This is a genomic window from Aeromonas sp. ANP5 (assembly GCF_963870295.1).
In the GTDB taxonomy this organism is placed as follows: domain Bacteria; phylum Pseudomonadota; class Gammaproteobacteria; order Enterobacterales; family Aeromonadaceae; genus Aeromonas; species Aeromonas veronii.
In genome coordinates this window covers 57,672-150,378 of sequence record NZ_CAWMRY010000004.1, presented here as the reverse complement: position 1 = coordinate 150,378, position 92,707 = coordinate 57,672, and the positions used below count along the sequence as shown (strand labels likewise).

Here is a 92,707-nt window from a genome sequence, read left to right as displayed (position 1 = left end):
ACAATACGACTCGCTCCGTTTCGGCAAAGCCGAGTTGTTGGTGCATCTGCTGCGAGTCAAGATTGTCGATGGCGGCATCGGAGGCCAGTTCCCGGCAACCCAGCGCGCGGCCCCACTGCGCTACCTGAGCGATCAAGGCTTGGGCCACCCCACGCTGGCGCGAGGCCGGTTGCACATAGACCCCTTCCAGATAGATCACAGGGCTGCTGTTGCAGCCATTCACGTAATCGTGGCGCAGGGCTGCATCGGCAAAGCCTACCGCCTGACTCTGCTCATCCAGCGCCAGAAAGGCGTTGAGATGTGCATTGGCCAACATCTCAACCCCTTCCTGCAGGTGGGCCGAAAGTGCGTGGTGCGGCCACAGCTGCTGGCGCAGGGTTGCCCACTGCGCCAGCAGCGTCTCATCGAGGGGGACTATCTGCCAGCCGATATTCGTCATCGGGGCTCAGGCTTGCCGCTTGGCAAGGCGTACCAGTGCAGCCTCTGCCAGCATCGCCAGCAGGGTTTCGGTGTCGCTCCATGACAGGCAGGCATCGGTGATGCTCTGGCCAAAGGTGGCGGCGCAGCCGTTCTCCACATCCTGACGCCCTTCCACCAGGAAGCTTTCTGCCATGATGCCGGCGATGCCGGTACGGCCGCGGCGCAGCTGATCGCAGATATCTTGCGCCACCAGCAGCTGACGGCGGTGATCCTTCATGCTGTTGCCGTGGCTGAAATCGACCACCAGACGCTCCGGCAGGCCCACATCGGCCAGCGCTTCACAGGCTTCATCGACACTGGCGGTGTCGTAGTTGGGGCGGTGGCCGCCACGCAGGATCACATGACCAAAGGGGTTACCGGCGGTGCGGTAGATGGTCATCTTGCCGTCCTTGTCCGGCGAATAGAAGATGTGGCTGTGACGGGCGGCGCGCACCGCATCGATGGCGATGCGGGTATTGCCGTCGGTGCCGTTCTTGAAGCCAACCGGGCAGGAGAGGGCCGAAGCCATCTCGCGGTGTACCTGGGATTCGGTGGTGCGAGCGCCGATGGCGCCCCAGGTGATGAGGTCGGCAATATACTGGCCGGTCACCATATCGAGGAATTCGGTGGCGGTGGGCATGCCGATCTCGTTGATGTCGACCAGCAGTTTGCGCGCCAGTTTCAGCCCTTCGTTGACGTCGAAGCTGCCATCGAGGCGCGGATCGTTGATGAGCCCTTTCCAGCCGACGATGGTGCGCGGCTTCTCGAAGTAGGTGCGCATCACGATGCAGAGGCTCTCTTTATACTGCTCGCGCAGGGCGTTGAGGCGCTGGGCATACTCGCGAGCAGCAGCGGGATCATGGATAGAGCAGGGGCCGACAATGACCAGCAGGCGCTGATCGTCTCCGGCCAGAATGGCTTCCACTTCGCGACGGGCATCCAGCAGATTCTGGGCAATGGTATCGGTGATCGGAAACGCGTGGGCAAGCTCGCTCGGAGTGATCAGTGACTCCAGGCGACGGGTGCGCAATTCATCTGTGTGAATGGACATACAACTCAAGTCTCGAGTGGGTGGTGTCAGCCGCAAGGGGCGAAAAAGCAAAGAGATAAAATAAAGCAAAAGTCCCCTGATTGAAACCTTGGGGGGCTCTGATAGGATGTGAGGCCAAAATCGATTCCAAATGAGGTAGATAGCGTGGCAAAGCCAGGGGCAACCGGGGTCACCCGCATCATCAACGCAACCGGTTACAGCATGAAGGGGCTCAAGTCAGCCTGGATTAACGAGGCGGCTTTTCGGCAGGAGCTGATGCTGATCCTGTTGCTGATGCCACTTGCCTTCTGGCTGGGGGATTCTCTCAACCAGATCCTGCTGCTTATCGTCATCAGCTGGCTGGTGGTGATCGTCGAGATCCTCAACTCCGCCATTGAAGCTGTGGTAGACAGGGTTGGCTCCGAGCATCATGAGCTCTCCGGTCGTGCCAAGGATCTGGGCTCTGCCGCCGTCTTTATCGCGCTGGCCCTGAACGCCCTGGTATGGGGGGCGCTGGTGGGCCGCAACCTGTTGGGGTGGTGGTAAGCCACTACGCTGCCTTTAGGTTCTGCTTCATACAAAAGCCCGTCATCACGACGGGCTTTTTGCTGCTTGGATACACGGGTCTATCAGTGGAGGATGCGGGCTCGGATGGTGCCGTTGATCTCCTTGAGCTTGGCGAGCGCCTTCTCGCTGTGCTCGGTCTCCACGTCGATCACCACGTAACCGATATGGCTGCTGGTCTGCAGGTATTGACCGGCGATGTTGATCCCCTCTTCGGCGAAGATCTGGTTGATCTGGTTCATCACGCCCGGCTGGTTGCGGTGAATGTGCAGCAGGCGGCTGGAGCCCTTGTGGCCCGGCAGCGACACTTCCGGGAAATTGACGGCGGAAAGGGTAGAGCCGTTGTCGGAGTATTTGACCAGCTTGTTGGCTACTTCCAGCCCGATGTTCTCCTGCGCCTCATGGGTGGTGCCACCAATGTGCGGGGTCAGGATGACGTTCTCCAGCCCACGCAGCGGGCTTTGGAACTCCTCGTCATTGGACTTGGGCTCGACCGGGAAGACGTCGATGGCGGCGCCGGCAATATGGCCGCTCTTGATGACGTCAGCCAGCGCATCGATATCCACCACGGTACCGCGGGCGGCGTTGATGAAGATGGCGCCCGGTTTCATCATCCGCAGCTGCTCGGCACCGATCATGTTCTTGGTGGAGGCGGTCTCCGGCACGTGCAGGCTGATGACGTCAGACATATTCAGCAGCTCGACCATGCTTGGCACTTGGATGGCGTTGCCCAGCGAGAGCTTGTTCTCGATATCGTAGTAATAAACCTTCATGCCGATGCTTTCGGCGATGATGCCAAGCTGGGTACCGATGTGGCCGTAGCCGATGATGCCGAGCTTCTTGCCGCGCGCTTCCACCGAGCGGTTGGCCAGCTTTTCCCACACCCCGCGATGGCACTTGGCGTTCTTCTCGGGAATGCCGCGCAGCAGCAGCAGGATCTCGCCCAGCACCAGTTCGGCAACCGAGCGGGTGTTGGAGAAGGGGGCGTTGAAGACCGGAATACCGCGGATCTGGGCCGCTTCCAGCTCGACCTGGTTGGTACCGATGCAGAAGCAGCCGATGGCGACCAGCTTGTTGGCGGCGTCGAGGACTTTCTCGGTGATCTGGGTGCGGGAGCGCAGCCCGATGAAATGGACGTCGCGGATCTGCTCGATCAGTTCCTCTTCGGAGAGCGAGGTCTTGAGATACTCCACACTGGTGTAACCTGCGGCACGAAAGGTCTCTACGGTGTTGGGGTGAACCCCCTCCAGCAGCAGAACCTTGATTTTATCCTTGTCCAACGAAAACTTGGCAGTCATGACGATCCCTCTGTATGTGCAAACGTAAGTGCAGATTTGGTGTGCGAAGAAAACCGTAAAGTAGCAAAAACGTTTGGGAGAGGGAATATTTGTGACGAAAGTCAAATTCTTTGAAGTTATCAACGAATGTTGTAAACATCCGTATGCAACTTGTTGAGGGATAAATAAAAACGGCGCCATCAGGCGCCGTCATTTATTCACAGTGCAATGTTTAGGTCATATCCCATCCCGGGGCTCAATCAACGCCGCTGCTGCGTCAGGGCTGGCAGAGTGGCGCTAGCGTGCGAGGGAGGATGCCGCTGCACTGTGCTGCCGGTGTCGGGATTACTGGGTAATCACGCCGTCCGGCGTACCGATCAGGACAACATCGGCGCCGCGGGCGGCGAACAGGCCGTTGGTGACCACACCAACAATGGCGTTCAGTCGTACTTCCAACGCCTTGGCGTCGGTAATGGCCATGCCTTTCACATCCAGAATGTGGTTGCCGTTGTCGGTGACCACCCCTTCACGCCACACCGGGTTGCCACCCAGTTTGCGAATTTCGCGGGCTACGTATTCGCGGGCCATCGGGATCACTTCCACCGGCAGCGGGAACTGGCCCAGCACGTCGACGGTTTTGGTGTTGTCGATGATGCAGATGAACTTGTCAGCGACGGCGGCAACGATCTTCTCGCGGGTCAGGGCTGCGCCACCGCCCTTGATCATGTCGCGGGTTGCGTTGATCTCGTCGGCGCCATCCACATAGACGGAGAGGGCGTCGATCTCGTTGAGATCATATACGGTGATGCCGAAGCCCTTGAGGCGCTCGGTAGAGGCCACGGAGCTGGATACCGCCCCCTTGATCTCGTCCTTCATGGTCGCCAGCGCGTCGATAAAGTGGTTGACGGTAGAGCCGGTGCCCACCCCGACGATGGTGCCGGGAACCACATACTTGAGCGCAGCCCAACCGGCCGCCTTCTTCATTTCATCTTGAGTCATGATCGTTCCTTAAGAAAAAAGCGGGCGCATTATATCCAACCCGGTACCCCGTCGCGACCTTGTTGCTCACGTTCCGGGGCAAAAAGAGGGACTTTGTAAATCGTTTGCATGTTTATTCTGCGTTTGCGCGCACAAAGCTGGGGCTGCCGGCCAAAAACAGCCTATTCAAAGCGCCAGCAGTGGCTCGGGGTGATGATCTGGGGCAGCGGCACATCCCACTCCTCTTGCGGGACGGAATCTACCTGCTGGCAGTCGTGGGCAATGCCGAGTGGCTTGGGGCCCAGCTTGTGCTCATGCCAGATGGCGAGGGTGCGATCGTAGTAGCCGCCCCCCATGCCAAGGCGATTACCCTGGGCATCAAAGGCGACCAGTGGGGTGCAGATAAGATCGAGCGTGCTGTGGGGCACCACCTGCAGGATATCCAGCTCCGGCTCTTCGATGCCGTAGCGGTTGCGCACCATGGGACTGGTAGCGGTATAGCGCAAAAAGAGCAGGTGACCCGGAGTAAAGGGGTGGAGCACCGGCAGGTAGACCTCTTTGTGCTGGGCCCACAGCCAATGGATGGTGGGCAAGGGGTTGATCTCCCCGTCATTGGCCAGATAGAGGGCAATGCGTTTGGCGGCGAGGATCTCGGGGTGTTGCTTGAACTGGGCCAGCAGCTGTTGGGCCGCCGCCTGCTGCTCGGCCGGACTCAGATTTTTGCGGCGTTGACGAACCAGTTGGCGCAGGGATTGACGTTCGGGTTGGGACTCATGCATGGGGAACCTCTGGTATAGCTGCGCATCGATGGCTTGAACGCGCTCTACCTTAGCACATTCACTCTTGACGTTAAGGGGGGCAGGGAAACCCCGTCCCGGACGGCTGATGCCCGGAACGGTGGGATAAATGCTGGCGGATCCGTTAGTGAGTCAACAAGGGCCAGGGTGTGGCCCCTGTTGATGGCATGTCGGCGCGCCAGCGTCTGGTCAGTTACTTGTCAGCTTTGCCGCGCATTTGGTGCTTCACGAACACGGCAATCAGTGCCGCTACCGCGAGCGTTAATCCTGTGTAGAAACGCATGGACGTTATCCTGTTACTTGTCAGCCTTGCCGCGCATCTGGTGCTTAACAAACACTGCAATGAGTGCCGCCACCGCGAGTGCCATCGGGTAGAAACTCATGCTTACTACCGCCAACGGCGATAGGGTGAAGATGGATCCCAGCAGCAGCGCCTGTGCGCCCCAGGGGATCAGACCCTGTACCACGCAGGAGAAAATATCGAGCATGGAGGCGGCGCGGCGCGGGGTGACACCGTGGTGTTCGGCCAGATCCCGAGCTACCTTGCTGGCGACGATAATGGCCACCGTGTTGTTGGCGGTGCACAGGTTGGTGAGGCTCACCACCCCGGCGATGCCGAGCTCGGCCGCTTTCTCGTTCTGTTCACCATTGTGCTCGCGAGTGAAACGGGCAATCAGGGCGCTGATGCGCTCGCTGATCCAGGCCAGACCCCCCTGACGCTCCATCAGGGCGCCGAGACCGCCTATCAGCATGGAGAGCAGGAAGATCTCCTGCATGCCGGTAAAGCCCTGATAGATATCCTTGCTGAACTGACCGATGGCGTAGCCGTTGATCATGCCCACCACTCCGGCGGCCAGAATACCGATCCCCAGCACCACAAACACATTCACTCCGGCGAGCGCCAGCCCCAGGATCATCAGATAAGGCATCACCTTGAACAGCTCGATGGCGCTGCCGCTGGCAGGGGATTCACCCACTGAGCCCAGGGTCAGATAGAGCAGGATCACCGCGATGGCTGCTGGGGCCGCAATCTTGAAGTTTTCGCGGAACTTGTCCTTCATCTCGCACCCCTGACTGCGGGTGGCCGCTATGGTGGTGTCGGAGATGATGGAGAGGTTATCGCCAAACATGGCGCCGGAGAGAATGGTTCCCGCCATCAGCACCGGATCGATACCGGCCGCCTGCGCCACGCCCAGCGCGACCGGCGCCACGGCACCTATGGTGCCCATGGAGGTGCCCATGGCGGTAGCAATAAAGGCAGAGATCAGGAACAGTCCGGGCAACAGCGCCCAGCCGGGAATGAGGGAGAGACCCAGCGCCACGGTGGCATCAACGCCGCCAGTGGCCTTGGCCACGCTGGCAAAGGCGCCCGCCAGCAGATAGATAAGGCACATCGCCATGATATTGCTGTGGCCGACCCCCTTGAAGAAGGTCTCCAGATTGCTGTTGAAGCTCTCTTTGCCAAGCAGCAGGGCGAGCATCACCGCAGGCAGGGCAGCAACCGGAGCGGGCAGCTGATAGAAGGCGAATTCGACCCCCTGCAGGGTCAGCCAGGTACCGGTACCGATAAAGAGTGCGAGAAAAACCAGAAGTGGCAGCAAGGCCCTGGCACTGGGTTGAGTCTGGATCATGTGTTCCTCTGAAATTGAACAATGACCTCCTGTCATGAACTGCTTTGTACCTGTATCGGATAGGGATAGGGGGAAAACAGGGCGGGCATCCTGCCGCATTGGGGTGCCCACAGTAGTGAGTCAACCTCGCTTGGTCAAGATAGACGTCCAGATGGATAGGTGTTTTTGTTTGATGATTCTGGTGTTATTGAGATATCCAAAGAATATTCGGAAAAATAAGTTGGCGTTGTTTATTGTTCATTGCTGTTCTGGCTCAGTCAGCGGGTATCTGGGGGTATCGCGTGCCTTTAATAAGGAAAGAGGTAGACGATAAGATCTCTGCATGCCATCTTGGGGATTTCTCCCGCAGCCAAACGTCAGCCGCACCTCTCTCTATCTCTAGTGAGCATGGTGCGGATATTTCCAGAACGCGTGGACACAAGACCTGGGCTGTGTGGTTACTGTGTCAGTTTCTCCACCGCCTGAACGGCTGTCGCGAGAGCATCCTGTTCCAGCGTCAGCGGAATGTGGCCAATACCGGGCAGCAGGGTGACAGGCCAGGAGATGCCGAGACGTCTTAACTCAGGTTCAAGTTGATCTGTTTGGAAGGCTTCGTCATTTGCACCCGCGATCACGGCACAGGGGCGTTGCACATTGCGCAAATTCTGCTGATAGTCGCGCTCTGGCTGAAAGTTCGAGGCAAGGTTGAAGGAGTAGGAGGGGGTCAGCAGGGATTTCGCCTCATCATTAAGGGCAAAGTTCAGCACTGTCAGATGGTTGAGTGCGGAAATATGGAAACCGTTGAGGATGCTCAGGGCGATGAGGCGAGGCAAGCCGATACGCACCCAGCCACCGCTGTTGGGCCGGTAGTTGGCGGCGGTGGGGCCGAGATAGGGGGAGAGCAGCAGATAGCTCTCGAACAGGGTTTGTCGCGCACTACCAGCAACACGCAGGACAAAGCCACCCCCTGACGAGAAGCCGACGAGTGTTGCAGGCTTGCCGGGGGCCACCGACTTGATGAAATCTTCCAGATCGTCTTCAAGCTGGCCGATGTAGGCAATGGTGCCTTTGTCGCCCGATGCGCCATGGCCGCGAATATCGAGGGCGTAGGCGTCGTATCCCGCTTGCGAAAAGGCGTTCGCCATTTTATGCATGCTTTGACTGCTGGCAGAAGAGCCGTGAACCAGTACCACGCTGCCCTTGACCTTGTTGTTCTTCGTATTGCCCTCTGCGCCATAGTGCCGATAGGCCAGCTGCGTGCCGTCACGCGCCGGGTATCTTGAGAGAGGTGGCATGTTGCTCCAGTCACTCCCCTTGAAAGGGTCGTTGATGCTGGACATCGCCGGTGCCGGACTCGGCCCGCCAAACAGCAGAGCCGCGGCCAGCATGACCAGGGTCAGTGATATCAACCCCACAGCAAACAGCAATCCTGCGCTCATCCTTGCACCTCGTTTGATATCGACACGGGCGTTGCCCAGATTTTGCTTATGCTGGCATTTCACTCGTTCGAACCTATCAGATGGCACCCGGTCTGCCAAATGATGGAGTGAGACGATGAAAAACGGCCTGTGACCAAAAGGAAGTTCTTGGCCAGCCAGTGTGCGCTGCCGTTGGTGAGCGCAGCAAGGAGTGGTGGCATCATGGCTTTTCAAACCCGGCGCGGGCTGGTAAAACGGTCTCTTTCCATAATTAAAAGAGATGAGAGGGTGGAGATGGACAATCCGATCCGTGTGGCCGTGATGGGCTGTAATGGTCGTATGGGCAAGGTGCTGCTGGAGGCCATCACCAACACCGATGGCGTAGTGGTCGGTGCCGCGCTGGAGCGGCCGGGTTCGGCGGTGATCGGCCTTGATGCCGGTGAGCTCAATGGGCTGGGCCATCTGGGCGTGGCCATCAGCGATAGTCTGGACAAGGTGCGCGATGAGTTTGATCTCATCATCGACTTCACCCGCCCCGAGGTGACCCTTGCCAATCTGGCCTTTGCACTGGCCCACCACAAGCAGATGGTGATCGGCACCACCGGTTTTGACGATGCAGGCAAGGCTGCTCTGAAAGAGGCGGGCAAGCAGATCGGTATCGTGTTCGCCTCCAACTACTCGGTCGGGGTCAACCTGGTGTTCAAGTTGCTGGAGCAGGCCGCCAAGGTGATGGGGGATTACACCGACATCGAGATCATCGAGGGCCACCATCGCCACAAGGTGGATGCGCCATCCGGTACTGCGCTCTCCATGGGTGAAGTGGTCGCCAAAACGCTGGGCCGGGATCTCAAGGAGTGCGCCGTCTATGGTCGCGAGGGGATCACTGGCGAGCGGGATCGCAACACTATCGGCTTTGCCACCATTCGCGCCGGCGATCTGGTGGGGGAGCATACCGTCATGTTTGCCGATATCGGCGAGCGGGTGGAGATCAGCCACAAGGCCTCCAGCCGCCTGACCTTCGCCAACGGTGCTGTGCGGGCGGGCAAGTGGCTTGGTCAGCAGGGGGCCGGTCTTTATGACATGCAGGATGTGCTCAATCTCAAGTAATGCCTCTGAGCGGCACTTTCGTACTACTGCTACCCCAGTGAAAAACCCCGGCTTGCCGGGGTTTTTGCTGTCAGTCAGCCAGATTTTGTGTAAAAAGACACGCTGCCTGCAATTTTTAACTGAACTCCTTATAAATCACACTATTGCGTTATCCGCCAGATTTTCCCTTCCTGAATGTCATCACCAGGTAACAGATTTGAGCATCTTTATGGCGGATAAAGCCATTTTTTTACACGGACTGGAAAAGACTAAAAATTCAAACGCAGAAAAACGTTTTCCATTTTTCATGTTCAATCTTGTCATCGTAAAAGCGTTAAATTTGTCATTAATGTTTTTTGTGTAAAAATAAATGCCATTGTTTTAATTGGTTTTTTTGTTTGTTTTTGTCGTTATCGCTGGCTTGGTGGCATCTTTTAATGGTGGTTTTTCCTTTTCTTTCGCGGGAGGGGGTTGCAAAGCGATTAAGTGCATAGATAATGGGTAATGTTGCTTTTTTATTGAATTTAGATGCATTTCATCTGAGAAAAGACGTTGAAATGCCACTTTTTTTAAGTAGAATGCGCCCAATTTGCCAGAAATCTGCCGGGTTCGAGTCCTGTCCAAGACCGGAACCGAGCCCGCAACACCCAGGTAAATTGCTGAATTTAAAGCTAAATAACTGGAGGTTGTCTTGAATCACACTGCATTGCTAGTGCTGGAAGATGGAACTGTGTTCAAAGGCGTGTCGATAGGCGCCGAGGGATGTTCCGTTGGTGAAGTGGTTTTCAATACGTCGATGACGGGCTATCAGGAAATCCTCACCGATCCCTCTTATTCCCGTCAGATAGTCACCCTCACTTACCCCCATATAGGCAACACCGGCACCAACAGCGAAGATGAAGAGTCCAGTCAGATCCATGCTCAGGGATTGATCATCCGGGACCTTCCGATACTTGCCTCCAATTTCCGCAATCAGCAATCCCTCTCCGAATACCTCAAGTCTCACAACATAGTTGGCATCGCCGACATCGACACCCGTAAACTGACCCGCATCCTGCGCGAGAAAGGTGCTCAGGCTGGCTGCATTCTGGCCGGGAAACAGGTCGATGAAGCCTATGCTCTCGAACAGGCCCGCGCCTTCCCGGGTTTGAAGGGAATGGATCTGGCCAAAGAGGTGACGGTTGGTGAGGCGTACAACTGGACCGAAGGGAGCTGGCAGCTTGGCAAGGGGCACGTCACCCCGGATGCCGACCAGCTGAAATACCACGTGGTAGCCTATGACTTTGGCGTCAAGCGCAACATCCTGCGGATGCTGGTTGACCGTGGCTGCCGCCTGACCGTGGTGCCTGCCAAGACCCCGGCCGCCGAGGTACTGGCGATGAACCCGGATGGCATCTTCCTCTCCAACGGCCCCGGCGACCCCGAGCCGTGCGACTACGCCATCGAGGCCATCAAGGCTTTCCTTAATACCAACACGCCGGTGTTCGGCATCTGTCTGGGTCACCAGCTGCTGGGTCTGGCCTCCGGTGCCAAGACCGTCAAGATGAAGTTTGGCCACCACGGCGCCAACCATCCGGTGAAGAGCCTCGATGACAACACCGTCATGATCACCGCTCAGAACCACGGCTTTGCGGTAGACGAGAACAGCCTGCCGGATTGCCTGCGCGCCACCCACGTCTCCCTGTTCGATGGTTCCCTGCAAGGCATCCATCGCACCGACCGTCCGGCCTTCAGCTTCCAGGGACACCCTGAAGCGAGCCCGGGCCCGCACGATTGTGCCGGTCTCTTTGACCACTTTATTGAATTGATTAAGCAGTATCGCGCCTAAGAAATAGAGGAAAGAGTTTCATGCCAAAACGTAATGACCTTCAGAGCATCCTGATCCTCGGCGCCGGCCCCATCGTCATCGGCCAGGCCTGCGAATTTGACTACTCTGGCGCCCAGGCGTGCAAAGCCCTGCGCGAGGAGGGCTACCGCGTCATTCTGGTCAACTCCAATCCGGCCACCATCATGACCGACCCGGAGATGGCAGACGCCACCTACATCGAGCCCATCACCTGGGAAGTGGTGCGCGAAATCATCAAGAAAGAGCGCCCGGACGCCATCCTGCCCACCATGGGTGGCCAGACTGCGCTCAACTGCGCACTGGCACTGGAGAAGCATGGCGTGCTGGCCGAGTTCGGTGTCGAGATGATCGGTGCCACTGCCGACGCCATCGACAAGGCCGAAGACCGCTCCCGTTTTGACAAGGCGATGCGCAGCATTGGCCTGGAGTGCCCGCGTGCCGGCATCGCCCACAACATGGAAGAGGCGTGGGGCGTGCAGCAGATGGTTGGCTTCCCCTGCATCATCCGTCCCTCCTTTACCATGGGCGGCTCCGGTGGCGGCATCGCCTACAACACCGAAGAGTTCGTCGAGATCTGCGAGCGCGGTCTGGACTTGTCGCCGACCAAAGAGCTGCTCATCGATGAGTCGCTGATCGGCTGGAAAGAGTACGAGATGGAGGTGGTGCGGGATCGCAACGACAACTGCATCATCGTCTGCGCCATCGAAAACTTCGACCCCATGGGTATCCACACCGGTGACTCCATCACGGTCGCGCCAGCCCAGACGCTGACCGACAAGGAGTACCAGCTGATGCGCAACGCCTCCATGGCGGTGCTGCGCGAGATCGGCGTCGAGACCGGCGGCTCCAACGTCCAGTTCGGTATCAACCCGAAAGATGGCCGCATGGTCATCATCGAGATGAACCCGCGGGTGTCACGCTCCTCCGCGCTGGCCTCCAAGGCAACGGGTTTCCCCATCGCCAAGATCGCCGCCAAGCTCGCCATCGGTTACACCCTCGACGAGCTGATGAACGACATCACAGGCGGTCGCACTCCGGCCTCCTTCGAGCCGGCCATCGACTACGTGGTCACCAAGGTGCCGCGCTTCAACTTTGAAAAATTCGCCGGTGCCAACGATCGTCTGACGACCCAGATGAAGTCGGTCGGTGAAGTGATGGCCATCGGCCGCAACTTCCAGGAGTCTCTGCACAAGGCGCTGCGCAGCCTCGAAACTGGCAAAACTGGCTTCGACCCCATGGTTGACCTCAATGCCCCGGACTCCCTGACCCGCATCCGTCACGAGCTGCAGGACGCTGGTAGTGACCGTATCTTCTACATCGCCGATGCGTTCCGCGCAGGTCTCTCCATGGATGGCATCTTCAAGCTGACCAAGATTGACCCCTGGTTCCTGGTACAGATTGAAGACCTGGTGAAACTGGAAGAAGAGGTGAAAGAGCGCGGCATGGCCGGTCTCGATGCCGACTTCCTGCGTGCCCTCAAGCGCAAAGGCTTTGCCGATGCCCGTCTGGCCAAGATCCTCGGTGTGGCCGAAGGGGAAGTGCGCAAACTGCGCGCCCGCTACAACATCTTCCCGGTCTACAAGCGGGTCGATACCTGCGCCGCCGAGTTCGCTACCAACACCGCCTACATGTACTCCAGCTATGACGAGGAGTGCGAAGCGGCCCCGAGCAACCGCGACAAGATCATGATCATCGGCGGTGGCCCGAACCGTATCGGTCAGGGTATCGAGTTCGACTACTGCTGCGTGCACGCGGCGCTGGCCCTGCGCGAAGACGGTTACGAGACCATCATGGTCAACTGCAACCCGGAGACCGTCTCTACCGATTACGATACCTCGGATCGTCTCTACTTCGAGCCGGTGACCCTGGAAGATGTGCTGGAAATCGTACGCATCGAAAAACCCAAGGGCGTCATCGTTCAGTACGGTGGCCAGACCCCGCTGAAACTGGCCCGTGCACTGGAAGCCAACGGCGTGCCGATCATCGGTACCAGCCCGGATGCCATCGACCGCGCCGAAGACCGCGAGCGCTTCCAGTCTGCTGTCGAGCGCCTCGGCCTCAAGCAGCCGGAAAACGGCACCGTCACCGCGCTGGAGCAGGCCGTGCTGCTGGCCGAGCGTATCACCTACCCGCTGGTGGTTCGCCCCTCCTACGTGCTGGGTGGCCGCGCCATGGAAATCGTCTATGACGAGCAGGATCTGCGTCGTTACTTCGCCGAGGCAGTGAGTGTCTCCAACGAATCGCCGGTGCTGCTGGACCGCTTCCTGGACGATGCGACCGAGCTGGACGTGGATGCCATCTGCGATGGCACCGATGTAGTCATCGGCGGCATCATGGAGCACATCGAGCAGGCCGGTATCCACTCCGGTGATTCCGGTTGCTCCCTGCCTCCTTACACCCTGTCCAAGAAGATTCAGGACGAGATCCGCGAGCAGGTGCGCAAGCTGGCGCTGGAGCTCGGCGTTATCGGCCTGATGAACGTGCAGTTCGCGGTCAAGGGCGATGACATCTACCTCATCGAGGTGAACCCGCGTGCCGCCCGTACCGTGCCGTTTGTCTCCAAGGCGACCGGTGCTCCGCTGGCCAAGATTGCCGCCCGGGTGATGGCCGGTCAGTCGCTGCAAGAACAGGGCTTTACCAAAGAGATCATCCCGCCCTACTACTCGGTGAAAGAGGTGGTACTGCCGTTCGCCAAGTTCCCGGGGGTTGACCCGCTGCTGGGGCCAGAGATGCGCTCCACCGGTGAGGTAATGGGTGTGGGCAGCAGCTTTGCCGAGGCCTATGCCAAGGCGCAGCTGGGTGCCAACCACGCCGTACCGAAAGAGGGTCGAGCCCTCTTGTCAGTGCGTCACAGCGACAAGGCGCAGGTGGTCGACTTGGCTGCCAAGCTGCTGGAGCTGGGCTACGAGCTGGATGCAACTCACGGCACCGCAGTCGCACTGGGTGAAGCGAGCATCAACCCGCGCCTGGTCAACAAGGTGCATGAAGGTCGCCCGCACATTCTCGACCGCATCAAGAATGGCGAGTACACCTACATCGTCAACACCGCCGAAGGGCGGGTAGCGATCCAGGACTCCAAGCAGCTGCGTCGCGCCGCCTTGCAGAACAAGGTGGCGTATACCACCACCATGAACGAGGCATTTGCCACCTGCATGGCCATCAGCGTGGATGCCACCGCCAACGTCAACTCGGTGCAGGAGCTGCACCAGAAGGTGAAAAACCGCTAAGAGTTTGCAGCGGGCATCAGCCCGACTTGCCAGACGACCAACCCCCGCCAGCGATGGCGGGGGTTTCTTTTTATCAGGCGCTCACCGTTCGGTTCGGGCCGGGTGAATCCTTGAAGAAGGTCATGTCTTCCTCATCGCAGACAACGGATGGCGCGTGGGGTGGCAAAAGCTGGCAAGGGGAGGGGATGCTGCGAGCGCGGGTTTCAACTGCAGCAGGCAATCCTCTACAATGGCCCCACTTTGCTTGTCAGTGCAGTGCCAGCGGTGCTGCCTGTAGGGCCTACAAAAAATGGACATGCTTATGACCGCTTTGCCTTCCTGTCGTCTTGTTGCCTTCTGCTCTGCCTTGTTGCTGGCCGGTTGTGCCAGTGATCCCGCCTCCGCGCCTGCCAAAGAGGCGAGCGTGAGCAACCCCAAAACGCCGCCTGCCATGCAGCCGCGCAAACCGGCGGATATGAAGAGCCGCATCGTGCGCTTCTTGCCCCGTCAGGTGCCGGACAAACAGGGGTGGGCCAACGACGTGGTGACGGCGCTCACCACCCAGGGGGTGACGGTCAATGATCACAATGTCTGTAGCGTGCTGGCGGTGGCGGAGCAGGAAGCCACTTATCAGGCCGACCCCGTGGTGCCGGGCCTTGGCAAGATCGCCTGGAAAGAGATCAACTCACGGGCAGCCAAGCTGCTGATCCCCGAATTTATGGTGCGGGCCGCGCTCTCCATCAACTCGCCCACCGGCAAGAGCTACGCCGAGCGGATCGACAAGTTGCGTACCGAGCGGGAGATGAGTGAAATCTTCGAAGACATGATCAGCATGCTGCCGATGGGCAAGACGCTGTTTGGCAACCTCAACCCGGTGCATACCGGCGGCCCGATGCAGGTGAGCATCGCCTTTGCAGAGGCCAACGCCCGTGGCTACCCCTATCCAATCAAGGACTCCATTCGCCACGAAGTCTTTACCCGTCGCGGCGGCATCTGGTTTGGCACCAAACATATCTTCGGTTATCCCGCCGACTACCCGGATACCCTCTACCGTTTTGCCGACTTCAACGCCGGCTGGTACGCCAGTCGCAATGCTGCTTTTCAGGCCGCCGTCAGCCGCCTAAGTGGCAAAACTCTGGCGCTGGACGGGGATCTGATCCGCTATGACTCGGATCTGCCGGGCAACACCGAGCTTGCCGTCTACACCCTCGCCAACCGGGTCAATATGAGCAAGCAGGCGATCCACCAGAGCCTTCGCAAAGGGGATACCGCCGAATTTGCCGAGACCGATCTCTACCATCGCATCTTTACCCTGGCCGACAAGCAAGCGGGCAAGCGATTGCCCCGCGCCATCCTGCCCGGCATTCAGCTAAAGAGCCCGAAAATCACCCGCAACCTCACCACCGCCTGGTTTGCCAAGCGGGTGGATGACAGGGAGCAGCGATGCGTGCGGCAGATGGCGACGATTAGGTAGGACTGGGTTTGCTTCGAGACTAGTTGCAAAGCGGGTTGCCATTGTTAATGGCAACCCGCACGCATGCTTAATAGACTCTCCAACGGAAGCCTTTCGCTTGCATGCAATCCGTGATTACTTCGTTTTTTTCTTCGGCAGAAATATCGTTAAGACGTATCTCATATCTGCATTGAGATAATGCAGTGAGGGTATCGTCATCTGTAACGCCTTCTTTTTTCCATGTCGGTTGTGGTGGTGATGCACAAGCTGTCATTAGCATGCTGATGCTGGCCACTACTGCTAATACCGACATTTTCTTGATGTTCATTAATCAACTCCCTTTGAATAGATGTGTTTTGGTTTGTGAATATGGGTGAACCTTTTATGGTTTGGGCCGTACTTTAGGTCGGCATGTTCATTGGTGTGGTGTAATCCCCCGACATGTTGGATAGCTAGTGCATCCCCAAAACCGATTGCCTCGGTTATCCCCCCGTTTGGCGGTACGCAATACCATCGGGTTACCGCATCTGGGACATAGTGGATTTGCTTGGGTGAGCGATTCGGTGATGGTTGGCGCGGCGTTCACCACCTGATTGACCACAGGCATTGCAGCTACGGATAAAGGCGGGCGGGGAACCTCGCTGTGACGTGCTTTCAACTGCGCCACATGCTGTTTATGGGTCTGCCAATTGGCGGCCAGTCGTCCCCGCTGGATGGTGTCGATCACTCTGGTGACTTCGGCAGGGGTCAACACCTGCGTGGTTTTACTCTTGATATAGCGAATAAGCCCACGGTTCATCACGTTATCCGGCATGGGGTTTTTAAAGGTGCAGTCGCCAATAAAGTAGATAATCGAATGGAGCTGATGATCAGCAAGACCCAGCAAGGATTTGAGCGTCATCAGGTGCAGATAGTTTTGGCGCAGGGGATTTTGAAAGGTATGTTTGCGGCGATAGAGCTGCTGGGTCCAGCTCTTGTGGGCTGGATTGCCAAATATCCACCCCTTGATGTTCTTGGTTTCGATGACAAACAGCCCGAAGCGCGAGACGATCACATGATCGATCTGGGTAGTGCCCTGCGGGGTCGGTAGGGTCACGTTCTTGAGCAGGTGGTACTCCCGCTTGTCGAGAAAAAGCCGGATGCCCAAGTTGATAAATGCCTCCCCAACCATCCCCTTGAACCTGGGCGTTTTGATCAGGGTGGCAATCAACAACAGGGGCAGCAGATACCAGAACTGGCCCAGCAGAACCGCAATAACGGGTGTGAAGTCCATTTCAACTCGCTTTGGAATTGGGCGATGAGGTGCCGAATTGAGCCATCGTAACAATTCCATCAAAAGGAATATGTGACAGATTGCACTAACTCTGTGGCAAGGCTGGATTTTTCGGGGCGGGCTGTGGTTGATGGTAAATCGCAGGTGCAAAAAAGCCCCTTGGCGGGGCTTGGTGTCTGGCAAGGCCGGTGTCGGGATTATCAATCGAACAGGATGCGGCCGCTGGTGCCGGCATCGCTGTCTTTCCAGCTGGCGCCGCTTTTGCGCAGGGTGTAAGTGATGGTCTCCTGCTTGAATTTCAGGTAGTCGCTGCCGCTGTGGCTTGGTTTTACCTGATTGCCATCGATATAGGTCTCCCCTGTGGTATCGACGTGAATTTCGGCCACGGTGCGGCCATCGTCAGTGACTGCTTTATAGTTGCCAGCCCACGGGCTCTCGTCGCCATACTGCACAGCCCCTTCCTGAGCGTGCGCTTGGGCATGGGTCTTGTGGCCGTGATGGGTTTTGGCCACGGCGCAGCCGGAGATACCGACCGCCAGCAGGCAACCGAGGGCGACATTGAGCAGAGTCTGTTTGGATTTCATCTTCATTTACCTGTATCAAATAATTGCAATGGATAAGGGGTGGAGCCCCCACGGTCGGTGTGCGCCCCGCTGAGCCGTGGCTCGAAATCAGTCCTGATTGATGCCAGAAATATGGCCGCGGGCGTCGGTGAGGCAGTGCCAGAGCCGGTCATGGGGCCCTTTGATATCAATCATCATCCCCGCCTGGGAGTCGGCCACATAGTCGAGGGTCAGTTTGCTGCGGCTGACGCCTGCTTTTCTGGCGACGGCGTTCATGCAGGCGTTCTCGGCAACCTTGGTTTGCGCAGTGCTACCGTTGTAGGCACTGCTGCTGGCGCTCTCATCATCGCCGTCGTCATCGTTCTCATCGTCATTGAGCTGGCAGGCGCCGCTGTCGCCATTTTTGACAAAATAGGTGATGCCCCAGTCGCCATTTTTCACCATGGAGAGGGTGGTGCGCCCCTTGCTCGTCTCGTAGAAATTTGAATTCACTTTTTTAAGTGGAACTTGCTGGTTATTGATATAAGCGGTGCCATCTTCGACGCGAAGATTAATATGTCCAGGACAGCTGGCGGATAAATCAGGCACCCCTGCATATGCGGTTCCGGTTATGACCAATACAGAGAGAGCAAGCAGCGTTTTTTTCATCAGATAACCTCAAATCAACAAGGATCAGCAAGTGTGATGTCGTCAAAATAACGGTTGCTATGCCTGAACGTTATTTCTGTGCTCATTGCACACCTGTTATCGGTAGCCCGCAGTCAGTCGTTTCAGTGCGCCTCGTCCTGCCGGGATGACGCCAAATTTAGCAGTCGGGTGATGTAAGTAAAATAAAACAGGATTAATTGGGTTCATAAAATATGAAAAAATATAAACCATTTAAAACAATGGTTTACGCGTTGTTTGAGTCACTTTGAAAAAGATGGGGGACCATCCGGGATGGTTCCTTATGGGTGTCGATAAAGTTGGCCATAGGGCTGCAATGCCGGGAGTAGAGTATTTCCTATGTTGCATGATGGCACTGGCTGGCGATATCAAGGGCCAATCAGCCATTGCGCGCCGTAAATACACAGACAAAAAACTCCAATATTTGGTGTGCGAGGGGGAAAACTAGCCTACCAGCAGGCAGATATTTTTACCTGATATGACTGGGTGGTGAGGCATATGAAAAGGACAGAATAAATAAACCCTCCATCAATAGAGACATGATTATCTGGAGTGTTAATGTACTTTTCCTGAGGATTGCCCACTCTTGGCAGGCAAAACTAACGACTCAGAAACTCATAGCCAACCCGATGGAATAACCGCTGGTGTTGTGGCTGAACATATAGCGGGCAACCAGCCGGGTACGGGTGACTATGATGTCGTATTTGCTGCTGTCCAGCTCCAGACCGGCGCCGATAGAGTTGAGGGAGTCAAAGCCAAGCAACCCCCGCTGTTCCCCCAGATATGCGGTATGGGCCCCTTCCAGTACACAGCGCATCGGTCTGTCGAGCAGTGTCCAGTCAAACAGCGGGGCCCGGCGGCGCAGATAGAGACCGAGGTTCTCCGCCTCGGCGTGACCACGGACGCTGGTTGAGGTACCGCCAAAGCTCTGCAGGTGCTGGTAGGAGTAGCGCACTTCGACATCGATATCCTGCGTCTTTGAAAAGAGCTCGTAGTCGAGCATCAGCGAGCCCCCCAGTCCGTACATATTAAGCTGCCCACCATCGAGAAAATCCAGCGAGTAGCCCTTGGTGCGCTCCAGCAGCCAGTTGCCGATCCGCAGATCGCTGGCCATGGTACCGAGCGAGACGTTGGCGATGGGGCGCAGCACCCAGTGGCCACCGCGCGGGTCTTCATGGAGGGCGATATCCCAGCCGATCCCGCCAGAGGCGGTCAGGCTATTCCATTTGGTCGGGAGGGTGCGGCTCTCGGTGCCGTTGCTCACCACAAACTGGGGATCGTAGCGGCTAAAGCCGATCGCCCCTTCCAGATAGATGGGCACGGCTTCGCTCATGGTGGCGCCGCCACCGATCTGGGTCATGTTGAGGGCGGCAGATTGATTGGTGCCGCTGCCGATATCGAGGTTGCTGGCGGTGATGTCGGGCACCACGGTGAAGGTCATCAGCGAGAGCACCGCATTGGCGCGCTCTTGTGCCCACTCCTGATCCTGTGTTGCAGCTTTGACGGTGCTGCCGGATAGCGCCAGCAGCATTGGCAACAACATCTGCAATAAAGAGAAGCAAGAGCGGTGCATGAGTGTGGTTCCCGATAAGCGGCGTCTGATTGCCCTGGTTTTACTGTAGCGAGCTTCCCTCCGGTTGGCACGGAGCTAAGAGGGGGGAATAAGCGCCGCTTGCGGTCGTTTGCCGCTTGGGGGCAAGCCTTTGCCACACCAACGGCACACCTTTGCAGTTTGTCGCTAAAGCTTGGCCTCTTGCCGCCGATATCTCTTGTGAGATCGTGTGGAGGGCAAGCAATTGAACGCTTGGGTGTTGGGGTTGGTCAGCATATCCGTGAGTATGCAGTTACAGGCTGGGGTTACCGAATTTGGTGCCGGTCTGGATCAATCCGTCTGGCGTTTGACCTCCGATACCCAGATTGAGTGTCGCCTCGAGCATCCTATTCCCAACTGGGGAACGGGGGCTTTTGTCAGTCGTGCCGGTCGCAAGATCAACCTCGACTTCGAGCTCAAGGGCAAGCGGCCACAGGCCCAGACCCAGACGGTGAGCCTTGGCATCATGCCGCCGGTATGGCGCCCGGGCATCGCCGGGCGAGAAGTGAGTCAACTGCGCTTCTATCAGCAGTTCGATGGGCTGGTGGAGGGGCAAACTGCCTGGACCATGCTCGACGAGCTGGAGGGGGGGCGAATGCCCACTTTCCAGTATCGGGACTGGTATCGCCAGAACCGCGCGGTGCGGGTGTCGCTGTCGTCTGTCAACTTTCGGGTCAAATATCAGGCATTTATCGACTGTCTGAGCGGGCTGTTGCCCTACAGCTTCAACGATATCGCCTTTAGCGTGCTCACCTACGACAAGAACAGCGATCAGCTCTCCATCCCCTCCAAGCGGCGGCTGGCGATGATCAGCGAGTTTATCAAGGCGGACAAGAGTATCGACGTGGTGGTGATCGATGCTTACAGCGACAGCTACGGCGGCCGCTGGCCGAACCTGAAACTCTCCGAGAAGCGGGCCGATGCCATCAAGAAGGTGTTTGTCGATCTGGGGATCGATCCCGGCAAGATCTCGGTGGAGGGGCATGGCGAGAAGCAGCACGTCGCCTCCAACGAAACGGAGCAGGGTCGTGCCAAGAACCGGCGGGTGGTGATCAGCATGGGGCGCAATGGCGAGATCTAGCGCTGTCCCCGGTCAGAGAAGCATAAAAAAGAGCGCATCTGCGCTCTTTTTTGATCCTGCCATTAGGCAGTGGGATTAGGGCAGCTTAGAAGCTGTCACCCAGGCCAGTACCGGCATCTTTCTTGGCGATCAGTTCAATCTTGTAACCGTCCGGATCTTCGACGAAGGCGATCACGGTGGTGCCGCCTTTAACCGGGCCCGGCTCGCGGGTGATCTTGGCACCGGCGGCACGCAGGGCGTCGCAGGTGGCATAGATGTCGTCCGCTTCCAGCGCGATGTGGCCGTAGGCTGAGCCCAGTTCGTACTCGCTCACCCCCCAGTTGTAGGTCAGCTCGATCACCGCTTCATCCTTCTCGTCACCGTAGCCAACGAAGGCCAGGGTGTACTTGTACTCGCTGTTCTCGCTCTTGCGCAGCAGCTTCATGCCAAGGACACGGGTGTAGAAGTCGATGGAGCGTTGCAGATCGCCGACACGCAGCATGGTATGCAGAATTCTCATTGCTCAGTTCTCCGGGTTGGTGATGTGTACTGCTTTCAATCTCGGTTGAGAGGCTATCAGCTGTCGGGATAGACCTTCTCTTTGTACTCGCAGAGGTCCTCGATGATACAGGAACCACTGCAGCGGATGTTTGCGAGCGAGACAGGTAGGACGGTTGTGGCGCCCAGTCATTCAGCTCTCTGGATAGACCTTCTCTTTGTATTCGCACAAGTCCTCGATGGTACAAGAACCACAACGGGGCTTGCGAGCCAGACAGGTGTAACGCCCGTGCAGGATCAGCCAGTGGTGAACATCCAGCTTGAACTCGGCGGGCACTACCTTGAGCAGCTTCTCCTCCACCTGATCCACGTTCTTGCCTACCGCAAAGCCGGTGCGGTTCGATACTCGGAATATATGGGTATCGACGGCGATGGTGGGCCAGCCAAAGGCGGTGTTGAGCACCACGTTGGCGGTCTTGCGGCCGACGCCGGGCAGGGCTTCCAGCGCTTCGCGGTTCTCCGGCACCTCGCCACCGTGGCGCTCCAGCAAGATGGCGCAGGTCTTGATGACGTTCTCGGCCTTGGTGTTGAAGAGGCCAATGGTCTTGATGTACTCCTTGAGCCCGTCCACCCCGAGATCCAGCATCGCTTGCGGGGTGTTGGCCACCGGATAGAGCTTGTCGGTCGCCTTGTTGACGCTGACATCGGTCGCCTGCGCCGAGAGCAGCACGGCGATCAGGAGCTCGAACGGCGAGTTGAAGTTGAGCTCTGTGGTGGGGTGGGGGTTGTTTTCCCGCAGCCGCTCCAGGATCTCTCTGCGTTTCTGGTTGTTCATGCCTTGCATCCGATCATAGTTCGGTCGCCCTGACGCGAGCCGGGGCAACGTTGCAGTGGGCCACGGTGGTTGCCTGTTTGCGATCCCGCCAGTCATTGATGGCGTTCTTGGCGGCGATCAGCAGCCCGAGCCCGATAAAGCCGCCCGGCGGCAAAATCGCCAGCAGCAGGCTGGCATCGGCGTGGAACAACTCGATACGCAGGGATTTGGCCCACTCGCCCAGCAGCAGCTCGGCACCATCAAACAGGGTGCCCATGCCGATGATCTCGCGCATGCCGCCCAGTACCAGCAGCACCAGGGTAAAACCAAGGCCCATCATCAGGCCGTCGAGGGCCGCCAGCAGCGGCGGGTTCTTGGAGGCATAAGCCTCGGCGCGGCCGATGATGACGCAGTTGGTGACGATGAGGGCGATAAAGATGCCGAGCGCCTGATAGAGGCCATAGGTGTAGGCGTTCATCAGCAGCTGCACGCTGGTCACCAGCGAGGCGATGATCATCACATAGACCGGGATGCGAATATCCTTCGGCACCCAGTTGCGCACCAGCGAGACGGCGAGGTTGGAGCAGACCAGCACCGCCATGGTGGCAAGGCCCAGCCCCAGCGCATTGGTAAAGGTGGAGGAGACGGCGAGGGTCGGGCAGAGCCCCAGCACCTGCACCAGCGAGGGGTTGTTCTTCCACAGCCCCTGACTCATCAGCTCCTTGAGCTCGCCCTTGCGGCTTTCCAGCTCGGCAATCGGGGCTGCGCCCGTTTCAATCTGTTCCATCTGGTTCATGATGGCTCGACTCCGTTAGTTCGCCGCCGGACAAGCCGGGGCGTTGCTGAGCAGTTCGGGTTGCTCCTGCTGCAGTTTAAGCAGGTTCTTCACCGCCTTGACCACGGCTCGCGGGGTGATGGTGGCGCCGGTAAAGGCATCGAACTCGCCGCCATCTTTCTTCACCGCCCACTGGGGCTCGTTGTCATGGGTCAGGAATTTTCCGGCAAAGCTGTTGATCCAGTCCGATTTTTTCAGCTCGATCTTGTCACCCAGGCCCGGGGTCTCGTTGTGAGCGAGCACGCGCACGGCGGTGATGGTGCCCTTGGCATCAAAGCCCGCCACGATGCGGATCGCCCCGCTGTAGCCATCCGGTGCGATCGCCTCCAGCGCATAGCCGGTCACCACGCCATTCTTGCTGGCGGTATAGAGAGCCTGCGGCTGATCACTGCCGAGATACTTTCTGCTGGTTACCTGCTTGCAGCTGGCCACCAGATCGTTGTCATAGCTCCCCTCCGGCAGCAATACCGAGAGGGTCTGCTGTTTCTCCAGCTGCTGCTGGTAGGCGATTTTATCCTTGGTCAGTTCGTTGGTCAGTACCACCAGCGCGGTACAGCCGAGCGCGAACATCGCCAGAATAAGGCCGTTCTTGCGCATGCTCTTTAACATGTCCGGGCTCCATCAGCTGTGATGGGGGAAAAGGGCAGAAACATCATTGGCGACGGGCTCCATACACTTTCGGGCGAGTCAGGCTGTCAATAAACGGCACACAAAGGTTGGCCAGCAGCACGGCAAAGGCGAACGCATCGGGATAGCCGCCAAAGCGGCGGATGATGTAGACCAGCATTCCGATCAGCACGCCATAGACCAGTCGGCCGCGCGGCGTGGTGCAGGCACTGACCGGATCGGTGGCGATAAAGAAGGCCCCCAGCATGGTAGCGCCACTAAAGAGATGGAACATGGGCGTGGCGGTCGCATCCGGGCTCACCAGATAGCCGATGGTGGAGGCCGCCAGCAGGGCACCGAGAATCGCGGTGGGAATGCGCCAGTTGATCACCTTCTGTTGCAGCAGGAACAGGCCGCCCAGCAGGTAGCCGAGGTTGACCCAGCTCCAGCCGATGCCGCCCCAACCCTCGAACAGCGGGCCGCTCAGGATCTCGCCGGTGGTGAGCCCCTGAGTCAGGCCGGTTTTCAGGGTATCGAGGGGGGTCGCCATGGTGAGACCATCCACCCCCTGCTTGAGCTGGGCCATGCTGTAGCCGTCGAGGCTAAAGCCGGTGAAGATGACCGACGCGGCATCACCAAAGCCGAGGCTGTAGGCGCGCACGCTCTCTGGCGGCAGCCAGCTGGTCATCTGCACCGGGAAGGAGACCAGCAGCAGCACATAGGCGACCATGGCCGGGTTGAACAGGTTCTGACCCAGTCCGCCGTAAAGGTGTTTGGCGACAATGATGGCAAAGGCCGTGCCCACCACCAGCATCCACCACGGCAGCAGCGGCGGCAGGGAGAGACCGATCAGCACGGCGGTGAGCGCCGCACTGCCATCCATCAGGGCAGGCTTGATGGCGCGGCCACGGAGCTTGAGCACCAGCGCCTCGCACAGCAGCGCAGTGACCAACGCCAGCAGGATCTGGATAAAGGAGCCCCAGCCGAAGAACCAGGTCTGGGCCAGCAAGCCCGGCACGCAGGCCAGGATCACCAGCAGCATCAGGGTTCGGGTCTGTTTGCGGTTATGGGCAAACGGCGCAGTCGCAATATTGAACATGAGTCTGTCGATTACCTTGTGGTTGTTCGGTCGGCTGACGGGGCATCTTCAGCGGCGGTCTCTGCGGCTCTGGCCGCCTCGGCAGCCAGCTTCTTCGCCTTGGCGCGGGCCACCGCAGCTGCAATGGCCGCTTTTTTCGGATCAACCGGGGCATCAGCCGCAGGCGCGCTCGCTTCCGGCGTGGCAGTGACGGCAAGTGGTTGCTCACTGCTGGCGGTATCGGTTTGCTGCGGCTCAGCCGGTGCGCGCTCACCCCCAGTTCCGGCTCTATCTACCTGAGTACCGGCACTTTCTACCTCTGCACTGGTACTTGCTACCTCAGCACTGCTACTTGCGCTCTGCTGGGCCAGCTTTTTGGCCTTGGCCCGGGCAATGGCCGCGGCGATAGCGGCCTTCTTGGGATCGACCGCTTCACTTGCAGCCGTATCGCTGTGGCTGGTGGTTACTTCGCTCTTGGCTTCCGCCACGTCGCGGGTCTGTGCGCTGGCAGCTGGCTCACTCTGCGCATCTTCAGCACCGGCGCTGTCGCCCTGTTGGGCCAGCTTTTTGGCCTTGGCGCGGGCGATGGCAGCAGCAATTGCCGCTTTCTTGGGATCGACCGCTTCGCTGGCCGCAGATGGCGCATCGCTTTGGGTTGCAGCGGATTCGCTGGTGCCTGCGGTTGCAGTCAGATCGCCCTCAGCGCTGTCACCCTGCTGGGCGGCCTTCTTGGCTTTGGCACGAGCGATGGCAGCAGCAATTGCGGCTTTTTTGGGATCGACCGCTTCGCTGGCAGCAGATGGCGCATCGCCTTGCGTGCCGGCGTCGGCTACCGTGCCGTTGGCAGCGCTTACCGGCTCGCCACTGGCTTCGGCCTTTTTAGCCTTGGCACGGGCGATGGCGGCGGCAATCGCTGCTTTTTTCGGATCAACCTCTGCCTTTTGCTGATCAGCATCTACCGCAGGGGCAGCAACGGCTTCGGCAGTCACAGGCTCGGCGCTCTCGCCTGCCTGAGCGGCTTTCTTGGCCTTGGCGCGGGCCAGTGCGGCAGCGATGGCTGCTTTCTTGGGATCGCTGGCGGGGTCAACCGCCTCGGCGGGTTGCGCCGCAGCGGCTGTTTCGCTGTTTGCGCTCTCCGCCAGCTTGGCGGCGCGGCGCGCCTCCGCTTCCCGTTTGCGGGCTTCGCGGGCGGCGATCACCGCGCTATTGTCAGGCAAGCCCTCGGCGGTGGCGGTAATGGCTGTGATGGGGGCATCCTGTTTGGCCTTGATACGGGCCAGTGCCGCTGCCACCGGATCTTCCCCGCCTGCGGCCGTCATGGTCTGACGGCGCTGGGCGGCGGCTTCGGCATGGCGCGCTTCGCGGGCCGCTTTTTCCCGCTCGAAACGGGCCTGCTTGGCCTCGAAACGTTGCTTGGCGCGCTCGGCTTTTTCGGCCTCGGCGCGGGCTTCGCGAATGTCGTCTTTGGCGATCTTGTAGTACTGCACCAGTGGGATCTCGCTCGGGCAGACCCAGGCGCAGGCGCCACACTCGATGCAGTCCATCAGGTTGAGTTTCTCGGCCTTGTCATACTCCTTGGCCCGGCTGTACCAGTAGAGCTCTTGCGGTAGCAGGGTGGCCGGGCAGGCATCGGCACAGGCGCTGCAACGGATGCAGGGCTGCTCCGGGCCGGGGGCGGGCAGTTCAGCCTGCGTCGGCGCCAGCAGGCAGTTGGTGGCCTTGACCACAGGTACCATGGCGTGGGGCAGGGTAAAGCCCATCATAGGGCCACCCATGATCACCCGCTGCTCCGCTTCCGGTTGCAGTTCGAAACGCTGCAACAGCCAGCGCACCGGCGTACCGAGGCGCACCCAGGCGTTGCCGGGCTTTTTGAAGCTGTCGCCGGTGAGGGTAACGATCCGCTCGATCAGCGGTTCGCCGTCGATAATGGCGCGCTTGATGGCAAACACGGTGGCGACGTTGAGCACCATGATGCCAATATCGACCGCGCGGCCACCCTTGGGCACCTGACGGCCGGTGAGCAGCTCGATGGTCTGCTTGGCACCGCCGGAGGGGTACTTGGTCGGCACCGTCTTGACCAGCACATCTTCATCGGTGGCGTGGCGGGTCAGTTGCCCGATCGCCTCGGGCTTGTTGTCTTCCACCCCGATCAGGGTGAGTTTCGGTTTGAGCAGGTGCTTGAGCACCCGGATGCCATCCATGATCTCGTCGGCGTATTGCTGCATCAACCGATCGTCGGTGGTGATATAGGGTTCGCACTCCAGCCCGTTGACGATCAGGATCTCGGTGAGCTGGCCGCGGCCATCGAGCTTGCTGTGGGTCGGGAATACGGCGCCGCCAAGGCCCGCCACCCCCGCTTGCTGAATGCGCTCGAGCAGCTCGCCCCGCTCCAGATTCCAGTAATCGGCTTTGCCATTGCGCTCGCCCCATTCATCTTCCCCATCCGGGGTGAGAATGACACAGAGATCGCCGAGCCCAGAGGGGTGGGCAACCGTGTGGTTGCCAATCTCGGTGATGGTGCCGGAGGTGGAGGCATGGACAGGGACGACCCGCCCCTTGGCATAACGGGTCAGCGGCTGACCCTTCTTGACCTTGTCGCCCACCTGCACCAGCAGATCGCCGGCGGGGCCTGCGTGCTGGCGCAGCGGAATAATGAGGCGCGGCGGTAGACCGGCGTCTACTACCGGGCTCTGGCTTGATTGCAGCTTGTTGTCGGCGGGGTGAATGCCACCGTGAAAGTCCCAGAGCGTGCCGGCTTTGATACGTTCGAGTAAGGAATGCATGGTTGCTCCGCTGTTTATTCCACTATCTTGACCGGAATCTTGCCCGGAACATGCACGTTATTGAGATCCCACTTCCAGTTATCGACCGTGGAGGGCACCGGGATCATCTCGATGCAGTCGGTCGGGCAGGGATCAACACAGAGATCGCAACCGGTGCACTCGTTGGCAATCACGGTATGCATCGCCTTGGTGGCGCCGACGATGGCGTCCACCGGGCAGGCCTGAATGCACTTGGTGCAGCCGATGCACTGATCTTCATGGATAAAGGCGACCTTCTTGACCGGCACTGCGGCCTCGTCACTGCCACCCAGTGGCTGGGGTTCGACCCCCATCAGATCGGCAATCTTGCGCATGGTGGCCTCGCCACCGGGTACGCACTTGTTGATCTGATCGCCGTTGGCGAGCGCCTCGGCGTAGGGTTTGCAGCCGGGATAGCCGCACTGGCCACACTGGGTCTGGGGCAGCAGGGCATCGAGCTGATCGACGATGGGGTCTGCTTCCACATGAAACTTGACGGCGGCAAAGCCCAGGATAATCCCGAACGCCAGCGCCAGCAGGGTGAGCACCAGAATGGCAAAGAGAATATGGATCATGGTTATATCTTGATAAGGCCGGTAAAGCCCATAAAGGCCAGCGACATCAGACCGGCGGTGATCATGGCAATCGACACCCCGCGAAACGGTGCGGGCACATCGGCGGCGACCAGACGCTCGCGCATGGCGGCAAACAGGATCAACACCAGTGAGAAGCCGGTGGCGGCGCCAAAGCCGTAGATCACGCTCTGTATAAAATCGTGTCGCTCATTGATGCTGAGCAGCGCCACCCCGAGCACCGCGCAGTTGGTGGTGATGAGGGGCAGGAAGATCCCCAGCAGGCGATAGAGGGTCGGGCTGCTCTTGCGCACCACCATCTCGGTAAACTGCACCACCACGGCGATCACCAGAATAAAGGCGAGGGTGCGCAGATAGGCGATATCCAGCGGCAGCAGGATATAGTGCTCCACCAGATAGGAGCTGGCACTGGCGAGGGTCATCACGAAGGTGGTAGCCAGCCCCATGCCGATGGCGGTTTCCAGCTTGCCGGAGACCCCCATAAAGGGGCAGAGGCCGAGGAATTTCACCAGCACGAAGTTGTTAACCAGCACGGTGCCGATCAATAAAAGCAGGTACTCAGTCATCAATTACCGTCACTGAAAGTCGGGTTATCGGGGTTTGAAGGCGGGCGGTATTATCTGACGTTAGGGCCAGTTAAACAACCGCAAGGCCGCATGGTTATTATGCAACTGGATAATTTAGCCGGGGTTTTGGGCGAGAATCCGGTGGGTTTTGCGTCATCTTCCCACCGGGTGAGAAGCCTTACTAACCAACAGCCAGTTTGGCGGCCTCTTTCCACATAAATGGCGGCATCGGAGTAGTGAGACGCCATTTAATGTTCATCGGTTGGCTGCCAGTGTGGGATACGTACTCCACCTCACCAAAGTTCACAAAGCCAAGGGTGCGGCCAAATTCATCTTTGCTCTGCTCACGAACGAACAGAAACACGCGCTTACCCTCTGCCCTGTGGTTTATGTAACTCAGCCCCTTCCCCCGTTCTGGGCGAGCGCTGTTTTGGCTCTGCCAATGAAACAGCGACTCGTTGATGGCGTAGTCGTGATAACGGGTAGTGGGGGAGAAGTGCTGTTCCGTTTTGTTCAAGGTAACGAACAGCAACTCGATATTTTGCTCTGCGATGACATAGACCCCTTCGCGAGCTGTGGGTTGCTGCGCGAAGGTGGTCGCGCCAAAGCCAACCAGCACCTGCTCTCTGGCATAGCGAGCATGCAGTTGCAGCGGATTACCGGGAAGGTTTGGCATGGCGCTTTGTTCGTGCTGCACCCGGTTGATCAGCATGGGTAACAGATCTGCCAGCTCGGCCCTTAACTCTGGTTGATTGAGTTGTTTCAGGCTGTGCGCCAAGGAGCTAAAGCCTGCAGTGGGGCCGCTCTGTTGCCAGAAGTCGTAATGGCACATCAAGGCCATCCGCTCATCGTGCTCAGCCGTTAAGGTAAAGGCGCTTTCCACTAAGGTTTGTAAGAAGTTCAAGTAATGGAGCGCATCGCAGCCCAATAGCCGGGTTTTGATGGCCCGGGTGTAGAGGGTCGACAGCTTCTCATCGCTCATTTCAGAAATGGTATGGTTGCGGGCCTGTTTGACCAAGGTGCTCCAATTGCCGCGCTTGTAGATCTCCTCAAGGCTAATGTGAGGGTAGAACTTCAAAAAGTTCGCCAGTGTCAGAGGTAAATCGCAATCCTGTGAGAAACGGCGGATCAGGCCCATGAGGCGCGAGGTATTGAGAGTCGCCTTCTTGATATTGCTCAGAATTAACTCTTGGGTCTGTTTTGAGAGTTCGATGCGGCAGCCCAAGGGGGCGTGAGGGAAGCCCTGTTTGATCTCGTGGCTGATCGCCTTATTAGTTTTACCCACCAGTGCCCGAAATTTCTGGGCAAAGTCATACTCAGCACGGGCATTGCCAACAAAATCCAACACGGTGCAGCACTCTTTATCGCTCGCCAGCCGCAGGCCGCGCCCTAATTGCTGTAAGAAGATGGTGAGACTTTCCGTTGGTCGTAAAAACAGCAAGGTATCGACTTCCGGGATATCAACCCCTTCGTTGAAGATGTCCACCACGCAGAGAATATTGATAACCCCAGTGCGCAAATCTTGTTGTTTACTATGCCGCTCGTCTCGATTATCGCTGGTGAGGATGTCAGCCTTGATGCCCTTCAATAAAAATGCTTTGCACATAAAATCGGCATGTTCACGGCTCACACAAAATGCCAGCGCTTTGATCTTGGTAATATCGGTGACGATCTCATTGAGGCTCTGGACTATCTTCTGTACCCGCTGCTGATTGTGGGTATAGATATTGGTGAGCTCAGTGATGTCATAACGGCCATTTTTCCAAGCCACTTGGCGCAAGTCAGTATCATCATCGATACCAAAATATTGGAACGGACAGAGATGGCGACGATTGATGGCCTCGGGCAAGCGGATCTCTGCTGCGATGACACCACAAAAGTCGGCAAGAATATCATCGCCATCATGGCGCTCTGGCGTTGCGGTTAATCCCAACAGAATGTGAGGTTCAAAGGCGGCGAGCAAACCACGATAACTGGCCGCAGCAATATGGTGAACCTCATCAATGACGATGTAATCGAAATAGTCTGGGCTAAGACGTAAATTAGCCAGCTGGTTATTCAAGGATTGCACCGAGGCAAATAGTTGACGGTAGTGGGTTGGCACGGTGCCGCCGACCAAGAGTTCGCCAAAATTGGATTGCTTGAGCACTCCGCGGTACGAGGCTAATGCTTGGCGCAAGATCTCCTCTTTGTGGGCGACAAACAGAAACTTGGCATCGGGTTTGGTTTTCAAAAAACGCGCAAAATCAAAAGCGGAGATCAGGGTTTTCCCTGTACCGGTGGCCGCAACCACCAAGTTACGGAAGCGCTGGTGTAAAGCGCGCTCCATCGCCAATTGTTCAAGGATCTCCAGTTGATGGGGAAACGGCGTGATATCAAAGAAATAGGCAGGGCTATTTTTGTCCCCATCCCCACGGGCCTCTTGCAGCGCATGCTGCAATTTTGTACGGCTTTCGAGCTTGCCATCAAACAGCTCAAAATCATCGGATTCCCAATAGGTTTCAAAGGTACTCAGGGATTTCTCGATAATATGAGGGATCTCTTGCGAGGTGATTTTTAGGTTCCACTCCAAACCGCTGGTGAGGGCAGAGTGAGAGAGATTGGAGGAACCTATATAGCCGGTATGAAAGCCGGTATTTCGGCAAAAGAGATAGCTCTTGGCATGCAACCGCTCACGCTGGGTGTTATAGCTGAGTTTGACTTCGGCATTGGGGAGGTTGGCTAAAAATTCAACTGCCTTGGCATCGGTCGCCCCCATATAAGAGGTAGTAATTACTTTTAATTGGCGGCCGCTGCGAGTGAACTCTTCCAGCTCATGACGGAAAATCCGGATACCTGCCCATTTAATAAATGAGACCAACCAGCAGATGCTATCTGCCGATAAAATTTCCCGTTTAATCTCCGACTCCATCGACAAACCCGCATTGCTGCCACAAAACAGTTCGCTCTGAGTGAGACCTGTCAGAGGGAAAATATCCTCGGCATATTGCTTTAAATTGGCGGAGATGGGGTTATCCAACTGGTAGAATGCTGTCAGAATTTTTCCCTGACTATCGATGAGGTTCTCGCCAATAAAGTCTGGGTCTTGGGTGCGATCCTTTAGCCAAAGCAATAACTGGTTAGCCAGTTCAATCTGCCGTTGCAGCTGATCCTCTCCAGTTACCGAGCCCACCGCATATTCCAAAACCCGGCTCAGAAATCTGGATAACCAAACTGCCGCTTCGGCAGGTTCAAGTTGGCGTTCCCCTACGTAAAAGCGCTCGCGGTCGAGTCGAGATGTCAGCAGTTGAGTAATGAGTTGTTCATAAATACCGCATTGTTGCATCGCACTTTAGCCTTGAACGTTGTACATGAGGGTGGCGAGAAGAGTATCATTTTTTCCAACCAAATCAGTAAGCTGTTGTCGCCTGTTACTCGTTTGAAAATCACCCCGGTTTTCGGTAATAAAGCCCAGCAGTGACAACCACAGGGAGGTGGTGATGGATCCGGTTTCCTATCTTTTTTCGGCTTATCTCAATCTGGTACAGCAGCAGGTTGCGGATATCTATGGCACCGAGGCCAAGACGTTGGTGGTGCAGTATGAGGGGGAGTCGGTCCCGTTCTCTTTTCAGCTGTGGCAGATCCAGCAGCCGAGCGTGTGTCGTCCCTACCAGCAGGATGTGCGGCGCTTTAGCCAGTGCACGGTCAAGGCGTCCGCCCTGTTTCACAAGCTGTGTGATGACCTGACCCGGCAGGATGACAACAGTTGGCAACTGCCCAAATTTCGCACCATGTACTGCTCGGCTGCCATCAGTTATCGGCCGATGATTGCAGAGATTGGGGATGCCAAGCAGAGTCCTGCCAAGCTGGCGGAGCGCGCCTGCAATCAGGCGATTCTGGCGGCAATGGACAGTGACGATGAAGCCCTGCTGGCCCAGCGGGATAAAGCGTGCGCAGCGGTGCAGTAACGCGAATTTATCTGACCAGATCATTTGCGCTCGCTTTGCGCACCACGGCACACATGGGTTTCCCCTTGCCGGGTATGATGGGGTTGCCCGCCGTGGCGGCAACAGTCGAATGTTTGCGGGTATATGCCGGTCACATCAGCCAGATCACCACCAGGAGGGAATCATGATCAGCCATATCGACCATCTGGTATTGACGGTCAGTGATATCGAACGGGCCGTGGAATTTTACAGTTCGGTGCTCAATATGGAGGCCATCACCTTCGGTGCGGGGCGCCGGGCGGTAGGGTTTGGCAACCAGAAGATCAATCTGCAACTGCTGGGGCAGGAGCCGCGCAATCGGGCGCAGGTGGGGTCGGGGGATGTCTGCCTTATCACCCGCTGGCCGCTGGAGCAGGTGATGGCCCAGCTTGCCTGCCACGGGGTGGAGATTGTCGAGGGGCCGGTGACCAAAAGCGGCGCCTGCGGGCCGATAGAATCAATCTACTTCCTCGACCCTGACCAGAACCTGATTGAGGTCAGCATCTACCCCTGACAGGGTTGGCGCGGCGCCTGACGGTGCAACACCTATCAGAATCACCCTATTTCCTCGACCCGGATCAGAATCTGATAGAAGTGAGCATCTATCCCTGAGCCCACCAAGTCATCACTCCCATCGCCATCATCAATAGAAAGGGGCCGTCAATTGACGGCCCCTTTCTCGTATCGCTATCGCGCCAAGCACCGTCGGCCGCTTGGCCGATCTGGCAGAGACGCCCTAGAAAGGCGAGCTGCTCTCGTCGCTCTCCTGTAAAAACTGCTCCACTTCTGCCTGATAGGCCGCATCAGGTTGACCGCTGTTGGCAGGGATTACGGCGGCAGGCCGGACGACGGGAGGGGCGGTGAGGGTCTCCATTACCCGCTGCTGCAGATAGGGGTAGAAGGGGTTGGAGGAGGTGCGGGTGAGGGCGCCGGGGTTGACGATCAGCACCCCGCGCTCGCCGCGCAGGGCCAGACCGCCGAGATTGATGCCGTATTGCTCCCGCTGCTCCGGGCGCGCCGCCATGCCATAGAGGGGGTCGTCCATCGGGAAGGGGAGCGCCACGTGGGAGAGGGAGTAGATCTCCTTGGGATAGTCGATACCCAGCGGACGGATATGCTCAGGCTGGTCGGCGCTGGCCAGCGTTCTGGCCTGCGTCGCGGGGGAGGTGGGTTCCACATTGCCCACCACGGTGAGGCGATAGTGCTGAGGGGCGTTTGGCAGCAAGCGGTGCAGCGCCAGCTCGGAGGCCGAGCTCATCAGCGGGCCAAACAGGGTGCTGCGGTTGATATCAAACAGCACCAGTTCGCTGCCGTTGGCCGGCAGGTAGTGGTAGAGATCGGCAATGATGGAGCGGGTGCTGACGGTGTAGTCCATCACCGACTGGAAGGTGAGGGCGGGGGGAAACGCCGCCAGCTCGCCACTGGCGGCCAGCTGGCGCACCTGCTGCTGGATGGCGTGAGTCAGGCGATAGGACTGGTGCGCCCCGTTGACCGGAAACGAGTTGTATTTGAACGGGTTGAACTCCGGCATGGTGTCGAGCCAGGCGGCGTTGGCAAAGGCGGGCAGCAGGGCAGGCACGGCCTTTAGCCCGGCGAAGCGGGCAAAGCGGGTCACCCCGATCATCGGGGAGATCAGCACCAGCCGATCCGGTTTTGCCAGCGCACCACTCGGGTCGGCCAGCGCATCGAGCGCATATTTCACCGCCAGCGCGCCGCCGTTGGAAAAGCCAACCAGATGCAGCGGCCGCTTGCCCGGCGCCAGCAATCTGGCCTCCCGCACCGCCAGTCGGGTGGCGGCCAGCCAGGTCTCCCAATCCACATCCACGAGGCCCGCGGGCACGGTGCCGTGGCCGGGGAGCCTCAGCCCCAGCGCGATAAAGCCCTGCTGCTGATAGCGTCTGGCCAGATGGCGCAGGCTGTAGGGGGAGTCGGTCAGGCCGTGCAGCAACACCGCCACCCCTTTGACTTCCCCCTCGGGGCGCAGCAGGTAGGAGCGGTTCCAGTTCTGCTGAAAGCGGGCGGGGTTGATGGGGGCGTCCTGATAGTAGCGATTGCTGGCCAGTTGCTGCTCCGGCGGCGTCTTGGCAACCACCTCGGTGGCCACCAGCTCGAACAGCTCTGCTTCGCGGGTCAGATAGGCTTGCCAGTCGCTGCTGTCGAGCTCATCGGCGCTGAGTTCGGGGGGCACCACTGTGTGCCACAGCTGCAGCGGCGCTGCCTGCCAGGCGAAGTAGGCGATCACCGCCCATGCGGTCAGCAACAGCAGCAACAGGGTCAGCAGAGCACGGCGAACAAGGCGGCGAGTGTGAGCCAGCATGGTGCAATCCTTGGCGATAGAGGTGAAGCCGCATTTGGGCGGGTGAGTTTGGCGCAGCACATTGGGCGCAGCCAACCGGCTTAAAGCCTAATGGAAACAAGGTGATATGTATAGTTGATGGCGTTCGGCCGCGCTGGCTGTTGGCATCAGGCTGGCCGTTCGAAGGCTGCATCGCGGGCCATCTGGCGGCGTGAACTTGTCCGCAGATGCCTGCTTGGGCGCTGCGACCTTGCAACTATCTGCCCCTGAAAGAGGGCAATTATGCTACTGTAGCGGCGTTTTTTGATAGATAAGCTGGCATTGGCCTTTTTTGAAGATGGAATGGTATGCAGAACTTTGACGTAGTGAATTGGCTGATGCAGCAGACAGCCTCCCCGGCGCAGCCGGAACAGGCGATGGCACAACCGGGCGCGGCCCAGAACCTGTGGCAGGTGATCCATGCTGGCTAACGAATCCATGCGCCTGAACAAATACATCAGCGAGAGTGGCATCTGCTCGCGCCGCGAGGCCGACCGCTTTATCGAGCAGGGCCACGTCTTTATCAACGGCAAGCGGGCCGGGATCGGTGATCAGGTGCAGGTTGGCGATCTGGTCAAGGTGAACGGTCAGGTGATCGAGCCGCGCGAGGCGGACAGTCTGGTGCTGATCGCCCTCAACAAGCCGGTGGGCATCGTCAGTACCACGGAGGCGGGCGAGAAGGACAACATCGTCGATTTCGTCAACCACAGCACCCGGGTCTTCCCCATCGGGCGGCTCGACAAGGATTCGCAGGGGCTGATTTTCCTCACCAACCACGGCGATCTGGTCAACAAGATCCTGCGGGCGGGTAACGATCACGAGAAAGAGTATCTGGTGACCGTCGACAAGCCGGTGACCGACGAGTTTGTACGCGGCATGGCGGCCGGGGTGCCGATCCTCGGTACTGTGACCAAGAAGTGCAAGGTGAAGAAAGAGGCGCCGTTCGTCTTTCGCATCACCCTGGTGCAGGGGCTTAACCGCCAGATCCGCCGCATGTGCGAGTACTTCGGTTTTGAAGTGACCAAGCTGGAGCGCATCCGCATCATGAACGTCAGCCTCAAGGGGCTGCCGGTGGGCGAGTGGCGCGATCTGACCGACGATGAGCTGATCGATTTGTTCAAGCTGATTGAGGACTCCTCCTCCGAGGTGAAACCGGCCAAAGGCGACAAGCCGAAGGCGGCCAAGGCCCCTGCGGCGCAAACCGCCAAACCGGGGCAGGGCAAGAAGCCGCGCCGCGATGATGATCACGAGATTGGCGGGCGTCCCAATGTGCCGGGCCCGGAAGCCTTCGAGAAGAAGCTGCCGGTGGGCAAGGGTGGCGCGGGCAAAGGTGCTGCCAACAAGGGCGGTGCTGGCAAAGGGGCACCCAAGGGTGGCAAACCGGCCGCTGGCAAGCCGCGCACCGCTAACACCGGACGGCAGAAGAAGGGGCGCTGAGTTGCTCCCCTGAGTGGCGTCAGCCTACCTTGTCATCCCCAATACGGTTATCCCCAACACTATTATCTCCAACACACCGGCCTCAGGCCGGTGTGTTGTTTTGGGCCGCAGAGCTGGTTGGGAGGGGCGCCGAAAGGGACGGCTCGCTGGCGGTCGGTAGCCCCATGACGCGAGGGTAGTGGCGCGGGTCGAGGCGCACTACCAGCAGGCTCATCAGCAGCAATCCTCCCAGTTGCCACTGCCAGGCGGCCGCAAAGTCGCCCACATAGTGATAGAGCCGCGCCGCCACCCAGGGGCCGGTGGCGGCCAGCATAAAGCCGAAGCCCTGCATCAGGGCGCTCAGGGTGCCGGCGCGGCGCGGGTCGGGCAGGTGATCGAGCGCAATCACCATGATGAGGGAAAAGCTGCCGCCAAGACCGGCGCCGCACAGCATGCACCAGAGAATGGGGGCACTGGCTGGCGCCAGCCAGAGGCCGGCAAATCCCGCCAGCTGCATGGCGATGGCAAGGCCCATCCACGGCCGCCGATCCTGACTGCGCGCCGCCAGTAGCGGCAAGCCGAGGCCACTGGCGGTCTGCGCCAGTGCCAGCCAGGCGACCAGCTCGCCCGCCTGCGCGGCGCTCCACCCTTGCGCCATATAGGCGGGGGCCAGCCAGGCCACTACGATGCCGTAACCGCTGTTGATGATGCCAAAGCAGACGATCAGCAACCAGCTGCGGGGCAAGGTGATCAGCCGCTGCTCGCCGTGGGGAATGGTGACCGCGGCGGCCCGTGGCAGACGCACTTTCCACCCTAGCCAGATGAGGGCCAGCAGCACCGGCAGGCTCCAGAGCGCCAGCGCCTGCGACCAGTCGAGGCTCGCCGCCAGCCTTGGGGTAAGGCTGGCCCCCAATGCCCCGCCCCCCATCATGCAGGCGGAGAAGATCCCCATCACCAGCGGTACCTTGTGGGCGAAGGCCTGCTTGATCAGTGCGGGCAGCACCCCCTGTACCAGTGCCGAGCCCAATCCACAAAGCGCGGCGCTGGCGATCAGCAGGGCGCCGCTCTGGGCATCGAAGCGCATAGCGCTGCCAATGCCGAGTAGCAGCAGGGCGGCCCCCAGCAGTTGGCGCGCACTGGTGCGCCGACGCAGGCTGGGGGTGAGCAGCACACCAATCCCGATGAGCCAGAGCGGCAGCAGGGTGAGCCAGGCCAGGGTGTCCATCCCCAGCGACAGGGCGCGGCCAATCTCGCCGCTCAACGGGCCGATGGCAGTAAGAAAGGGGCGCAGGTTAAGGCCAATCAGGATCACCAGCACCAGCAGGGCAGTCTGGCCTACGGGTTGATCCGCATTTCGTTGATTCATCGGGTGCTGTTTCCGGTTCTGAGAGAGACAGGGGGCTTTCGGGACGCGGAGTCATCGGGGCTGAACATGGCAGATCACCGTCAAAGGAGGCAAAAGCGCCAGCCTAGCGGCGAAACAAACCATTTGGAAATTAAATGATAGAATGGGTTTCAGTGGTTTTGTAAATGGAGTGCCCCATGCTGGATCCCCTGTTACTGCGCAGTTTTGTCGCCATTATCGACACCGGCAGCTTTACCCGCGCCGGTGAACGGGTCCATCTGACCCAATCCACCATCAGCCAGCAGATCCGCCGCCTTGAGCAGCAGCTTGGCTGCCCGCTGCTCGATCGTGCTGGCCGTCAGGTGGTGGCGACGGCGGAGGGGGAAAAATTGCTGGGGCTGGCCCGCCGCATTCTGGCGCTGCTGGCACAGGCCGAGGAGCAGGTGAGCGAGGGGAGCGTGTCCCTCAGCCTCGGGGTGCCGGAGGATTTCGCCGCCGGTGCCATCACCCCGGTACTGGCCGCCTTTGCCCGCGACTACCCCGAGGTGCGGCTGGAGGTGCAAAGCGGCCTGAGCCACGAGATCTGGCAGCGCTTCGAGGCGGGAGAGCTGGATCTGGCGCTGGTCAAACAGACGCGGGGGCAGGGTTCGCCCCTTGCCAGCTGGCGCGAGCCGCTGGTCTGGGTCGACAGTCGCGACTGGCCCGCACGGGAACGGGATCCGCTGCCGCTGGTGGTATTCCCGAGCGAAGGGCTCTATCGGCGGCAGATGACCGAGGCGCTCGATGGCCTCGGTCGGCGTTGGCGTATCGCCTATGTCAGCGCCAGCCTTGCCAGTTTGCAGGGGGCGGTGAGTGCAGGCATTGGCGTGAGTTTGCTGCCCAAGCGGCTGATGCCCGCCGATCAGTTGGCCCTGACCCAGTGGCCCAAGGTGGCGTCGGTGGAGCTGGCGCTGCATGCCGGAGGAAGCGGGAGCGAGCCGCTCACCCGTTTGAGCGCGGCCCTGATCGCCCTGTGCGACGAGGTGATGGGGCCGCAGTGAGTGGCTATGTGGGGAAAAACTTCTGTGGGGAAAAACTGACGTCGGCAAGATAAGGCGGAAAAAGTGCGGGGAGGGATCAGTGATCCTTCCCCTCCGCCAGCTTGCGCTCGTAGTCATTTTTTACGATGGCCAGCGCCGCCAGCACCAGCTCGGGGGCCAGCTCATTGGTTTCCAGCAGTTCAATCAGATCCACCGCGAGTTTTACCTCGGGCGGGGCAGTTTCCAGTGACATGGGCAGGGTTCCGGTTGCGGGAAGAGGGGGGATTATACAGGGGCGCCGTCGTTGGCCGAAAGCGCCCGCTCTGTCGGGTTGTGAGGCACCAAGGTCAGAGGTGTTGACGCATCTCCTTGTCGATCTCCTCGCGCAGGGCAATGAGCTTTTTGGCGTACTGCTGCAACTGCAGATCGCTCTCGCTCACCGGCTGCCACTGAGGCACCGGGGTCGGCTTGCCCTGCTCATCCATCGCCACAAAGATGATGATGCAGTGGGTAGTCTTGTGGCGCTCGGTGTCGGTGGGGGGGCGGCTGTAGACATCCACCGCCAGATGCATGCTGGTGGTGCCGGTGTGGATCACTTGGGCGTGAACCTCTACCAGCTGGCCAATCTGGATGGGGCGCAAAAAGCGGATCCCCCCCACATAGACGGTCACCGCATAGCCGCCGCACCAGCCAGCGGCGCAGGCATAGCCCGCTTGATCGATCCACTTCATCACCATGCCGCCGTGTACCTTGCCGCCGAAATTGACGTCGGAGGGTTCGGCCAGAAATTGCAGGGTCAGTTCGCGATTGGGCACAGTTACATCCTTATTGCCTGAAGGGTTTCCCTGAGCTTTGCCCCATCGGCCTGCCCGGTCAAGGGTTCATCCCCGATTCAGGGGGGCGGGGTCACTATCTGGCTCTATCGACGGGAACATAGCCGCAGGAGTGACACCATGAAACAGATGCTGGAACAGTTGTTGGGGGCTGGCAAAGGCTGGCTCAACGAAGGCGGAGACAAGCGCAAGGGGCAGATGCAGGGGGCGCTGGCCGGTGGTGCGCTCGGTCTGCTGCTGGGCAATAAAAAAGTGCGCAAATATGGCGGCAAGGCCGCTGCCGTGGGCGGCGCTGCGGCCCTTGGCGGGCTGGCCTACAAGCTCTATCAGGATTGGCAGGCCCAGCAGGCGGCGCCCGCCCAGCCCACCCATCCCATCAGTGGGCTGGAAGGCAATGCGCTGGATGCCCGCGCGGCGCTTTTGGTGCGCGCCATGGTGGCCGCGGCCCGGGCCGATGGCCATATCGACGGCGCCGAGCGCCAGAAAATTCAGGAATACCTGACCGAACAGGGCCAGAGCGATGTCGCCCGCTGGATTGACGCCGAGCTGGCCCGCCCCCTCGATCCCCACGCGCTGGCGCGGGAAGTGACCGACATGGAGCTGGCCACCGAGGTCTATCTCGCCTCCCTGCTCGCCATCGAAGTGGATCATTTTATGGAGCGAGGCTATCTCGACGAACTGGCGCGCGCCCTCAAGCTCGATGACAACCTCAAAGGGAGCATCGAGCGGCAGGTGGCCCAACTTAACGCCCCCGCCTGATATCCCTCACCGCCATGGATTGCCTATAACGCCCCGCTCAAGGGGCGTTGTTGTTTCTGCTGCCTGAAAAAAGATGCGGATGAGCCTATTTGGATTGCGGGGCACAGCCTCTAAGATGGCGCAGGACCATCACCATTTTTGCAAGGAGCAACCGTTGGAGATACGCAAGGCAACAGCACTGGATATCGACGCCATTGTCGAGCTGAACCGGCAGATAGGAGAGATCCACCATCAGCACTATCCCGAAGTGTTCTGCCCCCCTTCGACAGAGGAACGGGCATTTTTGCTGAGCGCCATCGGCGCGGAAGGGCGTCTGTTCTGCGTTGCCGAGCAGGATGGCAGGGTGGTGGGCTTTTTGACGGCGCGGATAGACATCAATGAGAGCGTGCCTTTTCTCACCCGTGCGCCGATCTGCCGCATCGGCTCGGTGGTGGTGGATGAGCAGCACCGCTCCCGCGGGATTGGCAAGGTGCTGATCGCCCATTGCGATGAGTGGGCCAAGGCCCGTGATGCTCACCAAATCCGGCTGGAGGTGATGGCCTTCAACGAGCGTGCCCAAGCGCTCTACGAGGCGCTGGGCTTCAAGGTACAGTCACAGATCATGGCCAGATGATCAGTTTTTTATGGCGAACCAAGGTGCGTCACTCCCCAACCACAAAGGCCCGTTACGGGCCTTTGTTCGTTTCGTCAGCGGCTCTTTGCCACGTTACTTTTCACCGAGTTGTGCGGCAATCAGTGCCGCCAGCCGGGTGAGGGCTTGCTCCAGCTGCTCGCTCCAGGGATGGGAGCTGTTGAGGCGCAGGCAGTGGTTGTGCTGCCCCTGACTGGAGAAGAGGGCGCCGGGGGCGATGGAGAAGCCGCAATCGAGCGCCATGGCGTGGAGGGCGCGGCTGTCGAGGCGGGGCGGAAACTCCAGCCAGAGAAAGTAGCCGCCATCGGGGGAGGAGAGCCGCACCTCGCTTGGTAGCAGTCGCTGCAGCGCGGCTCGCATCTGCTGCTGGCGCTGGGCCAGAGTGTGGCGCAAGCGGCGAAAGTGGGCATCGACCCCGCCCTGGCGCAGCATCTCGGCCAGTGCCAGCTGGCTCGGCACATTGGTGGAGAGGGTGGACATCAGCTGCAGCCGCTGGATCCGCTCGGCATGGGGCCCCGCTACCACCCAGCCGACCCGAAAGCCCGGTGCCAGACACTTGGAAAAGGAGCTGCAGAGCAGGCTGTCACCGCGCTGATCCCAGTGCTTGATGGGCTTGGGGCGCTCGCGGCCAAAGTAGACCTCGGCATAGACGTCATCCTCCACCAGCGGCACCTTGTGGGCGTTGAGCAGCGCCATCAGCCCCTGTTTGTGCGCATCGGGCATGGTGTGGCCCAGCGGGTGCTGCACATTGCCCATCAGCCAGCACGCCTTGATCGGCATCTGGCTGAGGGCATCTTCCAACAGCGCCAGATCGATGCCCACCCCGGGGATCACTGGGATCTCCACCGCCTTGAGCTTCAGCCGCTCGATAGCCTGCAGGGCGCCATAGAAGGTGGGGGACTCCACCACCACCCAGTCACCGGGCTCGGTCAGCACCTGCAGACTGAGAGAGAGCGCCTCCATGGCACCGGTGGTGATGATGATCTCCTGCGGGTTGATGGCGACCCCGTCGCTGGCGTAGCGCTGGGCGATGGCGCGGCGCAGCGCCTCGTTGCCGGGGGGCAGGTCGGCCACCGTGCTGAAAGGGTCGAGCTTGCGCATGCAGCTGGCCAGTGCCCGCCCGAGCTGGGGATGGGGGAACAGGGTCGGGTCGGCCACCGACATGCCAAGGGGCACCAACGCCCGCGATTTGCTCGCCTGCAACACCTCGAACACCAGATCGTTGATATCCACCGAGCCGCTGTAGTGAGTCTGGCTCGGGGTGTGGTGCGCCACCTTTGGCGAGGCGGCCTTGACGTAGTAACCGGACTGGGGGCGGGCGAGGATCCGCCCCTGACTCTCCAGCAGCTGATAGGCCTGCAGCACCGTCATCGGGCTGAGGTTGTGGGTCTTGCAGCTCTGGCGGATGGAGGGGATGCGCTCCCCCGGTTGCCAGATGCCGTCATCGATTTCGCGGCTCAGGCGTTCGGCCAGTTGTTGGTAAAGAGGCATGATCTGGATCAACTGTTATAGGTGCTATTCACTATAACTGCATCTGTTATAGGTGTCATGACCCGTGGTGTACTTGTCCTGCATGAAACGTGCAAGGCAAATACAACAAAAGAGAGTGACGCATGATCAATCCGGATGACGTGGTCAGCCTGTCGCGCCTGCAATTTGGCGCCACGGCCCTGTTCCACTTCCTGTTTGTCCCCCTCACCCTGGGGCTGTCCTGGATCCTGGTGATCGCCGAGTCGGCTTATGTGATGACCGGCAAGGTGATCTATCAGGACATCACCCGCTTCTGGGGCAAACTGTTTGGCATCAACTTCGTCATGGGGGTCACCACGGGGATCACCATGGAGTTTCAGTTCGGCACCAACTGGGCTTACTACTCCCACTATGTGGGGGACATCTTCGGTACTCCGCTGGCCATCGAGGGGCTGATGGCCTTCTTCCTCGAATCGACCCTGGTGGGGCTCTTCTTCTTCGGTTGGGACAAGCTCTCCCGCGGCAAGCACCTGCTGGTGACCATGCTGGTGGCGCTCGGCTCCAATCTCTCGGCGCTCTGGATCCTGATCGGCAATGGCTGGATGCAAAACCCGGTGGGGGCCGAGTTCAACCTGCTGACCCAGCGGATGGAGCTGGTGGATATCGCCGCCGTGCTGTTTAACCCGGTGGCGCAGGTGAAGTTCGTTCACACCGTTGCGGCGGGCTATGTGGCCGCCTCCATGTTCGTGATGGGGGTGAGCAGCTGGTATCTGCTGCGCAAGACCGAGGTGCAGTTTGCCCTGCGCTCCTTCGCTATCGCCTCCGGCTTCGGACTGGCGGCCATCCTCTCGGTCATCGTGCTCGGGGATGAGTCGGGCTATCGCACCGGCGAGGTGCAGAAGGTGAAGCTCGCCGCCATCGAGGCGGAGTGGCACACCGAGCCGGCGCCTGCCTCCTTCACCCTGTTCGGCTTCCCGGATCAGCAGGAGGAGACCACTCACGCCGCCATCAAGATCCCGTATCTGATGGGGATCATCGCCACTCGCTCCCTCGATGAGGCGGTGACCGGCATCAAGGATCTCAAGGTGCAGCACGAGGCGCGCATTCGCAGCGGCATGGTGGCGTCCGGTGCTCTCGAAGAGATCCGCGCCGGTAACGATTCTGCCGAAAACCGGGCGCTGTTTGCCAAACACGGCAAGGATCTCGGCTACGGTCTGCTGCTCACCCCCTATGCCAGCAATATCGCCAAGGCGGGGGAGGCGGAGATCGCCAAGGCGGTGGAGGACTCCATCCCGCAGGTCGCGCCGCTCTTCTTCGGTTTTCGTCTGATGGTGGGGTTGGGCGTCGCAATGCTGGGGCTGATGGTGGTGAGCTTTGTCCAGCTCTGCCGCAACCGGCTGCAAGACTCGCCACGCCTGCTCAAGACCCTGCTCTGGAGCATTCCGCTGCCCTGGATCGCCATCGAGGCGGGCTGGTTTGTGGCCGAGTTCGGTCGCCAGCCCTGGACTATCAGCGACGTGCTGCCAGTCTCGGCCTCGGTCTCCCTGCTTACCCCGGGCCAGCTCTGGTTCAGTCTCATCGCCATCTGTTCCATCTACACCCTGTTGCTGGTGGTGGAGCTGTTCCTGCTGCGCCGGGTGATCCGCAAGGGGCCCGCCATTCTCCATACCGGCCGCTACAGCGGTGAACAACCCGAACTTGCGAGGATCGCCTGATGGATTACGCAACCCTGAAACTCATCTGGTGGGCGCTGGTGCTCTTCATGATGGTCGGTTTTATCGTGATGGATGGCTTCGATCTCGGCATCGCCATGCTGCTGCCGGTGGTGTCGAAAGATGACGACGACCGCCGTCTGGTGATCAACAGCGTGGGACCGGTGTGGGAGGGCAATCAGGTGTGGCTGATTGCCGGTGCCGGCGCCCTGTTCGCCGCCTGGCCGCTGGTCTATGCCGCCGCCTTCTCGGGGCTCTACATCCCCATGGTGGTGCTGCTGCTCGGGCTCTTTCTGCGTCCGGTCGGCTTTGACTATCGCAGCAAGCTGGCCGATCCGGCGTGGCGCCGCTGGTGGGATCGGGCGCTGGTGGCAGGTGGCCTGATACCGGCGCTCATCCTCGGTGCTGCTATCGGTCTGGTGATGGAGGGGCTGCCGTTTCGCTTCGACACGGCGCTGCGTCTGCACTACGGCGCGTTCGACTTCCACTGGGGCTGGCTGCTCTCGGTGCTGGCCACTGCCATCAGCCTGTTGCTGCTGCACGGCGCCGGTTTTCTGCAAGCCAAGGTGACCGGCACCCCTGCGCTGCGCGCACGGGGGATCGCCATCCTGCTGGCCCCGCTGGTGAGCCTCTGCTATCTGCTGGCTGGCTGGCATCTGGTGGATCTGCAAGGGTTTCAGCTGACCGGTGTCGGCACACAACCTTTTGACCCAAATGCTGCCATCAGCCCGCTGATGAAGGGGGTGATCCCCCACGCCGGTGGCTGGCTGCGCAACTATTTTGACTATCCGCTGCTGTGGCTGGTGCCGATCATCGGGGCGCTGGCGCCGCTGGTGAGCGGGATTGCCTCCTGGCTGGAGAGGGGCCGAATTGCGCTGCTGGCCAGCGCCATTGCCTGCGCCGCCATGCTCTGCTCGGTGGCCATCGCCCTGTTCCCCTTTGTGCTGCCCTCATCCCTCGATGCCGTCAGCAGCCTGACCCTGTGGGACAGCACCTCCAGCTACAAGACCCTGGCCATCATGTTCGGCCTCGTGCTGGTGCTGATGCCGATCAACCTGGGCTACACCGGCTGGGTCTATCGAGTGGTGCGCGGCAAGCTCGACCGTGCCCGCATCAAGCGCGACAGCCATCAACTCTACTGACCTCAAGGGATCTGCTATGTGGTACTTCACCTGGATTTTGGGTCTCGGATTCGCCCTGCTGCTGGGCCTGTGCAACCTGCTCTGGCTGGAAGCGCGCTGGCAGGCGGACGAACGGGACGGCAACTGACGGCGGGGGTTCGCGCCCCGCCACGGCCGGTGGCTGGCGTTCACTCGTCGCCATCGGCCCCTCTCTCCCCCTCTTTAAACGACACACTTTCAACCGACAACCAACCGACAGGTAATCAATATGAAACAGACATTGAAAGCGGTGGCGCTGGCCATCGGGTGCGCGCTCACCGTCGCCCCGGCCTGTGCCGAACCGGTACAACTGACGCCACTGGATAAAACCTTCACCCTGCAGGTGCTCGGCAGTGGCGGCCCCATCTCCGACGACCTGCGTGCCTCCTCCAGCGAGGTGATCTGGTGGAAGGGGAAATCCCGCATCCTGATCGATGCCGGTGGCGGCGTCTACCTGCGCTTCGGCCAGGCGGGGGCCAAGCTCGAAGAGGTCGATTTTATCGGCATCACCCACTTTCACACCGACCATGTGACCGACCTGCCCGCCCTGCTCAAGGGAGCCTACTTCTTCGAGCGCAGCGATCCGCTGGATCTGGCGGGGCCAGAGGCCGGCTCGGCCTTCCCCAGCATGAGCGGCTACTTTGATGCCCTCTTCAACAAGGACAAGGGCGCTTATGCCTACCTGAGCGGCTTCAAGGATGGCACCGATGGCCTCTTCCCCATCACCTTGCACGATGTGCCCTACCAGAGCCCGCGGCCCCACACCGTCTATCAGCAGGATGGGCTGACCATCACGGCGCTCGGCATTCCTCACGGTGACGTGCCCTGTCTGGCCTATCGCATCGAGAGCGCCGAGGGAGCCATCGTTATCTCGGCGGATCAGAACGGCAGCAACCCGGCCTTTGTGCCGTTTGCCAAGGGGGCCGACATTCTGGTGATGCCGCTCGCCATCCACGAAGGGGCCGACCCTGTCTCCGCCTCGCTTCATGCCAAGCCATCTGTGGTGGCCAAAATTGCCGCCGAGGTAAACCCCAAGCTGCTGGTGCTCAACCACTGGATGGGGGTTGGCCTCAATCACAAGAAAGAGGCGATGGCCATCGTCAAACAGCAGTTCCACGGCCAGATCGTGGCCGCCCGCGATCTCTCCAGTTACCCCGTTTCATCCGTCAAGGAGTCCGCCCATGAGTAACTCAAGCAGCAACAAAACCACCGGCAAACTGACCCTCTCCATCGCCATGACCAGCCTGATTGCCCTGACACCGGGGCTGGCGCTGGCGGCCACCCCGAGCGATGCGCCGGTAAAAGCCGCCCCCAGCGAACAGCACGGCGGCAAGTGCGCGGCGGGCAAGTGCGGCACCGAGAAGCGCTTCGAAAAACAGGCTTTAGACAGCGATCCGCAGGGGCGGCTGGTGCGCGCCCGTGACGGCAAGTGTGGCGTGGCGGGAGAGGGGATTGATGGCGACAGATCCGGTTCCAACAACGGCAGCAAGATGACGGAGGGGGTATGCGGCCAATAAGCTCCCGCAGTCGGGGGATCGGGCTGCGGCAGGAGCATCTGGATGCGCTCTGCTCCGGCCCCGTCCGCCCCGGCATCGACTTTCTCGAGCTGGCGCCGGAGAACTGGATGGCCATCGGCGGCGCCAAGCGGGCGCAGCTGCATCAGCTGGCCGAGCGTTACCCGCTGGTGGCCCACGGCCTCAGCCTCTCCCTCGGCGATTGCCAGCCCCTCAATCGCACCCTGCTCAGCCAGATCCGCACCTTTCTGGACGAGTTCGGTATCGGGATCTACAGCGAGCACCTGAGCTTTTCCCGCGACCAGCAGGGTTATCTCTACGAGCTCTTACCGGTGCCGCGCCAGTGGGAGAACATTCCCTATCTGGCAGAGCGGATCGAGCAGGTGCAGGAGGCGCTGGCCCGCCCGCTGGTGCTGGAAAATATCTCCAACTACCACGGCTATGACCACGAGATGCCGGAGGAGGATTTTCTCGCCGAGCTGGTGGCGCGCAGCGGTTGCGAGCTGCTGCTCGATATCAACAACGTCTTTGTGAACAGCCGCAACCACGGTTACTGCCCCAAGCGGATGATCGCCGGGCTGCCGGGCAATGCGATCCGTTACTTCCATATCGCCGGTCATCTGGAAGAGGCGGACGGCACTTTATTGGATACCCATGGTAAACCGGTGTGCGAGGAGGTGGTGGCGCTGGCCCGTTATACGGTGCAGACCCACGGCCTGCGCCCCCTGCTGCTGGAGCGGGATCACCATCTGCCACCGCTGGCAGAGCTGGAGGCCGAGCTGGCGCGGGTGCACGGCGCCTGTTGCGAGGTGATCGACAGTCAGGTGGGGGAGGTGCGCTATGGATAGACGGTTAGCTCTGATCACTGCGCCCAAAACGGCGCCGCAGCGGATGCAGCAGCAGACCGCCTGGCTGGCGCGCCGGGTGCGGCTGCCGCAGGATGGCATCGCCAGCCACTATGCCCGCAGCGTGCGCGCCAATGTGGAGTCGGTGCTGGAGAGTACCTTTCCGCTCACCCACGCTCACTGGGCGCCGGTGGACAGGTGGCAGCTGGTGGAGGGCTTTGTCATCGCGCACGGCGCCGAGGCTCCCGAGTTTCACCATATCGCCACCGAGTTTGTCCGCTATGTGCAGCATCGCCACGGTCAGGGCTCTCTCAACTGGCCCAGGCAGCGGTTGGCGCTGCTGGAGTACGAGTGGGCCTGCCTCTGTGTCGAGATTGACCAAGGGGTGGTGCTGCAAGTGTTGCCGGGGGAGGAGGTGACGGCGGAGAGTTCGTTTGTGCTCAATCCCACCCTGCAACTGCTTGAGCTCCCCTTTGCCATTCGTCGCAGCGGCGTGGTGCCGACCCGGCAGGGCAACCACTTCTATGGCCTGTTTCGCAGTCCGGATCATCAGGTAGTGACCCAGCGGTTGCGCGAATGGGACATGGCGCTGATCCAGCTGCTGCAACAGCAGCCGGGGATCACCCAAGCCGTGTTCCAGCAACAGCTGCAACAGGTTCGCAGCGACTTTGATCTGATCGAGTGGGCGCGCCATTTTCACCGGCTGGGTCTGTTGACCTTGCCCGTCGGTGAGCGTCAGCCTGGCACTCCCTTGCCCTCATTTAGCAAACACCAAGGAGAATTCCCATGAACAACACCCTGATCCAGTGGTACGAGCGGGCGGTGGCCCAGTGCAAGCGGCTCGATTTTCTGGCCCTGCTGGCCATTCGCCTCTATCTCATTCCGGTCATCTATGTGGGGGCCCACTCCAAGGTGATGGGCTTTGCCGGCACGGTCGCCTGGTTTGGGGCCCCGGTCTCGGAAGGGGGGCTCAACCTGCCGTTCCCGACCCTGCTCGCCTTTCTGGCGGCGGGCACCGAGGTGCTGGGCTGCATCTGCATCGCCCTTGGCCTCTTTACCCGCATCATGGCCATTCCCACCATCTTTCTGATGAGCGTGGCAAGCGCCATGGTGCACTGGAAGCACGGCTGGGATGCCATCGCCACCGGCAGCATGGAGGCCACTGTGCGCCTCAACGGCTTTATCGAGTGGCTGGCCGCCAACTTCCCCGGTCGCTACAACTACATCACCGAGCTCGGGGATCCCGTGATGCTCAACAACGGGATGGAGTTTGCCGCCACCTACTTCGTGATGCTGCTGGTGCTGCTGGTTTACGGCGGGGGTCGCTATGTCAGCCTCGACTACTGGCTCAAACGGGCGGTGACCGGCAAAGCAGGCGTGCAACAGGCGGCATAAGGCTTGCCCACGGATAACAAAAACCATAACGACAGAGCGTGAAAAACAGCGAGCGGCCGGGGGCCGCTCGCTGTTTTTCTGTTTTGGGGGGGCAGCTGTTACTGGTAGCGGCCTACTGCGATGGGGGACTCCTGCTCAATCTGGCCAAGGCGCTCGGCCCACTGGGCGAGCCAGGCTTCCCGCTCTTCTTGCGAGACCCGCACCGGGGCATAGCAGATATGGGGGCGCAGCACGTCGAAGCCGACAAATTGCAGGATCCCGCGCTGGATGGGGCGCAGCACCCCGTCGATATCGCCGTTGAAGCCGTCGGGCAGATAGGTCTCGGCAGGGCCGCCGGTGGTGAGGCTCAGCAATGCCCGCTTGCCGCGAAACTTGCCGCTCTCGTAGATATGGCCCTGACCATAAACCCGCCCCATGGCAAAGACCCGATCCACCCACCCCTTCAGAATGGCGGGCAGGCCAAACCACCAGAGCGGAAACTGGAAGATCAGCAGATCGGCCGCCTCCAGCTTTTGCATCTCCTGTTCCAACTGCGGGGCAAAGCTGTCCTGCTCGGTGGCAGCCAGCTCTTCAAGCTGCAGCTTGAGAAAATCGGGATCGCTGGCGGCGGTGAAGTTGCGCCGATCCGAGACGGGATCAAAGCCCATGGCATAGAGATCGCTGGTCATCACTGTGTGACCCGCCTGCTCCAGCGCCCTGATGGCGTGGCAGAAGAGGGCACCGTTGAAACTTTTGGGTTCGGGATGGGCATAGACAATAAGCACCTTCATAACAGACTCCGTGGCAAATGATGCGAGGATGACAGGCTTGGTTAATGAAACCGTTGCTGAAATGGTTGCCGGGTTGGCGCTGTGTCACAGCATAGAAGCCTGCCGCACCGATTGCAGCAGGCGCCACGCCCTTGCGTGACGCCTGCTGGCGCAGCTTATGCCTGACAGGCGGCGAGCCGGAGGGCTTCGCGGCGCTCGCTGACATGGGTCAGTCCGTAGGCCAGCAGCACGATAAGGGCACCGATCCAGGGGGTGTGCATCAGGCCGAGGTGCTCTACCACCAAGCCACCAACCACGGAGCCGAGCGCAATGCCGACGTTGAAGGCGGCGATATTGAGGCCCGATGCCACATCCACCGCCTTGGGGGTGTGCAGTTCGGCCTGCTTCACCACCAGTACTTGCAGACCCGGCACGTTGCCGAAGGCAAAGGCGCCCCACACCAGCACGGTGAGCACCGCCAGCACCGGATGGGGGGCGGTGAAGGTGAGGGTCAGCAGCACCAGCGCCAGACCGGCAAACAGCAACTTGAGCGCCGGCAGGGGGCCCATCTTGTCGGCCAGCTTGCCACCCCAGATATTGCCGACGGCGACCGATACCCCGTAGACCAGCAGGATCAGGCTCACCGCACCGGCGCTAAAGCCGCTCACCTGCTGCAGGATGGGGGCGAGGAAGGTAAAAGCGGTGAAGGCGCCGCCATAACCGAGGGCGGTTTTGGCGTAGACCAGCAGCAGCGGCTTTTTGGTCAGTACCGAAAGCTGCTCGCGGATGGTCGAGGCTGCCCCCTTGGGCAGGTTGCCCGGGATCAGCAGCAGGCTGCCCACCATGGCGACGAGGCCGAGCAGGCTTACCACCAGAAAGGTTTCACGCCAGCCAAAGACCTGACCAATCCAGGTGCCGAGCGGTACGCCGGTCACCAGCGCCACGGTGAGGCCGCTGAACATGATGGCGATGGCGCTCGCCGCCTTCTCTTTGGCCACAAGACCTGTGGCGATGGTGCTGCCCACCGAGAAGAAGACTCCGTGCGCCAATCCGGTGAGGATGCGGGCCACAATCAGGCTCTCGTAACCGGGGGCCTGCCAGGCCAGCAGGTTGCCGGCGGTAAAGAGCGCCATCAGCCCTACCAGCAGCCACTTGCGCGGCACCTTGCCGGTGAGCGCCGTGAGCACGGGGGCGCCGATGGCTACGCCAAGGGCATAGAGGCTGACCAGCAGGCCCGCCGAGGGGAGCGAGACATTGAGCTGCTCGGCGATGGTAGGGATGAGCCCCACGATCACAAATTCGGTGGTGCCTATCGCAAAGGCACTCAGGGTAAGGGCAAATAACGCCAGTGGCATAACAACTCCTTGGTTAGGGACTCCCGACGGGAGAATGGCGCCAGTATGCCGATGGGTTTTGTTGGCAAAAATGACGGTGACAGCAAATTACTTTTGCCAAATCAGCAGCAATGGCGATGAGTGGGAGGAGATTGTGTTGCCCGCGGCGTGAGCGCAACGCAGTGATCTGCCTCGCAGAACGGTATGAACGCTGCTCTTTTGCTGAGCTTGCTTAAGCTCCAGTACAAGCTGGCCGCCATAGGATTTTCCCTGTGAAACCCTCGTGTGTTGAACCCATGCGCGCCGGTGTTGTGATGGCCGTGCGCTTTCATCTACAGGCAATAGACAGGCAATATCCAGCTGACAGGTAACATGATGACATTGAACCGACTCTCCTCTCTTTTGCTGCTGTGCGGTGCCTTTGCGGTACAGGCCGGCCAGAGCGATCCCCTCTCTGCCTGGAATGACACGGCGGCCAAGCAGGCGATCACCCGCTGGGTGACCAATGCCACCGATCAGCAGCAGGCCACTTTTATTCCGCCAGAGAAGCGTCATGTGGTGTTTGACAATGACGGCACCCTCTGGCCGGAAGTGCCCATGACCTATCAGCTGCAGTTTGCGATGGACGAGATCAAGCGCCTGGCGCCGGAACACCCGGAGTGGAAGGCCGACCCCATCGTCACGGCAGTGCTGAACAACGACCTCAAGGCCGTGGCCAAATCGGGGGAGAAGGGGCTCGCCAAGCTGGTGGGACTGACCCACAGCGGCATGACCACCACCGAGTTTGCCGAGCGGGTCACTCGCTGGGTCAACAGCAGCAAGGATCCCCGTTTTGGCTGCCACTACGATCAGCTCGGTTACCTGCCGATGAAGCAGCTGCTGGGGTATCTGCGGGATAATGGCTTCCAGACCTGGATTGTCTCCGGCGGCGGCGTCGATTTTATGCGGGTGATGTCCGAGCAGATGTATGGCATCCCGCCCCAGCAGGTGATTGGCTCCTTTACCCTCGGCGAGTTTGCCCTGACCGGGGAGAGCAGCGAGATCCGCAAGACCATGAACGGCGCCTATTTCGATGACAGCAAGGCGAAACCGGCCGCCATTCACCTCTTTATGGGGCAGCGTCCGGTCGGCGCTTTTGGTAACAGCGATGGCGACGTGCCCATGCTGCAATACACCTCGACCAACCCGGATTACCACACCTTCGGCCTGCTGGTGCACCACACCGATGCCAAGCGCGAATACGCCTATGACAGTCATCCACCAGCCAGCGGCAAGCTGATCGACGGGCTGGCACAGGCAAAAGCTCGGGGCTGGGTGGTGGTCGATATGAAATCAGACTGGAAGCAAGTGTTCGATCCCGCCCTTTGCCAGAACGCGCCCTGATTGCGGGGCTGCATCTGGCATCAATATGGCGGCTGGACGTTCAGCAAGCGCTGCAAAGCGTGAGGCAAGAAAAGAGACAGGGAGAGCATGATGCTCTCCCTGTTTTATCTGGCTGGTCGGCAGAACCTGCCCTTTTTTCGCGTTAGTCCCATGCGGGGGCAAAGTCGGGATTGGCGCAGCGCTCGCCCCGATCCAGCGTGGCGATGGCGGCCATCTCCTCGCTGCTCAAGGTGATATCGAGAGCGGCCAGATTGGCGGCCTGATTCTCCCGTTTGGTGGAGCTCGGGATCACTGTCATGTCCTGCGCCAGCAGCCAGGCCAGCGACACCTGCGCCGCCGATACCCCGTGGCGCTGGCCAATCTCCATCAGCAGCGGCTCGCTCAGCACCTTGCCATAGGCGAGCGGCATATAGGCGGTGACGGCGATACCCTGGGCCTTGCAGAACTCGACCACCTTGCGGTTTTGCAGCAAGGGATGAACTTCGATTTGCTGGTGAGCGATGGCCCCAGGCCCCAAAATCTCGATAGCTTGTTTGAGCTGGGCCACGGTGAAGTTGGAGACCCCGATCTCCCGGGTCAGGCCCCGGGCCTTAGCCTCTGCCAACTGCTCCAGATAGACTGCCATCGGCACCTCATCCTTGGGGGAGGGCCAGTGGATCAGCGCCAGATCCAGATAGTCAGTGCCCAGTTTTTCCTGGCTCACCTCAAGGCTCGGGATCAGCTTGCCCGGGCCAAACTCGCTGGTCCACACCTTGGTGGTCAGGTAGATCTCGTGGCGGGCAACAGTGCTGCGGGTCAGCACGGCGCCGACCTCGGCTTCATTGTCATAGATCTGGGCGGTATCGATATGGCGATAGCCCAGCTCCAGACCGTTGGTCAGGGTGGCAAGCAGCGGCTCGCCTTTCAGGCGGAAAGTGCCCAGACCCATGGGTGGCATATTGATCATCTTGTTCCTCAATGGGGTGGTGGTTGGCCCTTGATGGGCTAAGTGGAAAGTGGCTCAGAGGCCAGTCAGGCGCCCAGCGGCTGATAGCGGCGAATGGTGCTGCTGGCAAACCAAGGCTCGGCCTTGGCGACAAATTCGGTAAAGTGGGGCTGACCCTGATGGGCGGTGAGGGCCGCTTCGCTCTCCCACACCTCGTAGAGCATCCAGCTGTTTGGATTGTCCAAGTCCTGATGCAACTGATAGCGCTGGCAGCCCGCCTCTTGCAAGGTGGCCGCAATCAGCGGCTCAAGGGCGGCGCGAAACTGGGGGGCGAATTCGGGTTTGGCTTCAAGCTGGGCAATCACAATCACGGGTGATGACATCTGAACCTCCTTGGCAAAAACGAAGGGTCAGTATGCCTGCCGTGCCTTGCTGGAAACAGGGTGCTGGTCGCAAAACAGTATTGAGGGGAGAGCAGCAATGGGAACCAATAAATGACACCGACAAAGTCGGTGTCAAGTGATAGTTAGATTTGCGTAGTTAGTATGGAATCGCCAAGATACAGCACTATTTTTTCAGTTGTTTAGCTTGATATCTGATGTTGTCTCTCAAAAACAGAAGCATGGTGCTGATCTATCTTTTCATTGACATAGTTGTCGGTGGCCTTCACCAAGTCTTTTATAAATCTGATTACTTTTTCAAGTTCGTCACGTTTAATCAAATGAGCTGATGGAATTCCTGAGTTTATAGGTTTTGAGCGATGGGCAGCATCCCCACGCTTCTTAATCCATTGATTCAATGTTGATCTGGCTTTATCTGGCTCGTAATTTGACCACCGCCACCCTTCAGTGACATCAAACCCTAAATAGTCTTGAAAAATTCGTTTTGTTTTATCGGAGCTAGGGTTGTGGAATGTTTTCAAATCTGTATGAAGTTTTTTTAATATAAAATCACCAAGATAGCTACCTTGAACAATCGCAAGCTTTTTATGCATTTCTTCGACAACACGATCTTCTACATAGGTTTCCCATGCAGTGAGTGCCATTACAAGTCCTGCTCGTTTTAGTACTTCGCTGTTTGGTGGAGGTGGGTTTGCATTTACACTATCAAAATGGGCTAATAACTCTTCAGCATCCTTTATTGCGTATTCAAATCCTTGAATGGCTTTTGACATAATCCCTTCCAGATAAAACGGTATTTAAATATTGTATGGTTGGTATTAAATGTATGGATATGAAAAACATATATACAAGAGCAGCATCATGCTAATAACAGACATTAGCATTGAATGCTGATGATACTTCATTGTGTCCAAAAAATTGCATCGGCAAGATCACAAAACAAGTTATTCATTAGTATTTTTAGATATTTGTAAGAGATCACGGCTGATTATGGATATTGTTTGGGCGCATCGTGTGGATGATTCTCCCAGTAACCCATCACGCACAGGCCGGTTCAGCCCAGACTGCAAACTCATTACCGCTGGGCTCAACGAAGTGGAAACGGCGGCCACCGGGGAAGTCGAATAGTGGGCGACTGATGGTGCCACCGTGTTGGCTCACCTTGGCTTGAGTTGCTTCAATATCGGCGCTGTAGAACACCAGCAGGGCGCCGCCCTGAGCTGTCTGGCTGCACTGATCCGCCCGATAGAATCCGCCATCCAGCCCCTCATCGGCAAAGGCGCAGTAGTCGGAGCCGTAATCGACAAATTGCCAGCCAAATACGGCCTGAAAGAATGCCTTGGTCGCGGCGAGATCCTTGGCCGCAAACTCCACATAGTTCAATTTCTCATGGGCTTTCATTCAGTTCGTCTCCCTCATCATCAGCATCGCTGGGCTTAGCAAGTTGTTCCCACGGGGTCAGTTTAAGCTGCTTGCGCCGTAGCCAGAGCCAAGATGCCATGATCAGGCCGAAGAATCCCGCAAACAGGGCTGTTTGGCGCAGAGCAAACAGTGGATCTATCCCCATGGGGTGCCAACTGAAAAACCACATCGCCATGCCCCATACCAGACCAATGCCTACCCCGAATACCAGAACATTGGTTAGCCAGCCCTCATAGTGAGGCGGTTTAACTGGATAACCGAACCTGCGCAGCAGCCTCCACAGCGGGGGATTGTAGTTGGCGTGCCATACCCCTTTGCTTGCCAGTTCCTGATGGGCGGCGGCCAGCCGTTCTTCAAATGTCATAGTATTCATCCTTGTGAAACAAGTGGTGCCATACGGTGCTTTTCAGGCTGCATTGTACTGACAAATCGCGGGCATGATGTGGGCTCGCGGTCACGTTCTTTCTCTGTAGAAAAAAAGAACTGGCCTCACCGCACGCTTGCCAATCCACAGCGGCTGCGCCTATAAAGGCCCATTACTCTTGTCCGGATAACAGCAATGAAGACCCATTCTGATGAACTGACCCTGTTTGTGGCGGTGGTGGAGGCGGGCAGTTTTCGCCAGGCGGCGGAGAACCTCGGTATGGACAACTCGGTGGTGAGCCGTGGCATCAAGCGGCTGGAGGAGAAGCTTTCCACCGTGCTGCTCAATCGCACCACCCGCCGAGTCAGTCTGACCGAGGAGGGGAGCTGGTTCTATCAGCGGGCGGTGAAGATCCTGACCGAGATGAGCGAGGCGGAGGGGCATCTGCTGATGCGCCGGGAACAACCCGAAGGGGTGTTGAGAGTCGATGCGGCCACCCCCTTTATTCTGCACCGGCTGGTGCCGATCATCGGCGAGTTTCGCCGCCGCTACCCTGCTATCGAGTTGCAGCTGCATAGTTCGGAGGGCTTTATCAATCTGATGGAGCGGCGGGTGGACATGGCCATCCGCATCGGCGAGCTGACCGACTCCTCCCTGCGCGCGCTGCCGCTGGGCCGTTCGCGGTTGCGGCTGCTGGCCTCTCCTGCTTACTTGAGCGAGCGCGGCACCCCACGTCAACCGGCGGATCTGTTGAGCGGTCACGAGCTGCTCGGTTTTTTGCATCCCGATCACCTCAACCACTGGCCGCTGCTCAGTGCCGAGCAGGGGGATCGCTTTGCCATCACCCCCAGCCTGCGTGCCAGCAGCGGTGAAACCTTGCGTCAGCTGGCGCTGGCGGGGCAGGGGATCGTCTGTCTGTCGGATTTCATGACCGGGCCGGATCGGGAGAGTGGCGCGCTGGTGGAGGTGCTGTCCCGCAGCAACAGCGGCGCCTCGCGCCCCATCAATGCGGTCTTCTACTCCGATGCCCAGCGGGATATCCGACTGCGGGTCTGGCTCGATTTTCTTAAAGAGCAGCTGGGCAGCCATACCCTGTAGTTCAGGTTGGTTTGTGCGGTTTGTTTGAACGGTTCGTCGCTGCGGTTTGCTTAACGAAAAACAAGCCGCGCCTTCGTTGCGGCCCATCAGCATTAGCTTGGCGGCAGATAAACAGACGGCCGACTTGAGGGTCGGCCGCCGGTTCGGGAAGGTGTGTGAGGTGAAGCGCAGTTAGCGGGGCAGTTTGCCCCATACCCGGCTGAGCAGGGCGCCGCCGATCACCGGCGGAATGGCCAGCAGCAGGGTCCACTGCCAGGAGAGGCCGCCGACGGTGGCGGCCAGTACGATGCAGGTGAGCACCACCAGTTGGGCCACCATCATCAGGAAGGTGCCTTCGCGGGGGGTCAGTGTCTCTTTTTGAGTGGCGACGTGGGCTACGGGCGCTTGATTGGTGGTCGGTTTCATGGCGATATCCCTCTGTTGAGTCTGATGTCACTAAGCAATGGCTGTTCCACATTTTTTCATGTTAATTATCAATGGCTTGCTGTCTTGTTCGTTATTCCCGTTTCGAGAGGGCAGGCAAAATGATTTGCAAAATGAAAACGCCACCCTGCGGTGGCGTTTTGGTTATTGAGAGGGAGAGGGGGAAGCGCCGGGTCTAGCCAATCCGGTATTGGCGGATCTGCTCGTCGATGGCCTTGGCCAGTTCGAACAGTTCGCGGCTGGCGGCATTACTCTCCTGCGCGTGTTCCCGCTGGTGTTCGGCCACCATGGCCAACTCATCGAGCGCCGTTCTGGCTTGCCCCATTTGTTGATTCTGCGCCTGCGCCAGCGCACTGATCTCGTTGATCTCGAGGGCGGTCTGGTTGATCTGGCTGGTGGCATCAACCAGCACCTCTCTGGCCTGATTCATCCGGTTGTATCCCTCTTCGCTCAGGTTGCGGGAGTCTGCCATCGAGCTGCTGGCCTGCCGGGTTCCCTCCTGCAGGCGCAAGATGAGATCCTGCACATCCTTGGTGGCGGTCTGGGTACGCACCGCCAGCTGGCGTACCTCGTCGGCCACCACCGCAAAGCCCCGTCCCATATCCCCCGCCCGGGCCGCTTCGATGGCTGCATTGAGGGCGAGCAGGTTGGTCTGGTTTGAGACATCGCGGATGAGGTTCATGATCTGGGTGATGTTGTTGCTGTCTTTCACCACCTCATCGAGCAGGGCCGAGGAGCTGCCGATGCTGCTGCGCAAGCTGTCGAGTTGCGCGGCGCTCTGGGTCACATCCTGCTCGATGCTGAGCATATGGTTGGCGATGCGTTGGGTTACGTCGTTGACTCCTTCAGAGCGGCTGGCGATCTGCTCGGCGTTGTCGCCGATGGTGGTGACCACAGTGGTCAGCTCCTGAATGCTCTGGGCCTGCTGGCACGCTTCTCCTGCCAGTGCCTGGGCCTGCTGCATGGATTGGGACGACTGCGCGGAGAGGGCGCTGCCTGACTGCTGGAAGCGGGAGAAGCTCTGGTTCAGGCTCTGGATCAGCTGATTGAAACTCTGGGCCATCATGCCCAGCTCCGACTCGTCAGAGAAATCGAGACGGGTCGCCAGATCCCGATCGGCGGTGATGTGATGCATGCCATCGGCTGCCTGACGAATGGGGCGACTGATGGAGTGAGCCAGCCAGGCGGATGCCAGCATGGCGATCCCGCCGATGGCGAGCGAGACCATGATGATGAGCTGGCGGGATTCCTGCAGGCCCTCTTCCAGCTCGGCGCTGTTGATCTCGCCAATCAGCAGCCGGTTGAGGGTGGGGATGTAACGCACCGCGATGAGGTAGGTTTGCCCCTCCAGTGTTAGCGCCTCTACGGCCACCTGTTCCCGGGCATTGGGAATAAGCCGCTTGACGGTATCGAGGAAGGATTGCTGGTGGTGGGCGGCGCCTTCCACCTCCTGCTCGGGGTGGATCTCGATATTGCCCTCCATGTCCGCCAGATAGACCTGACCGCTCTTGCCGATCCGGTAGCCGCTGATGAGTTTGCTCAGGGCGCTCATGTCGATGGAGGTGCCTGCCACTGCCAGGGTCTTGCCCTCGTGGGTGACGGCGGTGTTGATATAGAGGGAGGCGCGCTTGTCAAAATCCGAGATGTCGAGGTTCAGCTCATAGGGTTTGCTGCGTTTGAGAAAGCCGAAAAACCACCCATCTTTCGGATCTGATTCGCTCAGCGATTTCTGGGCGGTGGGGCCGCCGCTGAAGTTGATCAGGGTGCTGCTCTGGCGGGGTGCGATAAAGACGTTGCCGCCGATCCGCCGTTGCAGATCCTGAAAGTAGCGCTCCATGGCGGGCCACTCTTGCTCTGGCATGCCTGCGGTCAGCCAGTCGATGACAAAACGGTTGCTGGCCAGCGCCTGCGCCTCGGTCAGGTGCTGGATAAGCTGCGCTGTCAGCTGGTTGGCAATGCGATCCACGCTGCTTGGCAGCTCGTAGCGTTCGACCCGCTGCTGGGCCTGACTGTGGGATATCTGCTCGAGGATCAAGGTGATGCAGCTGATGGCGATGGCCATCAGTATCGCCACGCCAGCGAGGATCCGGGTGCGGATCCCGAGCCCTGACCAGAGTGAGTGCAGTGTAAAACGGTGTATCGCCCTCTCCATATCGCTCTCCTCATAAATAAGGTCGCATATGCGACCCAGATGATAATTATAGATAGAGAACTCAATTGCGTTGTGACGGATGGTAACAACAGAGGACGGCAGAAAAAGGGAGGGAGCAATGAGCGGGAAGGGGGCTGATACCGGCAAGGGAAAGCATAAAAAGAGAGGCCGACATTGCGGTCGGCCTCTCTGGTGTTTATCTCAACGGAATGTCGGGTGCCCGATCAATCCTCTTCAGCCCAACGGCGTGAACGCTCAACCGCTTTCTGCCAGCCGCTGTAACGTTTGGCGCGATCGTCTCTGTCCATTTGCGGGATGAACTCGCGGTCCACGCTGAATTTGTCTTCCAGCTCGTCCGAGCTCTTCCAGAAGCCGACTGCCAGACCAGCCAGGAAGGCGGCGCCCATGGCGGTAGTCTCGATGCGGGTCGGACGTACCACCGGGGTGTGCATCATGTCAGCCTGGAACTGCATCAGGAAGTCGTTGGCTACGGCGCCGCCGTCTACCTTGAGGGCTGCCAGCTTGATGCCGGAGTCCTGCTGCATCGCATCCAGCACATCGCGGCTCTGATAGGCGATGGATTCCAGCGCAGCACGGATGATGTGGTTGCGGTTGGCACCACGGGTCAGACCGACCATGGTGCCGCGAGCATACGGATCCCAGTAGGGCGCACCCAGACCGACGAAGGCCGGTACCAGATAGACACCGTTGGTGTCACCCACCTTGGAGGCGAAGTAGTCGGTATCGCGGGCATCGTGGATGATCTTCAGCTCGTCACGCAGCCACTGGATGGTGGCGCCGCCCATAAACACCGCACCTTCCAGCGCGTAGTTCACTTCCCCTTTCGGGCCGATGGCAACGGTAGTCAGCAGGCCGTTGTTGGAGCGAACCGGCTCGGTGCCGGTGTTCATCAGCATGAAGCAGCCGGTGCCGTAGGTGTTCTTGGCCATCCCTTTTTCAAAGCAGAGCTGGCCGAACAGGGCAGACTGCTGGTCACCGGCAATACCGGCGATGGGGATGCGGGAGCCGCCACCACGGGTGGTGTAGCCGTACACTTCTGAAGAGGGTTTCACTTCCGGCAGCATGGACATGGGGATGCCCAGCTCGTCCAGCATCTTCTCGTCCCACTTCAGCTCGCGGATGTTGTAGAGCATGGTACGGGAGGCGTTGGTCGGGTCGGTGACGTGCACTTCGCCATTGGTCATCTTCCAGACCAGCCAGGTGTCGATGGTGCCGAACAGCAGCTCACCGTTCATCGCCTTCTCGCGGGCACCTTCCACGTTGTCGAGGATCCACTTCACCTTGGTACCGGAGAAGTAGGCATCCAGCACCAGACCTGTGTTCTCACGAACGTACTCTTCCAGACCGCGAGCTTTGAGCTCTTCGCAGATGGCGGCGGTGCGGCGGCACTGCCAGACGATGGCGTTGTAGATGGGCTTGCCGGTGGCCTTTTCCCAGACAACGGTGGTTTCACGCTGGTTGGTGATACCGATGGCGGCGATCTCTTCGCTGCGCAGGCCGGTCTTGGCCAGCACTTCGGTAAAGACGGAGGATTGGGTCGCCCAGATCTCCATCGGGTCGTGCTCTACCCAGCCCGCTTTCGGGTAGTGCTGGGTGAATTCGCGCTGGGAGGTACCGACAATGTTGGCATCCTGATCAAACACGATGGCGCGGGAAGAGGTGGTTCCCTGGTCCAGAGCGACGACATATTTCTTTTCAGCAGACATGATGTTCTCCACGTTTCTATTTTCCACGTTTTTATACGTTGGAGGGGGCCGCTCTTATGCGGCAGCCTCTTCTTTGGCGGTTTGAGTCGCTTGCTCGGTGGTGACGACACGGTTGCCCGGGACGCAGGGAGCCAGCACTTTGACATATAGAGCGGTACCAATCTGGGCGCCAACGATGGGGCCAAGGATCGGAACCCAGAAGTAGGGGTTGTCACGACCACCGGTCAGGGCAACATCACCCCAGCCAGCAAAGAACGCGAACAGTTTCGGACCAAAGTCACGGGCCGGGTTCATGGCAAAACCGGTTAACGGGCCAAGGGAGGCACCGATCACTGCGATCAGGATACCGATCAGCAGAGCGGCGGCGAAACCTTTGGGAGCGCCGTTGTTGTTGTCACCCAGCGCCATGATGCCCAGCATCAGGACGGCGGTGATCACCAGCTCGACGGCAAAAGCTTGCATATTGGTCAGCAGGGCATTGGGATAGGTGGAGAAGATCCCGGCGGTGCCGAGGCTCTCGATGCTGCCGCGCACCACGTTATGGGTCACTTCCCACTGGGTGAAAAGGTTACCATAAAGGAAATAGACAAGGGCCGCGAAGCAGAAGGCACCGGCCATCTGGGCGATGATGTAGGGCACCACCTTGCGCTTGTCGAACCCGCAGAAGGTCATCAGCGCCAGGGTTACAGCCGGGTTCAGGTGGGCACCTGAAATACCGCCGGTCACATAGATGGCGATGGCCACACCCAGACCCCAGGTAATGGAGATTTCCCACTGCCCGAAGTTGGCGCCTGCCAGCACCAGTGCCGCCACACATCCGACGCCGAAAAATATCAGCAGGCCGGTTCCGATAAACTCGGCGATGCACTCGCCAAGCAGGGTATTGGGTCTTTGTATGCTCATACTTTTGTTCCTTATATCCACCCGTAGAGGTTTGATGTTCCGTTTTATCTTTTTGTGTCTATCCGTTGCCGCCGAAAACGTTTCCTTGTTGTTTTTGCGTCTTGCGCAAACGTTATGCTCGTTTGCGCTCGTTATCGGTCGTGACAGAAAATAACCCTTCCCAATAATTTCACCATCCCCCCTCCATAGGAAATGTGGACAAGATCCCACTCATTGCTAAGAAAATGTGACGTAAAGCATCTTGATAACCGCCAGTTACCACTTAGGGGGTAGCTTGCAACCCTTGCCACACAAGGGCTGGCGCTTGCTGAGTGATTTCTCATTTGGAGCTTTTATTTGTAATAAAACTGCAATATTTGAGCATGCATCACAGATTAAATGAGCGCATATGAGCACAATAGGCTCGCTTGCGAATCAGCGGACTCACATGATTCGTCGGAATGGTCAGGGCATCCTCAACCGCCCATAACAACAATAAGGAAGCAGAACATGCTTAGTCTCTTCAGGCCTGCGGCGCACATCGACAGGCTCCCGGCTGACAAGGTCGACCCCTTCTACAAACGCATGCGTTGGCAGGTGTTTTTCGGGATCTTCTTCGGTTACGCCGGCTACTATCTGGTACGGAAAAACTTCAGTCTGGCGATGCCCTATCTGATCGAGCAGGGCTTCTCCCGTGGTGATCTCGGTTTCGCGCTCTCCGGGGTCTCTATCGCTTACGGTTTGTCCAAGTTCCTGATGGGGAACGTCTCTGACCGTTCCAACGCCCGTTACTTCCTCTCCGCCGGTCTGCTGCTCTCGGCTGCCATCATGTTCATGATGGGTACCATGCACTGGGCCACCTCCAGCATTGCCATCATGTTTGTGCTGTTGTTCCTGAACGGTTGGGCACAGGGCATGGGCTGGCCGCCCTGCGGTCGCACCATGGTGCACTGGTGGTCACAGAAAGAGCGCGGCGAAGTGGTTGCGGTCTGGAACGTGGCGCACAACGTGGGTGGCGGCATGATTGGCCCGCTGTTTATCCTCGGGATGGGCTGGTTCAACGACTGGCGCAGCGCCTTTTATGTGCCTGCGGCAGCGGCGGCGGCCATCGCGGTGATCGCCTTCTTCGTGATGCGTGATACCCCGCAATCGGTCGGTCTGCCTCCCATCGAGGAGTACAAGAACGACTATCCGAAGGATTACAACGAGAGCCACGAGCAGGAGTTCTCCGCCAAGGAGATCTTCGTCAAGTACGTGCTGCACAACAAACTGCTGTGGTACATCGCGATCGCCAACGCTTTCGTTTACCTCATTCGTTACGGTGTGCTGGACTGGGCGCCAACCTACCTGAAAGAGGCCAAGCACTTCACCGTCGACAACTCCTCCTGGGCTTACTTCCTCTACGAGTGGGCCGGTATTCCGGGCACCCTGCTGTGTGGCTGGATCTCTGACAAGATGTTCCAGGGCCGCCGTGCCCCGGCCGGTATCCTGTTCATGGTGCTGGTGACCCTGGCTGTACTGGTTTACTGGTTCAACCCGGCCGGCAACCCGACCATCGACATGATGGCGCTGGTGGCGATCGGCTTCCTGATCTACGGCCCTGTCATGCTGATCGGCCTCTATGCTCTTGAGCTGGCACCGAAGAAAGCAGCCGGTACTGCGGCAGGTTTCACCGGTCTGTTCGGTTATCTGGGCGGCGCCGTGGCAGCCAACGCCATGCTGGGTTATACCGTTGACCACTTCGGTTGGGATGGCGGCTTCATGGTGCTGACCGTCTCCTGTGTGCTCTCCATCATCCTGCTGGCGATGACCCTCAAGCATGAGAACATTGCCGTTGCGGCCAAGAAAGCGGCTGCCCATAAGGCATAAAACGTGATCCTCAGCTTATTGATCCCAAAGGGGATCAGGTAAACTGCCAAAAGGCCCCGCATCTGCCGGGGCCTTTTTTTGTCTCATCATCGGAGTGCAAGCGTGAAGCAAACCCAACGACATCTGGAGATCCTGGACGTCCTGACGCGGCAGGGATTTGTCTCGACCGACGATCTGGTGACCCACTTTGACGTCAGCCCCCAGACCATTCGCCGGGATCTGAACGATCTCGCCGAACAGAACAAGATCCGGCGCCATCACGGCGGTGCCTCCCTGCATTCGAGTACCGTCAATACCGCCTACAGCGCCCGTAAAGTGATGCAACTCAAGGAGAAAGAACGCATCGCCCGCGAGGTCGCGGCCAATATTCCCGACGGCTCATCGCTCTTTATCGACATAGGCACCACCACCGAGGCGATTGCCCGCGCCCTGCTCGATCACCGCGAGCTGCGCATCGTCACCAACAACCTCAACGTGGCCAGCATCCTGACGGCCAAGGATGACTTCACCGTCATCATTGCCGGCGGCGAGATCCGCAACCGCGATGGCGGCATCGTGGGGGAGGCGACCCGCGACTTTATCGGTCAGTTTCGCATGGACTATGGTGTCATCGGGATTTCGGGGATCGACAACGACGGCTCCCTGCTCGATTTCGACTATCACGAGGTGAAGATTGCCCAGGCCATCATCGCCCACTCCCGTCAGGTGTTCCTGGCCGCCGACCACACCAAGTTCGGTCGCAATGCCATGGTCAATCTGGGCAATCTCAGCCAGATCCACGCCCTCTTTACCGATCAGGAGCCACCGGAAAAGCTGACGCGATTGATGGCGCAACACCAGATCGCTTGCCACATCTGCTGACGGCGAAACACGCCAAGGCTGTGCCGGTCGCCCGTCAGGGCGGCCTCCTTTCTCTCCCCCATCCCTGCACCCATCTCACCCCTTTATAGGTATTGCCAAAACCACTATTCAATCTGGTTTTTTTGGCTAGTAACCCGCCGATGTTGGCCCGACGCCATTTGCTCAGCTGACCTGTCCTCTTTGCCACCTCTGGCGGGCTGTGGCGATCACACTTTCATCATAAAATGTTCGTTTGTTGTATTTTCATGTTCTAAAATGAGCGAAATCAAACATTGCTGTTATAGCAATCATAAAAATGAAAGTAGGTGAACATGAGCGAACATTATGATCTGGTCGTCGTCGGTGGCGGCATCAACGGGGTCGGCATCGCAGCCGATGCGGCAGGGCGGGGCCTGAAAGTTGCCCTGTTTGAGGCGCAAGATCTCGCCTCTGCCACCTCTTCCAACTCCAGCAAGCTGATCCACGGTGGTCTGCGCTATCTCGAACATTACGAATTCCGGCTGGTGAAAGAGGCGCTGGCGGAGCGGGAGGTGCTGCTCGGCATGGCGCCCCATATCGCTCGGCCGATGCGTTTTCGTCTTCCGCACCGCCCGCATCTGCGTCCGGCCTGGATGATCCGCGCCGGTCTGTTCCTCTATGACAATCTGGCCAAGCGCGACAAGCTAAAGGGGAGCTGTGGCGTGCGCTTCCTGCCGCAAGATGGGTTGACCGCAGGGATCAACAAAGGGTTTGAATACTCGGATGCCTGGGTCGACGATGCCCGGTTGGTGGTGCTCAATGCCATGATGGCCCGTGACAAGGGGGCCGATGTGCAGACCCGCACTCGCTGCATCAAGGCGGTGCGTGGATCCAAACACTGGACGCTTACTTTGGAGCGGGAAGGGGGCGAGCAGTTCACCGTCACCTGCCGTGGTTTGGTCAATGCGGCGGGCCCCTGGGTCAAGACCTTCTACGACGAGAGCCTGCACGAGAAATCCCCCCGCGGCATTCGCCTTATTAAAGGCAGCCACATGATAGTGCCGCGCATCCATGAGCGCGAAGAGGCCTATATCCTGCAAAACGAAGATAACCGTATCGTCTTCGTCATCCCTTATCAGCAGGACTACTCCCTTATCGGCACCACCGATGTGGAGCACCACGGCAGCCCGCGGGAAGCGAAGATCAGCGAGGCCGAAATTACCTACCTGTGCAAGGTGGTCAACGCTCACTTCACTCGCCAAATTGCGCCGCAAGATGTGATCTGGACCTATGCCGGGGTGCGTCCGCTCTGTGATGACGAGTCAGATTCACCGCAGGCGGTGACCCGTGACTACACCCTCGAACTTTCTGGCGAGTCTGACGATGCGCCGCTTTTGTCGGTGTTTGGCGGCAAGCTCACCACCTATCGCAAGCTGGCGCAGGCCGCCTGCAACAAGCTCAAGCCCTGGTTTAGCCAGATGGGGGATGACTGGACTGCGACCAGCCGGCTGCCCGGCGGCGAGTTTGACTGCTCGGTACGCGAGCTGGCCCGCGCCTTTGCGCTGGAGTTTGACTGGCTCGATGATCGCAGCGCCCTGCGCATTGCCGAAGCTTATGGCGCCCATGCCCGTCTCTGGCTGAAAGAGGATCGCGGCATTCACTTCGGTGGTGGCCTCTACGAGTCGGAAGTGCGTTATCTCATCGAGCGGGAGTGGGCTTGTTCACTGGACGATATCCTCTGGCGCCGCAGCAAGCTGGGGCTGCGCCTGAACGATTCAGAGCAGCAGATGCTGCAGATCTGGCTTGACCAATACCATCAGGCTCTGCGCAAGGCGAGCTGATGCGTGACGGTGGGCAGTGCGCTGCTGCCCACCGCTTTCCACCGTAAATGTGCAACAAACCTCTGATAGAACAATTACCTACACACAATAATAAAGAGCATCACATATGAAAAAACTCGCCGTTTCCCTCATCGCCTTGAGCCTTGGGGCATTCCTCTCATTACCCGTGTTGGCTGCCGATGAAGGCAAGGTGGTGATCGCCCACCGTGGCGCATCCGGCTACTTGCCCGAGCATACCCTGGAGTCCAAGGCGCTGGCCTATGGCATGGGGGCTGACTATCTGGAGCAGGATCTGGTGATGACCAAGGATGACCAGCTGGTGGTGATGCACGATCACTTCCTCGATGGCATCACCGATGTGGCGGCGCGCTTCCCTGGCCGTGCCCGTCCGGACGGTCGTTACTATGTGGTGGATTTTACCCTGGATGAGGTGCGTTCCCTGCGTATGACCGAGCCGTTCCAGCTGGTGGATGGCAAGCAGGTGCCGGTTTATCCGGCCCGCTTCCCGCTCTGGAAGTCAGACTTCAAGATCCATACCTTCCAGGAGGAGATCGAGATGATCCAGGGGCTCAACAAGAGCACCGGCAAGAACATCGGCATCTATCCGGAGATCAAAGCACCCTGGCTGTTCCGTCACGAAGGTAAGGATATTTCCAAGGCGGTGCTGAAGGTGCTCAAGGAGTACGGCTACACCGGGAAGGATGACAAGGTCTATCTGCAGTGCTTCGATGCCGATGAGCTCAAGCGCATCAACAGCGAACTGATGCCCGCCATGGGTATGGATCTGAAACTGGTGCAGCTGATGGCAGAGACCGACTGGAACGAGACCATGGTCTACGACGCCAAGGGTAAGGCGACCCCCTACAACTATGACTGGATGTTCAAGCCGGGAGCGATGAAAACCATCGCCAGCTATGCCGAAGGGATTGGCCCGTGGAAACCGATGATCGTCACCGAGCCGGGCACTTTGGGCAAACCGGTCTTCACCGGCATGGTAAAAGAAGCCCATGCGGCGGGCCTGAAAGTTCACCCCTATACCTTCCGTCAGGATGAGGGGCAGATCCCGGCCTATGCCAAGGACTTCACCGATCTGCTTAATATCTTCCTCTATCAGGCTGATGTGGATGGGGTGTTCAGCGACTTCCCCGACAAGGCGGTCGCTGTCATCAAGGCCCATCAAGAGGCGGCCAAATAGCACTCTGGCGCCATTTGAATGCAAAGCGAGGCTAATTGGCCTCGCTTTTTGTTTCAGGTTCCCGTAACGGGAGTGTGCGCCCTGTCAGAAAATAGCCAGATCACGTCATGGTGTGCCGGATCTGCATCATTTTACGCAGTTTTTACGTAGCAGATCGCTGGCATGAAATCGGCAGAGCGGTTAGTCTAGCGGCGTTGAACCAACCCCATGAGGTACAGATGAAAACCGTATTGCGTTTTAGCCTGCTGGGCGCCTTGTTGCTGGGTGGCCATGCCTTCGCTGCCGAGCCGAAAAAATTTGATATCAGCATGTTCCCAGCCGCTGACGTGAATCAGGAACGTGTGGTGATCCGCCTGCCTGAAGTCGAGAAAGAAGCCGACATGATGGTCGAGCTGCAGGTCGGCAAAAAGATGATGGTTGATTGCAACGTACCGCGTTTTGCAGGCAACCTGGAACAGCACAGCGTCAAAGGCTGGGGCTACAACTACCTGAAACTGGGCAAAGTCTCCGACCCCATCAGCACCCTGATGATGTGCCCGGATAACCAGCAGAAAGAGACCTTCGTCCAGATCTACGGTCAGGGCTTCTTCGTGAACTACAACTCAAAACTGCCGTTCGTGATCTACGTGCCGCAGGAGTATGAAGTGCGTTACCGTCTGTGGCGTGCCGACAACCTGGCTCAACCGGCCATGATTGAGTAAGCATGTTTGAACCAAAGGTTCAGCTGGTTCACCTGATGTGACAAACAAAGCGCCGTATGGCGCTTTATTTTTGCCTGCACAGTCCAAAAAGTGACGTGCAAACTGGCTGCACGTTTACATAAGTTTATTATTTATCAACGTTTTTTGTGTGTTATGCCACAAAATCGGCGTCAGCTATGGGGCAAAGTGACATCGATAAAAGATATTTATTAACATAGTGAGAAAATTGATTTTGCACTCGGCGATGGCCTGATGATACTTGCCCGCAAAGGTCAAACTAACCAGAAAAAAGAGCACTATGAGCTTCGAATCAGACAAGCGTTTCAACGACTTCAAACATTTTCCCCGTGGCCTGCGTCGCAGTGGTGAATTCACTGTGGCCGAAGCGGACAGTCTGGAAAAGTATGGTACCGCCATGCTGGCACTCTACCAGGGCAACCTTGCACCCCGTGACGATGTCGAGTCCGCCTTCGTCGAGCAGGTCAAATCCGGCGAAGCCGGTGCCAACCCCCATGCCAAGGTGTGGTTCAAGTACCTCAAGGTGATCGGTCCCAAGCGCGTTCATCGCCTCTGCACCGTCGTTGGCGGCGCCAGCGAAGAGAGCAGCGGTGGCGGCAGCTTTGATGTCGGTGGTGGCAGCGGCGGTGGCAGTGACGAGTCCATCGATTAATGGATACCGAGCTGCTTCGGACCTTTATCGAGGTGAGCAAGACCCGGCATTTTGGCCGGGCTGCTGAAAATCTCTACCTGACCCAGTCGGCGGTGAGTTTCCGGATCCGCCAGCTAGAGCAGCAACTGGGTGTCAGTCTGTTTGCCCGTCATCGCAACAACATCCGCCTGACCGCCTCCGGTGAGCGTCTGCTGCCTTATGCAGACGCCATCTTGCACACCCTTGGTCGCGCCAAGCAGGATGTTGCGCTCTCACCGGGATTCAGCCAGCAGTTGGCCATCGGCGCGCCCGCGGTGTTCTGGGAGCTCGATTTCAACGACTGGCTCAATCACATCTATGCACTGGCGCCCGGTTTGGCGGTACGGCTGGAAACAGCCTCCCGCGAGCACCTCTGCCGCCAGTTGCTGGAGCGCTCCCTCGATCTGGCCCTGCTCTCCGAGCCCACCAAGATCGACGAGATTGCCCTGCATCCCATCGGTGAGCTGGTGTTCGAGCTGGTGAGCCGGGATCCGGCCGCCAATGCCGACAACCTGATGCAGATGCCGCACATCCACCTCGACTGGGGCACCAGCTTCGAGCCGCAACCCAGCCGTTTGCAGAGCCTGCAAAAGACCCCGGTGCTGCACTCCAGCTCCGCCAGCATGGCGTTGCAGTTCGTGCTGGCCAACGGTGGTGCTGCCTACCTGCCACGGCGGATGGTCAGCCCCTTCCTCGAGAAGGGGGCGCTCCATCTGGTGGAGGGGGGCCAGCCGCTGAGCCGCCCGCTCTATCTCGCCTATCTGGAGAAATCCGATCGCCGGGAGCTGATCGATCAGCTGTTGACCCTGCCACTGGGTTGGCACGACGCCGAACTGCGCCTCAACGTCGAATAAGCGTCGAGTGTTATCCAAGAAAGAGCCCACCCCACGGTGGGCTCTTCTGTTTGGGGAAAATTGCAGGGAGCGAAGTCACGTAATTGGCGCGGGAGGCTTGGCGTCATCGGCCTGTAACGGTACCTTTTCAGGCTGTTTATCCGATTGAGCACTGACAGGGATGGATTGTAATTGATCGACTTTAGTCACCCCGAATGGCGGGCGCTGGCGCAGCAGTTGCTGAGCCACTCACCTGTGGTGATCCGTGGCCGTCAGTGGCAGCCGCTGGTGGGCCTGCTCAAGGATAACCAGCTGTTGCTCGCTCATGGCAGCCACAGCTATGAGCTCACCCCGGCCGGACGGCGCTATCTCACCCGCGAGCTGATGCTGGCCGAGATCGCAACTGCCCCCCCCGAGCCCGAGGAGTGGTTGCATGCTCAGGGCTGGCAATTGGGGGAGCTGGTCAACGAACGGGTGCTGGCGGCGCTCTATCGCAAGTCAGAGGTGAACTTCACCCCCAACGAGCAGATTGATTTCGAGGACAAGGGGATCCGGCTCTGCGCCGATCAGCTGTTGCGCTTGCGCGCCGCCCAGCCGTTCAGCCTCTTTTTCAGCGGCGGCACCCTGATCGACGCAGCCCCCTGGTTGCAGGCGCTGGGGGAGGTGGCGCTGCCCGAGCGCACCCTGGCGGGTCTTGGCAAGATCCTCTGGGGGGAGGGGAGTATCGAGCGTGTGATCACCACAGACAGCGTCGGCGCCTTTGCCGAGATGCCTCTTGATCCCGGCACCTTGCTGGTGTGGGCCCCCCCATCGGCTCCCCTTGCCTTGCAGCAGGTGGTGGCCGCCTTGCCCCCCAATGTGCTGTGGAGTCATCTCACTGCCCTCGACCCTGCCGGGGTGGATCGGCTGCAGGCGCTGGCCCAGCGGCTGGGTCGTCCGGCCAGCTGGTGGTTGCCCCGTGATCTGGCCCCCATTCTCAGCGCGTATGCCCAGCCTTTGACTGAGGCTCGGCCCTGGGAGCCGAGCCGGATCCCCAAGCCATTGTTAGCAGTTTGTAGCGGTTTGGTTGAGTCCAATGGTGGCTTGTCGGCCGAGGTGTGTGCGCTGGCGCCAGCGTGGCATGCCGTTGGTTGAAATTGGCCTGAAAGCGAGCCAAAAAGCGGTTTTCCCCCATTGAACGCGGTGATATAAAGAGTTGACGAAGCGCTCGCCAGATGAGCGCTTTTGTTTATCAAGCCGCTTTGCCACCCAACGAACTCAACGGAATACAGGGAATACCATGTTTGAAAAGGTTGTTGCCGCCCCAGCGGATCCGATCCTGGGCCTGACCGAAGCCTTCCGCGCTGACTCTCGCAGCCACAAGATCAATCTGGGCGTAGGGATCTACAAGGACGAGTCCGGTGCCACCCCCATTCTTCACTGCGTCAAGAAAGCCGAGCAGAAGCTGCTGACCGACGAGAAGACCAAGAACTACCTCGGTATTGAAGGCAATATCGAATATGGCCGCATCGTGCAGCAACTGCTGTTCGGGCAGCACTCTGCGCTGGTTGCCAGTGGCCGCGCCAAGACCGCACAAGCGCCGGGCGGTACCGGTGCCCTGCGTATCGCGGCCGAATTCGTGGTGCGCAACGGTCTGGCCAAGACCATCTGGATCTCCGATCCCACCTGGGCCAACCACGTCAGCGTATTCCAGGCCGCGGGCCTGACCGTCAAGTGGTACAAGTACTACAACGCCGCCACCAAGGGGCTCGACTTTGCTGCCATGCAGGCTTCGCTGGCCGAAGTGCAGCCGGGTGAGCTGGTGCTGCTGCACGGCTGCTGCCACAACCCGACCGGTATCGACCCAACTAGCGATCAGTGGCGCGCACTGGCCAAGCAGAGTGCTGCCGCCGGCTGGTTGCCGCTGTTTGACTTCGCCTATCAGGGTTTTGCCCGTGGTATCGAAGAGGATGCCGAAGGCCTGCGTATCTTCGCCGAGTGCCATGACGAGCTGCTGGTGGCGAGCTCCTTCTCCAAGAACTTCGGCCTCTACAACGAGCGGGTCGGCGCCTTCACGCTGGTGAGCGCGACCAAGGAGATCGCCGATGTGGCCTTCACCCAGGTCAAGACCGTCATTCGTGCCAACTACTCCAACCCGCCGTCACACGGCGCCGCTGTGGTCACCGCCGTGGTGAGCGATCCGGCGCTCTATGCCGAGTGGGTCGAAGAAGTGGCCGCTATGCGGGTGCGTATTCGCGAGATGCGCGAACTGCTGGTAGAGAAGTTGGCTGCCCTCGGCGTGAGCCAGGATTTCAGCTTTATCCGCGAGCAGAACGGCATGTTCTCCTTCTCCGGTCTCACCAAGGATCAGGTGGAGCGCCTCAAGAGCGAATTTGCCATCTACATCGTCGGCTCCGGCCGGATCAGCGTAGCCGGTATTACCCGCACCAATATCGATCCTCTGTGCGAGGCGATCGCCAAGGTGCTGTAATCGCATCACCTGATGCTCTGGTTCTATGCCATGAAAAAGCCCGTCACCTTGGTGACGGGCTTTTTTGATCGCCAATGGCTGATCGCTAAACAAGGGTAAGGGCGACTCAGTGGTGGCGTGCACCTTGCCACAGCTTGCGCAGTTGCAACAGCAGCGCGGTCAGGGCGCCGCCGCTCAGGGCGGTGAGTACCGCCAGCAGCAGGCTGCCGAGCAGGAAGGGAGGCACCAGGGTGGCCGCCTCCTGCTCCAGCCAGTGCAGGGTCCAGCTGAGGTGGAAAGGCTCCGGCGTTTTGTGCAGTACCAGACAACCGGTGCGATAGGCGTAGAGATACATGAACGGCAGGGTCAGCGGATTGTTGAACCAGACCGCCAGCAGTGCCAGCGGCAGGTTGAGGCTGAATGCCAGCGCCAGACCGACTGCGATGAGCGAGTGCATCGGGATTGGGAACCAGCAGGCGAAGATCCCGGCCGCCACCGCGCCGCTCAGGGCGCGGGTGCCCCCTTGCCAGAGGGCAGGGGCAAGCAGTCGCTCACCAAACAGGGCAAACCACTTCTGCTGGCGCAGGGTATCGGGATCGAGCTTGAAACGGGCAAACCAGCGACTCAGCATGGGCGGGCCATCTTGCGTTTTTGCCACTGGCGCACCGTGCTGATCCGCCAGAAGGTGCGGATCAGGGTGTAGCCGATAAGGGAACTGAGCAGGGCCAAGATCAGCGAGCCCAGCAACAGCGGCGGTGCCACTGTGCCCAGTACCGAGACCAGCCACTCCCAGGTGAATTCAATCTCGATCTGCTGCGCCGAATGTCCCAGCAACTGGCAACCTACCAGATAGGCGCCATAGAGCAGGGGCGGCATGGTAAAGGGGTTGGAGAGCCAGACCAGCGCCACCGAGAGCGGCAGATTGACCCGGCACAGGATGGCGCCACCGGCAGCCAGCAGCATCTGGCAGGGGAGCGGCACCCAGGCCATGAAGAGGCCCACCGCAAATGCCCCGGCAGCCGAGCGGCGGTTGAGGTGCCAGAGGTTGGCATCGAGCAGCAGTTTGCCGAACAGCCGCAGGTGCTTGTGTTCTTTCAGGGTTTGCTGATCGGGCATCCAGCGTTTAATGAGTCGTTTGGGCATATTGAAACCTTGCTAAATACTTGCTCCATGGATCTGCGTCTGTTGTCGTTTGCCCTGGGGGCAAGCTCCTCACTGCTCTGGCCATGGTTACCTTCACTCGCATGGGGGGGCCTGTTGCTGTCCCTGCTGATCCCCCTTGCATATTGCCGTGCCTGGCGGTGGCTGTTTCTTCTGCTCGGCATCCTCTGGATGCAGGCCAATCTTGCCTATAGGCTGGCCTGGCTGGAGCGGTTGGGCGATCAGACGAGCCACATGATAACCGCACAGCTGCAAAGTGCAGAGCCCGAGGGGGATAAATTTGTCCGGCTGCTGCTGCGGGTGAGCACCCTCGACGAGCAACCGGTGACACCTGAGCCCCTGATCCGGGTCAATGCCTATCAGGCATTACCCGCCATGACAGTGGGCAGCCGGATCACCCTGGTGACCTCGTTGAAACCGGCTCACGGTCTGGCCAACGAGGCGGGGCTGGATGGGCGGCGTCTGCTGCTGGGCAAGGGGGTCACCGCCACCGGCAATTTGCGTCGGGTGATAGATATTCAACAGGCACCTGTGGGGTGGCGCGAACGCTGGTTGGGCGCGGCGACCGAGAGTTGGCGCACTCTTGGCCATGCTCCCTTGCTGGCGGCGCTCACTTTTGGCGAGCAGAGTGGCATCACGGATGCCCAGTGGGAGCTGTTTCGCGGTAGCGGCCTGACTCACATAATCGCCATTTCTGGGCAGCACATTGCGCTGGTGGCGGTGCTCGGGTGGTGGCTGGGCAGGTTGTTTTGCCTGCGTGGCGCCATCATCACCTCCCTGCTGTTTGCCGCCGTCTACAGCGCGTTGGCCGGGTTTGCTGTGGCCACCGAGCGGGCCCTGATCATGGTGCTGGTGTGGAGCGTGTTGCGCTGGAGTCGGCGAGAGTGGCCGGCCTGGCGCATCTGGCTGTGGGCCTTTGTGGTATTGACCCTCTGGGATCCCTTCGCCCTCTATTCGGCCGGCTTCTGGCTCTCGTTTCTGGCGGTGGCCATCTTGCTGCTGGTGGGATATGTCCACGACAAGCCGGGGCTCTGGCAGATCCAGCTCTGGCTGCTACTCGGTCTGCTGCCGTTGCAACTGGCGTTGTTCGAGGGGATCGCGCCCCTTGCCATGGTGATCAACCTGTTGGCGGTGCCGCTCTTTTGTATCGCCATCATCCCGCTGGCCCTGATCGGTGTGCTGCTGGCGCCGCTCTCCACCTCGCTTGCCTACGGCCTGTTCTGGCTGGCGGATCTGGGGCTCGGGTGGGTGCTGACCATCCTGAATTGGCTGGCAGACCAACTGCAACTGTGGTGGCCACTGCCCGGTTGGTGGCTGCCACTCTGCACCCTGCTGTTGCTGCTCTGGTTCGCCGCGCAGTGGCGCTCGGCACGCTGGCTCTGGCTACCGGGTCTGTGTGCGCTGTTGCTGGCGCTCTGGCCAACGCCTGCCCGCTGGCAACTGCGGGTGCTGGATGTGGGACAGGGGCTGGCGGTGCTGATCAGCAAGGGGGAGCGAGCCATCCTCTATGACACCGGCGATCGCTATCCCGGAGGCTACAACATGGCGGACGCGGTGATCCTGCCCCAGCTGAGCCATCTGGGGATCCGGGTGATTGATCGCCTCATCATTAGCCACAAGGATCGGGACCATGCCGGCAATCGCAAGCGACTGCTCAGCGCCATGCCGGTGCGCTACGAGCTCTCCTCTTACCCTTTTAGTGAGAGAACAACGCTCTGCCAGCGTGGGCAACAGTGGCGTTGGCAGGGGCTCTCGTTTGCAGTGCTCTGGCCAGAACATCCCGGTGGCGGGCGCAATAACGAGCCCGTATGGAGAAAAAATAGAACAAGGTTAGGTTGTATGACTGACGGCTAGGTCTGTATACATGCCACTAACATAGATTTTTTTCGCTAATTTTATAACAAATTTAAAACTGAATGTCATTTAATTGGCTATTTTCGCGCAATAACAGCTATTTTCTTACATTTTTAGGTGAAGCCTTCGAACGATTGAAAATTCGGTATTATGGCGTCTTTCTAGGCTGAACATTCCTCAAGACCACCATCATTATTCGCCGTTCTCATTTGAATTCCCCCTCAGTTCCCTAGACACCTCACAGCATTAAAATGAGGCAACTATTGGAGGTGTTATGACCCGTCAGCGTTATCCAGAAACATTCAAAATCGAAGCCGTTAAACAAATCACCTAACGCGGACGGCCGGTAGCTGACGTTGCTCGAGCCCTTGGGGTATCCAGCCATAGTCTGTATGCCTGGCTCAAGCAGTACGGCAAGCCCGCTGACCAGCAGCTCGAAGAGCCTGCCTTGCAAGCCGAGATCCGCCGCCTGAAAGCCGAACTGCGTCAGGTCACCGAGGAGCGCAATATCCTAAAGGAGGCCGCGTACTTTGCCAGCGAGTCAAGGAAAGGTACGCGTTCATAACCTCCCGACTCGACCGGTACAGTGTCGTTACCCTGTGCCAGACCCTAGGGGCTCACCGAAGTGGCTTCTACGCGTGGCTGAAACAGCCCGTATCGCCACGCCAGCAGGAGGACGAACGGCTGGTTGACCGGATTGGTCAAGCAATCCTGGCTGGAAAGTGGTGCTGTCTACGGTTATCGCAAGATCCATCGCGACCTTCGTGACGGGGGAGAAGCCTGCGGCAAGCACCGAGTGGCCAAATTAATGAAGCGGGAAGGGCTGCGTTCACAAACGGGCTATCAACGCCGCAAGGGGCATTATGGAGGCAAGAGCCCACAGGTAGCTCCAAACACGCTGGCACGTCAGTTTAAGGAGCCACCCCCCAACATCTCCTGGGAGACCGACATTACCTACATCCGTACTCAAGAAGGGTGGCTGTACCTAGCGGTGGTGCTCGACCTGTTCTCTCGCCAGATCGTCGGCTGGGCAATGAAGTCACGCATGACGGCAGACTTGGCGGTTGATGCGTTATTGATGGCGGTTTGGCGGCGCAAGCCAAAGCAGCCGGTACTGGTGCACTCGGATCAGGGCAGCCAATTTACCGGCGGTGAATGGCAGGACTTTCTGAAGGCCCACAACCTGAGTTGCAGTATGAGCCGACGTGGTAACTGTCACGACAACGCTGTCGCCGAGAGCTTCTTCCAGTTGCTCAAACGGGAGCGGATCAAGCGCAGGGTTTACGCGACAAGAGACGAAGCCCGCAGCGATGTGTTTGATTATATCGAGATGTTTTACAACCCATCACAGGCGTCATGGTTCCAATGATGGGCTGTCGCCGGTAGAGTTTGAAAGGCAGTTAATTTGTCAGCAACAGCATGTCTAGAAAGCCAGGGGCGATTCAGAAATAGACTCCGTAACTCCTCTTCACAAAACGTAGAAAGACGCTAGGGCAAAAATTTGTCTAGAGGCTTCAATCGAGATTGGCCCAAGATGCACTATCCGTTATTATGCCATTGTATAGCATCTAGAAAATCGGTGGCGATTCAATCACCTGTAAGTGGAGAACGTCGTTGTGAATGAGAATTTAAGAGAGTAAGGAATCTCATGGCAGTAGCTCCTCAGATTTTTCCACACACAGCTATTTCAACATGGAGCGGATTTGTCTACCAAGGCAAGCTAGCGCTGTACCATTGTTTGGAGATGATGTCCTCAGGTTATGAAGCAAGTCGGGATTTGAGGCTTCAGTTGGAAAGCCAGGATGATTTCGCAATTTTTCGGGGTCAACAATGCATATCAATGCACCAAGTAAAAGCATACAAAGAGACTCGCTTTTCAGCATATAGTACAGGCATCACGACTCAAAGAGATAATGCAAGGCTGCGAGGGATTACAGTTGCTTATTTTCATATTGCGCGCGCGATAACAGATATGCCGGAAAATTTTGAAGCTGATTATGCACCAGTACAACTTTATGCCTACCCCGTTTTTCCTAATGTAAATGAGAATGTCACACAATCCTTTTGCCCGTTGAATGAAGTAGATAGATTAATTCAAAACAAGCTTACCATGCTGCTTACCAATGTTGATGCCCTTCCCATATGGAAAAGATATCTTGTCACAAATATTCAGAATTCTCTTGAAGCCATAGTGAATTCAAAGGTCATAGCAATTCACGGCCTGATCCACGAATCAGTTCGTCATCAGAGAATAATTGCTGCCAACGAGTTCATCGACTTTTCAGCGTTGTATGATGTGATTGAAGCCCCTGATCATGCTCCGTTTGAGAATGAGGAATTTTTCCTTAGTCGTCTGCAGATTGATATTGGCACATACTACCAAGAGTTCTGCGACCAACAAGACACAATGTCCCAAGACGCATGTCAAAAGCTAGATGACTATCTGGCCACCATTACTGCACTAGATATTGACGGAATGAAGACCTTCCTGCGGGCCACAATGCCACATAAAAAGGGCCGTTTTAATACACTCGGTGAGTTTAAGGATCAGTCACTGGATCGCGACGCCATGCGGCTTGGAATGTTTACGATTTTCTTGAAATTGGTTAATGCTACACGTAATGAAGGTTCCAGCGTCAAATTTTCTTGGTTGAATGGTGGTCTTTTCTACTACCCAACAGGAATTCATCACGCCACGGAACATCAGGAAACTATCTGTCATGATATTATGCAGCAGGCTCTCAGCGAAGATGTTGAATGTTTATTCGAAGGTGGTGTACTTATCACCAGCGCTATAGATAGACCATCCATCTCAAATGTGATAACCGGTATCGATGCTACTGAAGGTATAGATACAGTTGAACACGAATTGCTAAGAGAAAACCGCATCGGAAATTATAAAAAGATAGCAATGGTCTCTTTAAACAATGTGCCTGAGAATTTAAAAGATGCAGAACCTGATTGAACTTTTATTAACATATGAAGGAATGATACGCAATACCTCCACAGCTCTGGAGTTATACGAATACATTACTCCTGAAAAGAAAAATTACTGGCTGGTAATCCACGGTGAACCAATAATCACTCCAGAAATCCAAGCTGGATGGCTGAATGAATGTAAAAATGTGACAGCCGATCCTGCTCTTGAAAAAAACATTAACTTATTGATTGTATGGAATACTGATACCAGCAACGTGCTTGCTAGCAAACGAGTCCATCACATAGAGGAAGACTCCTACTTCTTTAAAAAGCACGTACTTCCTTACACTACCGAAGAACTCGAAGCTCTATATCAACAGATTACAACTCACAGCTTTACTACTATTTTTCGCGAATTAATAACATCGCCTCATACCTTTACTGAATATAAATTACATTTCCTAGAGGGGGGCTGGCAAAGTCTTCTATACAGGCTTGCAATAAAACTCCCCTTTATTGCTGTTAATTGCCCTAGTAACTCTGATTTAGCTAGCCTAGAACGAAATATTATGGAAAAAATAAATCGAGCGGATAAGTCAGATATATTGATTGCAACTGATTTGGCGATTCAGTCTCTCTCAGATAGGATTGTATCACCAGATGTAATGCCGGAAGAGTTATTCGCATTCATAGATAAAAAATTATCTGAGGCAGGTTATGAAACTGATCATTAAGCGTCTTGAGGTTCATAATTTCAAAGTTTTTGAAAAACTTGAATTAACACTTGATAGTAATCATCTCATCGTTCTTGATGGTCCCAATGGTTTTGGCAAATCATCATTTTTTGATGCTCTTGAACTTTTGCTGACAGGGAAAATTCGGCGCTATATTGAGCTTGAAGAATTGACCGTAGATCGACGTAGCCTAAGAACTGGTTGCCCCTGGCTATTTAAACAAGCAAGGGATGATGATTGGCTTTCAATCCGTGCAGAGATCATCGTAGATGGGCAAAGTCGTTTCCTTGAGAGAGCGGCCAGTAAAGCTGTGCTGGATGAACATCGAGGTGTAACTGATTTAAGGCTTCCTCTTTATGAACTGGCTGACTTTAAGGCAGAGCGAGGCGAAGCGATCTCACAAGAAGAAGCATATTTTTCTACTTTGCTCGGTGAGCAGTATCAGCGTGACTTTGAGTTATTTCATTATATCGAGCAGGAAGAAAATACACGGCTATTAAAACAAAAAGAGAAAGATAGACAGGGTCAGATTGCACACCTGTTTGATATCGGTGATATTCAGGATAAAATTAATAACATTACACAAGCATCAAATAAAATTGGTAAGTTGTGTAATCCACAGAAAAGTGTTGATCTGAAAGCACTTAAAGATAAATGGGATGCAGCTAAACTGCAAATATTACCGATAGGGAGTTCTGTTGCTTACGAACGTATTATCATGGTTACAGAACAGCCATGGGATCGCGAAGTTGTGGATTTTGATACATCGCAATTCGAGCAGTTGTTATCAGCCAATGGAGAATTATTTCGGATTCAACGCTTTATTGAAAATTTTTCGCATTATGAAAATAAATTATATAATGACGATCTAGAAATAAAACTTCTCCCTAGAATAGAGCTGCAACAACGATTTTTGATGTTGTATAGAAATGTCGAACACAGGCATAAATGGGAGAAAGAGATTGCTTGTTATGATTCTGCGGTGACAATAACTAACGCCTTCAAAAATATAATGAAGTCTATTAGTGAAAATCGTTTAATGATTACCCCCCCATTGCTTACACTCCTTCCAGATACCTTCTCGCCAGAAAATTTTCAGACACAGGTCTCAGAACTCAAACAGCTACTATCTACCACAGATAAAGTTCAGGAATGCCACACAAGTCTGATGCAGACACGTGAACAAATGGTGAGCACATTCAATGAACTACAGTCAAATGGTGATGCAACTAACATTTGTCCTACATGTGGATATCTCTGGCCGACGGCAGTTGCACTACTGGAAGGAATTGAAAACCAGCGCATAATACTCGAAAATGTAGCAATGCAACAAAATAATCAACTTTCACAAGCATTAACCAGATTTAGACTCAATTGGCAAGAACCAATTGAGCTTGCATTGCAGCCATGTCTGCAGCAAAACAAAGATAATATTGCACTTAAGCGTCAACTGGTAAAACTGTCTGAAGAACAGTTATTGTGGCTAGAAAATTATTATAAACAACTTATGACGGCTGATATAAATTTCAACGATCTTCTTTCTGATGATTTTGAGCCCATAACTCAGCAGAAAATAGATGAACTAAAACGCCGAGTACATGAAAAATTTAAATCTTTAGATGATAGCTGTATCTATGATGATTTTGAGAGAGTTTATCGTGAAATTTTCAACAACGATCATCTGGCTGTTAAAAGCATTAAGTCTCAACAACTAGATCTAAAGAAATCCTATTTGGTGCAACTTCACTCTATAGCATCATCAAAATACATATCAGAGTGTGAGCGGGAATATAAAAATGCCGAACTTTTAATTAAAAAATCCAGAGAGTTAAAAGGGTATCTACTGAAATTAAAGAAAATATATGAGGATGAGAAAAGAACGTATCTCGAATCCATAGTTAAAGAAATTGAGATCCTCTTTCATATCTATTCGGGCCGACTTATGCAAAATTATCAGCAAGGGCTAGGAATTTTCATCGAAAATGATGGCAATTCTATTGCTTTCAATGAGACGCCAGGACATGAGCATGATGTAGTCTTTTCCATGAGTTCAGGTCAGCTGTCAGCACTTGTACTATCATTTACACTTGCTTTGAACCAGCGATATGCTAAACACACTCTATTACTCGTGGACGATCCAGTCCAGACATTGGATGAAATTAATGTGGCAGGTTTCATTGATTTACTACGTACTGAATTTAAAGATCGCCAGATAATAATGTCAACGCATGAAGATCGTATCTCCGCATATTTTCGTTATAAATACAAGAAGTTTGGCATGTCATCAGGAAGGATCAACTTCATGGAGCATGCTCGTTCGAGCATTGACAATCAATAATGTGAACGTCATTGTTTGTACGATTCATAGAAATCGTTTCAATTTGCTAAGCTGAAAATCCAATCTGTAATTGGGATCGCAAATCCGTTCCTTTTCTGGGACTTAGTGGTTATCCAGCTCATCATAGAATGTTGTTTGGTTAATCAATTCAAAAAGCGCTCCATGGGGCTGTAGCCCCCATGGGCGCTGTGTGGTCTGTACCAGTTGTAGTAGTGTTGCCACTCTGCTAGCCGGCCATGAATGACCTCAGACTGAGTATCAACAGTTGCATAAAATTCGCGCTTATTTGTCTTCTGTGACCGCTCGACTTTCCCATTCTGATGGGGATGCCCCGGTTTGTTGGGTCTGAACTTGATCCCCACTTCCATCCGTTTATTTTGAACCTTTAATGCAGAAATCTCACACTATCTATCCGTTTGGATTCTCTGTATAGGATATGGCATTTCCTCTAACAGTAATCTTTGTTGAATTTCCCTGTTCATAGCATCACATCATAGTGAAATGATCTCTATGAATCACACTGACGTATCAAGGATCTGACCTGATATCGTGAGAGAAACTGTTTTTCTGGCTAATGCCTTTTGCGATATACATTAATATGCTTCCGAGTTTACAAGTAATTATTTTGAATGAATTCAATCAATTGTATTTCCACTCGTTCAGAATATATTACATCATACCTACCTCTCTCATCATTATGTTTTTTAATGTTAATCGGTGGGGTGTCTGATCTTATTACTATTGACTGCCACATTTCAGTACCGTACTTGAAGTTATCGTGAAAGATAAAACAGCAGAAATTCAAGTCGTTAAGTTTATTCTCCCGGAGGACATGCGAAACTTTTTTATTGATATCCAATAGTGATGAAGTTATTATTTTGTTATGATCGTACTCAGTGAACTCATTGTTTACTGAGATGGGGTAATTAATATCCTGATAACGCTCATGGATTAAAACACCGTCTTCAATATATTGAGACAATATTATGTATGGATTGTTTATATCAACATTTTTAGTCTGTATATTGTAAGTTAACTCAATGAACGCATATGTCAAATTAATCTTATTAAATTTCCCATTGTAAAATGTCACAATTTCGTAACCAGACCCAAAATAATCTTTTATACTTTCAGGGATACTATTGCTTTTTATTTCGGCCATTTGCAATTGAGCTATTTGTTGTATGACAATACTCACTGCTTGTGCGACAACTTCATCAATTGGGGGGCAAGAGATATAATCCTGGCGATCAAGCCATTCTATATAGTCAGTAATAGCTAGCTCCCCACTCCCTCGATATAATACTTCTCCCAATACTTTTGAATGGCTCTTGCAACAGTTCATTCCCTTTGAGATTATCTCACCACTATTATTGCGGTATAAATAGATGATGGCTAGTTCATTTTTCTCATCAATACTTTTATAAGTATTTTCTATATCATTGATTGATAACACCCTCTCCTCTAATATCTTATTTAAGGCTTCAATAAAACAATAGGCCAAATAAACGTTACCAGCATAGGCAATTGTGCAGTAGTCTGAAATAATTTGTATTTTTTGTAATCTCTCCGCAATAAAAAATCTATTATCAACTCTTCGGGAATCTATTTCTCCGAGTGTTGGTAGAACAATCGTACTTTCATTGATTTCTTCCGATGTTATCAATAGGTCGGCAAATAGGACTTTACAACCATGTATATTATAACTTGCGATTATTGTCATTTGTTATACCTAATTTTGAAAGTATTTCACTAGTTTCTGAAGATAGCTATCCACCTCAACTGATAAGCTAGAATGCCAGCACTTCCAGGTTTGATTTTTCAACGTTGTCGCTGGAATACATGTACATTCAACTTACTCGACCAAGAAATGAGAGCCCTTGATAATTGCCATTTAGCGTTACAACCTCCATCATAAAAATTTTACGCCATTAAATAAACTCACGAGCTGACTAAAGCAGTGGCAATAAGTCTGCGTAATAAAACGAACTAGGAATACAGTAAGAATATATTGCCATAATCCATTGCTCCTGCAGTGACGTTAAGATGTTTTAATATGTATATCTCCATGAATAAATGTCTAGGTATCCAGCAATATCTAATTCCTCTAGCGTCTTTTTTTCGTCTTGCATAATTCGGTGTAGCCAATTGATTAAAGCTGGGATGACATACTTCCTTTTGACGGAAGAGGGCAACTCAGACACTACTTGACATATCTCATTTCCATAATACTTTTTAGGGTGATTCGATTCAGTATTCAATATATTAACATACTCGTCATCAGGTATTCTTACTGACAAGTCACCTAAAGAAATGCTAAAAGATGAACGTAGCCCGATGGGTAGTTCTGGAGTCGGCGGGGATAACTTGATTTTAGTTGGTTTAAAAGATGTATCTATTGAAGATAATGCATTCTCAATTATGGCCCTTAAAATTCCAGGTGCATCACTCTCATCTTCATTTAAGTCAAAGACATAAAATCTTAGTTTTTTATTTAAAAAAATATTATGAAGGATATCTTGCAGATAACGTTCACTTTCTTTCATTCGACGAAGTGTCTGCCGGAGTTTTAGCCTTTCATTTCGAGAGTTTTCCTGTATTAAATTCAGCTCTAAACTATTGATGTTGTCAATTAGTTTATCGGTTTCACGCTGCCTTATAATAACATGGCCGGTTGGCCAATCATAAAAATCCTCCGCTAACTCTCTAACAGCAATTGACCATTCCTCGCCAGGCAATTCAACTTTTCCGGAGCTTGTATACCACGTGGCAAGTAAAGGTGAAAACTCATTTGTATTGGCACTCACTGCGAAGTGTTTTCTAGCTACTATAGGGAATAGTATAATCTTCCTTATAAGATCTCCCCAGAACAAAACTTGCACCGAAAATTTACCATCTCTTTCGCGAGAAGTATTTAACTTTCTTATTTCTTTCTGCAATTTAGCATCAGCTGAAGCAGTGGTAAGAATGTAGAGCTCTTTTAGTGGAGGTGTGAAATTATCAGCTTTTTTGATTTCAGATGTCACTTCGGCTATTTTCAGTTCTTTCTCAGGCCACGTGGATTTTTTTTTGCATTGTAAGCCAACTGGGAAAATACTTCCTCTTGCAGCAATAATATCTACACCATCTTGTACTTGCCCCGCACGACCATGCCTAACGAGATTAGGGTCACGCCACATTGCTTCGAAAAGGTCGGCGCAGAGTTCCTCAAACTGTTCCCATGATCTCGGTGGTGCATATTCAAAGTGAACTAACCCCGTCATTACCTAAACTCCTTAAAACAATAAATTTCATAAAATATCATTAAAATTCAAGAATAACATCATAACCATATCAAGATCCAAACGTCTGCTTGTTGATCAGCGCGCAAAAATGACCAGGTTTCCGGGGTTTTCAGCGTCCAATTTTGACCACCTCGGAGTGTTTGCAACTATCCGATCTTTGGATCGGAGAACCTGGAGTGTTAATCATGGAAACCGTGTTGAAGATCCGGCGTATGCATCAGGTGGATGGCCAGTCCATCAGCGCCATCGCTAAAGTCACAGGGCTCTCTCGCAATACCGTTCGCAAGTACCTTCGCCAACCTCTCTCCGAACCGCCCAAGTACCACCGCCCTCAGCCAGCCAGACCCAAGCTCGGCGAATTCGAGCCGACACTGACCCAGTAGCTGGACCTCGATGCCAAGCGCCCCAAGCGACAACGCCGCTGTGCCAGACAACTCTTCGAAGACCTACAACGCCTGGGCTACCAAGGTGCCTATGACAGCGTCCAGCGCTTCGTCCGTGACTATAAACAACTGCCGGCCAAAGTGGCTGCCTTTGTCCCCCTGACGTTCGCGGCTGGAGAGGCCTATCAGTTTGACTGGAGCGAGGAAGAGGTGGAGATCGGCGGTGTGGTGCAACGGGTCAAGGCCGCCCATTTTCGCCTCACCTACAGCCGCCAGCCCTTCGTCATGGTGTTTCCCCGCGAAACCCAGGAGATGCTGTTTGCCGCCCACGATGCGGCCTTTCACTACTGGGGCGGCGTGCCCCGACAGGGCATCTACGACAACCTCCAGACTTGTGTCGACCAGGTGCTCGAGGGTAAAGAGCGCCGTTTCAATCCCCGCTTCCTGGCGCTGATGAGCCATTAGGTGATCGAGCCGGTGGCCTGCACCCCATCCTCAGGCTGGGAGAAGGGGCAGGTCGAGAAACAGGTCCAGGATGTGCGCCGGCGCTGTTTTACCCCCCGGCGCAAGGTCGACAGTCTGGCCGAGCTCAACCGCCGCCTTATCCAGGAGTTGGAGCAAGCAGCACAGACACGTCCGCATCCGGACGACCCGTCCCAAACGGTGTGGCAGCGCTTCGAGCAGGAGCGAACCACCCTGCGCCCCCTGGCCGCGCGCTTCAATGGCTATGTGGAGCGTGAGCTGCGCGTTGACAGTACCTGCCTCATCCACTTCGACCGTAACACCTACAGTGTCGACAGCCGTTACGCCCATCGGCACGTGACCGCCAGGGTCTTCGCGGATCGGCTCCAGGTGTATGCCCAGAACGAGCTTATTGCCGATCATCCCCGTCAGTTTGGCCGGGACAAAACCCAGTTCGACCCCTGGCATTACCTCGACCTGCTCGAGCACAAGCCAGGTGCCTTGCGCCACGGAGCCCCCTTCAAGGAGTGGGCGTTGCCGCCAGCCTTGAGCCGCTTGCAGCAGCAACTTCTGAGTCGCAAGGGCGGTGACCGGGACATGGTCAAGTTACTGCTGGCCGCTCGGCAGGACGGACTCGACCTGTTGGAGCAAGCCTGCCAGCAGGTACTGCAGTTGGGGGGTAGCTCGGCCGAGCTGGTGCTCAACCACCTGCAGCGGCTACGGCGCCCCCTCGACGTGCCACCGGTCCACGCTCAGGTGGTGCCGCTAGCACAGCCACCACAGGCCAACTGCCAACGCTATGACAGCCTGTTACCAGGAGGTCAGCATGTCAGCCGATGAAATTTACCAGCGCCTGCAGGGGTTGAAACTGTTTGGCATGGCGGCGCTGTGCGACGAGCTGCTGGCGCATCGTGAGCGCCCCCTGCCACCGCCAGAGCAGTGGCTCAAATGGATGATCGAAGCCGAAGAATCCGAACGTCAGTGCCGCTCGATCCGCTATCAGATGGGCATCGCCAAGTTCCCGCTGGCCAGGGACTTGGACAGCTTCGAGACAGCAGACACCCCGGTCAGCCCCGTGCAACTGTCCACGCTGGATAGAGATGACTTCCTGGAGCAGAAGCGCAATCTGCTGCTGATAGGCGGAACCGAGACGGGTAAAACTCACCTGGCCATCGCCCTGGGGCGCAATGCCGTGCGCCGGGGCAAGCGAGTGCGTTTCTACGGCGTGGTGGATCTGGTAAACCAACTGGAGCAGGAGAAGGCGGCAGGCAAAGCTGGGCAGCTTGCCAACCGGTTGGTCAATGTCGATGCGGTGATCCTGGACGAACTGGGCTATCTGCCGTTTGCCGAAAGCGGTGGAGCCCTGCTATTGCACCTGATCAGCAAGCTGTACGAGCGCACCAGCCTTATCCTGACCACCAACCTGGCCTTCAGCGAATGGGGCAAGGTATTTACGGATGAGAAGATGACGACAGCGATGCTGGATAGGATCACCCATCACTGCGAGATCATCGAGACTGGAAACGACTCGTATCGCTTCAAACAGAGGATGAAATCAGCCAGTTAACCCTGGTCAATTTTAGACGCTGATCCCTGGTCATTTTTCGATGCTGATTGACAGTATGCCCCATTCCTTGCAGTTTATTGGCCCAGTAATGGGCACTGCCGCATGCCTCCATACCGATCAGGCTAGGAGGAAGATTGCTAAAAAATGAGAGCATCTGCTCCCGCTTCAACTGTCGCTTGAGGATCGTTTTGCCATGTTGATCCACCCCATGTAATTGGAAGAGATGTTTTGCCAGATCGATGCCGATAGTCGTAGCCTTCATGGTGGTCGCCTCTCTCATCAGTGGGAACTTACATTCGCCACTTTGGCACTCAGATGCCGTTTTGGGGAGGGGCGACTATCCCATTAACGCCGTGGATATGTACGATTGACGCATATGGCGGGTGGTCGTCTTTACCAGACCCGATTTTAGGGTCAGTTAGCTGGTTTTTTAGGATATCAATGAATCCTAGTGTGATAAGATTTTGAAGATCAAAATGTAGATGTTGAAGGTGAATTTTAACAAAAAGAAACGCCTATAAATGGGATTACGGACATCAGCACTCACCGAGAGTAAGACCACTAAGCTATTTACAGTCACGGTTACCTGTTTGATTCATTTAATGAGTTACAGGAGTTTGCAACGAACTGGTTGTGGATATATAACCATGAGTAGTCTATGAGGCTGCTGGGTTGCTGCACGTCAAGACCGAATCTGGCACAGTCGGCATGCTCTCTACTTTTTAATGCCCCTAACATGTGGGAATTACTCTACAGCGGCGTGGTCAAACAAATTACGCATCACATGTCGTTATGCTGGAGACTACTCAAGTGAATAAATACACTAAAGCGAAGCACAAATTCAATGTGGCAACGGCGGCTCAACTGCGTGAACAGGTACTTCGCCTGTCAGCGTGGCTGACGGCACAACAGGTCTCCGACAACGCAGGATACAAGGGGGTAAACTCTTCAGCACTGCCAAATAAATGGAAAAAGGCGGGGTGGATTTTCGCAATCTCTACTGAGGGAAAAGATCTTTTCCCTGCCTATGGCTTGGGAATCGATGGTAAGCCTCTACCCGAAATGAAGGAGATCCTGGCTATTCTAGCGGCTCACAAACAGGTACTTGCGATCGCTGTTTGGTTTGTTAGTGCGAATAGCTGGCTTGGTGGTAAGACACCTATGCATGAGTTAGCTGAACGGCCCTTGAATGTGTTAAAAGCAGCTCGCATGGCTGTGGCTCCTGTTGAGCATGGGTGAGGTGCGTTTGAGTCAGCTGGCCATCAGTACCGGTGTAAACGAGCAAAAAACAGCTTTTTCTAGCCACGTGTAAAGGCAACTTGAGTCGGGTTTAATCCACTAGAAATCAAAAGAACAGTGCTGGTGGCACTGCAAAGCGCTTGCTTAGCGCCTCGATATGTTGGCGGGTCAGTTTTTTCCCCTCGGCGGTATTGAGCAGTTTGCTCACATTGGACTTGGAGCCCAGCTCAGGCAGGTCAGCCACGCCCAGTTGGTACTCGATCATCAAAGTCTTCAAGACAGCAATGCCCGGCTCCACGCTTGCTAAAGCCTTGTTGAAGTCGGTGAACTCACCAGCCCCGTCTTCCCAGCGCTCGATACTGGTTGCAAGCAACTGAGTCAATTGCTTATTGGTTTCATAGTCATCGATCAGTTCGTCCATCAGCTCAAGAGCTCGCTCATAATCGTCCTGATTCTTGATGTGGGTGATGTAAGGCACTTGGGCTAATGCTTCTCTAATCTGGAGCAGGGCAGGATCTAACATGATGGTTACTCCTTGTTTCTCCGGTACTTGCTGTGAATAGTGGCTATCTGGAGCTGGTGATTCTGTCAGAATTGAGAGCGCTGAACAAATATTAGTATTCATGTTCTCACTCTACTATGGGAACTTCTAAAACTCGGTTTACTGCTAAGGCTCATAAACATTATTTTTGCCAAAATCAGCAAGCAAGCTATGTCTTCCCCAGCCCTAAATAACTGTTTCTAATAGTAGGTCACTGCCCTCGAGCCGCCTCTGCAAGTAGCATTAGACATGGTTCGTGACCTGGGCCTTATCACGCCAGACTTTGCCAACCGATGGGGGAAAGTCTTACACAGCAAGGCTTCCGGCAAGATGTAGCACTATTAGGAACAGTTATTTAGGAGCACACCTCCAATTGTTGCCTCATTTTAAGGCTGCGAGGTGTCTAGGGAACTGGGGACGATTCAATGAAGATATGCTCGTTTAGCTGGCCACCCTTGATGCCATTGGACCCTTTCGCTGTGCTCATTCCAACATCCGTCGATGCGCTTAGTGGTAGTGTTATGTTCCTGTGCAACCCTTTTATAGAAAGGGCATGTTGTAAAAACTCGGCTCAGCACTTGTGCAAGCGCCCCAAACCCCGCACTCGTCGTGGGGCAGCAGGGGGGGGCTACGGCCAGTCACGGGCTTTCGCGATATAAGCGGTTTCGTACCCACGGCATGAAACAGCCGGGAGCTCCTCCCATTTATTTCATGCGCCCTTGATAACCCTTCGCTCATTGCTCTGCCTCGTAAAACGCCTCAAGCAACTTGCGCAGGTCGATTTCCCTGCTTGTGGTATTCAGGAAGGCATCCAATTTATCGACCTGCTGCGCTCTGACCGTTTCCAGTTCTTCCCGCAGCGCCATATTTTTTGCTTCCAATTCAGCGATCTTCTTCTGAAGGACTGAGCGCGCCGCCGTCTTGTATTTTGGTGCGGTGTCGTTGTGCATCCGGCGTTGGATGCTCTTGGCTTCACTGAACGCCTCGGCAATGAGCTTGCGTCCGCGCCATTCCTTCTGGCTGAGCATCTGCCGGTTGAACGCATGACCAAACTTTTTCTTCGAGTGAGTCATGACGTTTTCCCAAGTGACCGGTATCTGGGAATCCGGGAACAGCGAGACCATCTTGACGATCTTCCGCGCCAGCTCCTCAGTCAGGATCTCTTTGCGCCCCAGCTTGCCGGCAGGCTCACTCATCAGTAGTGTCCTCGCTATCATCACGTTCGTCGTTATCGTCATCGGGCATGATTAGGGATCGCTCATCCTTTAGACCCCATGTAGTAGGGGCAAACTGCGGATACTGCTCGATCATGGCCAGCTTATCCTGCTCGATCCGTTCACGGCCCCCGTGGGTATCCAGCGCCCGTTCTACACCGGGAGCGGCATGATGTGTCGGGTTGTGGTACTTCATCAAGGCGCCATTGGTGACCGTCGGACTGTCCAGCCTATCAACATAGCCCCTTGCCACAAAGGCTTCGTGGAGCATGTTCTTGAGCACTGTGTCCTTGATTTCATTCTTGATCTCGTGGAAGCGCGTGATCAGGTCATCCGTCATTTGCGCAGGGGTCAGCCCACGTTCGACCAGATGATAAAGGTGCTGGGTCAGGGTTTCCTGGTCGTCCGCAATCTCGCGGCCATGGATGACCACAATCTGTTCTACGATGTTCAGAATGGCAGCGTGCAACTCGCTTGCGCGTGCTCTTGTCCGGTCATTGGTCGGTATGTGACCTTTGACTAGATGATTATTGTTGCAAGGCAGGCAAGAGGTATAAGCGCGGCAGGGTTTTTCGTGGTGCTGATGTGCGCAAAATCCATACCACGAAGGGTAAATCATGATGATCTGTTCGCCCGTCCTGGCTATGGGCCGGTCTGCGGTGGCGGCTGATATGGCGTTCATTGTCGTCCCGCTAATTCCTGCATCGTGGACGGTCACAATATCGATCTTGGGCCCATATTCGTCTTCCTGCTTACGACAGGACGTCAACCCGTTCGAGAGTTCGGTCAGCTCCCCGGGCTCGGGCATGGCGCTCGCAGCAGCCTTGGTTTCCTCTGAGCGGAAGTCGTAGTGCCAGAGCTGCGCAACGTTGAGTCGGTTAGCCCACTTGTTGATGAGCACGTCGGAGAGCTTTTCGCCGTAAGTCAGGGCCATTGTTGTCAGCCAGCGGCGCGGGTCATGGGTGTTGATCTCCGCGATCTGCGTGACCCCGTTGATGGGTATCATGATATTGAGTTTTGCGAAGAGGCTGGGCTCCAGACCCGAACCCTGTCGCTGTTTCGCTACTATCCTTTGCTTCAATCTGTATGTGATGAACGCGTATATAGCCTTGCCGGGAAGGTAGGGAGATGCATCATGGTCGATGAGAAACAACATTTTCTCTAGCTCGCCCTTGTAGTGGTTGCTCCCCGTTACGATGCGGCATTTTTCCAACTCTCTGTGGACGTTGGCCAGCAGGAGTGGTTCGATGTCATCCCAGCGTGCAGCGTTGACTTCTGTAAATCGACCCCTATTTCCATTTTTAGTGATGGGATACGGATTCGGTATTTTGAAACGCTTGGTACCGAGTGCTTCCATCAAATTTTGAGCCGCACCGCATGGTTGGTTGTCATGCGGATCTGACAAGGTCATGATGTTTCCAAGCGTGCGTAGCGTGAGGTTCGTGCCGCGCAGATATTCCAGCTCGGGAGGTAGGTAGAGTCGGTCAGGGTGCAGCCGGTACCACTTGACGAGCATTCGGGAACGCTTGCCATGCGCCATAATAATCTTCATGCAATAGTGGAAAAAGTCGATCATGAAGTTGAGCACGGGCTTGGCGCTCCACTGCGCTCCCTTGCTGCCTTTCATGGTGATGAGCAGCATCTGGTGCGCGATTTGCAACGTGTCAGATTCCTTGTTCGGCGCACGCTGAGCGTAATCATCGACACTCACATAATCGTCAATGCTCATGCACAGAATTTCATTAATGCGGGATGGGGCACACAACGTCAGCCCCACCGTCGCTAGGGCGACCCGATCCCCATAAGACAGGCGCGCATCGTTGGCGAACAGGGCGTTAAACGCCTCATTGAGCGCCTCGATCTTCCGGTTGATCGTTGCGGCCTTGGCCTGCCGTAATTGCGTCTGGTTGGAGTTTTTCAGCGCCAACAACTCGGAGCGGATTTCCGGTTTCATGCGGTATCGTATATGCGGCAAAATGCCTTTGGCCGCGAGTGTGTCCAGAGTTCGGCCGAGTTCGTCAAGCCCTGATAATGCTGAAAAAGCAGAACCCGGATTGCTGCGGGCGCGCTGGAGCATGGTTGTTTCAATGGATCGCAAGGCGGCATGATCGAGGTCAAATAGGCTGTCTACAGGGGCAAACCGAAGTATACGAAACCTTGTTGTGTACCCAGTGATGATCCTGCTCTTTTCCCTGAGTACGGCCTCCGCAACAAAACAACGTAACGCTTCAGCGAAGCATGAGTGCTTGTCGGCAAAGTCGGCCAGAGTCGCGCTGAAGATAAAGTCAGGGGAGTCGGTGACGGTAACGCCTCTCAGGGACCAGCGGTTGGCATCAAACTGGATCGTGGGATACCGCTGCGCCATGCGCTGTCGGCAATCGTCCTGCCATTTCTTGAGCGCCAGTTTGCACTGGAAACGGTCGAGGTCAACGGGTCGGTTCATGACAGGGCTCCTATTGGGCGAGAGCGATTTGATACTGGTTGGCCGCCGCCACAACAAGAATGATGTAGCGTCGAGCCTGCTTAAACTGGTTGGCAAGCTCCCGAAAGGGCAGGCCGCCCCCTTCATATTTGTTGATCTCGGACTCTACGATACGCAGGTTGATGCTGTGGTCGGCATCGAAGCAGGGTGTGAATCGTGGGCAGGAGTAACAGGCAAGTGGGGCGTACTGGCATGCGCTTGTCTTGC

The 92,707-nt window shown here is 57.0% G+C and carries 85 protein-coding genes and 4 pseudogenes (1 of these 89 running past the window's edge); 42 read left to right on the top strand and 47 right to left on the bottom strand.

The features are described 5' to 3' along the window. Both aac(6') and AACT07_RS04400 read right to left on the bottom strand, forming a co-directional pair. Positions 1-439: aminoglycoside 6'-N-acetyltransferase (gene aac(6'), locus AACT07_RS04405; RefSeq protein WP_069526715.1), on the bottom strand; the 439-nt coding region annotated here is incomplete at its 3' end. A 6-nt stretch (positions 440-445) separates the two neighbouring features. Continuing rightward, positions 446-1,510: a 3-deoxy-7-phosphoheptulonate synthase gene (locus tag AACT07_RS04400; RefSeq protein WP_005353109.1), complete on the bottom strand. Its 1,065-nt coding sequence runs from the start codon at positions 1,508-1,510 to the stop codon at positions 446-448. Between the two features lie 144 nt (positions 1,511-1,654). Between AACT07_RS04400 and AACT07_RS04395 the strand changes: the two genes are divergently transcribed. Next, positions 1,655-2,035 carry a diacylglycerol kinase gene (locus tag AACT07_RS04395; protein WP_005337641.1) on the top strand — a complete coding sequence of 127 codons (381 nt, stop codon included), beginning with the start codon at positions 1,655-1,657 and terminating at the stop codon, positions 2,033-2,035. An 83-nt stretch (positions 2,036-2,118) separates the two neighbouring features. On the opposite strand, the gene serA is transcribed toward AACT07_RS04395, so the two are convergent. The 5 genes from serA to AACT07_RS04370 form a co-directional block, all read right to left on the bottom strand. Next, positions 2,119-3,351 (bottom strand): phosphoglycerate dehydrogenase, encoded by a 1,233-nt coding sequence (gene serA, locus AACT07_RS04390; RefSeq protein ID WP_005337639.1) that lies wholly within the window; start codon positions 3,349-3,351, stop codon positions 2,119-2,121. A 324-nt stretch (positions 3,352-3,675) separates the two neighbouring features. Continuing rightward, positions 3,676-4,329, bottom strand: coding sequence for a ribose-5-phosphate isomerase RpiA (gene rpiA / locus AACT07_RS04385; protein WP_005353106.1), 654 nt, complete (start codon positions 4,327-4,329; stop codon positions 3,676-3,678). A gap of 161 nt (positions 4,330-4,490) precedes the next feature. Then, complete coding sequence (locus tag AACT07_RS04380) at positions 4,491-5,087, bottom strand: 5-formyltetrahydrofolate cyclo-ligase (RefSeq protein ID WP_069526714.1); 597 nt, start codon at positions 5,085-5,087, stop codon at positions 4,491-4,493. Positions 5,088-5,401: 314 nt separating this feature from the next. Beyond that, a complete protein-coding gene (locus tag AACT07_RS04375) occupies positions 5,402-6,736 on the bottom strand; it encodes a Na+/H+ antiporter NhaC family protein (RefSeq protein WP_069526713.1) in 1,335 nt (444 codons plus the stop codon). A 437-nt stretch (positions 6,737-7,173) separates the two neighbouring features. Next, entirely contained in the window at positions 7,174-8,154 is a 981-nt protein-coding gene (locus AACT07_RS04370) for an alpha/beta hydrolase (RefSeq protein ID WP_069526712.1), read from the bottom strand. Positions 8,155-8,427: 273 nt separating this feature from the next. On the opposite strand from AACT07_RS04370, the gene dapB reads away from it, so the two are divergent. From dapB to AACT07_RS04350, 4 genes are all read left to right on the top strand, one after another. Then, positions 8,428-9,240 carry a 4-hydroxy-tetrahydrodipicolinate reductase gene (gene dapB, locus AACT07_RS04365; RefSeq protein ID WP_005347132.1) on the top strand — a complete coding sequence of 271 codons (813 nt, stop codon included), beginning with the start codon at positions 8,428-8,430 and terminating at the stop codon, positions 9,238-9,240. A 670-nt stretch (positions 9,241-9,910) separates the two neighbouring features. Further along, complete coding sequence (gene carA, locus AACT07_RS04360) at positions 9,911-11,047, top strand: glutamine-hydrolyzing carbamoyl-phosphate synthase small subunit (protein WP_005337628.1); 1,137 nt, start codon at positions 9,911-9,913, stop codon at positions 11,045-11,047. Between the two features lie 20 nt (positions 11,048-11,067). Then, complete coding sequence (gene carB / locus AACT07_RS04355; protein ID WP_069526711.1) at positions 11,068-14,292, top strand: carbamoyl-phosphate synthase large subunit; 3,225 nt, start codon at positions 11,068-11,070, stop codon at positions 14,290-14,292. Between the two features lie 301 nt (positions 14,293-14,593). Then, positions 14,594-15,745 carry a DUF1615 domain-containing protein gene (locus AACT07_RS04350; RefSeq protein WP_069526710.1) on the top strand — a complete coding sequence of 384 codons (1,152 nt, stop codon included), beginning with the start codon at positions 14,594-14,596 and terminating at the stop codon, positions 15,743-15,745. 67 nt (positions 15,746-15,812) lie between these two features. Here AACT07_RS04350 and AACT07_RS04345 read toward each other — a convergent pair whose 3' ends face one another. From AACT07_RS04345 to AACT07_RS04325, 5 genes are all read right to left on the bottom strand, one after another. Next, positions 15,813-16,052, bottom strand: a complete 240-nt coding sequence (locus AACT07_RS04345; RefSeq protein WP_005337622.1) for a hypothetical protein — start codon at positions 16,050-16,052, stop codon at positions 15,813-15,815. 87 nt (positions 16,053-16,139) lie between these two features. Next, positions 16,140-16,997, bottom strand: coding sequence for a nuclease-related domain-containing protein (locus tag AACT07_RS04340; RefSeq protein ID WP_069526709.1), 858 nt, complete (start codon positions 16,995-16,997; stop codon positions 16,140-16,142). A gap of 200 nt (positions 16,998-17,197) precedes the next feature. Next, positions 17,198-17,581, bottom strand: coding sequence for a hypothetical protein (locus AACT07_RS04335; RefSeq protein ID WP_042056543.1), 384 nt, complete (start codon positions 17,579-17,581; stop codon positions 17,198-17,200). 87 nt (positions 17,582-17,668) lie between these two features. Further along, positions 17,669-18,208, bottom strand: a complete 540-nt coding sequence (locus AACT07_RS04330) for a hypothetical protein (protein WP_069526708.1) — start codon at positions 18,206-18,208, stop codon at positions 17,669-17,671. 625 nt (positions 18,209-18,833) lie between these two features. Continuing rightward, the gene (locus tag AACT07_RS04325) at positions 18,834-19,757 is read right to left on the bottom strand and encodes an autotransporter domain-containing protein (RefSeq protein ID WP_253182224.1); all 924 of its coding nucleotides are present in this window, start codon (positions 19,755-19,757) and stop codon (positions 18,834-18,836) included. A 265-nt stretch (positions 19,758-20,022) separates the two neighbouring features. Here AACT07_RS04325 and AACT07_RS04320 point away from each other — a divergent pair, with 265 nt between their 5' ends. Beyond that, entirely contained in the window at positions 20,023-20,898 is an 876-nt protein-coding gene (locus AACT07_RS04320) for a flagellar protein MotY (protein WP_005337611.1), read from the top strand. A gap of 85 nt (positions 20,899-20,983) precedes the next feature. On the opposite strand, the gene gloA is transcribed toward AACT07_RS04320, so the two are convergent. The 9 genes from gloA to AACT07_RS04275 form a co-directional block, all read right to left on the bottom strand. Continuing rightward, positions 20,984-21,397, bottom strand: coding sequence for a lactoylglutathione lyase (gene gloA, locus AACT07_RS04315; protein ID WP_005347113.1), 414 nt, complete (start codon positions 21,395-21,397; stop codon positions 20,984-20,986). A gap of 171 nt (positions 21,398-21,568) precedes the next feature. Continuing rightward, a complete protein-coding gene (gene nth / locus AACT07_RS04310) occupies positions 21,569-22,210 on the bottom strand; it encodes an endonuclease III (RefSeq protein ID WP_069526706.1) in 642 nt (213 codons plus the stop codon). 13 nt (positions 22,211-22,223) lie between these two features. Continuing rightward, entirely contained in the window at positions 22,224-22,985 is a 762-nt protein-coding gene (locus AACT07_RS04305) for an electron transport complex subunit E (RefSeq protein WP_374842964.1), read from the bottom strand. Between the two features lie 15 nt (positions 22,986-23,000). Further along, the gene (rsxG, locus tag AACT07_RS04300; RefSeq protein ID WP_069526705.1) at positions 23,001-23,633 is read right to left on the bottom strand and encodes an electron transport complex subunit RsxG; all 633 of its coding nucleotides are present in this window, start codon (positions 23,631-23,633) and stop codon (positions 23,001-23,003) included. Positions 23,634-23,676: 43 nt separating this feature from the next. Next, on the bottom strand, positions 23,677-24,729 hold the full coding sequence (rsxD, locus tag AACT07_RS04295; protein WP_042056553.1) for an electron transport complex subunit RsxD: 1,053 nt from the start codon (positions 24,727-24,729) through the stop codon (positions 23,677-23,679). A gap of 11 nt (positions 24,730-24,740) precedes the next feature. Then, the gene (gene rsxC / locus AACT07_RS04290) at positions 24,741-27,491 is read right to left on the bottom strand and encodes an electron transport complex subunit RsxC (RefSeq protein WP_069526704.1); all 2,751 of its coding nucleotides are present in this window, start codon (positions 27,489-27,491) and stop codon (positions 24,741-24,743) included. Positions 27,492-27,505: 14 nt separating this feature from the next. Beyond that, complete coding sequence (gene rsxB, locus AACT07_RS04285; RefSeq protein WP_005347100.1) at positions 27,506-28,084, bottom strand: electron transport complex subunit RsxB; 579 nt, start codon at positions 28,082-28,084, stop codon at positions 27,506-27,508. Positions 28,085-28,086: 2 nt separating this feature from the next. Next, on the bottom strand, positions 28,087-28,668 hold the full coding sequence (gene rsxA, locus AACT07_RS04280) for an electron transport complex subunit RsxA (protein ID WP_005337600.1): 582 nt from the start codon (positions 28,666-28,668) through the stop codon (positions 28,087-28,089). 181 nt (positions 28,669-28,849) lie between these two features. Beyond that, a complete protein-coding gene (locus AACT07_RS04275) occupies positions 28,850-31,993 on the bottom strand; it encodes a DUF3427 domain-containing protein (RefSeq protein WP_069526703.1) in 3,144 nt (1,047 codons plus the stop codon). A 154-nt stretch (positions 31,994-32,147) separates the two neighbouring features. On the opposite strand from AACT07_RS04275, the gene AACT07_RS04270 reads away from it, so the two are divergent. Together AACT07_RS04270 and AACT07_RS04265 are read left to right on the top strand one after the other, a co-directional pair. Continuing rightward, positions 32,148-32,615, top strand: coding sequence for a hypothetical protein (locus tag AACT07_RS04270; RefSeq protein ID WP_069526702.1), 468 nt, complete (start codon positions 32,148-32,150; stop codon positions 32,613-32,615). A gap of 163 nt (positions 32,616-32,778) precedes the next feature. Next, positions 32,779-33,147, top strand: coding sequence for a VOC family protein (locus tag AACT07_RS04265; protein ID WP_043825666.1), 369 nt, complete (start codon positions 32,779-32,781; stop codon positions 33,145-33,147). A gap of 222 nt (positions 33,148-33,369) precedes the next feature. Here AACT07_RS04265 and AACT07_RS04260 read toward each other — a convergent pair whose 3' ends face one another. Beyond that, the gene (locus AACT07_RS04260) at positions 33,370-34,950 is read right to left on the bottom strand and encodes an alpha/beta hydrolase (protein WP_069526701.1); all 1,581 of its coding nucleotides are present in this window, start codon (positions 34,948-34,950) and stop codon (positions 33,370-33,372) included. Positions 34,951-35,276: 326 nt separating this feature from the next. On the opposite strand from AACT07_RS04260, the gene AACT07_RS04255 reads away from it, so the two are divergent. Together AACT07_RS04255 and rluF are read left to right on the top strand one after the other, a co-directional pair. Next, a complete protein-coding gene (locus AACT07_RS04255) occupies positions 35,277-35,399 on the top strand; it encodes a hypothetical protein (RefSeq protein ID WP_005359634.1) in 123 nt (40 codons plus the stop codon). Then, entirely contained in the window at positions 35,389-36,405 is a 1,017-nt protein-coding gene (gene rluF, locus AACT07_RS04250) for a 23S rRNA pseudouridine(2604) synthase RluF (protein WP_069526700.1), read from the top strand. The genes AACT07_RS04255 and rluF overlap by 11 nt, the downstream gene beginning before the upstream one ends. An 82-nt stretch (positions 36,406-36,487) precedes the next feature. On the opposite strand, the gene AACT07_RS04245 is transcribed toward rluF, so the two are convergent. Continuing rightward, positions 36,488-37,750 (bottom strand): cyanate transporter, encoded by a 1,263-nt coding sequence (locus AACT07_RS04245; protein WP_069526699.1) that lies wholly within the window; start codon positions 37,748-37,750, stop codon positions 36,488-36,490. A 176-nt stretch (positions 37,751-37,926) separates the two neighbouring features. Here AACT07_RS04245 and AACT07_RS04240 point away from each other — a divergent pair, with 176 nt between their 5' ends. Next, a complete protein-coding gene (locus tag AACT07_RS04240; RefSeq protein ID WP_069526698.1) occupies positions 37,927-38,769 on the top strand; it encodes a LysR family transcriptional regulator in 843 nt (280 codons plus the stop codon). Between the two features lie 76 nt (positions 38,770-38,845). On the opposite strand, the gene rsmS is transcribed toward AACT07_RS04240, so the two are convergent. Further along, positions 38,846-39,001 carry a pleiotropic regulatory protein RsmS gene (rsmS, locus tag AACT07_RS04235; protein WP_005337582.1) on the bottom strand — a complete coding sequence of 52 codons (156 nt, stop codon included), beginning with the start codon at positions 38,999-39,001 and terminating at the stop codon, positions 38,846-38,848. Between the two features lie 94 nt (positions 39,002-39,095). Continuing rightward, on the bottom strand, positions 39,096-39,563 hold the full coding sequence (locus AACT07_RS04230) for an acyl-CoA thioesterase (protein WP_069526697.1): 468 nt from the start codon (positions 39,561-39,563) through the stop codon (positions 39,096-39,098). Positions 39,564-39,701: 138 nt separating this feature from the next. Between AACT07_RS04230 and AACT07_RS04225 the strand changes: the two genes are divergently transcribed. Both AACT07_RS04225 and AACT07_RS04220 read left to right on the top strand, forming a co-directional pair. Continuing rightward, the gene (locus tag AACT07_RS04225; protein ID WP_042656069.1) at positions 39,702-40,340 is read left to right on the top strand and encodes a tellurite resistance TerB family protein; all 639 of its coding nucleotides are present in this window, start codon (positions 39,702-39,704) and stop codon (positions 40,338-40,340) included. Between the two features lie 154 nt (positions 40,341-40,494). Then, positions 40,495-40,953 carry a GNAT family N-acetyltransferase gene (locus AACT07_RS04220; RefSeq protein WP_069526696.1) on the top strand — a complete coding sequence of 153 codons (459 nt, stop codon included), beginning with the start codon at positions 40,495-40,497 and terminating at the stop codon, positions 40,951-40,953. Positions 40,954-41,046: 93 nt separating this feature from the next. On the opposite strand, the gene AACT07_RS04215 is transcribed toward AACT07_RS04220, so the two are convergent. After that, a complete protein-coding gene (locus AACT07_RS04215; protein ID WP_069526717.1) occupies positions 41,047-42,462 on the bottom strand; it encodes an aminotransferase-like domain-containing protein in 1,416 nt (471 codons plus the stop codon). A 122-nt stretch (positions 42,463-42,584) separates the two neighbouring features. On the opposite strand from AACT07_RS04215, the gene AACT07_RS04210 reads away from it, so the two are divergent. From AACT07_RS04210 to AACT07_RS04175, 8 genes are all read left to right on the top strand, one after another. Continuing rightward, positions 42,585-44,156, top strand: a complete 1,572-nt coding sequence (locus tag AACT07_RS04210; RefSeq protein WP_069526695.1) for a cytochrome ubiquinol oxidase subunit I — start codon at positions 42,585-42,587, stop codon at positions 44,154-44,156. Then, positions 44,156-45,295: a cytochrome d ubiquinol oxidase subunit II gene (cydB, locus tag AACT07_RS04205; RefSeq protein ID WP_069526694.1), complete on the top strand. Its 1,140-nt coding sequence runs from the start codon at positions 44,156-44,158 to the stop codon at positions 45,293-45,295. Before AACT07_RS04210 ends, cydB begins: the two co-directional genes overlap by 1 nt. A gap of 16 nt (positions 45,296-45,311) precedes the next feature. After that, positions 45,312-45,422 (top strand): cytochrome bd-I oxidase subunit CydX, encoded by a 111-nt coding sequence (cydX, locus tag AACT07_RS04200; protein WP_005337572.1) that lies wholly within the window; start codon positions 45,312-45,314, stop codon positions 45,420-45,422. A gap of 120 nt (positions 45,423-45,542) precedes the next feature. Next, the gene (locus tag AACT07_RS04195) at positions 45,543-46,502 is read left to right on the top strand and encodes an MBL fold metallo-hydrolase (RefSeq protein ID WP_069526693.1); all 960 of its coding nucleotides are present in this window, start codon (positions 45,543-45,545) and stop codon (positions 46,500-46,502) included. Then, positions 46,495-46,830, top strand: coding sequence for a hypothetical protein (locus AACT07_RS04190; RefSeq protein ID WP_069526692.1), 336 nt, complete (start codon positions 46,495-46,497; stop codon positions 46,828-46,830). Before AACT07_RS04195 ends, AACT07_RS04190 begins: the two co-directional genes overlap by 8 nt. Next, positions 46,818-47,675 (top strand): DUF692 domain-containing protein, encoded by an 858-nt coding sequence (locus AACT07_RS04185; RefSeq protein ID WP_069526691.1) that lies wholly within the window; start codon positions 46,818-46,820, stop codon positions 47,673-47,675. The genes AACT07_RS04190 and AACT07_RS04185 overlap by 13 nt, the downstream gene beginning before the upstream one ends. Next, positions 47,668-48,462 carry an HvfC/BufC family peptide modification chaperone gene (locus tag AACT07_RS04180; RefSeq protein ID WP_069526690.1) on the top strand — a complete coding sequence of 265 codons (795 nt, stop codon included), beginning with the start codon at positions 47,668-47,670 and terminating at the stop codon, positions 48,460-48,462. Before AACT07_RS04185 ends, AACT07_RS04180 begins: the two co-directional genes overlap by 8 nt. Further along, positions 48,459-49,067, top strand: a complete 609-nt coding sequence (locus AACT07_RS04175; RefSeq protein ID WP_005337566.1) for an HvfX family Cu-binding RiPP maturation protein — start codon at positions 48,459-48,461, stop codon at positions 49,065-49,067. The genes AACT07_RS04180 and AACT07_RS04175 overlap by 4 nt, the downstream gene beginning before the upstream one ends. A 98-nt stretch (positions 49,068-49,165) precedes the next feature. Here the strand turns inward: AACT07_RS04175 and AACT07_RS04170 are convergent, their stop codons facing one another. Both AACT07_RS04170 and AACT07_RS04165 read right to left on the bottom strand, forming a co-directional pair. Next, complete coding sequence (locus AACT07_RS04170) at positions 49,166-49,837, bottom strand: NAD(P)H-dependent oxidoreductase (protein WP_021230665.1); 672 nt, start codon at positions 49,835-49,837, stop codon at positions 49,166-49,168. A gap of 155 nt (positions 49,838-49,992) precedes the next feature. Continuing rightward, positions 49,993-51,171: an MFS transporter gene (locus AACT07_RS04165; protein ID WP_069526689.1), complete on the bottom strand. Its 1,179-nt coding sequence runs from the start codon at positions 51,169-51,171 to the stop codon at positions 49,993-49,995. Between the two features lie 351 nt (positions 51,172-51,522). Here AACT07_RS04165 and AACT07_RS04160 point away from each other — a divergent pair, with 351 nt between their 5' ends. Continuing rightward, positions 51,523-52,533, top strand: coding sequence for an HAD family hydrolase (locus AACT07_RS04160; protein WP_253182222.1), 1,011 nt, complete (start codon positions 51,523-51,525; stop codon positions 52,531-52,533). 142 nt (positions 52,534-52,675) lie between these two features. On the opposite strand, the gene dkgB is transcribed toward AACT07_RS04160, so the two are convergent. The 5 genes from dkgB to AACT07_RS04135 all read right to left on the bottom strand — a co-directional run bounded on the left by dkgB (position 52,676) and on the right by AACT07_RS04135 (position 55,645). Beyond that, a complete protein-coding gene (dkgB, locus tag AACT07_RS04155) occupies positions 52,676-53,479 on the bottom strand; it encodes a 2,5-didehydrogluconate reductase DkgB (RefSeq protein ID WP_069526687.1) in 804 nt (267 codons plus the stop codon). A gap of 65 nt (positions 53,480-53,544) precedes the next feature. Beyond that, positions 53,545-53,841: a putative quinol monooxygenase gene (locus tag AACT07_RS04150; RefSeq protein ID WP_069526686.1), complete on the bottom strand. Its 297-nt coding sequence runs from the start codon at positions 53,839-53,841 to the stop codon at positions 53,545-53,547. Between the two features lie 200 nt (positions 53,842-54,041). After that, positions 54,042-54,632, bottom strand: coding sequence for a HEPN domain-containing protein (locus tag AACT07_RS04145; RefSeq protein ID WP_082044030.1), 591 nt, complete (start codon positions 54,630-54,632; stop codon positions 54,042-54,044). A gap of 265 nt (positions 54,633-54,897) precedes the next feature. After that, on the bottom strand, positions 54,898-55,260 hold the full coding sequence (locus tag AACT07_RS04140) for a VOC family protein (protein WP_069526685.1): 363 nt from the start codon (positions 55,258-55,260) through the stop codon (positions 54,898-54,900). Further along, a complete protein-coding gene (locus tag AACT07_RS04135) occupies positions 55,247-55,645 on the bottom strand; it encodes a DUF6404 family protein (protein ID WP_069526684.1) in 399 nt (132 codons plus the stop codon). The genes AACT07_RS04140 and AACT07_RS04135 overlap by 14 nt, the downstream gene beginning before the upstream one ends. Before the next feature lie 195 nt (positions 55,646-55,840). On the opposite strand from AACT07_RS04135, the gene AACT07_RS04130 reads away from it, so the two are divergent. Beyond that, positions 55,841-56,743 (top strand): LysR substrate-binding domain-containing protein, encoded by a 903-nt coding sequence (locus AACT07_RS04130; RefSeq protein ID WP_069526683.1) that lies wholly within the window; start codon positions 55,841-55,843, stop codon positions 56,741-56,743. Positions 56,744-56,914: 171 nt separating this feature from the next. On the opposite strand, the gene AACT07_RS04125 is transcribed toward AACT07_RS04130, so the two are convergent. The 4 genes from AACT07_RS04125 to AACT07_RS04110 all read right to left on the bottom strand — a co-directional run bounded on the left by AACT07_RS04125 (position 56,915) and on the right by AACT07_RS04110 (position 61,948). Then, positions 56,915-57,148 carry a hypothetical protein gene (locus AACT07_RS04125; RefSeq protein WP_019446771.1) on the bottom strand — a complete coding sequence of 78 codons (234 nt, stop codon included), beginning with the start codon at positions 57,146-57,148 and terminating at the stop codon, positions 56,915-56,917. 193 nt (positions 57,149-57,341) lie between these two features. Then, complete coding sequence (locus AACT07_RS04120) at positions 57,342-59,318, bottom strand: methyl-accepting chemotaxis protein (protein WP_069526682.1); 1,977 nt, start codon at positions 59,316-59,318, stop codon at positions 57,342-57,344. 224 nt (positions 59,319-59,542) lie between these two features. Continuing rightward, the gene (gene glpK, locus AACT07_RS04115) at positions 59,543-61,045 is read right to left on the bottom strand and encodes a glycerol kinase GlpK (protein ID WP_069526681.1); all 1,503 of its coding nucleotides are present in this window, start codon (positions 61,043-61,045) and stop codon (positions 59,543-59,545) included. Positions 61,046-61,099: 54 nt separating this feature from the next. Further along, on the bottom strand, positions 61,100-61,948 hold the full coding sequence (locus tag AACT07_RS04110) for an MIP/aquaporin family protein (protein ID WP_069526680.1): 849 nt from the start codon (positions 61,946-61,948) through the stop codon (positions 61,100-61,102). Positions 61,949-62,437: 489 nt separating this feature from the next. Between AACT07_RS04110 and glpT the strand changes: the two genes are divergently transcribed. The 9 genes from glpT to AACT07_RS04065 all read left to right on the top strand — a co-directional run bounded on the left by glpT (position 62,438) and on the right by AACT07_RS04065 (position 72,343). Then, positions 62,438-63,796, top strand: coding sequence for a glycerol-3-phosphate transporter (gene glpT, locus AACT07_RS04105; RefSeq protein ID WP_005337540.1), 1,359 nt, complete (start codon positions 62,438-62,440; stop codon positions 63,794-63,796). A 102-nt stretch (positions 63,797-63,898) separates the two neighbouring features. Next, positions 63,899-64,657, top strand: a complete 759-nt coding sequence (locus AACT07_RS04100) for a DeoR/GlpR family transcriptional regulator (RefSeq protein WP_005347045.1) — start codon at positions 63,899-63,901, stop codon at positions 64,655-64,657. A gap of 311 nt (positions 64,658-64,968) precedes the next feature. Further along, positions 64,969-66,456 carry a glycerol-3-phosphate dehydrogenase gene (gene glpD, locus AACT07_RS04095; RefSeq protein WP_069526679.1) on the top strand — a complete coding sequence of 496 codons (1,488 nt, stop codon included), beginning with the start codon at positions 64,969-64,971 and terminating at the stop codon, positions 66,454-66,456. 106 nt (positions 66,457-66,562) lie between these two features. Beyond that, positions 66,563-67,651 carry a glycerophosphodiester phosphodiesterase gene (gene glpQ / locus AACT07_RS04090; protein ID WP_069526678.1) on the top strand — a complete coding sequence of 363 codons (1,089 nt, stop codon included), beginning with the start codon at positions 66,563-66,565 and terminating at the stop codon, positions 67,649-67,651. A gap of 218 nt (positions 67,652-67,869) precedes the next feature. After that, complete coding sequence (eco, locus tag AACT07_RS04085) at positions 67,870-68,352, top strand: serine protease inhibitor ecotin (protein WP_005337529.1); 483 nt, start codon at positions 67,870-67,872, stop codon at positions 68,350-68,352. A gap of 298 nt (positions 68,353-68,650) precedes the next feature. Then, the gene (locus AACT07_RS04080; RefSeq protein WP_005350885.1) at positions 68,651-69,022 is read left to right on the top strand and encodes a DUF413 domain-containing protein; all 372 of its coding nucleotides are present in this window, start codon (positions 68,651-68,653) and stop codon (positions 69,020-69,022) included. Further along, positions 69,022-69,894, top strand: a complete 873-nt coding sequence (gene hdfR, locus AACT07_RS04075) for an HTH-type transcriptional regulator HdfR (protein WP_005337525.1) — start codon at positions 69,022-69,024, stop codon at positions 69,892-69,894. Before AACT07_RS04080 ends, hdfR begins: the two co-directional genes overlap by 1 nt. 171 nt (positions 69,895-70,065) lie before the next feature. After that, positions 70,066-71,007, top strand: coding sequence for a hypothetical protein (locus tag AACT07_RS04070; protein WP_069526677.1), 942 nt, complete (start codon positions 70,066-70,068; stop codon positions 71,005-71,007). 145 nt (positions 71,008-71,152) lie between these two features. Further along, the gene (locus AACT07_RS04065; RefSeq protein ID WP_069526676.1) at positions 71,153-72,343 is read left to right on the top strand and encodes an amino acid aminotransferase; all 1,191 of its coding nucleotides are present in this window, start codon (positions 71,153-71,155) and stop codon (positions 72,341-72,343) included. A gap of 106 nt (positions 72,344-72,449) precedes the next feature. On the opposite strand, the gene AACT07_RS04060 is transcribed toward AACT07_RS04065, so the two are convergent. After that, the gene (locus AACT07_RS04060; protein WP_069526675.1) at positions 72,450-72,953 is read right to left on the bottom strand and encodes a DUF2062 domain-containing protein; all 504 of its coding nucleotides are present in this window, start codon (positions 72,951-72,953) and stop codon (positions 72,450-72,452) included. After that, complete coding sequence (locus AACT07_RS04055; protein WP_005350890.1) at positions 72,947-73,465, bottom strand: DUF2062 domain-containing protein; 519 nt, start codon at positions 73,463-73,465, stop codon at positions 72,947-72,949. The genes AACT07_RS04060 and AACT07_RS04055 overlap by 7 nt, the downstream gene beginning before the upstream one ends. Before the next feature lie 27 nt (positions 73,466-73,492). On the opposite strand from AACT07_RS04055, the pseudogene AACT07_RS04050 reads away from it, so the two are divergent. The 5 genes and pseudogenes from AACT07_RS04050 to AACT07_RS04030 form a co-directional block, all read left to right on the top strand. Further along, positions 73,493-75,286 (top strand): annotated as a pseudogene (locus AACT07_RS04050) (DNA internalization-related competence protein ComEC/Rec2); the annotation flags it as partial. A gap of 325 nt (positions 75,287-75,611) precedes the next feature. After that, positions 75,612-76,764: pseudogene (locus tag AACT07_RS04045) on the top strand (IS3 family transposase). A gap of 221 nt (positions 76,765-76,985) precedes the next feature. Further along, a complete protein-coding gene (locus AACT07_RS04040) occupies positions 76,986-78,302 on the top strand; it encodes an ABC-three component system protein (RefSeq protein ID WP_069526674.1) in 1,317 nt (438 codons plus the stop codon). Then, entirely contained in the window at positions 78,286-78,990 is a 705-nt protein-coding gene (locus tag AACT07_RS04035; protein ID WP_069526673.1) for an ABC-three component system middle component 1, read from the top strand. Before AACT07_RS04040 ends, AACT07_RS04035 begins: the two co-directional genes overlap by 17 nt. Next, positions 78,974-81,328: an AAA family ATPase gene (locus AACT07_RS04030; RefSeq protein WP_069526672.1), complete on the top strand. Its 2,355-nt coding sequence runs from the start codon at positions 78,974-78,976 to the stop codon at positions 81,326-81,328. The genes AACT07_RS04035 and AACT07_RS04030 overlap by 17 nt, the downstream gene beginning before the upstream one ends. Before the next feature lie 24 nt (positions 81,329-81,352). Here the strand turns inward: AACT07_RS04030 and AACT07_RS04025 are convergent. The 3 genes and pseudogenes from AACT07_RS04025 to AACT07_RS04015 all read right to left on the bottom strand — a co-directional run. Next, positions 81,353-81,783: pseudogene (locus AACT07_RS04025) on the bottom strand (integrase core domain-containing protein); the annotation flags it as partial. 155 nt (positions 81,784-81,938) lie between these two features. After that, positions 81,939-83,051, bottom strand: a complete 1,113-nt coding sequence (locus tag AACT07_RS04020; protein WP_069526671.1) for a hypothetical protein — start codon at positions 83,049-83,051, stop codon at positions 81,939-81,941. 328 nt (positions 83,052-83,379) lie between these two features. Then, positions 83,380-84,591 (bottom strand): restriction endonuclease, encoded by a 1,212-nt coding sequence (locus tag AACT07_RS04015; protein WP_069526670.1) that lies wholly within the window; start codon positions 84,589-84,591, stop codon positions 83,380-83,382. A gap of 206 nt (positions 84,592-84,797) precedes the next feature. Here AACT07_RS04015 and AACT07_RS04010 point away from each other — a divergent pair, with 206 nt between their 5' ends. Genes AACT07_RS04010 through istB form a run of 4 tightly spaced genes read left to right on the top strand, consistent with a single transcriptional unit; the run spans position 84,798 to position 87,024 of the window. Continuing rightward, a complete protein-coding gene (locus tag AACT07_RS04010; RefSeq protein ID WP_216093281.1) occupies positions 84,798-84,995 on the top strand; it encodes a sigma factor-like helix-turn-helix DNA-binding protein in 198 nt (65 codons plus the stop codon). Further along, positions 84,996-85,460, top strand: a complete 465-nt coding sequence (istA, locus tag AACT07_RS04005) for an IS21 family transposase (protein WP_216093282.1) — start codon at positions 84,996-84,998, stop codon at positions 85,458-85,460. It abuts the gene before it with no gap. Then, on the top strand, positions 85,461-86,297 hold the full coding sequence (locus tag AACT07_RS04000) for a Mu transposase domain-containing protein (protein ID WP_216093280.1): 837 nt from the start codon (positions 85,461-85,463) through the stop codon (positions 86,295-86,297). It begins immediately after the preceding gene. Then, a complete protein-coding gene (gene istB, locus AACT07_RS03995; protein ID WP_069526669.1) occupies positions 86,284-87,024 on the top strand; it encodes an IS21-like element helper ATPase IstB in 741 nt (246 codons plus the stop codon). The genes AACT07_RS04000 and istB overlap by 14 nt, the downstream gene beginning before the upstream one ends. A gap of 49 nt (positions 87,025-87,073) precedes the next feature. On the opposite strand, the pseudogene AACT07_RS03990 reads toward istB, so the two are convergent. Beyond that, positions 87,074-87,286 (bottom strand): annotated as a pseudogene (locus AACT07_RS03990) (IS110 family transposase); the annotation flags it as partial. A 548-nt stretch (positions 87,287-87,834) separates the two neighbouring features. Here AACT07_RS03990 and AACT07_RS03985 point away from each other — a divergent pair. After that, the gene (locus AACT07_RS03985) at positions 87,835-88,263 is read left to right on the top strand and encodes a hypothetical protein (protein WP_069526667.1); all 429 of its coding nucleotides are present in this window, start codon (positions 87,835-87,837) and stop codon (positions 88,261-88,263) included. A 106-nt stretch (positions 88,264-88,369) separates the two neighbouring features. Here the strand turns inward: AACT07_RS03985 and AACT07_RS03980 are convergent, their stop codons facing one another. From AACT07_RS03980 to AACT07_RS03965, 4 genes are all read right to left on the bottom strand, one after another. Beyond that, on the bottom strand, positions 88,370-88,786 hold the full coding sequence (locus AACT07_RS03980) for a helix-turn-helix domain-containing protein (RefSeq protein WP_069526666.1): 417 nt from the start codon (positions 88,784-88,786) through the stop codon (positions 88,370-88,372). Positions 88,787-89,538: 752 nt separating this feature from the next. Next, complete coding sequence (locus tag AACT07_RS03975) at positions 89,539-90,000, bottom strand: hypothetical protein (RefSeq protein WP_069526665.1); 462 nt, start codon at positions 89,998-90,000, stop codon at positions 89,539-89,541. Then, positions 89,993-92,461: a hypothetical protein gene (locus AACT07_RS03970; protein ID WP_069526664.1), complete on the bottom strand. Its 2,469-nt coding sequence runs from the start codon at positions 92,459-92,461 to the stop codon at positions 89,993-89,995. Before AACT07_RS03970 ends, AACT07_RS03975 begins: the two co-directional genes overlap by 8 nt. Positions 92,462-92,471: 10 nt before the next feature. Then, a protein-coding gene (locus tag AACT07_RS03965) for a site-specific integrase (protein WP_069526663.1) crosses the window boundary here: on the bottom strand, positions 92,472-92,707 show its 3' portion. Its footprint extends 1,285 nt past the window's final position; only the last 236 of its 1,521 coding nucleotides appear in the window; the start codon falls outside the window, past its right edge; its stop codon occupies positions 92,472-92,474.

Bases quoted from the DNA above. Each gene is read 5' to 3' on its own strand.
- AACT07_RS04185 (WP_069526691.1), top strand. From the start codon at position 46,818: ATGCGGCCAATAAGCTCCCGCAGTCGGGGGATCGGGCTGCGGCAGGAG.
- AACT07_RS04400 (WP_005353109.1), bottom strand. From the start codon at position 1,510: ATGTCCATTCACACAGATGAATTGCGCACCCGTCGCCTGGAGTCACTG.
- AACT07_RS04010 (WP_216093281.1), top strand. From the start codon at position 84,798: ATGGAAACCGTGTTGAAGATCCGGCGTATGCATCAGGTGGATGGCCAG.
- AACT07_RS04260 (WP_069526701.1), bottom strand. From the start codon at position 34,950: ATGCTGGCTCACACTCGCCGCCTTGTTCGCCGTGCTCTGCTGACCCTG.
- AACT07_RS04210 (WP_069526695.1), top strand. From the start codon at position 42,585: ATGATCAATCCGGATGACGTGGTCAGCCTGTCGCGCCTGCAATTTGGC.
- glpD (WP_069526679.1), top strand. From the start codon at position 64,969: ATGAGCGAACATTATGATCTGGTCGTCGTCGGTGGCGGCATCAACGGG.
- AACT07_RS04275 (WP_069526703.1), bottom strand. From the start codon at position 31,993: ATGCAACAATGCGGTATTTATGAACAACTCATTACTCAACTGCTGACA.
- rsmS (WP_005337582.1), bottom strand. From the start codon at position 39,001: ATGTCACTGGAAACTGCCCCGCCCGAGGTAAAACTCGCGGTGGATCTG.
- AACT07_RS04330 (WP_069526708.1), bottom strand. From the start codon at position 18,208: ATGAAAAAAACGCTGCTTGCTCTCTCTGTATTGGTCATAACCGGAACC.
- serA (WP_005337639.1), bottom strand. From the start codon at position 3,351: ATGACTGCCAAGTTTTCGTTGGACAAGGATAAAATCAAGGTTCTGCTG.
- dkgB (WP_069526687.1), bottom strand. From the start codon at position 53,479: ATGATCAATATGCCACCCATGGGTCTGGGCACTTTCCGCCTGAAAGGC.
- AACT07_RS04195 (WP_069526693.1), top strand. From the start codon at position 45,543: ATGAAACAGACATTGAAAGCGGTGGCGCTGGCCATCGGGTGCGCGCTC.
- nth (WP_069526706.1), bottom strand. From the start codon at position 22,210: ATGAACAACCAGAAACGCAGAGAGATCCTGGAGCGGCTGCGGGAAAAC.
- AACT07_RS04150 (WP_069526686.1), bottom strand. From the start codon at position 53,841: ATGTCATCACCCGTGATTGTGATTGCCCAGCTTGAAGCCAAACCCGAA.
- AACT07_RS04035 (WP_069526673.1), top strand. From the start codon at position 78,286: ATGCAGAACCTGATTGAACTTTTATTAACATATGAAGGAATGATACGC.
- AACT07_RS04270 (WP_069526702.1), top strand. From the start codon at position 32,148: ATGGATCCGGTTTCCTATCTTTTTTCGGCTTATCTCAATCTGGTACAG.
- AACT07_RS04380 (WP_069526714.1), bottom strand. From the start codon at position 5,087: ATGCATGAGTCCCAACCCGAACGTCAATCCCTGCGCCAACTGGTTCGT.
- AACT07_RS03970 (WP_069526664.1), bottom strand. From the start codon at position 92,461: ATGAACCGACCCGTTGACCTCGACCGTTTCCAGTGCAAACTGGCGCTC.
- AACT07_RS04190 (WP_069526692.1), top strand. From the start codon at position 46,495: ATGAGTAACTCAAGCAGCAACAAAACCACCGGCAAACTGACCCTCTCC.
- AACT07_RS04265 (WP_043825666.1), top strand. From the start codon at position 32,779: ATGATCAGCCATATCGACCATCTGGTATTGACGGTCAGTGATATCGAA.
- AACT07_RS04020 (WP_069526671.1), bottom strand. From the start codon at position 83,051: ATGACAATAATCGCAAGTTATAATATACATGGTTGTAAAGTCCTATTT.
- eco (WP_005337529.1), top strand. From the start codon at position 67,870: ATGAAAACCGTATTGCGTTTTAGCCTGCTGGGCGCCTTGTTGCTGGGT.
- AACT07_RS04325 (WP_253182224.1), bottom strand. From the start codon at position 19,757: ATGCTGCTGGCGCTATCCGGCAGCACCGTCAAAGCTGCAACACAGGAT.
- AACT07_RS04060 (WP_069526675.1), bottom strand. From the start codon at position 72,953: ATGCTGAGTCGCTGGTTTGCCCGTTTCAAGCTCGATCCCGATACCCTG.
- AACT07_RS04040 (WP_069526674.1), top strand. From the start codon at position 76,986: ATGGCAGTAGCTCCTCAGATTTTTCCACACACAGCTATTTCAACATGG.
- AACT07_RS04335 (WP_042056543.1), bottom strand. From the start codon at position 17,581: ATGAAATCCAAACAGACTCTGCTCAATGTCGCCCTCGGTTGCCTGCTG.
- AACT07_RS04145 (WP_082044030.1), bottom strand. From the start codon at position 54,632: ATGTCAAAAGCCATTCAAGGATTTGAATACGCAATAAAGGATGCTGAA.
- AACT07_RS04255 (WP_005359634.1), top strand. From the start codon at position 35,277: ATGCAGAACTTTGACGTAGTGAATTGGCTGATGCAGCAGACAGCCTCC.
- carB (WP_069526711.1), top strand. From the start codon at position 11,068: ATGCCAAAACGTAATGACCTTCAGAGCATCCTGATCCTCGGCGCCGGC.
- AACT07_RS04130 (WP_069526683.1), top strand. From the start codon at position 55,841: ATGAAGACCCATTCTGATGAACTGACCCTGTTTGTGGCGGTGGTGGAG.
- istB (WP_069526669.1), top strand. From the start codon at position 86,284: ATGTCAGCCGATGAAATTTACCAGCGCCTGCAGGGGTTGAAACTGTTT.
- cydX (WP_005337572.1), top strand. From the start codon at position 45,312: ATGTGGTACTTCACCTGGATTTTGGGTCTCGGATTCGCCCTGCTGCTG.
- AACT07_RS04135 (WP_069526684.1), bottom strand. From the start codon at position 55,645: ATGACATTTGAAGAACGGCTGGCCGCCGCCCATCAGGAACTGGCAAGC.
- rsxD (WP_042056553.1), bottom strand. From the start codon at position 24,729: ATGTTCAATATTGCGACTGCGCCGTTTGCCCATAACCGCAAACAGACC.
- AACT07_RS04305 (WP_374842964.1), bottom strand. From the start codon at position 22,985: ATGAACCAGATGGAACAGATTGAAACGGGCGCAGCCCCGATTGCCGAG.
- AACT07_RS04140 (WP_069526685.1), bottom strand. From the start codon at position 55,260: ATGAAAGCCCATGAGAAATTGAACTATGTGGAGTTTGCGGCCAAGGAT.
- AACT07_RS04065 (WP_069526676.1), top strand. From the start codon at position 71,153: ATGTTTGAAAAGGTTGTTGCCGCCCCAGCGGATCCGATCCTGGGCCTG.
- AACT07_RS04180 (WP_069526690.1), top strand. From the start codon at position 47,668: ATGGATAGACGGTTAGCTCTGATCACTGCGCCCAAAACGGCGCCGCAG.
- hdfR (WP_005337525.1), top strand. From the start codon at position 69,022: ATGGATACCGAGCTGCTTCGGACCTTTATCGAGGTGAGCAAGACCCGG.
- rsxB (WP_005347100.1), bottom strand. From the start codon at position 28,084: ATGATCCATATTCTCTTTGCCATTCTGGTGCTCACCCTGCTGGCGCTG.
- glpT (WP_005337540.1), top strand. From the start codon at position 62,438: ATGCTTAGTCTCTTCAGGCCTGCGGCGCACATCGACAGGCTCCCGGCT.
- rluF (WP_069526700.1), top strand. From the start codon at position 35,389: ATGCTGGCTAACGAATCCATGCGCCTGAACAAATACATCAGCGAGAGT.
- rpiA (WP_005353106.1), bottom strand. From the start codon at position 4,329: ATGACTCAAGATGAAATGAAGAAGGCGGCCGGTTGGGCTGCGCTCAAG.
- gloA (WP_005347113.1), bottom strand. From the start codon at position 21,397: ATGAGAATTCTGCATACCATGCTGCGTGTCGGCGATCTGCAACGCTCC.
- AACT07_RS04110 (WP_069526680.1), bottom strand. From the start codon at position 61,948: ATGAGCATACAAAGACCCAATACCCTGCTTGGCGAGTGCATCGCCGAG.
- AACT07_RS04120 (WP_069526682.1), bottom strand. From the start codon at position 59,318: ATGGAGAGGGCGATACACCGTTTTACACTGCACTCACTCTGGTCAGGG.
- AACT07_RS03980 (WP_069526666.1), bottom strand. From the start codon at position 88,786: ATGTTAGATCCTGCCCTGCTCCAGATTAGAGAAGCATTAGCCCAAGTG.
- AACT07_RS04340 (WP_069526709.1), bottom strand. From the start codon at position 16,997: ATGGACTTCACACCCGTTATTGCGGTTCTGCTGGGCCAGTTCTGGTAT.
- AACT07_RS04015 (WP_069526670.1), bottom strand. From the start codon at position 84,591: ATGACGGGGTTAGTTCACTTTGAATATGCACCACCGAGATCATGGGAA.
- glpQ (WP_069526678.1), top strand. From the start codon at position 66,563: ATGAAAAAACTCGCCGTTTCCCTCATCGCCTTGAGCCTTGGGGCATTC.
- AACT07_RS04030 (WP_069526672.1), top strand. From the start codon at position 78,974: ATGAAACTGATCATTAAGCGTCTTGAGGTTCATAATTTCAAAGTTTTT.
- AACT07_RS03975 (WP_069526665.1), bottom strand. From the start codon at position 90,000: ATGAGTGAGCCTGCCGGCAAGCTGGGGCGCAAAGAGATCCTGACTGAG.
- AACT07_RS04165 (WP_069526689.1), bottom strand. From the start codon at position 51,171: ATGCCACTGGCGTTATTTGCCCTTACCCTGAGTGCCTTTGCGATAGGC.
- AACT07_RS04345 (WP_005337622.1), bottom strand. From the start codon at position 16,052: ATGAACATCAAGAAAATGTCGGTATTAGCAGTAGTGGCCAGCATCAGC.
- AACT07_RS04125 (WP_019446771.1), bottom strand. From the start codon at position 57,148: ATGAAACCGACCACCAATCAAGCGCCCGTAGCCCACGTCGCCACTCAA.
- rsxC (WP_069526704.1), bottom strand. From the start codon at position 27,491: ATGCATTCCTTACTCGAACGTATCAAAGCCGGCACGCTCTGGGACTTT.
- AACT07_RS04350 (WP_069526710.1), top strand. From the start codon at position 14,594: ATGACCGCTTTGCCTTCCTGTCGTCTTGTTGCCTTCTGCTCTGCCTTG.
- rsxG (WP_069526705.1), bottom strand. From the start codon at position 23,633: ATGTTAAAGAGCATGCGCAAGAACGGCCTTATTCTGGCGATGTTCGCG.
- AACT07_RS04170 (WP_021230665.1), bottom strand. From the start codon at position 49,837: ATGAAGGTGCTTATTGTCTATGCCCATCCCGAACCCAAAAGTTTCAAC.
- cydB (WP_069526694.1), top strand. From the start codon at position 44,156: ATGGATTACGCAACCCTGAAACTCATCTGGTGGGCGCTGGTGCTCTTC.
- AACT07_RS04160 (WP_253182222.1), top strand. From the start codon at position 51,523: ATGATGACATTGAACCGACTCTCCTCTCTTTTGCTGCTGTGCGGTGCC.
- dapB (WP_005347132.1), top strand. From the start codon at position 8,428: ATGGACAATCCGATCCGTGTGGCCGTGATGGGCTGTAATGGTCGTATG.
- AACT07_RS04240 (WP_069526698.1), top strand. From the start codon at position 37,927: ATGCTGGATCCCCTGTTACTGCGCAGTTTTGTCGCCATTATCGACACC.
- rsxA (WP_005337600.1), bottom strand. From the start codon at position 28,668: ATGACTGAGTACCTGCTTTTATTGATCGGCACCGTGCTGGTTAACAAC.
- AACT07_RS04215 (WP_069526717.1), bottom strand. From the start codon at position 42,462: ATGCCTCTTTACCAACAACTGGCCGAACGCCTGAGCCGCGAAATCGAT.
- AACT07_RS04245 (WP_069526699.1), bottom strand. From the start codon at position 37,750: ATGAATCAACGAAATGCGGATCAACCCGTAGGCCAGACTGCCCTGCTG.
- AACT07_RS04175 (WP_005337566.1), top strand. From the start codon at position 48,459: ATGAACAACACCCTGATCCAGTGGTACGAGCGGGCGGTGGCCCAGTGC.
- AACT07_RS04375 (WP_069526713.1), bottom strand. From the start codon at position 6,736: ATGATCCAGACTCAACCCAGTGCCAGGGCCTTGCTGCCACTTCTGGTT.
- AACT07_RS04370 (WP_069526712.1), bottom strand. From the start codon at position 8,154: ATGAGCGCAGGATTGCTGTTTGCTGTGGGGTTGATATCACTGACCCTG.
- AACT07_RS04055 (WP_005350890.1), bottom strand. From the start codon at position 73,465: ATGCCCAAACGACTCATTAAACGCTGGATGCCCGATCAGCAAACCCTG.
- glpK (WP_069526681.1), bottom strand. From the start codon at position 61,045: ATGTCTGCTGAAAAGAAATATGTCGTCGCTCTGGACCAGGGAACCACC.
- AACT07_RS04080 (WP_005350885.1), top strand. From the start codon at position 68,651: ATGAGCTTCGAATCAGACAAGCGTTTCAACGACTTCAAACATTTTCCC.
- AACT07_RS04225 (WP_042656069.1), top strand. From the start codon at position 39,702: ATGAAACAGATGCTGGAACAGTTGTTGGGGGCTGGCAAAGGCTGGCTC.